This is a genomic window from Weissella paramesenteroides, assembly GCF_036327715.1.
GTDB lineage: Bacteria > Bacillota > Bacilli > Lactobacillales > Lactobacillaceae > Weissella > Weissella paramesenteroides.
In genome coordinates, this window is sequence record NZ_CP130559.1 from 346028 (window position 1) to 461370 (window position 115343).

A 115343-nucleotide genomic window follows, 5' to 3' on the forward strand; every position below is an offset into this window, starting at 1 on the left:
TATTTGCACGAATCCATTCCTTAATATAATTGATTTTTGAACGTTCATCCGGTTGATTTTGTGAGACAAATGCTTTAAATAAATAGATAAGTAGTGTTGATGTTAAATAATCACGCTCATCAATATAGGATAGGCTATTATTGATTGATAGCATCTGATGAACCAAAATTAAGATTTGTTGGTCATTTTCCAGTGTGAATTGGCGTGGTAAGGCAATTTGTTGCTGCTTGGTTGCTGCTGACTGGACTTGTTCAATAAATGCTGCGGGGGTGCTGGTAAAGATTTTCTCTTTAAATTGAGAGAAGAAATGGAACCAGTAAAAATCAACCGGGTCGTTGCTTTCACGAAAACCACCAAACGGCGTAAATGGTGGAATCACGAGGACATCATGTGCATGAAGGGTCACGTATTGTTGATCGATTTCTAAATAAATCGGACCTTTAACACAAATAATAACTTCATAATCACCTTTATGGAACATACGCTTATGTTGCCAGTGTTGATCACTAATGAATTCACCGCCTTTATAAAATAGCATCGTTTTATCTAATGTAAACGTCGAAAAAAGCATAAGTTGCACCTCAATTGAATGGTCGGAAATAAACACCTAATATCGTATTTTCGCCTCATCTAACTTTAACTCATAACACTATGATAATACATTATCATCCTGATGAAACGGTTTTCTAAAGTAGTCGGAAATGATTACCTTATGTGCAAGTATATATCTTTTTTGAATATTTGAAAACGGTTACAATAACTTTGTGAATAGGTAATCAAACGTTGGATTGCCAAAAAAATAGAGGGAGATTATTATCATGAGTTCAAATACGGATAACAACGGTCAAGTGAATCGTCATGTTGATGCTGCACAAAAGTTGTTAGCAGAAGACAAACTACCTTTCCACCGTAAAATTACGTATGGTTTCACAGATATGTCTGGTAACTTGCTTTACTGTATTATCAGTTCATACATGCTATATTTTTTCACGAATGTTTTCGGACTTTCTGTCGGTGTTGCAGGAGTCTTACTATTAATTGGTCGTGTTTTTGATGCAATTGGGGCACCCATTATGGGTATTTTGGTTGATCATACGCACAGTAAGTATGGAAAAAGTCGCCCATGGTTTTTATGGGGCGCATTACCATTTGCAATTTTCGTCTGGTTACTATTTACGACACCTGATATTAGTAATACCGCAAAAATTATTTATGCTGGTGTCATGTATATTTTGGCTGACTTTTCTTATACGGCCATGTCAACGCCGATTACATCTGTATTACCTAATTTAACAACGAATACAGATGATCGGATGCAAGCGAACTCTATTCGTTTGGTGTTAGGAAATGTTGGAAACTTCTTTGCCGTAACCTTCATTATCCCGTTTGCTGATTTGCTAGGTCATGGTAATGATCAACGTGGTTGGTCATTAGCTGTTGGTGTCTATGCAATTGTTGCTTTCATCTTGTTAATTATCGCATTCTTCGATATGCGTGAGAAAAACCTTGCCAAAGAAAAGGTTATTAGTATTAAAGAAAGTTTGAAGGCTACCAAGGGAAATTGGCCATGGATCCTGATTGTTTTGGCTAATTTGGCTTACTGGACTGCTTATACTGTACGAAATGCAGCACTGCCATATTATTTTCAGTACAACCTCGGTGATAAATCATTAATCTCATTCTTTAATGGTTTTTCAATTATTCAAGTTATTGGCATGGCATCCGTACCATTTGTAGTTAAGTTATTACACAAGTGGGGTTCAACCGTATTTTTCCTATCTTTGACAATTATTGGACAAATCTGGATGGGATTTGCGGGTAGTAACACGACTTCAGCATTGATTGGTTGGTGTGTTGCATGTATTGGTGCTGGTTCAGCATGTACGATGTTCTTTGCCATGGTTGGTGATACCGTTGACTTTGGTGAATGGAAAACAGGTATTCGTGCAAATGGTTTCTTAACAGCTATTGGAGCAGCATTCTGTATTCAAATGGGGTCTGGTCTAGGCTCATTTATTGTTTCGATGTTACTAAATAGTGTTGGTTTTGATGCATCACATGCTGTGCAATCAGCAAGTAGTTTAACTGGTATTCATCTATCATTCATTTGGGTACCCATCATTATTTACATCATCAGCTTGATACTAATGGTAACTTACCGTAAGTGGGAGCGTCATGAACCAGTTGTACAAAAAGAATTAGCAGAACGTGAAGTTGAAGCAGAAGAGGCATAACCGAAAGGAATTTTTATAAAAATGAGTCACAATGAAACGATACAATTAAACCAAGTACAGGTAACATCTGAATTTTGGCAACGTTATCGCAATTTAGTTGTAAAGGAAGTACTACCTTATCAATGGAAAGTTATGAATGATCAGGCCAATATCAATATTGCTGATGATCCACAAAACAATGGGCAGGATAAAAATAGTCATGCAATTGCTAATTTAAAGATTGCAGCTGGTCTGGAATCTGGTCACCACTATGGTTTTCCTTTCCAAGATACTGATGTTTATAAATGGTTAGAAGCAGCTGCGTATTCATTTTCATATCATCAAGATGATAATTTGAAAAAAATGACGGATGAATTGATTGATTTAATCGCTGATGCGCAAGACGATGATGGTTATTTATCAACATATTTCCAAATTGATGCACCTGAAAGAAAGTTTAAGCGGCTACAACAGTCGCATGAACTATACACGATGGGTCATTATATAGAAGCTGGTGTTGCCTATTATCAAGCAACTGGTAATCAAAAGGCATTGCAGATTGCCGAACGGATGGCCGATTGTATTGATAAAAACTTTGGCCTAAAAGATGGTCAAATTCATGGTTATGATGGACACCCAGAAATTGAACTAGCTTTGGCAAGATTATTCGAAGCTACGCAAGAGCAACGTTATCTTGATTTAGCACATTATTTCTTAAATCAACGTGGTCAAAATCCAGAATTCTTTGATGAACAAATCAAGGCAGACGGTGTCGACCGTGACTTGATTGCAGGTATGCGTGATTTTCCTCGTCGTTATTATCAAGCAGCTGAACCAATCAAAGATCAGCAAACTGCTGATGGTCATGCAGTTCGTGTTGTCTATCTATGTACAGGAATGGCGATGGTTGCGCGACATACTGGTGATCAAGAATTATTAGCAGCATGCAAGCGATTTTGGAATGACATTGTTAAGCGGCGTATGTATATCACAGGAAACATTGGTTCGACAACCACGGGTGAAGCTTTCACTTATGACTATGATTTACCTAATGATACGATGTACGGTGAAACTTGTGCTTCAGTTGGGATGTCTTTCTTTGCAAAAGAAATGTTAAAGATTGAAGCAAAGGGTGAGTATGGGGACATCTTGGAGAAAGAGTTGTTCAATGGTTCTTTGAGTGGTATGTCATTGGATGGCAAGCATTTCTTCTATGTCAATCCACTAGAAGCTGATCCGACTGCATCAAAGTTAAATCCAGGAAAATCACATATTCTAACGCATCGTGCGGATTGGTTTGGGTGCGCTTGCTGTCCAGCTAACTTGGCTCGTTTAATTACTTCGGTTGATCAATATATTTATACGGTGCATGACAATACAATTTTGAGTCATCAATTTATCGCCAATGAAGCAAGTTTTAGTGATGGCGTGACTATCACTCAGACGAACAATTTCCCATGGCAAGGAGACATTAAGTACCATCTTGAAAATGCCAACCATAAAACATATCAGTTTGGTATTCGTGTACCACAATGGTCACAAGATGAGTTTAGTGTTGCTGTTAATGGTCAGAATGTTGATGCAACAATAGAAGATGGCTTTATTTATCTGGCGATTGATCAAGATAACGTCGATATTGAATTAACATTGAATATGGCAACAAAGTTAATGCGCAGTAATAATCGGGTGAAAGCTAACTTTGGTCAGGTCGCAGTTACTCGTGGTCCATTAGTATATGCAGCTGAAGAGGCTGATAACGAGGCACCTCTTTGGGATTATCATGTTAATACGAAAGATGATGCAACATATGATTATCAGGAAGAGACTCTTGGTGGGGTCGGTGTGATTACGGTGCCAGCAACTCGTGAACAACTTGAATCAACTGATGATGCATTATACAAGTCAATTGATGACGTACCAAATGAAATTGATACGCAATTAACATTAGTACCATATTATAGTTGGGCTAACCGTTTAAACGGCCAAATGCGTGTTTGGTTGTATCGATAAAACATGAAATATTAAATTAGCATAGAAAGAAGTTGGGACAAAAGAATTTGTTCCAACTTCTTTTTGCTAAAAATGTATTAATTATCAGCATGAAAGTTTGATAGCATAAACGCGTTCCAAAAGTCTGAAGCCTCAATGTAACGCAATTTACGTCCTTCCTGTCCTTCGCTTTGCTACGGCCAAAAACGGCGCAAATCACGTTACACACCGGCTTCAAACAACTTTTGTCTCGCTCTCTTTTTTAAATGTCATGCAATTGTAAATAATTAAAGAAAAAAATTACCGTAGGTTTAAGTTTGAAATTTTAAGATTGACCTTATTAACAATAAATCCATTAAAAACTGTTGTTTTAGAAATTTTATTAAAATTAAATGATGAATTTTTCTAAGCAGATGTAAAAGGGAGGCTATCATTTGCAAAGAATGATTACTAAAAGTAGAAAAAAGCGACACATAGAGGGAACCTTACCTTGGTTAATTCCAGTTGCAATTATCATTATTTGGGAAGTCATTGTGGATGCGGGGATGATTGACACAACCTACGTGCCTAGTCCATCGGCAGTCGGTTCACAAGCAATTACTTTATGGCAGGAAGGTACACTACAACAAAATATTGGTATTTCATTATACCGCGCGACGATTGGGTTACTTATTGGTGGAACGATTGGTTTTACGCTAGGTGTGGCCAATGGGTTGTCACGGATTAGCAATTTATTATTTAATTCGACCGTACAAATGGTACGTAATATTCCACACTTGGCTTTAATTCCTTTGATTATTATCTGGTTAGGAATTGGTGAACCAGCCAAAGTCACTCTAGTTGCTATTGGGGTAATGTTTCCTATTTACATCAACACCTTACATGGTATTCAATCGATTGATCCGAAATTAATTGAAATGGGCCGTTCATATCAATTATCAAAGTGGCAAATGTTAACAAAAATTATTTTCCCTGGCGCAATGCCAACTATTTTAATGGGGATTCGATACGCTCTAGGGGTTATGTGGACCACATTAATCGTGTCTGAAACAATTTCATCAAGTTCCGGTATTGGGTATATGGAGACCAATGCGCAACAATTCCTAGATATGCCAACAATTTTCTTGGCAATTATTATTTATGCAATTTTAGGTAAGGTATCTGATTGGATTGCAGCGCTATTGGAATCTATTATGCTGGATTGGCAATAAAGAAGGAGAGAATTGTATGGCAGATAATAGCATTGTACATATAAAAAATGTCACAAAAAAATATGATGATAAACTTGTTTTACATGATATAAATTTTGATATTGCACACGGAGATTTCATTGCCTTTGTTGGTGAATCCGGTGGTGGTAAGTCGACCTTACTACGATTAATTGCGGGATTAGAATTGCCAACCTCGGGGAAAATCGTTGTTAATGGTGAAGTGGTTCAAGGACTAAGTCAAGTGACTCGTGTGATGTTTCAAGATGATCGTCTGCTGCCATGGATGACAGTTTTAGACAATTTATCATTTCAATCACGTGATAAAAAAGACCGTGAACGTGCGCAAGAATTGTTAGACTTAGTACAACTACATGATTTTGCAAATCATTTTCCAAACCAGTTGTCTGGTGGTCAAAAACAGCGAGTTGCTTTGGCACGTGCGTTAATGTCTTCACCACAATTGTTATTACTCGATGAACCATTAGGTGCCCTGGATGCACTGACGCGTATTCGAATGCAAGAGTTAATTGCCTCGATTGTTGATCGGGAACAGTTAACCACGATTTTAATTACGCATGATGTTCGCGAGGCAGCAAAAATGGCAGATTATGTGGTTGCCATCAAACATGGAACGACCGGATTAAAGGTAGCTGGTCAACGTGGTAGTGACGATGAAGTCGCTATGATACAAGTGGCTAATCAAGTACAAGATTTTATTTTGGCAGATTAATAAAGGAGATTATATGACGAAATCTTGGAAAAAAATAATATTAATTGTGCTATTAATCTTGTGGGCCGGCGGTACTTACTATGGTTATCGGCAGGCGACAGGTGCGGGCGATAAACTGGAAAAGGTGACGATTGGCTATCAAAAGGGAGACCCCGTGGATGTTTCTAAATCTCGTGGGGTGTTAGTTAAGAAAATGAAGGCACTAGGTTACCGGGTTGTGTTCAAAGAATTTTCTGACGGATCATCTGAAATGCAAGCCCTTGTCTCAGGCAGTATAAATTATGCTCGTACAGGGGATACACCGCCCATTACGGCTACGAGTAATATTGCCTATCTTGCTGCCGGTGCTAAGAAAGCCAACGGATCAGGAATTTTAGTGAAAGCAAACTCTGATATAACGAAATTATCTGATTTAAAAGGGAAGAGAGTGGCCTATACACAGGGTACGTCTTCACATTATCTATTGTTGCAAGCCCTATCAAAAGCTAAATTGAGTAATTCTGATATTAAATGGGTCAATATGAAGCAGCCTGATGCAGCCATTGCTTTTTCAAAGGGAAAGGTCGATGCGTGGGTTACTTGGGATCCTTATACAGCCCAAGGACAAGTCCAACAAAAAGCAAAGTTACTTGTCGATGGGCAGGGACTTTCGAACAATCGAGACTTTTTGATTTCAACGCAATCTTATGCTAAGAAACATCAAAAAATCAATAAATACCTGGTTAAGTATGTTGGTGAAGACATGAAATGGGCGAATAAACATCCAAATAAACTGGTTACATTGCTATCTAAGAAATTACATATGAAGCAAACAGTGGTACAAAAAATGGTTGATCGTCGTGATTGGACGATGTCTCCTTTGAGTAAATCAGTTATTGCTGATGAACAAAAAATCGCCGATGTTTTCTATGCTAATGACCTCATTAAAAAGCAAATAAAAGTTAGCGATGATGTAATTACAATCAAATAATAAATTAGTAGATTAGAAAGAGAAAATCAATATGACAGTTCTTACTGATGCCTTACAAAGACAGTTAGTAAATCATCAATCAGACACAAAGTTAGTCTCATTAGTTGATGGTCGAGCATACACTGGCCAGCAAATAACAGAAATGGTAAATGAGTTAGCAGAAAAATTTACGCAGCATGGCATTAAACGAGGGGATGTTGTCCTCATTGCCTTAACCAATCACTGGACTTATCCATTGATTGAAATGGCGTTGTGGCAATTAGATGCGATTGCTCACCCGATTGCCCCCTCATCGGGAATGGCGGAGATACTTGATGAATTTGAAGAGTATCACTATGCAGCAGGGATCTTTGATACGGCACATACTGACTCATTAGAGCAGGATGCAAACTTTATTCCTGAACCATTTTTAATTGATGGTGCCGAAATTAATTTTTACCGTTACCCTACCGTGCAAGAAAATAATGCTGGAAATTTTAAACAAACAAATTTGGCGTTAATTTTAAATACCTCGGGATCCACTGGAAAACCCAAGCGTGTGGGCTTAACGCATGAGCAATTGTATCATTCTGCGAAACATATTGCCGCTTCGCAATCATTGACCGACCAAGATGCTGCTTTGGTCGTTATGCCAATGTTTCATGTCAATGCCCAGGTCATTCAATTACTGGGTACGTTGATTTCAGGTGGTAAATTAGTCGTTGCTCAAAAATTTTCGGCCTCAAGATTTTGGTCGGCAATTGCTGTTCATGACGTGACTTGGGTGTCGATTGTGCCAACGATTATACAGATGTTGCAGATGAATGAGAAAGCAAAACAGACTTTTCAGCATTATCAGCACGATATAAAACTAAAATATGTACGGTCGGCGTCATTTTCTCTACTACCAGACCAGTTAACAGCTTTTGAGAAGCAATATCACTTACCAATTATTGAGGGTTATGGCATGACTGAAGCAGCATCATTGATTGCTTTGAATCCTTTTGACGCACCTAAGGCAGGGACTGTTGGGTTACCAATAGCAATAGATGTTGCTTTATTGATTGATGGTAAGATTTCTAAAAAAGCGGGTCAATCAGGTGAAATTTTATTGCGTGGCGATCATGTGATTACGGACTATCTTGATAGCCGGCCTGATTCATTTTACAATGGGTGGTTACGTACAGGTGACCTTGGTCAATTTGATACTGATGGGTATTTAAAAATTGTAGGTCGTATTAAAGAAATTATTAGTCATGGTGGGGAAAAAGTTGCGCCGCTTGCCATTGAGGCCGTTTTACGACAACTTGATTTTATCGATGAGGTAGTTGTGATTGGTGTGCCGAATACATTGTATGGTGAAGAAGTGGTTGCTGCAGTAATTGCTAATAACAGTAATAATGGGTTGACGGAAGCACAAATGCAGGAGAAAATATTGCATTATGCAGCAGATAATCTTTCGTTACCGGCACGACCCACTCGAATTGTTTTTGTGACAGACTATCCACATAATCCAACGGGAAAGGTGATGCGACATAAATTGATAGCGCAATTGAGTCAATGAAAAATATGGCAGAAGGCAAACAAAAAAGAAAATATTTATATGAGGTCGATGTTTTACGACTCATCTTTATTACAGGCGTTTTATTAAATCACACAACGACAATGGTCGGTAATGAGTTAGCAACGGCCTCTTGGGAAAGTGGTTTTTTAAATATGACGCATTTATCATTACACTTCACCCGTATGGGCTTCATGTTTATTACGGGATTGGTATTGTTTTTACAGCATTACCATAAGGAGCTGCATGTTTGGTCATTTTGGAAAAAGCGTTTTTTGGGCGTGGGAATTCCATACGTGAGCTGGTGTTTCCTGTTGCTAATGGGTGAAACTTTACAACAAAATGCATGGTCTGGTGCGGGAAACTTTCTAGCAGATCTTGTTCATTTAATAACCCATGGTGATGACTATTACATGTATTATATTATTGTGACCATGCAACTGTATGTAGTCTTCCCGATATTAGTTTGGCTATTCAAAAAATTTAGCAACAAGCATAATTTAATTTTAGGAATTTCTTTCGTATTTCAGATTGTGTTACTGTTCTTTATTAAATATGGACTACCACACATTGACACAAGCAATTGGCCATATTTAATGAAAAACTACGGCTTTAGCCTACTAGTTTATCAGTTTTACTTTGTACTGGGAGCATTTGCTTCCATCCATTATGAAGCATTTAAGGGATTTATTGAAAGAAAGCATCGTTTGATTGGTTGGGGAACGCTTATCTTAGCGCTTGGAACTCTTGTAGAGTTCTACTATAACCAACATGTTTTGCATCTGTCATTAACAAAAACTTTGGAAATTCATCAACCTTATATTTTCATCTATGATCTATTTATTATTGGATTCGTTATTTGGATTGGTTTGCAATATGCAAAATATAGAGAAAATGGTTTACCACAGTGGCTAGTCAAATTTGTTTCAATTGGTGCAAAAGTTGGCTTTGGGATGTACCTTGGTCAAACCGTTGCGTTAACAATTATGGCAGGTGTTCTAAGTGCCCTTGATATAGCAGATATTGCTAATTTCATGTTAATCCCAGTAATGTTCATCATTATTGTACTAATGGATTATTACATGTCGTATTTCTTTTACAAGATACCACCATTTGGCTTCTTGATTGGACGTCCACAATGGCATGTAACTAATCTTTGGAAAAAAAGGGAAAAATTAACAATTTAAATGAATATGAATTGCCCAAGACTTGTTTCCGATATGTAATTGGAAGCAGGCCTTTTTTATTTGCTCATGAAATATGAGGATTTTTTCATAATATTCAATTTAACCTTAATAGTAAAGCTTTCTTTGGGGTTTGTTTGCTACACTTTTCTCAAAAGTTAGCTTTTAATTGGTTATTTACACCAAATTACGGAGGAAACGATTGAAGATGACAACACTTACAAAACAATTAGCTGAGCAATTACAGATACATAAAGAGGATGACCTGATTAAAGACTTACAACTTGATCAGTGGTTTACTGGTCAACAATTAGCGGATGATGTGGCGACGTTACACGACTTTTTTCAAGAAATTGGCCTTATGAACCAGGATCTAGCGCTGGTCTGTTTGGATAATTCAGCAGTATATCCAGTATTAACCCAAGCGTTTTGGCAACTTGGGGTTGTTGAACATCCAGTCGCAGCAACGACACCAATTGCCCAACTTTTGACAGAATTTAATGAACATACCTATGCTGTGATCGTTGTTAAACAAGAATTAGCAGATCAATTGACTGATCAAGTACCTTTACAAAAACAAATTGTTAAGTTAAATACAAACCAAGAATTAACCATATTCATTAATACTGAATTGTTATCAAAACGTCCAAATGATACAGGAACTTCACCTAACGAGGAAGATCTTGGACTAATTTTAAATACGTCTGGTACGACTGGTAAGCCCAAGCGAGTTGGCTTAACCCATCGTATTTTAAATAATGCAGCGCATCATAATATTGATTCTCATAAAATGACATCAGCCGACACGACTTTGATTACGATGCCAATGTTTCATATTAATGCGCAAGTCATTTCAACATTATCAACACGACTTTCGGGTGGAAAAATTGTGATTGCGAACAAATTTAGTGCCAGTCATTTTTGGCAACAAATTAGTGAAAATCATGTGACCTGGACGTCAGTTGTACCAACGATAATTTCAATTTTGCTAATCAATGATCAAGCAAATCATATTTATTCAGAATTAAAAGCGCACATTCACCTTCGGTTTGTTAGAAGTTCATCATTTGCTTTACCAGAAAGCAAGTTTATTGCTTTTCAAGATCGCTTTCATACAAAGATTTTAGAGGGGTATGGTATGACCGAGACATCAAGTCAAAGTACACTGAATCCAATTAATGCGCAGAAAATTGGCTCAGCAGGTAAACCAGTTGGTACTGATGTTGCTATTTTGATTGATGGTAAATATGAAACAAAAGGAACTGCAATTGGGGAAATTATTGTGCGCGGTGACCATGTTATTTCAGATTATGTGGATCCACAACCAAATGCATTTCATGATGGCTGGTTTTTAACGGGAGACTTAGGATACTTTGATGAAGATGGCTACCTTTTTGTAAAGGGACGTAGTAAAGATATGATTAATCGCGGTGGTGAAAAAGTTGCGCCAGCCGGTGTACAAAGTATTCTTTCACAACTAGATTTTATTGAGGAAATTGTTATTCTAGGAATGCCAGATGACCTGTATGGTGAGGCCGTAACTGCAGTGGTGAAACCCAAAAATTCATTGCTTGATGAAGCAACGATGATAGCGCAATTACAGGATTATGCCAACGAAAATCTCGCAAAATTCGAGCGTCCGACACAGATTTATTTTGTGCAAGATTTTCTACGTAATCCGACAGGTAAAATTTTGCGTCCACAACTGAAAAAACAACTTATCAATAGTTAGAAAAGTTGAAAATGGAGGGACAGAAAAAATTCGATATCCAATGTAAAATATTTAGCTAATGTTGATTTGGACGAAGAAAATATCTTAATTTAACATCATTGAAAGCCAGGTAGTTAAGATGACAAACAGATATGATAGTCAAAAAATGAATGCTCTAGTAAATAAAATTTATCAAGCATACGGATTTTCAAAAGAAAATAGTCAAAAAATAGCAGATGCCTTAATTTACACGGATTTACATGGCATCACTTCACATGGGGTACAACGCCTTGCTTTATATGATCGTTTTATACAAAATGGCAAAATAAGAATCGACAGTCATCCTGAAATTGAAAAAGAAACTGATGTTAGTGCGGTTATAGATGCCAATTTTGGGTCGGGACAATTGAATGGCATGTATAGTATGGCAGTGGCAATAGAAAAGGCCAAAGCACATGGTGTTGGTATTGTGACAACCAAACGTTCCGGTCATTATGGCATTGCAGGTTACTATGCTAATTTGGCTGCTGAACAAGGCTTGATTGGGATGTCATCATGTAATTCAAGACCAGGTATGATACCAACAAATGCTAAAAAAGCTTTTATTGGTACAAATCCAATTGCATTTGCGATGCCGGCAAAGCCACATAATTTTATTTTTGATGCCGCAACTACTGTTGTGCCACAAGGTAAGATTGAAGTTTATCGTAAGCAAGAAAAAGACTTACCTGCCTTATGGGTTGCTAAGGAGGGGGATCAACCTGTCTATGATCATACAGATACAGCAACCCTGGATTCATTACGCGATCCAGAGGCAAACGTTGGCATTGCACCACTTGGCGGCATAACTGAAGAGACTGGTGGTCACAAAGGTTATGGCTTGGGGATTATGGTTGAGGTTTTCACATCTATTTTATCTTTGGGAAACACGTCTGCTGAAATTTCAGCATCGGATGTAGAAACCGGTCCATGTCAAAGTTTTATTGCCATTGATCCGGCTATCTTTGGTGATTCAGAAAAAATCATTGATAAGTTTTCACGGTACCTAGAGGATTTACGGCAATTACCAGCTGTTCCCGGAAAAGAAGTCTATGTACATGGCGATAAAGAGCAATTAGCATATCAAGATCGTAAGAAAAACGGGATTGAGATCGATGATAAAACAATCATGGAAATAAAGGCAATTGCTGATCGCTTGCATGTTGACACACAGCCTTATTTCGTATCATAGGGGGGCAATGATAATGGCAGATAAGGTAATCATTCCTAAAATTTCAGATGAATTAACCGATCACTATCTATCTAAAAAAGGATATGAAGTGATAACTATTGACAACCCTGGACAGAAGGACATTTTAAATCTAGCTCCTGATGCTGCAGCAGTAATGATGGTCAGTAAAAAAATTTCAAATGACATTTATCAGCAAATGCCCAATCTAAAAATTCTTGCACGAAGAGGTGTCGGGTACGATAATATCGATGTTGATTTTGCAGCCAAGCAGGGCGTTTGGGTTACGAACACACCAGGCGCGAATGCACATAGTGTCGCTGAAATGGCACTCATGAATATGTTGCAATTACGCCGAAGATTTCGGTTAGTTGATAAACTGACCCGCGATGATCAATGGGTAGGTGCGTACCAATTACTGGGTCAAGATTTAACAGCGGCGACTATTGGCATTGTGGGTTACGGACATGTTGGACAGGAGTTAGCGCGTTTATTAACTGCATTAGGCGCTAAGGTGATCATTTTTGATCGCAAACAAAAGTCGTCACCATATGGCAAGTTTGTTAGTTGGCAAAAAATGTTTGAAACGGCTGATATTATTAGCTTGCACTTAGCGGCTGTGCCAGAAACGCGACACATTGTTGGTGATAGAGAATTTCAGTGGATGAAACCTGAATCTGCAATAATCAATTTAGCACGTGGACAAATTATTGATGAACAGTCATTAATTTGGGCCTTGCAAAATAAACAAATTGCCGGTGCGGCACTGGATGTTTTTCAACAAGAACCAATTGACAAAAACAACCCACTTTTGAAGATGGATAATGTGATAGTGACACCGCATATTGGTGCGAACACACAACAAGCAAATCAAAAAATGGCAATGATTGCTGCTAAAATGATTGATACAGTATTGCGTGGGGCAGCACCTAAATATGCAGTAAACAACCCAATTATATAAGACTGCGAATTACGCATCGGAAGACTTGTACGCCCTTTGTTGCACGCGCTCTTTATGATAACTGTTATAATGAGAGCATGAAATAATCAGAAGGGGACCAATGTGTATGTACCAAGAACATCCTGTTTTAAATGGGTTACATTGGGTTAGTGTTGTTGATCCAACGCATGAGGATGTGCAAAAACTACGAAACAAGTTTGACCTAACATATAGATTTCAATCATACGTGCAGGATCCTAGAGAAAGATCACGCTTTGATTATAACGAACAGACAGAAGTTGGTATGCTGATTTGGCAGGTTATCATTAGAGATGAATCGGCGCGAACTTATCATGTTGTGCCAGTCAGTTTTATTGTGACGGCGGATACCTTGATTTCGGCTGTTCCGAAGCGTGCCCAACATGTTAACGAGGAACTGCAAGATTTATTCACGAAAAAAAGTAAACAGCAACAAAGTGTCATCACCATTTTGCTACGGTTGTTGTGGCGCTTAAATGACCAATATATGGATCAAGTGGATGATATTAATGCTATGCGCGAAAAGTTGGCAAATTATCGTAAAAATCCAACAAATAAGCAAATTGAAGCGCTAGCGTCGCTTAGCAATCAACTTGTTCACTTAACAACAGCAACAGATAATAATGTGATGGCAATCAAACAAATGAAGTTAAGTGGTGATGCTGATTCAGATGAACTTTCCTTAGCCAAACGTGAACGTGATTTGGTTGCGGATGTTGAAATTGAAACCAATCAAAGTCAACAGATTACACAGGACACAGCAGACTTGGTTGAACGGTTGTCTAATACTTATAATAATATTTTGAATAACTCGTTAAATGATACAATGCGTTTCCTAACCGTTTGGTCACTTATATTGGCTGTGCCGCCAATTATTTCAGGATTTTATGGTATGAATATGCATCTACCACTAGCCGTAGGAACTTGGGCTTGGGTGGGAACTTTGGTGATGACAGCAGTGCTAATTTTTGCGGTAGTATGGTTAGTGTACAAACGAAAATAAAATTTTAATTTTACTGTTGACAATATAAGGCGTTTATCCTATTATTTAGATAAATTAATTAGTTTTTACTGAGAAAAGATGAGTAATTGATTAGCGACTTTTAACAGAGAACCACATGAGCTGAAACGTGGTAAGGAAGCGTCGATGAAGATGGTCTTGGAGTGCAAACAAACAGTGAGTTTATTAAACGTATATTAGCTGTTTGCGGGTCCGCCCGTTATTGCGGGAGGATATAGCTAGTAGCAGTGTATCTGGATGAGGATATTATGTTAATCGCATAATATTGAATATGGGTGGTACCACGTGAACAATTAACATCACGTCCCTAGAAAACAAAGCAATTCTTGTTTTCTAGGGACTTTTTTAATGCATTAACAAATTAATCAAAACTCAGTTTATTTGTATTTAGCAGAAAGAGGGATTTTAATTATGGCTATACTAACAGCAACGAAATTACATTATGATATTGTCGGCAGTTTTTTACGTCCTAACGCAATCAAGCAAGCGCGTGCCGACTTTGCGGCAAAAAAGATTGATCAAGAACAGTTAACAGCAGTTGAAGATGAAGCTATCCGTGACTTAGTTGCCAAGGAAATTGATGCAGGTTTGAAGATTGTGACTGATGGTGAATTTAGACGTAGTTATTGGCATTTAGACACTTTTTGGGGTTTTTCTGGAATTGCTCATACCTATGCTGATCATGGCTACTTATTCCATGATGAAGAAACCAGGAATGATTCTGCTCAGGTTGTTGGCAAAATCGCCTTTGATCCAGAGCACAATGATTTAAAAGCTTTTAAGTTTTTAAATGAGCTAGTTCAAGACCAGCCAGGTATTATTGCTCGTCAGAGTATTCCATCACCAGCGCAATTTTATGCTGAGTTAGTACGTGGCGTTGAGAATGAAGAGGCATTGCATAAGTATTATCCTGACCATGCTGAGTTGGTTCATGATATCGGTCAAGCCTATCATGACTTGATTTTGGCATTGTATGATGCCGGATGTCGTGATGTGAAGCTCGATGATTGTACTTGGGGGATGGTTGTTGATAGTGATTTTTGGCAAGAAATGACTAATGGTGAATTTGATCGTGACGCATTACAGAATATTTACTTAGAGTTGAACAATGCAGCAATTGAAGATTTGCCAGAAGATTTGCGTATTAGCACCCATATTTGTCGTGGTAATTATCATTCAACATGGGCAGCTAAGGGTGGTTATGCACCAGTTGCCAGTCATTTATTTGCGCAAGAAAAAGTTGATGCGTTCTATCTAGAATTTGATGATGAACGTTCAGGTGATTTTGCACCACTAGCAGAAGTACCAGCGGGTACACAGGTAGTCTTGGGACTTGTCACAAGTAAACGACCAGAGCTTGAGCAAAAGGAAACGTTGATTAAGCGAATTAATGAAGCAACGCAGTATGTACCGCTAGAGAATTTGTCATTAAGTACACAGTGTGGCTTTGCTTCAACTGAAGAAGGTAATCAGTTGACAGAACAACAACAATGGGACAAAATCCGTTTGGTTGTTGATACAGCACAAGAAGTCTGGGGTGATTAATTTACGAGCTTATAATTAATACATTTTTAGCACAAAAAAGGCCGAGACATTTTGTCTCGGCTTTCTGCTATTATAGATAGAAATAGATTAGTTAATTAGTGTGTGAAATCAATAACCATACGACCAACAATTTGATTGTTCTTCATTTCATCAATGATGTCATTAATTTCAGATAGCTTACGGGTGTGGACAATTGGCTTCACACGATGTTCAGCACCAAATTGGAATGTTTCTGCTAAATCTTGACGAGTACCAACTAGTGACCCAGCAACTTTAATACCATCTAGCACTGTCTTTGAAATGTTCAATCCCATATCTCCCTTAGGTAAGGCGATAGCGACTAACGTACCATCAGGACGCAATGCATTAACGGCTGTTGTAAATGAATCTGGACTAACCGCTGTGATGATGGCACTGTGAACGCCACCAACTTTATCTTGCAACAGTTGTGAGGCATCTTCGTTACGAGAATTAATCGTTAAATCAGCACCTAATTCCTTAGTAGCGGCTAGTTTTGCATCATCAATATCTACCGCAGCAACATGCGCACCAAAAACATTATGGGCATACTGTACCGCTAAATTACCTAAACCACCGGTACCAACGACTTCAACCCATTGGCCGGGTTTTAGATCACCAGTCTTAAGACCTTTATAGACAGTTACACCAGCACAAGTCAATGAAGTTGCTTCGATTGGATCGAGACCTTCAGGAACCTTAACTGCATAGTCTGCTGGGACGATGCATTCTTCAGCCATGGCACCATCAACATTAAACCCTGAATTTTCTACATTTCGACAAAGGGTTTCACGGCCAGTTGTACAATACTCACAATGACCACATCCTTTGTAGAACCAAGCAATTGATACCCGATCACCAATTTTTAGGCTCGTTACACCGTCAGCAATCTTGGTCACTTTTCCAACACCTTCGTGACCAATAATGCGACCTGGTACTTTACCAAAATCACCAGCAGCGACATGTAAATCTGTGTGACATAAACCACAATATTCCATTTTTACAAGTGCTTCACCATATTTCAAATCCCGTAGTTGGACATCTTTAATATCAACATATCCATCACAATTATCTCTGACAACGGCTGCTTTCATAGTAGTTTCCCCCAAATTATTTATTGATATTTAAACACTTAAAGCATATCAAAAAAGGTAAAAAAGGTAAAGTGAAAATAATCACAAATAAACGCGAAAATACTACTTATTTTATTTAACAATGTGTTAAACAAATTCATCATTTCTGTATAGTGTAATTTTAATTAAATATGTGTATTCTAGGGGTAAGGAGTACGGATTAAGTAGTATTTCTTAGAGATTTTGATTTGAAAAACCATGGTTTATTGCATTGAAGAGGGGGAATAATTTATGAATTACAGTAGTGGTAATTTTGAAGCATTTGCACACCCAAGAAAGCCAGCCGGTGTTGATCAAAAATCGGCTTACATTGTCGGTGGTGGTCTAGCAGGTTTAGCCGCAGCAGTATTCTTGGTTCGTGATGGCCAGATGCCAGGTAAGCAAGTTCATATTTTAGAAGAATTGTCTGTACCTGGTGGTTCGTTAGATGGTACTGAGCGACCAAATATTGGATTGGTCACACGTGGTGGCCGCGAAATGGAAAATCATTTTGAAACGATGTGGGATATGTATCGTTCAATTCCATCGTTAGAGATTCCCGGAGCATCATATTTAGATGAATTTTATTGGTTAGATAAAGATGATCCAAATTCTTCAAACACCCGTTTAATTTATAAACGAGGACAACGTGTGCCAACTGACGGTCAGTATACCTTAGATGAAAAGTCAGTTGAACTCATCAAGTTAATCATGACACCAGAATCAAAACTTGGGCGCACGACAATTGAAGAATTTTTCTCACCTGAATTTTTTGAGAGTAATTTCTGGATGTATTGGGCAACGATGTTCGCTTTCGAAAAATGGCATTCAGCTATTGAAATGCGCCGTTACACGATGCGTTTTATTCATCATATCGATGGGCTACCTGATTTTAAAGCATTGAAATTTAACCGATACAATCAATATGATTCAATGGTTTTACCAATCATTAAGTATCTTGAAGGGTTTGGAGTTGATTTTCAGTATAATACGACAGTCGACAATATTGATGTTGATATTAATGATGATGATCATACGAAAACGGCACGTAAGTTATTCATGCATGTGGATGGTGAACAAAAGGAGCAGCAATTAACACCGAATGATTTAATATTTGTGACAAATGGGTCGATTACTGAGAGTTCCACATATGGTTCTCATTATGAAGCAGCACCAGTTACCAATGAATTAGGTGGCAGTTGGACACTTTGGAATAATCTTGCCGAACAATCAGAAGAATTTGGTCATCCAGCAGTATTTTATGACAATTTACCAGAAAAAAGCTGGCATGTGGCAGCAACACTCACGATTAAGAATAGTGAGCTGGAACCTTACATTGAGCGTTTAACGAATCGTGATTTACATGATCATAAAGTCAATACGGGTGGTATTGTAACGATTACAGACTCTAATTGGCTGATGAGCTTTGCAGTTCATCGACAACCACATTTTAAACAACAGACTGAAAATGAAGTTGTCGTTTGGCTATATGCTTTGTATTCTGACACAAAGGGAAATTTTGTTGATAAGACAGTTGTTGAAAGTACTGGTGAAGAAATTACACAAGAGTGGTTATATCACTTGGGTGTACCAGAAACAAAAATTAAAGCATTGGCAAAGCAGGAGAATATTAATACAGTTCCGGTTTATATGCCGTTTATTACTTCATACTTTATGCCGAGAGTTGCTGGTGATCGACCAGCAGTTGTACCGGATGGATCAGTGAATTTGGCGTTTATTGGTAATTTTGCTGAATCACCAACACGTGATACAGTCTTTACAACGGAGTATTCAATTCGAACAGCGATGGAATCCGTATATACGTTATTAAATGTTGAACGGGCAGTGCCAGAGGTGTTTAATTCAGTTTATGATATTCGAACACTATTGCGTGCGGTTTACTATATGAATGATAAAAAGAAGCTAACTGATATTGATTTGCATATACCAAAGTTGGTTCAAAAAACAGCATTGCATAAAATTGATGATACCTGGGTAGCAGAGTTGTTGAAAGAAGCTGGGTTGCTTTAATCGGATATTGAAAGAACGTTAGAAAATGAAGTTGGGACCAACGAATAGGTTCCAACTTTTTATTTTAAGCTTTGTTTATAGAATAATGTGAAAGCGCTATAATAGGCAACAAGAAGATAAGGAGGAGATTATGAGTCAAAAAAGTCATCAGGGACATGATTTTAAATACTTGTTTAATTTGCTCTTTGCATTGTCACAACTAGTGAATATATTTTTTAGTTTAGCGTTTGCGGAAGGATTTTCAGAAGGACTTGGGATGGTCTCTGAAACGGACTATGGCAATCCAAATGCTGGTCCAGTGGCGATATTTTTCCCCGTCTATTTATTATGGCGCGGCTTTAACTATAAAATTATTCACTGGTTTGGTTATCATGCCAAGGCCGATCTAAATTATCAATATGTGCCACCTACTTTGTTAGGTGGTGGATTAGCGATTGTTCTGCCAGATTTTAGGGAAATGTCACCGAAGTATAAGGCAAGATACCAACAACGCAGTAAATTGTTTCAAACAATTTTTTATTTAGGCTTTGTTACTTGGACATGGGCAGTCTGTTATTACGGTGTGAAAATTTGTTACGCAATTACTGAATTTATTGGGATAACTAGTTCTTCAAGTGCAGCAAGTATGGGTATTACAATTGTGGTAATGATGTTTGCCGAATGGAAATTAACGCAATTATATTATAAAGTCTTTCCGAAAGTTTTTAAGCTCGATGTGATTATGACTGAACATAGTCAGCCAGTCGTAGGGCGCAGAAAAAAAGAATCAGAGTAGTTGTGGGTATTGTTTGAGGAGTGTGTATGGCTAAGAGAAAAAACAAGGGCAAGAGTTGGGGTGTTTTTTTCATTACGATGGGGTTTATTGTGTTTCAGTTATTGAATATTTTCTTTAGTATGGCGTATTCCGAAGCTTTTTATGTTGCTTTTACAGGTAAATCAACCATCAATACGAATGTTAACTTTGAAGGAATGCCTGAACCCGGATCAGTTGCACTATTCTTTCCGCTATATACCTTAATGCGAACGTTTGGGTACAAAGTATGTCACTGGTTAGGGTATCATGCGGATGCAGAACTAGACAGTACCTTAGTGCCACCAACATTATTTGAAGGTGGGATAGCGTTTGTTATACCAGTTTTCGAAAAAATATCGGTACGGTATAAGCAAAAATTTAACCAAAGAAGTCGTTTATTTCAAATTATATTTTACCTAGGATTCGCATTCTATACTTGGGCAATTTGTTATTTTGGCATGCAAATAAGTTACTTTATTTTTAAACAAAAGCCATATATGCCAGGAATAATTCCATTCTTTGTAACGGCGATGGCACTCATGGGCCTAGAGTGGTCGTTAACGCGGTTCTATTACAAAGCTTTTCCAAAATTGTTTAAACTAGACGTCTTGATGATTGAGCATGGACAACCAGTACTAGGACATTTTACTGCTAATCAAAAAGTACAAATGAAAATGAAACATCACTAATAAGAACCATAACTAGGAGATTTTAATATGCAAAATACAGAGATTGAAAATTACTGGCAAGAATTTTGTCAGGTTAGTCATTTGGATCCAGCGACAGCTTATTCGGCTTGGGCATACGGGGATAGCACTGAAATGGCGAATGAATTAGCAACATTAACCGTTCAAGGCGTTAAAACGGCAACAACTTCAGCTGCTGAACTTTATGAATTGGGTGAACCTAAGCCTTATGTTGGCGAATATAATATTATTTTAAATGGTGATGGACAACCTGTTTGTATTACACAAACAACCGTTGTAGAAACGATACCTTATGATTTGGTGTCGGCGGAACACGCCTATCATGAAGGCGAGGGCGATCGCTCGTTAAGTTATTGGCGCGAGGTTCATGAAAAGTTTTTCAAGTCTGAATATGCGCAGATGGGTAAGCAATTCCATGAAAAAATACCTTGCGTTTGTGAAGTATTCAAAGTTGTTTATGATGGTGCTAATTAGCAGAATAGGAATAAAGAAAAAAGACGTTGAACTGGCACATACCAGTCAACGTCTTTTTTATAATAAAAAAATTTAACAGTAATCATAAACCTGTAAGTTTTATAGCATAAACGATCTTTATCTGGTGCTCTCTTCTAACGAATGCTTCGAGATTGAGGCTTCTTGAACGCCGATAAGGTTGAGAATAAAGGCGACAATTGGCACGCCGATAATTAGTCCCCAAGCGCCTAAGAGGTGTTCCATCACGATAATGGTTGCAAAGGTTAGAAAAATTGGTAGTTCAGTACGCGTGGCCATTAATCTTGGATGCAAGAAATATGACTCAAAGAGATGAATAACGGCTACTAAAATCCAAACTTCAATCATACCAGTCCAACCAAGCGCTGCAAACGAAATCACACTTAGCGGAATTAATGATAGTAGCACACCAGCAATTGGAATTAAACCAAGAATAAATATTAGCAAGGCCATGACCAAAATGCTTGGGACCTTTAAGAAACTCAGACCAATAACCATTAGTATTGTATTAATAAAGGCAATAATCATCTGGACCTCAATGACACTTCCTAAGATTAAAACAAAGGTACTAGTTAGATCATAGACATTCGTAAAGAATTTTGGATAATTTGAGTGGATGAACTGTGTACCGAAAATTCGTAATCTTTGCCATGAAATAGCAAAGATGAAGCTAAGAAAAATTGATAATAAAACTTTAGAAAGAACACTACCAATGACGTTGAGTGTATCCCAACCACTTTCAAGGAGGCTTTTCCAGTTTTTTGTGAGTTCATTTAACAAATCAAGGTTTTGATAAGTATCATTTAGATATTTCTTAATATCAGGGAAATTTTTGACGACCTTCATAACTTCGTCAGGGATAACGGCAAATTGTTTAACTAAGGTTGGTACGATAGACGTAAAAGCCATAACAAAAACAATGATACCAACAATAAAGAAGATTAATACTGAAAAACCATAGGGAATTTTCGTCCAACGATTAATTTTACTTGCAATTTTGACAGCTAAATAGCTAAAAATGGTCGTTAATAATACAATGCTGATTAAATCACGAATGATATACAAAACGATCAAAATGAAAATTAGAGCAATTAATTTCTGGACATCACTTCGTTTAAATATTTCTTTAAAATTTGCCACACACACTCCCTCGCTTACTCTTCTTATAAGGATTGCCTTAATTATAAAACTAATTTAATTATAGGCATAGTTATTTTAAAAAGGATAATCGGAATATTAATTGCTTTGTAAAAATATCAGTCACTGAAACAATCGTAATTAAAGATATTATGATTCGTTGATTTGCTTAGTAACATAGTGTTAGGTCATACAATTGCTAATGAACGGCCGTATAAGTTGTGAATTAATTGTAAAAATTGTTCGTTTATAAAGTAAAAATGTCTTATAAACAAAGGGTTTACAGTGTTTGAATATTTAAATAACGAAAAAATCGCTTGAAAAAATGATGGGGTTAACCGTATAATTTGAAGGGTGATAAATTAAAAAATAACAGAATGTTACCTCTAAACGGTTAAGAAAGTGGGCAAAGTATGGTTTCACGTCGATTAAAAATAATAGGTGGTGTCGCAGCAGTCGTTGTTATTGGTGGCGTTGCGTATGGTACATTAAGTTCTTCAAATTCTTCTGCTAAGAAGAATTATACGGTAGCAATGGTAACAGACGTTGGTGGTATCGATGATAAATCATTTAATCAATCAGCATGGGAAGGATTACAGGCATGGGGCAAGGAGCATGATTTAAAAAAGGGTAGTGATGGCTATAATTACTTACAATCTAAATCACAGGCAGATTTCTCGCCTAACTTCCAACAAGCAGTGCAAGGTAAATATGATTTGATTGCTGGTATTGGTTACTCTTTGCATAATGCAACTGTTTCATCAGCTAAAAAGAATCCAAAGACGGACTATGTTTTAGTTGATGACATTGATCAAAAGAAAACTAAGAATGTTGTTTCGGTCATGTTTCGTTCTGAACAGTCTTCATATCTAGCTGGTGTTGCTGCAGCTACTAAAGCAAAAGCCTTGCATCAAAGTACCGTAGGATTTGTTGGTGGTATGCACAGTAATATTATTGATGCGTTTGAGGCTGGGTACACTGCAGGTGTAAAATCCGTCGATAAAAACTTGGCCGTTGATGTGCAGTATGCTAATTCATTTGGTGACGCCGCCAAAGGGCAAACGATTACCGATGCGATGATGGCTAAGGGTGAAAAGGTTATTTTCCAGGCGGCTGGCGCAACTGGTAATGGTGTCTTTACGGCTGCAAAAGATAATAACCAGGACTTGATGTCAAATTCAAAGGATAAGGTATGGGTCATTGGGGTTGACATGGATCAATCTAATATGGGAAATTACCAAACAAAGGATGGTAAAAAAGATAATTTCACTTTGACTTCATCAATCACTGGTGTCGGACGTGGTCTACACCTTATTGCGAATAAAGCAATGAAGAATCAGTTCCCAGGAGGGGAAATTGTTGCTTATGGACTAAAAGAAGGCGGTGTTTCTGTACCGACAAAGAACTTAAATAGTGATGAGAAAAAAGCCGTCTTGCAGGCGAAGAAGGCAATTATTAAAGGTGATATTAAAGTACCAGCCCATCCAGCTAACTCAAAGTTCAAGCAGACGTTCTAAATATTGTTACTTAATTGTAACTTAAAAAAATAACGAATAGTCACAGAAAAATATTATCGAGTAATGGTCTTTAAAACGTTTTATAACAAATGTTTTAAAGACCATTTTATTAATTGTTCGTATTTGAAACAAAAACAGTATTAAAAAGTCAGTAAAACGTTTTACTCAATTTAGCAGTTCTGTTAGTTTGTATATTGCAAATGATGTAGCTAAAGGCTATACTATTCAAGAAAATTAGCGAGCTAAACAATGTTAACCTGATGTTAACTAATCAGTATTTGTCGTTTAGAAGAACGAAAATTAAGGAGAACGGAACATGGTTTCACGTCGTAATTTGGTTATTGGTGGTGTAGCTGTCATCATAGTTGTTGGTGTGGGTGCAACGTTGGCTCAAAATAAGCACACAAGTACCAATAAGAAAGATTTTTCAGTTGCGATGATCACTGATGTTGGTGGTGTCGATGACCGATCATTTAATCAATCTGCCTGGAAAGGTGTGACGGATTGGGGAAAATCACATCACTTACAGAAGGGGAAGAATGGTTACGATTATTTTGCCTCTAAAACTAATGCAGACTTTGCCCCAAACTTTCAACAAGGTGTTTCAGCAAATTATGATTTGTTAATTGGCGTTGGTTATGCAACTAATGATGCTTTAGTCGAGTCAGCCGAAAAAAATAAAAACACAAAATATGTTTTGATTGATGATCAGGCCAAAAAGCCGTTAAAAAACGTCGCATCAATGATGTTTAAACAACATGAAGCTTCTTACTTAGCGGGTGTTGCCGCAGCAACCAAGGCTCAAGAATTGGGTGACAAGAAGGTTGGTTTCATTGGTGGTATGAGTTCAGCAACTATTAAAGCCTTTCAGGCAGGCTATATCGCAGGTGTTAAATCTGTTGATCCCAATATCACAGTTGACTCGCAATTTATCGAGTCATTTACGGATACTGCAAAGTCAAAGACAATTGCAGATGCCATGTATACATCTGGATCACATATTATTTTCCAAGCTGCGGGTCCTGCCGGTAATGCTGTCTTTACGTCTGCTAAGGATATTGATACAAAGTTAACGGATACTGATAAGCAAAAAGCTTGGGTAATTGGTGTTGACATGGATCAAAAATCTCAGGGGGCATACAAAACTAAAGATGATAAAGCATCGAATCTAACGTTGGCTTCAGCAGTCAAAAAGATTCCAAGTTCTGTCGTTAAACTTGCTAACCAAGCGATGAAGGGGCATTTTCCTGGTGGTAAGACTGTGACATTTGGCTTGAACAATGGTGGTGTTGGACTAACGACTGATAATTTAGATAGCAAAGAAAAACAAGCTGTTCAAAAAGCGAAGGCTGCTGTGAAGGCTGGGGATGTCACAGTTCCAAGCAAAATGAAGTAAAAAACAGGTATTAATGTTTGGGGGAAGCGGAACAATTAATGTTCGGCTTTTTCTGTTGCTGTTATTCATTTTAATGTTACTTTATGACAAAATTGTTAAAAGACGAAGTATATTTAGATGAACACTAGAAATGTGTAAAAATAATCTGTAAAATGACTTTTATATGTTGAGTTTTATAGAGAAGCAAGTGAAAGGTTTTTTCAGGGAGAGAGAATATGGCAGATGAGCCAATTGTGTTAGAAATGCACAATATAGTTAAGCAATTTGGCGAGTTTCGTGCAAATGACGAAATTAATCTGCAAGTAAGACGTGGTCAAATTCATGCGTTACTTGGAGAAAATGGTGCAGGAAAGTCAACTTTAATGAATCAATTATCTGGTTTATTACAACCGACATCTGGTGATATTTTAATTAATGGTAAAAAGATTACGGTAGACAGTCCAGCCAAGGCAGCGGAACTAGGAATTGGTATGGTGCATCAGCATTTTATGTTGATGGATGCTTTTACGGTCACTGAAAATATTATCTTAGGTTCTGAACCAGTTAATGGTATGAAATTAAATATTAAAAAGGCTAGCCAAGACATTAAGAAATTATCTGAACAATACAAGCTAGATGTTAATCCGGATGCATTAGCAGGTGATATTTCTGTTGGTATGCAACAACGTGTTGAAATTTTGAAAACATTGTACCGTGGTGCGGATATTTTAATTTTTGATGAGCCAACCGCAGTTCTAACACCGCAAGAAATTGATGAATTAATGGATATTATGCGACACCTTGCTAAAGAGGGTAAGTCAATCATTCTAATTACACACAAATTGGATGAAATTAAGGCAGTAGCTGATCAAGTGACAGTTATTCGCCGTGGAAAATCAATTGACTCTTTCCCAGTGGCAGGTGTGTCATCACAGGAATTAGCAGATATCATGGTTGGACGGTCTGTTTCTTTATATGCAACGGAGAAAACCCCTGCACAACCTAAAGAGACGGTCATTTCATTAGAACATTTAACCGTTAAGGATAGCCGTGGGTTAACTGCGGTAAAGGATTTAAGCCTTGATATTCATGCGGGTGAAGTTGTTGGTATTGCTGGTATTGATGGTAATGGTCAATCCGAATTGATCTCAGCAATTACCGGATTGCTACCTGTTACATCGGGTAAGGTCACATTAAATGGAAAGAATCTAACAAATAAAAAGCCTCGTCAAATTATTGAAGCAGGGGTTTCTCATATTCCAGAGGATCGACAACGCTTCGGATTAGAGTTAGAAATGACGTTGGCGGAGAATATTGCATTACAAACTTACTATAAGCGGCCGCTTTCAAAGTATGGTGTCTTAGATTATGATGCCATTAATAAACATGCACGTGAATTGATTACGAAATTTGATGTGCGTACAGTGAACGAGTTAGTAACAGCGGGTTCATTATCAGGTGGTAATCAACAAAAAGCAATTATTGCACGTGAGTTAGATCGTAATGCTGATTTTATTATTGCTGCTCAACCAACACGTGGTCTAGATGTTGGGGCAATTGAATATATTCATCAGCAGTTAATTTATCAACGTGATGCGAACAAAGCAGTGATGTTAGTTAGCTTTGAATTGGATGAAATTTTGAATGTTGCTGATCGTATTGCAGTTATCTCACATGGTGAAATAACTGGTATTGTGAATGCAAACGAAACAACGAAGAATGAGCTTGGTTTGTTGATGGCCGGAATGTCATTATACGATGCTCGAGCACAATTAGCAGGAGAATGATCTCGTGAATAAAATTAATTCATATAGTACTGGTCTCGTCGCTGGCTTGGCTGTATTCTTTGGTTTGATGGTCGGTGCGATCATCATGCTGATATCAGGATTTAACCCCGTTACGGGCTATATCAGTTTACTTCAGTCAGCACTGGGATCTTCTTTAAACATTGGTGAAGTATTGCGGGCAATGACCCCCTTGATTTTGACAGCTGCTGGATTTTTGGTAGCCCAAGCTGCTGGCTTCTTTAACATTGGGCTTTCAGGACAAGTTTGGGTTGGTTGGATTGCATCGACTTGGTTTGTATTGGCCAATCAAGGGATGAATCCTTGGATTTTAATTCCAGTTGCGGTAATTATTGGTGCTCTTGGTGGTGCCGTTATGGGGTATATTCCCGGATGGTTACGGGCACAGTTTGGAGCTTCTGAAGTTATTACAACAATTATGTTAAACTACATCGCTTTATATGGTGGTAATGCGATTGTCCAAGGATTGCCTAATAAACTGATGGCAACGACAGATATGACCAAGACATTGGGTAATTCGGATTCACTCCGCTGGGATTTCTTATCTAATTTAACTGGTGGCTCACGATTGAACATCGGCTTCATCATTGCAGTCGTTGCACTATTGGCCATCTGGTTTATCATGAAACGCACAACGCTGGGGTTTGAAATTCGGGCTGTCGGACTAAATCCCAATGCTGCTCGCTATGCGGGTATGTCAGCTAAGCGCAATGCGATTACGGCAATGACAATCTCTGGTACGTTAGCCGGTTTAGCTGGTGCAACAGAAGGATTGGGAACCTATCTAAATATCTTCTCACAATCTGCAGCACCACAAGTTGGTTATGATGGAATGGCGGTTGCACTATTAGCATCAGGTTCGTTCCTAGGAATCATCTTCGCTGCCTTCCTGTTCTCAGTTCTATCAGTTGGTGGGTTAGGCATGCCACTAGCGACAGGGGTGCCTACTGAATTGGTTTCAGTTGTGACTGCTTCGATTATCTTCTTCATTGGTGCAAATTATTTGATTCGTTTGATTTTAGTTAAGTTAGATGAAGATGATTCAAAGGATAAAGATAAGAAGAAAAAGAAAGCAATAAAAGCTAATCAAAAGGAGGCAAAGTAATCATGAGTGTGGAAACAATTTTACAATTAGTGATTTCAAGTACACTAGTTTACTCAGCACCTTTGATTTTTACTGCTTTGGGCGGTACTTTTTCAGAACGTGCGGGTGTCGTTAACGTTGGTTTGGAAGGAACCATGATTATGGGAGCTTTTGCAGGTGTTGTCTTTAACTTAACTTTCGCAGATCAATTTGGTAGTGCGACACCTTGGTTAGGTTTAATTGCTGGTGGTGTTATTGGGCTAGTTTTCTCACTGATACACGCAGTGGCAACGGTTACCTTACGTGCAGATCATATTGTTTCAGGTACTGTTATGAATTTGATGGCACCAGCTTTGGGTGTGTATATCATTAAGTTAATGTATGGTAAGGGACAAACTTCAATGATTTCACAAAACTTTGGTTACTGGAATGTACCTGGGTTAAGCAAGATTCCATTTATTGGTCCTGTCTTGTTTACAAAAACATCATCAACTGCTTGGGTAGCTATTTTGATTGCATTTATTGCATCGTGGGTATTATTCAACACTCGTTTTGGGTTGCGTCTGCGTTCTGTCGGTGAAAATCCACAGGCAGCTGATACATTAGGGTTGAAAGTATATACATTACGTTATTCAGGTGTGCTGATTTCAGGTGTGCTTGGTGGTATTGGTGGTGCATTATTTGCACAATCAATTGCTGGAAACTTTTCTGCATCAACCATTGTTGGTCAAGGTTATATGTCGATGGCAGCAATGATTTTTGGTCGTTGGAATCCAATTGGTGCGATGGGAGCAGCGCTATTCTTTGGTTTCTCACAATCGATGGCGATCGTCGGTGCACAATTACCAGTTATTGACCAAATTCCAGCGGTTTACTTACAAATTGCGCCTTATGTGTTAACAATTTTGGTCTTAGTGATCTTCTTTGCTAAGTCAAAGGCGCCCGCAGCAGATGGTGTTAATTACATCAAGTCTGTTTAAAAATTATCAATAATTAAAAGATAAGAAGAGGTTGGGACAAAAGAAAATGTTCCAACTTTTTTGCTAAAAATATCTTAATTAAAAGCATTTCAGTTTGATAGCATCAACGTGTTCCAAAAGTCTGAAACCTTGCTGTAACAACAATTAGGCGATTCTGGCTCTCCACTTTGCTACGAACCAAAACCGCCTAATTATCGTTACAATCGGTTCCAAAACAACTTTTGTCACACTCCCTCTTAAACGCGTTCCAAAAGTCTGAAGCCTCAATGTAACGCAATTTACGCCATTCCTGTCCTTCGCTTTGCTTCGGCCAAAAATGACGCAAATCACGTTACACACCGGCTTCAAAACAACTTTTGTCTCGCTCTCTCTTGTACAAAAAATGTTTTTCCGATTACTGGTATAATAAATGTATCAATATTTAAAAGGATGGCTAATGATGATTACGACAATTGCGCTTGATCTTGATAATACATTATTAAATTCGGCTAAAGAAATTTCAGAAGAAAATGAACGTGTTTTGAAACAACTGCACAAAATGGGTAAGCGCATTGTTTTATGTACAGGGCGTCCAATTCAAGGCATTCAGAAGTTGTTAACACAGTTAGAATTATTTGAGCCAACAGATTATGCCATTACATTTAATGGTGGTTTAATTCAACACAATCAAACACAGCGCATTTTAGCACAAACAACCATCAGTAAACATGAAGTCGCTGCTTTATATCAGGATGCGCAGAATCGACATTATCCTATTGATGTGATTGGGGCAGATCAGGTCTATTCATTGATTACATTAGGAAAATCGGCATATGAATCAACAATGGGGGCGGTTTTACCATTCACGGATGTTTCATTTGATGACCTACCAGCAGATCGAACGTTTGGTAAAGCAGTGTGTGCAGCACCGGCAGAAGTTGTCCAGCGTGTTCGCAAAGAGATGCCGGCTGAGTTGAACGATTTATTGCATATTGTTCCTTCACGCGCTGAATTGTTGGAATTTTTGCCAAATAATGTCAATAAGGCACGCGGATTAACGCAATTGATGGCCCATTTTGGTGAAACGTTGGATAATGTGATGACGTTTGGGGATGAAGAAAATGACTTTGAGATGATTGCGCAAGCTGGGATTGGTGTTGCAATGGGAAATGCCATTCCGCAAATTAAGCAAGTAGCAAAGGCAGAGACATTAACGAATAATGAAGATGGTGTTGCTGCGTACTTAAAGCAATATTTTAATTTGTAATAACAGAAAAATCAGTTAGAAATTTTATACATAATTTCTAACTGATTTTTCTATGGAATAATTATTTTTTTAATTGATTGACAATGTTTTCAAGATGCACACCATGTGAACCTTTCAGCATAATGGTATCATCAGGTGTTAGGTCAGCGAGTAGATCCTTCAATAAGCTTTCTGGATCATCAATCGCATATCGCTTTACCGTACCGGTTGGATAAATGGGTTGTAAGGCTTCTTCAAGTGACTTGATTTCCTCACCAACTAAATAAACATGAGCAATTTTATCTGGGTTCAAGTTTTCCATAAGGCTAGCATGCAATGCTGGTGATGCATCACCTAACTGTAGCATGTCACCTAAGACGGCAATGCGCTTTCCTTGAGTTGGTGTGTCTGCAAAGAAATGGAGCACTTCTTTTGCAGCAGTTGGGTTAGAATTATAAACATCAGAAAGAATTTTACCGCCAAATTGACCATCTAACCACTCAGTACGATTTTCTGTAATAGGTGCCTCGGCTAGGGCCTGGGCAATTTTTTCATCCGAAATGTGTAACAGGTGTCCAACGGTAATCGCAGAAAGGGCATTTGTTACATTGTAGCGACCAGTCATTGGAATAGTGAAGCGTTGTGCGCTTTGATTGGTTTTAAAATTGGCTTGTACGGGGGTCATGTCAATTTCACTGGCAAATAGATCATTTGTACTATTTAATCCAAATGAATCGTGTAGTAAATGAGCATGTTGCCCAACTCGTTCAAGCAATAATGGTTCATCTCCATTAAAGACTAGGTGACCATGCTCCTTCAAACCATTGATAATTTCCATTTTTCCATCAGCAATCCGTTCGCGGGTCTTGAAAAATTCAATATGGGCTTCACCAATCATTGTTAGTAAAGCGATGTCTGGTTTTACTAGCTTTGATAAGAACGTTAAGTCACCTGGATGGTCCATGCCAATCTCAATCACCAAGAGTTCAGTATCAGTAGGCATAGAAAGAATAGTCTGTGGGACACCAATTTCATTATTGAAATTTTCAGGAGTTTTGACGGTTTTGTAGCTTGTTTGTCCGATCGCAGCGATGAAATCTTTGGTCGTGGTTTTACCATTTGAACCAGAGACTGCCACAACTAAAGGATCAACTTGGGATAGGTAGTGGCTAGCCAATTGTTGATAGGCTGCAAGCGTGTCGGGCACAATAATGACTGGCAGATGATTGGGTACATTTTGATGATCAGCTTGCCATAAAGCAACAGTTGCACCATTACTTTCAGCCGCATCAACATAATGATGACCATCATTATCAGCTACCAAAGGTATAAAGAGACCACCAGGTTTTACTTGGCGAGAATCAAATGCGGTGCTCGTGACAGCGACATCTGCTTCATTTTGAATTGGCGCGTTTAAAATCGTCGCCATTTCTCGTAGAGTTAGCTTCATTATCCTAATTTCCTTTGCGAATGTTTTTCTTTTATTTTACCTTGTTCGTTAAGGTCCGGCAAACAAAGATAACGGATACGGATTTTTCAAGATTTTTTCGTGTGTATGGTTTATACTATTAAAGATAGTAATTAGAAATTTGAACGAGCTTGCTCGATAAAAAATAAGAGGTGAATTTCATGGCCAAAGAAATCGGCGTTGATTTAGGAACGGCAAATGTGCTGATTTATGTTGATGGGGAAGGTATTATTTTAAATGAACCATCTGTAGTGGCGATTGATACAAAAACAGAAAAGATTTTAGCCGTTGGAACGGAAGCTTATCAAATGGTTGGGCGTACCCCGGGAAATATTAGGGCTGTTCGTCCATTAAAAGATGGTGTTATTTCTGATTTTGATATGACAGAGGCAATGTTGTCACGATTTATGTCAAAATTAAATGTGAAAGGTGTTATGTCACGACCAAATATTATGGTTTGTGCACCAACAAACATCACAAGTATTGAACGTAAAGCGATTATCGGTGCAGCCGAAAAATCTGGCGGTGGTAAGGTTTATTTAGAATACGAACCAAAAGTAGCTGCGGTTGGTGCTGGATTAGATATTTTTTCACCCATTGCATCAATGGTAATCGACATGGGTGGTGGTACAACTGATATTGCTGTACTTTCATTAGGTGATATCGTGACTTCAGAGTCCATTCGCATTGCTGGTGATAAAATGAATGTGGATATCTCAAACATGGTCAAAAATGATCATGGTCTGATGATTGGTGAACGTACTTCTGAGCAAATAAAGATTCAGATTGGTACAGCAACACCACTTGATGAACCAGAAGAAATGGAAGTTCGCGGTCGTGATAGTTTTACTGGGATGCCACGAACAGTGACGTTAAATGCTAATGAAGTTGAAGAGGCGATGCATGACACATTAACGCAGATTGTAACAGCAGCACATGCGGTATTGGCACGAATCCAACCAGAATTAGCTTCGGATATCATTGATCGAGGGATTGTGCTAACAGGTGGTGGTGCATTATTACGTGGTGTTGATAAGTTGATTGCGCAACACCTGGGTGTACCTGTTATGATTTCAGAAAAACCATTAGATAACGTTGCTAAGGGAGCAGGTATGTTGCTTGCCCACATGCATGCAAATTAAGGAAGGTAAATATGGCACGAAAAAATAAACCAGTTGCTGTTGAAATTAATGAGTTAGATGATAGCATTTCAGAAGTTATGATTAATAAGGTGACATTAGGAACAGTTGACGAGAAAAATTCACCACTTGTTGTGACATTTGCTGATGGACATCAAACAACAGCAGATAATTTTGATGATGCAGTTGCAAGTTTACTTGCAGAATTTAATTTGCATCACTAATCAGTTAAATAAACCAATAAATAAAGGGGGAAACATGCTCAAACGTTTTTTCTCAAAAGATGGTGGTGAAATAGATTGGTCAATCATTTTCGTTGTCATGATGTTAGCGCTGATTGGTTTAGCGTCGTTGTATGTCGCTGGAACCCATGATGCTAGTGTTAATGTGACACGAATGGTATTACTACAATTAGCCTATTATGTCGTTGGTATCATTGGTGTCATGGTTATCATGCAGTTTGATTCCGAACAGTTATGGCGAATCGCACCATATGCTTTTGCGGTTGGTATGGTACTAATGATTGCCGTGCTATTCTTCTATTCGAAATCTTATTATGCTAGTACCGGTGGAAAATGGTTTGCCATTGGTCCAATTACTTTCCAACCAGCTGAGATTATGAAGCCAGCTTTCATTATTATGTTAGCTAGGGTAATTACTGATCACAATATCTCGAACCCTAACCACACCATGAAATCGGATTGGCGATTACTATGGAAGATTGTGTTGTGGACATTACCGGTATTAGTTGTAAATGGTAGTGATTTTGGTACGAATTTAGTCTTTATTGCAGTGGTGTTCGGTATGACTTTGGTCTCAGGACTATCATGGTTATATCTTGCACCTATTATTGCGGTTGTTGGTTCACTAGGTTCTGTTGCTATTTTGTTCGTTACCCAGACTTGGGGACGTCATTTGCTTGAACAGGTAGGTTTTAAAGCCTATCAATTTACACGTATAGACGCCTGGTTGAATCCACAGAATGATACATCAAATGGTGCTTATCAGCTATGGCAGTCAATGAAAGCCATTGGCTCTGGAGGAATTACGGGAACAGGATTTAATGTTTCTCACGTTAATGTTCCTGTTCGTGAGTCCGACATGATTTTTTCAGTAATTGGTGAAAATTTTGGGTTTGTTGGTGGTGTTTTGCTGCTGATTCTATACTTTTTGCTCATTTATCAAATCATTCAGGTGGTCTTTGATTCATCAAATCAATTCTACGCATATATCGCAACAGGTGTTGTTATGATGCTACTGTTCCATATTTTTGAAAATATTGGTATGAATATCGGGTTAGTACCACTAACTGGAATTCCACTACCATTTATTTCTCAAGGTGGTTCAGCCCTAATCGGAAACATGATTGGAGTTGGATTGATCATGTCGATGCGATACCATAATAAATCGTTCTCGCTATCTGAACGTGAAGGATTTTCATAAAATAAAAGAGTTGGACAAATGGTTGTCTATTTTTCACAGTATAGTGAACAAAATTTCGGCCATTTGTCGGACTCTTTTTTATTGCTGCTATGTTATGATAAACATAATTATTGAAAAAAGGGGTGTCACATGCTAACTATCGGATTTATTGGTGCAGGTAATATGGCACAAGCCATGATCAAGGGTTGGTCAGGTAATCAGGAAATTCAACAGGTCGTTTATTCACCACATGCTGGCCATAAGGTTGCAGAGTCACTACATATTGAAGCAAAAGATTCTGCCTTGGAAGTATGGCTAACATCTGATTTGGTCGTATTAGCCACACCACCAGCACAATTAGAAGCGGTTGCGCGCGAATTACAACCTGGTATTTTAATCAAACCAAGTGTCATTGTTGCTTCAGTTTTAGGTGGGATTTCATTGAACCAATTGCATAAGTCATTGGGGAAGACAGTGGTGGTTGCGCGTGCATTACCTAACGTTAATGTTGCGGTTAACTATGGTTATACAGCATTGGCATTTGATGCTGATGTTGATGCGGACATTAAAGGGGCAGTAGCAGCGTTGTTTTTGGAGTTGGGTCGTACTGATGAATTAACTGAAGAACAATTTGGTATTGCTAGTGCTATTGCAGGTTCTGGACCAGCATTTGTGGCTGCATTTACGGAGGCCTTAAAAGAGGTTGGGGTTACCAAAGGATTAACTGATGAGGTGGCGGCTAAACTAGCAGAACAAACAGTTGCTGGAACTGCCCGGCATATGGCTCAGGCAAAGAAAGCACCATTAGATTTGGCTAACGAAGTAATGACTCCTGGTGGATCAACTGCTGCTGGTTTTGATGTACTAACAAAAGGCGGTTTAAACCAATTATTGTTAGATACAATCACAGCGACGATGGTCAAGAATGCTGAATTTGAATAAATTGGAATTTTTATAAAAAAAGCTTGCAAACGTTTGGCGAAGCTGGTATTATTATTTATGTTGTTGAGGCAACAAAGTAATATTGGCTCATTGGTCAAGCGGTTAAGACTCCGGTTTTTCACACCGGCATCCAGGGTTCGACTCCCTGATGAGCTATTGATTAAAAAGACTGACAAATTTCTGTCAGTCTTTTTTTATACGTTAAACTAAAAACATATTAATTATAAACGGGTAAGTTTGATAGTATAAACGCGTTCCAAAATTCTGCTTTTTTGTTATATACACAAACAATCAGCAATCACACTGTTCATAACACTATGATAAAATGAAAACAGATAGAATATTTATCAATCAGTTTGATACTGAGCGATGCATAAAAAGGGGATTATGGATTTATGGTAGAAGGACAGCGTTTAGTCGACATTTTTCGACCAACTCATTATGATATCTTTTTAGATATCAATCGAGAAACAAAAGTTATTGCAGGTAAAACAACAATTAAAGGATCTGCAACACAAACGGCAATTATTTTGAATCAAAAATACTTGTCGATTAATAATGTTACCGTTGATGGTCAAACGGTTATCGCCACAACAAATGATGAGGATGAAACCCTTACATTTACTGCTCCTGAACCAGGCGAATTGACGATTGTAGTTGATTATACAGCCCCACTGACAGATACGATGATGGGCATCTACCCTTCGTACTATCAAATTGATGGTCAAAAAAAGCAACTGATTGGTACGCAATTTGAGACTACCGCAGCACGTCAAGCTTTTCCAAGTATTGATGAGCCAGCCGCTAAGGCAACTTTTTCATTGGCTATTAAATATGATGAACATGAAAATGAAACAATTATTGCTAATATGCCTGAAGAAAAGGTGGACGATGGGGTTCACTATTTTGCACAAACGGTTAAAATGTCAACGTATCTAGTTGCTTTTGCATTTGGTGAGATGCAAAGCAAGTTGACCAAGACAAATAGTGGTGTGCAGATTGGGGTCTTTGCAACAAAAGCTCATCAGCCATCAGAATTAGATTTTGCCTTGGACATTGCAAAACGTTCAATTGAATTTTATGAAGACTATTACCAAACACCATATCCATTACCACATTCATGGCAATTAGCACTGCCTGATTTTTCAGCAGGTGCAATGGAAAATTGGGGATTAGTTACTTACCGTGAAGCTTACTTAGCGATTGATGAGGCAAATGCATCAGTTGAAATGAAGCAACGTGTTGCGACAGTGATAGCACATGAGCTAGCACATCAGTGGTTTGGCGACTTAGTGACGATGCAGTGGTGGGACGATTTATGGTTAAATGAGAGTTTTGCAAATATGATGGAATATGTGGCGATTGATGCGTTACAATCAGACTGGCATATTTGGGAAACTTTCCAAACATCAGAGGCAGCATCTGCCTTGCAACGTGATGCGACTGATGGTGTGCAATCTGTCCATGTACAAGTTGAGAAGCCAGCAGAAATTGATGCTATTTTTGATGGCGCAATCGTTTATGCCAAGGGATCGCGCATGTTAGTGATGGTCCGTTCGTTAATCGGTGACGATGCATTGCGTCGTGGTTTGAAAGATTACTTTGAGGCTCATAAATTTGCAAATGCTAAAGGTTCTGATTTGTGGGCAGCACTTGGTAAAGCGGCAGGAATTGACTTAACTGCAATGATGAGTACTTGGTTAGAACAGCCAGGATATCCGGTTGTGAACGTCAAAGTGGTTAATGATAAACTAACATTATCTCAGGAGCAATTCTTTATTGGTGATGGGGTTGATCAGAAGCGTCAGTGGCAAATTCCGTTGCACAGTAATTACACGGATATACCCGAACTAATGGTTACGCAGCAATTAGTGCTTGGTGACTATGAAGAATTACGTCAAGTTGCGGGGACACCTTTCCGATTAAATGTGGATAATACGGCTCACTTTATTGTCAATTATGAGCCAGCATTATTACAGGATATTTTAAATCATGTTGATAGCTTAAGTGCCATTACCCAATTGCAATTGCTACAAGATTTACGTTTATTAGCTGAAGGACGTCAAATCTCATACGCAGTGGTTGTGCCAATCTTACGCAACTTTGCAACTAGTCAGTCAGGCGTTGTTAACACGGCACTCTATCAAGTAATTGGTAATTTGAAAAAGTTTATGACACCAGATACTTCTGAAGAGAAGGCATTTAAGCAACTAGTAAATGAGCTATCAGCATCACAATTTGCACGCCTAGATTGGCATAAAAAGCCAGCTGAAACGATTGATGATCAAGTCAGTCGGCCAGTTATTGCTGATGCAGCGTTGTTTGGTGAAAATCAAAAAGCTGTTGCATCAGCACATGCACTAGTACAAGAAAATCAACCGAACCTTGTTAAGTTGCCTGCCGACATTCGGGCCATTGTCCTTGCTAATGAAGTAAAGCACTTCGGCAATCAAGAATTGTTTGATCAATTGTTGGCCGACTATCGTACAACTTCAGATGGTGGTTATCAACGTGATATCATGTCAGCACTCACAAAGACGTCAGATAAAGCTTTGTTGACACAAATTGTTAGTCATTTTGAAGACAGTGAGACAATTAAACCACAAGATTTACGTGGTTGGTATCAAGGCGTACTCGCAAATGAAGATGGGCAACAACTTGCTTGGGATTGGATACGAAATGATTGGGATTGGCTTGAAAAGACAGTTGGTGGTGATATGGAGTTTACAACCTACATTACGGTAACAGCCCGGATTTTCAAAACAGCTGACCGTTTATCAGAATTCAAAGCATTCTTTGAGCCAAAGTTGGAGACACCAGGTTTAACTCGTGAAATTACAATGGATGTTAATGTTATTGCAAGTCGTGTGACACTAATTGCAGAAGAGAAGCCAGCTGTTCAACAAGCAATTAACGCATCGCTATAAAATAGTGCAAAAGGAGAACTAGAATGACACGCTTATTTGTGACAGATTTAGACCAAACATTTTTAAATTCAGAACGCCAATTTAACGTGGCACGTTTTACAACTATTTTGGATCAACTTGATGAGAGAGGCGATCAGTTTGCCATAGCCACTGGCCGTGACGAAAACTGGGTTCGCAATAAGTTTGGCAAATTAGTTGATCGGATGCATTTGGTCACTGGGAATGGTGCGACATGGCGGGTTAAAGGATCTGAGCAATTACATGTTCGAAATATTAACGCATCGGCTTTGAAAAAGTTGGAGGATATCTTAACTAGTGATGCCTTTGAGACAATCGGTGTCATTGCTTTTTCAGCTGATAACATGTATAACTTGGCTGGATTGCAAGAGTTACCTGAAAATATGCAAGATTACATGGCGCAAGTTTATCCAAATATGGAGACAGTGGCTCACTTAACTGATATTCCAGAGTTGTTAACTAGTGTGACCGGAATTTTTCCACCAATTCATTCAGAGGAAGCCATTGCGTTGATTGATGATAATCAATTACCACTACATGCGACTACTTCTGGTTATGGGACTGTTGATATTTTAGCTGAGGGTGTTAATAAGGCAACTAGTTTAACTATGTTGATCGACCAAATCGACCTAGCTCCTGAAGACTTAACAGTCTTTGGGGATGGCATGAATGATTTAGAAATGATGCAGCTTGCGGGCAACGTCTATATCATGCCAAATTCTGATGACCGCTTGTTCGGCCGTGGCTATAATGTTGTGACAAATGATAGTGATCACGAGGGGGTACTAGAAACACTTGAAAAAATTATGTAACGGTTTATCTAGGTATTGTGTGACAAAAAGGTTAATCTGTTAGATAAATTTTAATTTCTTAAAATGAAGTTGGGACAAAAGCAGGTGTTCCAACTTTTTTGCTAATGAAGAACTAACATGACTTTCTTGACGTTCGTTTGATAGACAGGTTACACTAAGAACCATAAATCGCAGTGTAAATAAAGGCTGGAGGAGAATCGATGGCATACTTAGAGTTACGAGATATACATAAATCGTATTATCTTGGCAAAGAAGAGTTCCCTGTTTTAAAGGGAATCGATCTAGATTTTGAATTGGGAGAATTTGTTTCAATTCTTGGTGAATCTGGTGGTGGTAAGTCAACCTTGATGAACATTATTGGTGGATTGGATCGTGAATTTGAAGGATCTGTCACTATTGACGGTCAATTATTGGATCACAAGCAAGAGAAGCAACTTGATGAATATCGCCGGGGAACGATTGGATATATTTATCAATCATATAACTTGATCAGCCACTTAACTGTTTTGGAAAATGTCATGGTGTCATTAGAAATGACTTCATTGTCACAAGCTGAAAAAGTTAAGCATGCGACTTCCTTATTGGAACGAGTGGGGTTGGCTGAGCAAATCAAAAAGCACCCTAACCAGCTGTCTGGTGGTCAAAAGCAACGTGTCGCAATTGCTCGTGCTTTAGCATCTGATCCGCAAATTATTATTGCTGACGAACCAACAGGTGCGTTGGATTCAGAAAATACGGCTGATGTATTACGTATTTTGGATGAGATCGCCGCTGAGGGTCGCTTAGTCATTGCTGTTACACATTCACAAGAGGTTGCTGATCATGGTACTCGCATTGTTCATTTGGCTGATGGTCAGATTGATGATGATCGGCACTTGCGTGAGGCTTACAATGTACCTGAACATGATAATCGTATGACTGATCGTCCATTACCAGCCAGTGCATCTTATCGTAACGCCTATAAGCATTTGACCTTTAGTTTTTGGCGTAACTCACTTATTATGTTAGGAACAGCGATTGGGCTATTTGCGGTTATGCTGTTTTCTGGATTGGGAAATGGGGTCAAGGCCTACATTAATGATCAGGTCAATTCATTAGCGAATCCGACAGCAATTGCAGTGATGCGTTATCAAGATGAAGATAGCGGTGGTAATCCAACTGCTGCAGCCGGAGGCACAGGTGCGGATCTTGATAAAACAACAATTTCTAATAAACAATTGCAACAGATTAAGAATGTTAAGGGGGCTAAAAAAGTTGTTCCTGGTTATCAAATTTCAGGTATGAAGGCAAAACTTAATAATGAGGACTACACGTTAACATCAGTGCAAACTTGGTCAGCATTACTCAAGAAAAATGTTGTTAAGGCCGGCCATATTCCTGGTAAAAATGAAATCGTTGTCGATAAGAAGACGGTTGCTAAGAAGTTTAACACCAAAAATTGGCAGTCAGTGGTTGGTAAAACTATGACAGTAACCTGGGTGACGGTCAAAGATGACGGTCAAACACCAGTTACAATTACTAAGAATTTGAAAATTTCTGGTGTGGTAGATGCTGGTCAAGCAGGTGCACAGAATGTTGTTAATTACAAGACTGTTCGTGATGCTTATAAAGCAGCTGGTGCCTCAACAAATGCGGCTTTAGCAACAGTTAGTGTTAAAAATGCTGATGCAGTTAAACCATTCCAAAAGCGTATTGCTAAGCTAAAGGGTGATGATAACAAACGCCTTTATTCTGCCGTTACCGTTGGTTCAATATTGGATACGATTAATACAATCGTGACATTAGCTACTGACGTCTTGGCTGCAATTGCCGCAATCTCATTGATTGTTTCAGCATTGATGATTATTGTTACCATGTTCATGTCAGTTTCAGAACGTACGAAAGAAATTGGTATTTTGCGTGCGTTAGGTGAGAGTAAGAAAGACATTCGTCGTTTATTCACTTCAGAATCATTGCTAATTGGGTTATCAAGTTTCGTTTTGTCGGTTATCTTCGCTTATGGTATCGGTGCAATCTTGAATGCAGCGTTATATAAGATTGCAAAGTTCGATATGATTCAAATTTCATTTGGTAATGTTGTGACAACCTTAGTATTAGCGCTCATTATTTCGTTCTTGGCAGCATTATTGCCAGCACGTCGCGCAGCTAAGCTAAATCCAATTGATGCTTTGGCAGCAGATTAGTAAAAATTAAAACGTATTAATGTGATAAACATAACTTTCTTTTTTAGGCAGAAAGTTATGTTTTTTAATTTTGGGGAGCAGATCTGACTAGAAAAATCGGTCTAGACCGTGTAAACTTGAAGACAATTAGAAGTAAATTTCAGACGGTTGATATCCGCTTGCGTCATTGAAGGAATAAGAGGAATATATCATGAGTAAAGTTTTAACGCATGCAACAATTTATACTGGAGAAGCTGAACGACCAGTGATAAAGGATGCTTACATTCGATTTGACAATCAAATTGAAGCCATGGGACCAATGTCAGAATTAGTGTCAACTTCAGTAGATGAGTTGATTCGTGCTGATCGTCAAGTCATTGTGCCAGGATTCATTGATGTTCATACACATGGTGCCTATGGCTTTGATACAATGGACGGAGAGGCAACGGACATTATTAAAATGGTCCATGGCCAAATTTCTGAAGGAATTACATCTGTATTTCCTACAACCATGACGCAATCAGTTGAAAATATTTCAAAGGCGATGGTAGCTGTTAATGAAGCAGCTGAAAAAGAGCCAGCAATTATGGGTGTTCATCTGGAAGGACCATTCATTAATCCCCATTTCAAAGGTGCGCAACCAGAGCAATACATTATTGCGCCTAGTAAGGAACTCGTCCAGAAGTGGAATGAACTTTCTGGAAATCGTGTGCGCTTGATTACTTATGCACCAGAACAAGCTGAAGATGTTGTGGCATTTGAAAATTATCTGGCTGATAATAATATTATTGGTTCAATCGGGCATTCAAATGCGACACGTGAATTCTTGCAGGATCATTCAAAGGCAAGTCATATTACTCATTTGTATAATGCACAACGCCCAATGGCACATCGTGAGCCTGGTGTAACAGGTCATGCAATGTTGGAAGACCATATTCGTACAGAATTGATTGTCGATGGCTTCCATGTCTATCCAGATATGGTAAATTTGGCATATAAATTAAAGTCAGCCCAGCGCATTGACTTGATTACAGATTCAATGCGTGCCAAAGGTCTTGGTGATGGTGAATCTGAATTAGGTGGCCAAAAAGTTTGGGTGAAGGACAAGCAAGCTCGCTTAGAAGATGGTACTTTAGCAGGATCCGTTTTAGAATTTGATGATGCTTTCCGAAATATAATGGCATTTACAGGCGCTAGCGTTCACGAGGCAATTCAAATGGCTTCGGTCAATCAAGCAATTGAATTTGGCTTAAAAACAAAAGGTACTTTAACTGTTGGAAAAGATGCCGATTTAAATGTATTTAATGCTGATTTAACTGAATTACAAGCAACTTATAGCATGGGCCGTCGTTTTTCAAAGCAAGACGGTGTTGAAACAAAGGAGTAAAAAATATGGGTTCTCCGGTATATATTCAAATTCATGATGAAATTCGTGAAGCAATAGACGCAGGTCGGTGGGTACCTGGAGATAGAATCCCAGCAGAACGTGAATTGGCTGAGCAGTTTGGTGTCTCTCGTATGACATTACGTCAAGCTATTATGTTATTAGTAGATGAAGGCGTTCTAGAACGACGTGTGGGCTCAGGAACATTTGTATCCGAGCAAAAGGTCCAGGAACATTTGAATGGTATTACATCGTTCACGGACTTGATGGCAGATGCAGGGAAAAAAGCCACATCTAAGACAATTAGTTTTCATGCTGGTCGGGCGACTAATTCAGAACAGGAACAATTACAATTAGCACCAGACGCACGTGTGCTTAGAATGGAGCGTGTTCGTTACGGTGATGATGAGCCAATTGCTTTTGAAGTTGCGGCAATTCCTGAGTCACTCATTGAAGGATTATCAAGAAGTGCGTTGACTGATTCATTGTATCGAACACTTGCTGAAGAACGTGGATTGAAAATTGGTCGTGCACAACAGACCGTGACGGCAGCAGCAGTTAAGGAAAGAGTTTCAGAATACCTAGCTATCAAACGCGGTGATCCCGTTTTAGTCTTACGGCAAATTACCTATGATGCAAAAGGGGTGCCCTTTGAATATGTGCAGACCCAATATGTTGGTTCAAGATTTGAATTTTACATGGAAAAATCATGATGCTGGTAGCGCTTGATTAACCGTAATTATTATTTAATGCTTGTTTATTAGCTAATATTTTGATAGAATACTTGGAGTGTTGAAAACTGCAGCGGGTTGTCCGCAAGCTCGTCAACAATTTACCGACCCGTTTCAAATATGGCGGAGAACACACCAGTACCCGCGCTGCAGCGGTGAAAGTTTGGGTGAATTGCACGAATGTGAGGCAACTCTCTAGAATTCAACAAAATAAAAAATTCTGGAGGACATTTAAATATGTCACGTTATACTGGTCCTAAGTACCGTTTGTCACGTCGTCTTGGTGTTTCATTATCAGGTACTGGTAAGGAACTTGCTCGCCGTAATTATGCACCTGGTGATCACGGTGCCGGCCGTCGCTCAAAGCCATCAGATTATGGTATCCAATTAGCTGAAAAGCAAAAGGTACGTTTTACTTATGGTATGACTGAGCGTCAATTCCACAACTTGTTCTTGAAGGCAGGTAAGATTCGTAAGGGTACTCACGGTGACAACTTCATGTCATTGCTAGAGCGTCGTTTGGATAACATTGTTTACCGTCTAGGTTTGGCTTCAACGCGTCAACAAGCACGTCAACTTGTTAACCACGGTCACATCTTAGTTGATGGTAAGCGTGTGGATATTCCTTCATACGAAGTTTCTGTTGGACAAGAAATCTCAGTTCGTGAGAAGTCACAAAAGAATGTTTACATCCAAGCTGCTGTGGAAGCACAAGCTGGAACACTACCATTCGTTGAATTTGATAAAGATACATTAAAGGGAACTTTGGTTCGCGAACCAGAGCGTGCTGAATTGGATCACGAGTACAATGAAGCCCTTATCGTTGAGTACTACAACCGTATTGGATAATTTTTATCATAATATTGGATTGTGGCGACACAATAAAAAAAGCCAAGGCAATTGCCTTGGCTTTTTTGCTACTTTCAGATAACCAACAAACAGACTTATGGTATTTATTTTCATGAAAAAATGAGAGAATAAGTTAAAAAATGTTAAAGAACGCCAAATAAAGTCTAAACAAATGTTAAAAATTAACATGTAATAGAGTTCACGTGGTACGCTAATCTTATTAGAATTCCCGATAGTTAGGAGTATGGTGATTATTGTTCACCAGATAAAAGAGTATGACACAGATTGGACATGTTGTAATTGGCTTGATTATTGTTGTAGCAGCCATTTATTTGATTATCTTTGTCTCTCAACGGTTGACTGCGCGAAAAGTTAATAAATTAATTCAAAAGAAAGCCCAGTTGGCTGAGATTCCAATGCGCGATCGGTTAGTTAAAGGTCGCCAGTTGAGCTTAACGGGACAATCTTTGAAGCAATTTCAATTGTTGGAAGCAAAATACAATCATTTGGAAACAAGTGAATTTAATAATATTGATTTGAAAGCAAATACCGTGTTATTTGATTCTCAAGGGTTAAACTTTCTAAAGACTGCCCAAGGCATGAAAAGTTTACAACAACAAATTCGTGATGCAGAAGCAATTATTGATGTGGTAAACCAAGGGCTAAGCGACTTAGAACAATTAGATGCTGCCCATAAGCAGGCAGTGAAGGATTTGGAAAGCAAATATCAAGAACTAAGAAAAGTGTTGTTGTCACAAAATTTTGCATTTGGGCCAGCAATTGATAAGTTAGAAGAAATACTTGGTTCCCTTGAAGATGATTTTGCAGAATTTGCACGTTTAACTGAGACTGGTGATCACGCAACCGCTGCAGGTATTTACGAAACATTGGGGATGGAAACTAATCAATTAGAACAACGAATTGAACAAATACCCGATATTTTCAACAAATTGCATGATACAATTCCTGGTCAGTTATCAGAATTGCAAGATGCATATGATAAAATGTCTGCTGAAGGATTTAAATTTGAAACGAATGTTGATAAGGAACTTGCCAACATTCGCAAAGAGTTAGAAGAAGCTTTAGAGTTATTGAAGGAATTAACTTTAAAAAAGGTTTCAGAAGAAATTACTCGGATGGAAGGTCAAACGGAAATTTTATATGAAACGTTTGATAAAGAGGCCAAAGCTGCGCAAACTGTCTGGGAAAACAATGAAAATTTGACAGGATTCTTAGCGCATAATAAACGTCAAAATCATGAATTATATGCACGGTTGGACCGTTTGAATCAAGATTTTGTTTTTTCTAAAGATGAGGTTGGCCAGATACGTAGTTGGGAAATTCAATTATCAAATAATACGGTTAACTTTGAAGAATTAAAGCATAAAATTGCGCGTCATGATGCTGTATTTTCTAACTTGATCAGTGAACAGGTTGATATTCGAAAAGATCTGGAGCGTATTGAACGTGAACAAATTGCACGTTGGCAAATGTATCAAGAATTGCCAGGACAATTAGAACAGTCAAAGAAACGTGTGACCTTATTGTCAGATAAATTACGCTTGATACAGCGAGCGTTTGAACGTCAAGGACTACCCGGTTTGCCAGAAACATATTTATCGATCTTTTACTCAGTAAGTGATGAGTTGGAACGTGTTAAGCAGCAAATTGATATGTCACGAGTAAACGTTGATGATGTGTTACGTCAATTGAGTATTGTGACTGCCGATTTGGATACGTTGCAGGAACGAACAGATAGTTTGATTGAGGCAGCAACGGTAACGGAACGCCTCGTTCGTAAAGCTTTGCTGTATCGCGATAATCCGGCCGTAGCTCAGGCAACACAACAGGCACGGTACTATTATGAGACGGGTTATGACTACGAGCAAGCTATGCGGACGCTCGGTGTGATGCTCGATCAGATGGAGCCGGGGTTAACAGAAAGAATTGTTAATCAATATCGCCAAGAGCAAGCGACACTACAAGCAGAATTTGCTGAACAATAGAATCAATCATAAATGCAACGATAAGTTGGGACAGAAGAAAATGTTCCAACTTTTTTTCTGTCATAAACACTTATCTCTCCAATTTTTACAGCACGAAAAGTTACGATTTAGCCTAAAAATTTACAAATAAGCAAAAGTTTGTTAAAATTTAGAGAAGGGATACAAATTTTTTCGCATTGCAAAAGGAGAGTCATATGAAAGAAGAACTAAGAAGAGATCATGCACCAACAACTGTTTCAGTGGGATTAACAGATGCTCAAGTGCAGCAAGCAAGAGATAAGTACGGGAAAAACGAGTTTGATGAAGCGCCAAAGGAATCACTAGGTAAGAAAATTAAACGTAGTTTGAGCGATGTTGCCACAATTATTTTGATTATTGCCGCAATTATTTCGCTGATAACATCAATCATGCAAAATAATGGTCATTATTTTGAGAGTGTCTTAATTATTGCAATTGTGATTATTAATTCAGTGCTATCAATTTATCAAGAAGGTCGTGCAGAAGCAGCGTTAAACTCTTTAAAGGGATTGGAGCATGCAGAAGCAATGGTTAAACGTCACAACCAAGTAACCACAGTGCCTATTACCGATATTGTCGTGGGTGATATCTTGGTGCTTGAGAATGGTAAACAAATTGCTGCTGATGCAAAATTGATTGAAACAAATGAATTAAGGGTCGAAGAGTCAGCATTAACTGGTGAAAGTGATGCCATTGAAAAAGATGAGTCAGAAATTTCATCAGAAGATGACCCGTTAGGAGATCGTTTAGATCGGGTGTATCGTGGTACAGCTGTCGTAAACGGTCGTGGAACAGGAATTGTTACCGCCGTGGGTATGCAGACAGAAATGGGGAAGATTGCAGGCTTATTAGGTAATGAGGAACGTGAACAAACACCACTACAAATTAGATTAGCACAACTGGGTAAGCGGTTGAGCGTCATTGCAATCTTATCAGCCTTAGTCGTTATCGGGCTAGGTATTGCAGCGGGTGAACCATTACTGACGTTGTTTATGACTGCAGTGTCATTGGCTGTTGCAGTTGTACCAGAGACTTTGATGATTATCGTGACGATTACTTTGGCTTTAGGTGTGCAAAAGATGGCCAAAAGACATGCCATTGTACGTCGCTTACCAGCTGTTGAGACGCTAGGATCAGCCACAGTAATCGCCTCTGATAAGACTGGGACATTAACCCAAAATAAGATGACGGTTCGTAAAGTTTGGGATGCACAAAATGATCAGGTATCTAGCGATGATGAATTGAAACATCAGCTACCAGATGTTTTAAAGTTTGGTGCATTATCAACGAATGTCACGCAAAATAACGATGAAGTCACTGGTTTACCAACAGAAGTTGCCATGGTTAATGCTTTAGGTGAGTATTCTGAATATGAAGCATTGCAAAGTAACTTTCCAAAAGTCTTTGAAATCCCTTTTAATTCAACTAGAAAACGAATGACCACAGTTCATCGCATTGATGACGGCTATTTAGCGGTTACAAAAGGTGCTTTTGATGTCTTGTTACCTAAGTTTCCAACAGAGAGTCATGCAAAAGCAGAAAAAATGAATGAACAATTTGGTTCAAATGCCTTACGAGTTATTGCGGTTGGTGTCGTTAAATTGTCTGATATCTCTGCTGAACCAACAGAAGATGAATTAGAAAAGGATATGACATTACTAGGGCTGGTGGGAATTATTGATCCACCAAGACCAGAGTCGGCAGCCGCAGTTGCCGAGGCTCGAGCTGCAGGTATTAAACCGATAATGATTACAGGAGATCATGTGGTAACCGCTAGTGCGATTGCTCGTGAAATCGGTATTTTAGGTGATGGCGATTTAGCACTCTCGGGTGCAGAATTACATAAAATGTCTGATGAAGAACTTGATAAGCATATTACTCAGTATGCTGTTTATGCTCGTGTCACACCAGAAGACAAGATTCGAATCGTCAAGTCATGGCAGAAACGAGGTGATGTTGTTGCCATGACTGGTGATGGTGTGAATGACGCACCAGCCTTACGTCGAGCCGATGTGGGGATAGCGATGGGTGAGACTGGAACTGACGTTGCTCGTGAAGCAGCAGCAATCGTGCTTACTGATGATAACTTCGCGACAATTGTGCATGCGGTTGAAACAGGCCGTGGTATTTACGGTAATGTTCGTAAAACAGTTAACTTTTTGATGAGTGCCAACATGTCGGAAATTGTTATTATTATTGCTGCCATGTTATTTGGATGGGGATCACCGCTGATTGCCACACAATTGTTATTTATTAACTTAGTCGCTGACGGATTGCCTGGCTTTGCCCTTAGTCGTGAACCGGTTCATGATAATGTGATGAATCGTAAACCCATTAGTCCCAAAGAAAGTATTTTTGCGAATGGGCTAGCTGGGAAAATCATCATCAATGTGATGCTGTTCTCAGTCGTGAGCTTGCTGGCTCAAGGATATGGTATACACACTGGCAATCCAGCAGCAGGTAATACGATGGCATTTATTGTTTTGTCATTAACTTCAATTTTGCATGTTTTTAATATTCGTAGTGACCATTCAATGTTTAAAATTAAATTTAGTATGAATCCAATGCTGGTACTAATGGCGATTTTAGCTACTGCATTATCAGTCCTTTTGGTTATTCTGCCAGTTACACAAACGTTATTTAGTTTTGTGCCATTAAATGGTTGGGAATGGCTAATTACCATTGGATTAGCGTTAGTTCCGAATGTTTATTGGGAAATCCATAAAGCAATTAAATCTAATAAATAGATGATTGGGTACAAGACGTTCGTGTCTTGTGCTTTTTTTATTCGGCATAAAGCAAAAAATCGGCTTTTTAATTGTTAGCATCCAGAAATAATCAACTTTAAACGATTAAAAGTCGAACTTTTAGCGAAAGAACGTTGAAACAGATAACGTTTGTTGCTAAAATTAACTAGGTGTTGAAATTGTTTAGATTGTTCGTGTTTAACGAATTTTAAAATAGGAGGCCATTATGGCAGGGATTGTAGTTGTTGGTAGTCAATGGGGAGACGAAGGGAAAGGTAAAATAACAAATTTTATTTCACAAGACTCTGATATGGTCGTGCGTTATCAAGGTGGTAACAATGCTGGTCATACTATTTATGTGGATGGGGAAAAATTTGAGTTATCTTCTGTACCATCTGGTATTTTTAATCCCAATCGGTTAGCAGTGATTGGAAATGGATGCGTTGTTAATCCAAAGGCATTGTTAGCTGAATTACATGAAATCCAAGAAAAAGGGGTAACGACCGAAAATCTTCGTATCTCAGATCGCGCGCATGTTATCTTCCCATATCACATGCTGATTGATCAGTTAGCTGATGCTAAGAAGGGTGATGGTAAGATTGGTACAACTGGTCGTGGCATTGGGCCAACATACATGGACAAAGCAGCGCGTGTGGGTATCCGAGTTGTTGATCTACTAGATGAAGAAATTTTACGTGAACGCTTAGCTAATGTTCTGGCAGAAAAAAATGAAGTGCTTGAAAAAATTTATGATCATGCACCATTTGATTTGGAAGAATTAGTGGCTGAATACGTCGCCTATGGTCAAAAATTAAAGCCATATATTGTTGATACAACAGTATTGATCAATGAGTATTTGGATGAAAACAAGCGCGTATTATTTGAAGGTGCCCAAGGTGCAATGTTGGATATTGATCAAGGAACTTATCCATATGTGACATCTTCATCGCCTGTTGGTGGTGGGGCAACGATTGGTGCCGGTGTTGGGCCAACAAAGATTACACGCGTTGTTGGTGTTGCGAAAGCCTATACTTCTCGAGTAGGGGATGGTCCGTTTCCAACAGAGCTATTTGATGAAGTAGGTGATCGTATTCGTGAGATTGGTCATGAATATGGTGTTGTGACAAAGCGACCACGCCGTATTGGTTGGTTAGATACGGTTGTATTACGTCATTCAGCTCGAATTGGTGGCTTTACGCACCTATCATTAAACAGTTTGGATGTTTTGTCAGGACTAGAGACAGTGAAACTTGCAGTGGCTTATGAGGTAGATGGTCAACGAATTACGCACTATCCAGCTAGCTTAAAAGATGTACAACGGGTTACGCCGGTATATGAGGAATTACCAGGTTGGTCAGAAGACATTACTGGTATTAAGTCACGTGATGAGTTACCAGCTAATGCTGAAAATTATTTGAAGCGTGTTGAAGAATTAATTGGTGTACCGCTATACACATTTGCAGTGGGACCATCAAATGAACAAACCATTATCCTATTTGATATTTGGAATAAGGAGTAAGCATGTCTGAAATGAGATTAGCACGAACCGTTTTATCTGTAGATGAGATCAATCAAATGGTCACACGTGTTGCAGATGAAATCAATGAAGTACTAGTTGATGTTGAACGCCCAGTATTTATAGGTGTGATGAAGGGTGCATATATGTGGATGGCCGATTTAATGCGTGCCATGAATCGAGAAATTGAGCTTGATTACATTGATGTATCTAGTTATGTTGGTGACCAATCAACCGGCCATATTACGATTCAAAGAGATTTGAAAGTCGACCTTTCAGGCCGGACAGTTGTGATTTTAGATGAAGTGGTTGACTCAGGATTAACGTTACGTTATTTAAAGGCCGATTTTGAAGCACGCGGTGCTAAGAAGGTATATGTTGCTGTTGCAACAGATAAACGGCATTCTGCTTCGGCAGGTGGTATTACACCAGATTTTATTGGGGCACATGTACCTGATGAATTCCTTGTCGGATATGGTATGGACTATAATGAATATTATCGTGGCTTACCTTATGTGGCTGTTCTAGAATTATCTGAATAAATAAAAAATCGAAATTGGTTATATTAACCAATTTCGATTTTTTTATAACCTTGTAAATTTAAATATCATTACATGGTTCATCAGGTAAATTACGTTCCAATTGAATCGTTGTATGCTGAATATGCATATCATCTTGTAGCATGTGACCAAGTTGAGAGAGTAGCAACATATCACTAGGGTCTTTTACGACAAGATGAACAGTTAATGCGGTTTCTGTAGTAGAAATTCCCCAGATATGCAAATCATGTAAACTAATAACCTTTGGATTATCAAGAATTGCATTTTTAACGGTTTCTTCATCGATATTTTCTGGTACGCCATTAAAAATTAGTAAAATGGACTGTTTAAAAATATCCCATGATGACACGATAATAACGATACCAATGATAATTGAAACTACGGGATCTAACCAATACCATTTTGTTAGCATCGTTAGTAAACCAGCAATAACCACACCGAATGAAACACCCGCGTCGGCCATTAAATGGACATAAGCTCCTTTAGCGTTGATATCTGACTTATGGTCGCCAGCCATTGCGAAGAATTTTGCTGCTAGAAAGTTAACGGCGATTCCGAAAGCTGATACAATCATAATTAAATTTCCAGCTGGTTCAGCACCACCATTTAGTAATTTAACAATTGCTTCATACCAAATAACAAACACAGCAACTAGTAAGAAGAGGGCATTGATAAAACTAGCCAAAATGGTTGCATTATGCCAGCCATAGGTGTGCGTTGTTGTCGCTCGTAGCCCAAAAACAACGACGGCGGCCCAAGCCAAAATTAATGAGGCAACGTCGCTAACACTGTGCAGGGCATCTGCAAACAATGCTGTTGAATGCGCATAATGTGCAAAAATCATTTCAGCAATGATAAAAGCAGTATTTAGAATAATGCCAGTTAAGTAAGGTAATTGCCTTTTTGGAACGGTTGCATGCTCGTGATGATTATGCATATTATAATTTTTCCTCCAAGTGTGTCGTAGCTAATGCAATAATAGACCGGATATGGTCATCCTTTAGCACATAAAAAACTTGTTTGCCGTGCTTATGGGAGCTAACGATATCGGCTTGTTTTAACATCTTCAATTGTTGAGAAATGTTTGATTGCGAATAGCCCGTAGCTGTGACTAGGTCCGAAACGTTTTGTTCATGATCAGCCAAAATCTTTAAAATTTTTAGTCGTAAAACATTTGAAAATAGCTTAAAAAACTCTGATAATTTTTCATCCATAAATATATTATAAAACGTTAATATGTTTTTTGAAAGAAAAAAGAACGAAATAAGAAATCATTTCGGTTCTTTTAAGGTTAGTGTTGTTGTAAAAAAATAACCATAATTGTCATTGCCTGTAAAACAGTAAAGAATACCATACGGTAACGTTGTTTTAAATTGAAATTAATTAAGACCATCCAAGTAAATATGATGATAATCATCGTTAGAATTGTCCAAAAATTCCATGGCAAAGTTAAGACGTTTAATAACAAAATAACACCAAAAACGAGTGAAGTTAGTCGTTTATTACGTCCCTCAGTTACAAATACACTACTCATAAAGTATAAGTAACTGAAAAATAATGGTAGTAAGCTAATAATAAATGGTTGTGTCAAATACGTGTTCTGTTGGTAAAAAATGACAACGGGCATGACAATAGTTGCAATACCTGAATATAAGATTAGACCAAGTACGTTTTGCAAATTTAGCCATGGGATATTTATTAATAGTAGCGCAATCGGCAGTAGTGCTAATAACATAACCTGTTGACCAGTAAATTGTTTATATAAGAAGTATAAAAACAATAAAGGAAATAAAATAACAACATAATTGATCCAGCGTGAAAAGCCACGGTTAAATGTCAAGAATATCGCAATGGCGATAATAATGCTGTACGAAATTAACAAGGGGTTATGCTGCCATTGACCACCGGCTAGGTTTTTTGAATAAATTAAGGGATATACCCACCAAATAATATTTTGGGCGATGGCACCAATAATTAAAGCAAGCCATTGAATATCTGTCTGTTTTAATTTCTGATTTAATCGTGATTGACGACTAATTGGTTGATCAGTTGTTTGATTTTCTTTATGTCGATTTAAACGAGATACATTATCATGAGTTTCAGGATTCATAATCATGCCTTCCTAAATATTTAAGTTATATTTGTAAGAACTATTTATATAATTGTAGCAAACTAACCCGCTTACGGGTGATTTTGGTATAATGTTTTGAGTGTTATTTTGTAAATTGATTAGAATGGAGTAACGAAATGCGTGCAGTAATTGAGATCGTAAGGAAATATCGAATGCAAATTATGTATTTGATATTTGGTGGACTGACAACTGTGGTTAACATTGTGGTATATACGGGGGCACGTTGGTCTCATTTATCGATAAATATTGCCTATATCCTTGCTTGGATATTGAGTGTTTTGTTTGCTTATCTAACGAACCGTAAATGGGTGTTTGATAGTCAAACGACAGGCCTTGCTAATATTTTACTCGAAATGATTAAATTTTTCTTTGCACGACTGGCAACAGGTGTGGTAGGATACTTAATTCTGTTATTTGGTGTGCATGTCCTACACCAAAATGATATGATTTGGAATATTATCCAAAATATATTTGTGATTGTTTCTAATTATGTATTGAGTAAATTAATGATATTTAGATTGAAGGAGAAAATTGAAAAATGACGATTAAATTAATTGCAACTGATATGGATGGTACATTATTGCGTGACGATCGAACATTCGATTATGCCCGCATGGAAGATTTATTAGATGAACTAGATGCTAAGGGGATTCGTTTTGTCGCTGCAAGTGGCAATCAATATAAAAAATTACGTTCATACTTCAATCCAGTTAATCCGGATCGCGTAACCTATGTTTCAGACAACGGTGCTTTAGTGATGGATCATGATGAGGTAATTGCTGAATCAACGATTACTCGTCAACAAATTGATCGTGTGATTGCTTGGAATAATAGTGTTAATCCAGGTATGGAAAATCTAATTGTTTTGTCAGGTCATAATGGGGCGTATGTTTCTAATCATGCGACACCTGAAATTATTGGTATGGTGAAGCAATTTTATCCGGTGGTTCACCAAGTAGAGAAGTTTAAGGACATTGAAGATAATATTTTCCGTTTTACATTTGTGTGGGAACAAGGAATCGATGTTCATCAACATATCCAACAGCTACGAGCAGAGTTCGGTGAAGAATTACATACAACAGGATCAGGATTTGGAACTGTGGATATTCTAGCACCAGGAGTCAATAAACGAACAGGTCTTGAACAATTAGGTGACATTTGGGGCATTAAGCCAGAAGAAATGGCAGCCTTTGGTGATAACGGAAATGATTTAGAGATGTTACGGTACGTTAAATATCCTTTTGTTATGCCTAATGCAGAAGATTTTATGAAGGTGCGAATTGATAATCTTGCTGTTAATGATAACAATCATAATGGTGTATTAGATACCATTGAGGCTTTGTTAGCCGGTGCATTTGATGACAATGCTAGCAAAATTTTTGATAAATAATGACTAATAATCAAATATCGTGTGTCAAACTGTTATAATATATAAGGTTATGAAGCGTGTCAGTTTTCATAGTGATTATTTGTTAGGATCTCGGAGGGGAAATCGTGTTTTTTAATGACCGACGTGAAGAACGTGCTGATAAACAAGTTGTAGAACTTGATAATCAGCAGATACCACAACATATCGCGATTATCATGGATGGTAATGGACGCTGGGCAAAGGGTCAGAATCTACCACGAGTTGCTGGGCATCAGCGTGGCATGGAAGTCGTTAAAGATATTACTAAGGCCGCCAGTGATTTGGGTGTTAAGGTTTTAACCTTGTATGCTTTTTCAACTGAAAATTGGAAACGCCCAGAAACAGAAGTTGGCTTTTTAATGAAATTGCCGGGTAAGTTTTTTGATACTTTTGTACCTGATTTGATCGCAAATAATATTCGGGTCAATGTCATTGGTTATGTTGATCAGTTACCTGCTTCTACACAAAAAGCTGTTCAAAATGCAATCGCACAAACAGCTAATAATACTGGTATGGTATTAAACTTTGCCCTTAATTATGGTGGACGAGCTGAAATTGTGTCTGGTGTGCAACAAATTGCCCAAGGAGTATTAAGTGGCGAAATTAAACCAGAAGACATTGATGAGAATATGCTAAGCCAATCTATGATGACAGCATCATTAAATGAGTACGCTGATCCGGATTTATTGATTCGTACTAGTGGTGAAGAGCGATTATCAAACTTTTTACTTTGGCAAATTGCGTATTCAGAATTTGTTTTTGTGGACGAACATTGGCCTGAATTTACCGCAAGTGTCTTGAAACGTGCGATTAAAATATATCAGTCACGTCATCGAAGATTTGGTGGCCTATCAGAAAATAAGAGTGATAAAAAATAGGAGATAAAATAATGAAAACACGGGTAATTACGGCAGTGGTAGCATTGGCAATTTTTATACCCATTTTAATTGCAGGTGGTATTTGGATTCAGATCGCTGCTTCAGTACTTGCCGTTGTTGCTGCATCAGAAGTTGTCTTGATGCGTCGAACATTGTTGGTTGATTTTGGTGCCATATTAACAATGTTAGGTGCGCTAATTATGACATTACCAACAGATATTTGGCATAATCTTGACTTGCCAGTAACATTACAGCGTTCTTCTTTGCTATATATATTTGTTATTTTGATGTTGTTACATACAGTGGTCGCACGTAATAAATTTAATTTTGAAGATGCTGGTGTGTTTACACTAACCATGATGTACGTTGGTTTAGGATTCAGCATGATGGTTACAGCACGTACGACAGGACTAGATACCTTAATGTATGCTTTCTTAATTGTTTGGATTACTGATTCAGGTGCTTATCTAGTTGGTCGAAAAATTGGTAAACATAAGCTGACACCTATTTCACCAAATAAAACTTGGGAAGGGTCAATTGGTGGTAGTGCTATTGCGGTTATTGCAGCAGCAGTTTATACCTATTTCTTCCCACAAACATATAGTTGGTGGATTATGCTTGTAATCAGCATTATTCTTTCGGTTGCTGGTCAGTTTGGGGATTTGATAGAATCTGCTTTGAAGCGTTTCTACCATGTTAAAGATTCTGGGTCAGTATTACCGGGTCATGGTGGTATTTTAGATCGTTTTGATTCGATGTTGATCGTCTTACCAATTATGTATCTACTTGGTGTTTTTTAATAAATGAATGATTAAAAAGGGCTGATGGTAAACGTCGCCCTTTTTTGCTAGCTTGCATTTGTTTCAAAGCACTTTTGTTTGTATCGTATTTTATTGTATACTTACCCTACTTAGATTGGGATGGAGATAAGGAATGACAGCAATTATTACGTTTATTATTGTATTTGGGGTCATCGTGATTGTGCACGAATTTGGTCACTTTTACTTTGCCAAAAAATCTGGTGTGCGTGTGCGTGAATTTGCCATTGGCATGGGACCAAAATTATTGCAAACGCAGCGCAATGGTACAACTTACACCTGGCGTATTTTGCCAGTTGGTGGTTATGTGCGGATGGCTGGTCGTGCCGATACTGAAGAAGAACCTGTTCAACCCGGGATGCCAATTACAGTAGTTATAACTGATGGTGTCGTGACACGAATTAATTTATCAGAACAAGAAGAACTTGTTGGTGGCCGGACAATTACGGTTAATCAAATTGATTTAGTTGATGATATGTTTATTGAAGGGTACTGGCCAGATGAAGAAGGAGTGGTTCGTTTACCTGTTGACCACGATGCTGAAATAATTGAGGCAGATGGTACGATGGTATTAGTGGCACCAAGGGATACCCATATAGAATCAGCAAAATTGTGGCAACGAGCATTAATTAATTTTGCGGGGCCAATGAATAATTTTTTGCTGACGCTTATCTTATTTATTGGTTTGGCGTTTACCTTACCTGGCGTGTCCACGACAACGGTGGATCAGGTTGCTAAAGATTCACCAGCTGCTATGGTCGGTTTGAAGCATAATGATACGATTACTGAAATAAATGGTAAAAAAGTTAGTTCATGGCAAAGCATGCAGAATACCATTCAAACATTGCCAAATAAAAAGGTTGCATTAACTTTTGAACGTCATGGTCAAACAAAACACACAACATTGACACCTAAGGGGATTAAGAATGGTGGTATGATGATTGGTCAAATTGGTGTCACTTCTAAGCAAACGACTGCATTAGGTGCACGTTTGCGGTATGGGTTCCAGGCAACTGCCCAATCGATGACCCAGATTTTCCGAGCGATTAAAAATCTCGTGCAAGGATTTTCACTTAATAAACTAGGTGGTCCAGTGGCTATTTATAAAAATACGTCAGAAGTAAGTAGCATGGGTATCCTAGCAATCGTGTCATTTATGGCTTGGCTGTCAGTAAACCTGGGAATGATGAATTTAATCCCGATACCAGGTTTAGATGGTGGTAAATTGTTATTAAATGCTGTGGAAGCTGTTATTCGACGGCCAGTGCCTGAAAAAGCAGAGTTAGCCGTAACAATGGTCGGCGTTGTGCTCCTCATTATTTTAATGGTTGCGGTGACTGGTAACGATATTTTACGTTATTTCGTGAAATAGGATCCTTGGAAGGATCATTTAAAATGTCTGTGTTGTCAGTTTCAAGTAACCAAATGTGGTAAGATAGAAAAAGAATTTTAATGCACGAGTTGGTGCAAAGATTAGGAATGGGTATAAGTCATGAAACAATCAAAGGTTTTTATTCCAACGTTGCGTGAAACACCAGCTGATGCGGAAGTAATTTCCCATCAAATGATGTTACGTGCAGGATATGTTCGTCAAGTAACTGCGGGTGTCTATGCATATTTGCCATTAGCGCAACGTGTATTAAATAAGATAAATGCGATTATTCGCGAGGAAATGGAAAAAATTGATGCTATTGAAATGACAGCACCAGTTCTTTTACCAGCAGAATTGTGGGAAGAATCAGGACGTTATGAAACTTATGGTCCAAATTTGTTTAAATTGAAGAACCGTCATGGGCGTGACATGATTCTTGGTCCAACACATGAAGAAACGATGATAACGTTGATTCGTGATGATATTAAATCATATAAGCGTTTGCCACTGACTCTTTATCAAATTCAAACAAAGTTACGTGATGAAGATCGTCCTCGTTTTGGTGTTCTTCGTGGACGTGAGTTTATTATGAAGGATGCTTATTCATTTTCAATTGACGAAGCTGGCTTGGATGATGTCTACAAGAAAATGGAGACAGCCTACGTTAATATTTTCGATCGCATTGGGCTAGACTATCGCGTTATCGTAGGTGATGCAGGTGCAATGGGTGGCTCAGATTCTAAGGAATTCTCTGCACCAGCTGCAGCCGGCGAAGATACGATTGCTTATTCAGATGAGTCTGAGTATGCGGCAAATCTTGAAATGGCTAAAGATCTTTACACACCCAATAAGTCACATGCACCATTAGCTGATTTACAAAAAATTGCGACTCCTGAAGTTGCCACAATTGCTGAATTGGCAGATTATCTGCAAACTTCAGCGGATCAATTAGTTAAGACGTTATTCATGATGGCTGATGGTGAACCGGTTATGATTTTGGTACGCGGTGATTATGAAGTTAATGAAGTCAAAGTACAAAATTATTTGCACGCTGATGAATTGCGCCTAGCAACTGAAGCGGAAGCACAACAATATTTAGGCGCACCATTTGGTTCATTGGGTCCGGTTGGTGTTGGTGAAGAAGTAAAAATTATCGCTGATGAGTGGGTAACAGATATGGCAAATATCGTCGTTGGCGGTAATGAAGCAGGCTTCCATTACTTAAATGCTAATGTTGATCGTGATTTCCATATTGATGAAGTTACTGACGTCCGTATTGCACGTGAAGGTGATCCTGCTATTGATAATAAGGGTCATTTACAATTTACAAAGGGTATTGAAGTCGGTCATATCTTTAAGCTAGGAACACGTTATTCTAAATCAATGGGTGCACAAGTCCTAGATGCGAATGGACGTCAAGCAGACGTTATCATGGGATCTTACGGAATTGGTGTTTCACGCCTTTTGGCCGCCATTGCTGAGCAAAATGCCGATGAACATGGACTATCATGGCCAGCAGCCGTTGCACCATGGGATGTTCATTTGGTTCCGATCAAGTACAAAGATGAGACTCAAGCTAAATTAACGGATGATTTAAATGAAAGCTTAGTAGCAGCCGGCTACGAAGTTCTAGTAGATGATCGTAATGAGCGTCCGGGTGTTAAATTTGCTGATTCAGATTTAATTGGGTTGCCAGTCCGTGTAACCGTTGGTAAAAAAGCTAGTGATGGTATTGTTGAAGTTAAGTTACGTCAAGCTGATGAAGCAATTGACGTTCGAGCAGATGAGCTTGTTTCAACACTCCAAGTTTTCTTGGATGGTAATAAAAATTAAATATTATTTGGCTGTTTATTCTTGTTTTAAGATTTTAGCTTTATAGTATAACTATCGATGAGGGATACAGAGATATCCTGTCGATGCCCATAATGATTACTCATAACCTAGCAGGAATGCCCGTTCCTGCAACTACTCCTTAAATTGGTATATGTGAGTATACCGTTAATAATAGATAGGGAAGCCCATCCATATCTATTATCAATGATGACATAACACTTTGAGTTATTCATCATTACTGAGAGGAAGCAATTGCCCATTGCTTCCTTTTTTTGTGTTTAAAAATTAATTAATCGATTTGATATTCTCATGACTCACGGACAATGTATAATAGCAATAGATTGTAAAACAAATGAAAGGGGCTATAAGTGATGGCGTTGAACCCACAAGAACAATTTCAAATATTGTTACAACAGTTGCAATACGAGGAGGTGCCCGACATCTTCCAAGAAGCAACATTGACTAAGTTGACAATTCACAAGCAGTCTCGTGTTTGGCAATTCCATTTAGCACTACCTGAGTTACCTGATGTGACAACTTTGGCGACATTAATTAGTAAGCTCCAGATGACATTTGCTAATATTGCGGCTGTTAACTATGAAATTAATTTAACTTCACAGCCAAATTTGATACAAGCAGTTGATTATTGGCGGTGGGTTTTACAGCAACATCAAAACGAACCAGGTGCCTTTCAACAGGCATTTAGCCAAGTGATGCCCGTGATTCAGGATAATCAACTATTTCTAAGCTTTGATTCACAAGCATGGGCAAATTATGCAAAGCAGACCGGAATTAGTTTAATTCAACAGACATACCAACAAATTGGTTTTGATGAAAATTTGCCATTTGTCATTGATGTTGATGATGAACTAGTTGCGCAATCACAGGCTGAGGCAATGGCACAGCGGGCTTCACAAGATGAGCAGTTAGCACAGATGGCACAAGTTCAAATAGAACAGGCTTCTAAACAGCGCCATACTGCTAATCATAGTGGTAGCAATGGTGGTAATAGTCTGGGACGTAAGATTGCCAATGATGCTGAGATTACTGATATGATCAATATTATTGACGAGGAACGATCAGTTATTGTTGAAGGGTATGTATTTGATGCGGAAGTCAAAGTTCTGAAATCAGAACGTCAGCTATTGACCATGAAAGTGACTGATTATACCAGTTCCTTTATCCTTAAGAAATTCTCACGTGATGAGAATGACGAAGAATTCTTTGCAAATATAAAAGCGGGCATGTGGATTCGTGCTCGTGGCCCAGTACAACAGGATGATTTTTTGCATGATTTAACGATGATGGCATATGATATGCAGATAGTTAGTCACGAGCCACGTGTTGACAAATATGAAGGTGAACAGAAGCGTGTTGAATTACATGCGCATTCTTTGATGTCGACCATGGATGCAACTAATGGTATTAAGGACTATGTGAAACAAGCAAGTGATTGGGGAATGGACGCCATTGCGATTACTGATACTGCTGGTGCGCAAGGGTTCCCTGAAGCCGCTTCATCAGCCGCAGCCAATGATGTCAAAATGATTTACGGTGTTGAAGTTAATCTTGTCGAAGATGGTGAACCGATTATCTTTAACCCGGCACATGTTGAACTAGCTGATGCTGAGTATGTCGTGTTTGACGTGGAAACAACAGGACTGTCTGCTGCATATGACAAGGTGATTGAATTATCGGCAGTAAAAATGGTTAAGGGTAATGTGATAGCGGAGTTTTCTGAATTCATTGATCCGGGATTTTCATTAAGTCAGACAACAGTTGATTTGACCTCAATTACGGATGATATGGTTCGAGGTTCAAAATCAGAAAAAGAAGTATTTACGGCCTTTCGTGAGTTCTATGGTGATGCCATCTTGGTTGGTCATAATGTGACGTTCGATATGGGCTTTATGAATGAAGGATACGAACGACATGGCATGGGGTCAATTACTAATCCAGTGATTGATACATTGACATTAGCTCGTTTCTTGTACCCGAATATGCGTTCATACCGTTTGAACACTTTGGCAAAGCATTTTGGCGTTCTTCTTGAACAACATCACCGTGCAATCTTTGATTCGGAGACGACTGGACATTTAAATCGCATCTTCTTGGAAGAAGCACGTGAATCTTATGGCATTACACATGCTGACCAATTGAACGATCACATGACAGATAATGATGCTTGGCGTCATGGTAGACCAAATCATGCGGTTGTTCTCGTTCAAAATCAGACGGGGGTCAAAAATCTTTATAAGTTGATTTCAGAATCCAATATTCATTATCTTTATCGCACACCACGAGTACCACGTTCAGTGTTAAATAAGTATCGTGATGGTTTATTATTAGGTACCGGAGATAGTTCAGGTGAATTCTGGGAAGCATTGATGCAAAAGGGCTATGCGGCTGCTAAAACTAAGGCGAAATACTATGATTACATTGAAATCCAACCATCAGCAAATTATTTACCCCAAATAGAGGGTGAATTAATTAAAGATGAGGCCCGGTTACGTGAATTAATGATGCAGGCCGTTAAAATTGGGGATGAGTTGAACAAGCCAGTTGTTGTGACAGGGGATGTTCACTACCTAAATCCAGAAGATGGTATCTACCGCAAGATTTTAATTAGTTCACAGGGTGGGGCAAATCCGCTAAATCGGCATAGCTTGCCGGATCTACATTTTAGAACAACGCAAGAAGTACTGGATGACTTTAGCTGGATGAAACCAGAATTGGCAAAGAAATTGGTGATTGATAATACACATGTCGTTGCTGATATGATTGATGATGTTGAAGCGATTAAATCAGGTAACTATCCACCAAATATGCCAACCGCAAATGATGAAATCCGACAAAAATCATACGAAACAGCTTATCGTATGTATGGTAATCCTTTACCAGAAATTGTCGAGGCGCGTATTGAACAGGAGCTTAATTCAATTATTAAGAACGGTTTCGCGGTTATCTATTTAGTTGCCCAGCGTCTCGTAGCAAAATCAAATAAAGATGGTTATTTAGTTGGTTCACGTGGATCCGTTGGGTCTTCTTTAATCGCCTTGTTAATTGGAATTACTGAAGTGAATGCCTTACCACCACACTATCGTAGCGTGGCGGGGGATTATGTTGAGTTTGTTAATCCACGTGATTATGAATCGGGTTATGATTTACCAGAACGTTATAGTCCAATTGATGGTTCAAAACTGATTGGTGATGGACATAATATTCCTTTCGAAACTTTTTTGGGTTTCAAGGGTAATAAGGTGCCGGATATCGATTTGAACTTTTCAGGCGACTACCAACCATTTGCGCATAACTATATGAAGTCCTTGTTCGGGGAGAATAATGTTTTCCGTGCTGGAACGATTGCGACAGTGGCCGACAAAACAGCGTTTGGCTATGTGAAAGCATATGAACGTGATCATGATCAACAATTTAGAGGTGCAGAGGTCGAGAGACTGGCGATGGGTGCAACGGGTGTGAAGCGCACGACTGGCCAACATCCGGCTGGAATCCTAATTGTGCCTGATGACATGGAAATTTATGATTTTACGCCCATTCAATATCCAGCCGATGATTTATCAGCTACTTGGCGAACGACCCATTTTGATTTCCACTCGATTCACGATAATATTTTAAAGATGGATATTCTTGGTCATGATGATCCGACGATGATTCGTGCGTTACAGGATATGTCTGGTATTGACCCAACGACAATCCCAATGAACGATCCTGGTGTCATGAGTCTGTTCTCATCACCTGAAGCGCTTGGTGTTACTGAGGATCAAATCTTTTCAAAGACTGGTACCTTGGGTGTACCAGAGTTTGGAACAGCCTTTGTTCGAGGCATGCTAGAAGAAACCCACCCGAAAAATTATTCTGAATTACTGCAAATTTCCGGATTATCTCACGGAACAGATGTTTGGCGTGGAAACGCTGACGAATTGATTGAACGTGGTGTAGCGACAATTGGTACGGTTATTGGAACCCGTGACAAAATCATGACCGACTTGATCAACTATGGTGTTAATCCAGAATCATCATTTCAAATTATGGAAAAGGTGCGTAAGGGTAAAGGAATTGTTGATGAATATCAAGCCGAAATGCGCGCAGCCGGGGTACCAGAATGGTATATTGAATCTGGTTTGAAGATTAAATATATGTTCCCGCGTGCTCATGCGGCCGCTTACGTGCTTATGGCGTTACGAATTGCATATTTCAAGGTTTATTTTCCAACGCTGTATTATGCAGCCTATTTCTCAGTTCGTGCAAGCAATTTTGATATTGTTTCAATGTCGCGTGGACTAAATAGTACAAAAGCTAAAATAATGGAAATCAAACATCAGGGTAATGATGCTTCTGCTAAAGATAAGGATTTATTGACTGTTCTTGAAATTGCAAACGAGGCCTTAGAGCGTGGAATTACCTTTAGTATGGTTGATCTATACAAATCAGATTCAGATGAATGGCTAATTGATGGCGATACATTGATTGCACCATTCAATTCTGTACCAGGTTTAGGTGACAACGTAGCAAAGCGTATTGTAGCTGCAAGAGCTGAGGGAGAATTCTTATCTAAAGAAGATCTGGCACAACGTGGTGGCATTTCAAAGACCTTATTACAATTTATGGATGATAATGGTGTTCTTAATGGTATGCCAGATGAAAATCAATTGGCACTCTTTTAGTCAGAGCGAGACAAAAGTCGTTTTGAAGCCGGTATGTAATGCGTTTATGCTATCAAACTAACATGCTTATAATTAATAACTTTTAGCACAAAAATTAGAGGCTGAGACAACACCTGTCCCAGCTTCTTTTTTAGTTACTAATTAAATGACTTATATTCAGTTTATTTATGGAGAAAAGGGTGCCCTTTAGATAAGGGTGACGTAATATTAAAAATAGAAAAACAAATTTATACTTAAAATATAAAAGACTATTGACTTTCGTTTTATAAATGTGTAGTATATATCAAGTTGGCAACGACATTGCATGAAATCAATTTGATAAAAACATCTTTTAAAAAGTTGTTGACAAATTAAACTGGTTTCTGTAATATAGATTAAGTTGTCAGCGAGACAACAACTGTTGATCATTGAAAACTGAATATCGTTTCGATGAAACAAATGTGTAGGGTCATCAAGTAATTTACTTGATACAAAAACATTTGCGAAGTCAATTCGCTAATAAATTCGTTTAACTTCTGTTAAACAAATAACAAAATTGAGTTATACTCAAACTTTTAAAATGAGAGTTTGATCCTGGCTCAGGATGAACGCTGGCGGCGTGCCTAATACATGCAAGTCGAACGCTTTGTCTTTAATTGATCTGACGAGCTTGCTCTGATGTGATTTTATCTGACAAAGAGTGGCGAACGGGTGAGTAACACGTGGGTAACCTACCTCTTAGCAGGGGATAACATTTGGAAACAAGTGCTAATACCGTATAATACCAACAACCGCATGGTTGTTGGTTGAAAGATGGTTCTGCTATCACTAAGAGATGGACCCGCGGTGCATTAGCTAGTTGGTAAGGTAATGGCTTACCAAGGCAATGATGCATAGCCGAGTTGAGAGACTGATCGGCCACAATGGGACTGAGACACGGCCCATACTCCTACGGGAGGCAGCAGTAGGGAATCTTCCACAATGGGCGCAAGCCTGATGGAGCAACGCCGCGTGTGTGATGAAGGGTTTCGGCTCGTAAAACACTGTTATAAGAGAAGAACGGCACTGAGAGTAACTGTTCAGTGTGTGACGGTATCTTACCAGAAAGGAACGGCTAAATACGTGCCAGCAGCCGCGGTAATACGTATGTTCCAAGCGTTATCCGGATTTATTGGGCGTAAAGCGAGCGCAGACGGTTATTTAAGTCTGAAGTGAAAGCCCTCAGCTCAACTGAGGAATGGCTTTGGAAACTGGATGACTTGAGTGCAGTAGAGGAAAGTGGAACTCCATGTGTAGCGGTGAAATGCGTAGATATATGGAAGAACACCAGTGGCGAAGGCGGCTTTCTGGACTGTAACTGACGTTGAGGCTCGAAAGTGTGGGTAGCAAACAGGATTAGATACCCTGGTAGTCCACACCGTAAACAATGAGTGCTAGATGTTCGAGGGTTTCCGCCCTTGAGTGTCGCAGCTAACGCATTAAGCACTCCGCCTGGGGAGTACGACCGCAAGGTTGAAACTCAAAGGAATTGACGGGGACCCGCACAAGCGGTGGAGCATGTGGTTTAATTCGAAGCAACGCGAAGAACCTTACCAGGTCTTGACATCCCTTGCTAATCCTAGAAATAGGACGTTCCCTTCGGGGACAAGGTGACAGGTGGTGCATGGTTGTCGTCAGCTCGTGTCGTGAGATGTTGGGTTAAGTCCCGCAACGAGCGCAACCCTTATTATTAGTTGCCAGCATTCAGTTGGGCACTCTAGTGAGACTGCCGGTGACAAACCGGAGGAAGGTGGGGATGACGTCAAATCATCATGCCCCTTATGACCTGGGCTACACACGTGCTACAATGGCATATACAACGAGTCGCCAACCCGCGAGGGTGCGCTAATCTCTTAAAGTATGTCTCAGTTCGGATTGTAGGCTGCAACTCGCCTACATGAAGTCGGAATCGCTAGTAATCGCGGATCAGCACGCCGCGGTGAATACGTTCCCGGGTCTTGTACACACCGCCCGTCACACCATGAGAGTTTGTAACACCCAAAGCCGGTGGGGTAACCTTTTAGGAGCCAGCCGTCTAAGGTGGGACAGATGATTAGGGTGAAGTCGTAACAAGGTAGCCGTAGGAGAACCTGCGGCTGGATCACCTCCTTTCTAAGGAAAATCGGAAACCTACACATTCAACGAAACGATATTTAGTTTTGAGTGGTTAACACTCAACATTAGTTCTTTGAAAACTGAATCATAATTGTAAATTTTTAAATTCATTATAATTGATCATATCAATTAAATTGAGCCGAAAAAATACACCGCGTAATTTTTTGAGTTTTTTAAATAAGTTTAAAATCGCTTGTGACCATTGAGTCACAATACTCAAACGAAATCATCAACGAGAGTTGATCGGTTAAGTTATTAAGGGCGCATGGTGAATGCCTTGGCACTAGGAGCCGATGAAGGACGGGACTAACACCGATATGCCTCGGGGAGCTGTAAGTAAGCTGTGATCCGGGGATTTCCGAATGGGGGAACCCAACTTGTGATGCAAGTTATCGTTTAATGAATACATAGTTAAACGAAGGTAGACGTTGTGAACTGAAACATCTCATTAGCAACAGGAGAAGAAAGAAAAATCGATTCCGTCAGTAGCGGCGAGCGAACGCGGAGGAGCCCAAACCAGAGTGCTTGCACTCTGGGGTTGTAGGACTACCGTTGTGGAGTTACAAATTTGTTTATTAGCAGAATCAGCTGGGAAGCTGAGCGAAACAGGGTGATAGCCCCGTATGCGAAAGTAAGCAAACTCCCGTGTAGGATCCTGAGTACGGCCGGACACGTGAAATCCGGTCGGAAACTGCGAGGACCATCTCGTAAGGCTAAATACTCCCTAGTGACCGATAGTGAACCAGTACCGTGAGGGAAAGGTGAAAAGCACCCCGGAAGGGGAGTGAAAAAGTTCCTGAAACCATGTGCCTACAACAAGTTAGAGCCCGTTAATGGGTGATAGCGTGCCTTTTGTAGAATGAACCGGCGAGTTACGATACCATGCAAGGTTAAGGTGGAAAGACCGGAGCCGTAGCGAAAGCGAGTCTGAAATGGGCGTTTTAGTATGTTGTTGTAGACCCGAAACCAGGTGACCTACCCATGTCCAGGGTGAAGGTGCGGTAAAACGCACTGGAGGCCCGAACCCGTACATGTTGAAAAATGTTGGGATGAGGTGTGGGTAGCGGTGAAATTCCAATCGAACTTGGAGATAGCTGGTTCTCTCCGAAATAGCTTTAGGGCTAGCCTCGGAAGATAGCGTGTTGGAGGTAGAGCACTGTTTTGGTGCGGGGCCCATCTCGGGTTACTAAATTAAGATAAACTCCGAATGCCAATCACGTATGTCCGGGAGTCAGACAGTGAGTGATAAGATCCATTGTCGAAAGGGGAACAGCCCAGATCGTCAGTTAAGGTCCCTAAGTGTGTGTTAAGTGGAAAAGGATGTGAAGTTGCATAGACAACTAGGATGTTGGCTCAGAAGCAGCCACCATTTAAAGAGTGCGTAATAGCTCACTAGTCGAGTGATTCTGCGCCGAAAATGTACCGGGGCTAAACACACCACCGAAACTACGGGTGCCACATCAGTGGCGCGATAGGAGAGCGTTCTAAGGGCAATGAAGTCAGACCGTGAGGACTGGTGGAGCGCTTAGAAGTGAGAATGCCGGTATGAGTAGCGAAAGACAGGTGAGAATCCTGTCCACCGTATGACTAAGGTTTCCTGGGGAAGGCTCGTCCTCCCAGGGTTAGTCGGGACCTAAGGCGAGGCCGAAAGGCGTAGTCGATGGCTAACAGGTTGAGATTCCTGTACCAGGTGAACATGTTTGAACGATGGAGGGACGCAGAAGGCTAACAGAACCCAGCGGCTGGAAATGCTGGGCCAAGCAACAAGTCTTAGTGTGAGTCAAATGCTTGCACTTATACGGACAAGTTGTGATGGGGACCGAAATAAAGTAGGGAAGTCTGTGATGTCACGCTGCCGAGAAAAGCTTCTAGTTAGTGTTTACCTGCCCGTACCGCAAACCGACACAGGTAGTCGAGGAGAGCATCCTAAGGTGAGCGAGTGAACTCTCGTTAAGGAACTCGGCAAAATGACCCCGTAACTTCGGGAGAAGGGGTGCTCAGCGCAAGCTGAGCCGCAGTGAATAGGCCCAGGCGACTGTTTATCAAAAACACAGGTTTCTGCAAAATCGTAAGATGACGTATAGGGGCTGACGCCTGCCCGGTGCTGGAAGGTTAAAAGGAGTGCTTAGCTTCGGCGAAGGTACGAATTGAAGCCCCAGTAAACGGCGGCCGTAACTATAACGGTCCTAAGGTAGCGAAATTCCTTGTCGGGTAAGTTCCGACCCGCACGAAAGGCGTAACGATCTGGGCGCTGTCTCAACGAGAGACTCGGTGAAATTTAAAGACCCGTGAAGATGCGGGTTACCCGCGACAGGACGGAAAGACCCCATGGAGCTTTACTGTAGCTTGATATTGAGTGTTTGTGCAGCTTGTACAGCATAGGTAGGAGCCGTAGAAATCGGGACGCTAGTTTCGATGGAGGCAAACGTGGGATACTACCCTCGTTGTATGAACACTCTAACTCACACCACTCAGCGTGGTGGAAGACAGTGTCTGGCAGGCAGTTTGACTGGGGCGGTCGCCTCCTAAAAGGTAACGGAGGCGCCCAAAGGTTCCCTCAGAATGGTTGGAAATCATTCGCAGAGTGTAAAGGCACAAGGGAGCTTGACTGTGAGACTTACCAGTCGAGCAGGTACGAAAGTAGGGCTTAGTGATCCGGTGGTTCCGCATGGAAGGGCCATCGCTCAACGGACAAAAGCTACCCTGGGGATAACAGGCTTATCTCCCCCAAGAGTCCACATCGACGGGGAGGTTTGGCACCTCGATGTCGGCTCATCGCATCCTGGGGCTGTAGTCGGTCCCAAGGGTTGGGCTGTTCGCCCATTAAAGCGGTACGCGAGCTGGGTTCAGAACGTCGTGAGACAGTTCGGTCCCTATCCGTCGCGGGCGTAGGAAATTTGAGAGGAGCTGCCCTTAGTACGAGAGGACCGGGGTGGACGTACCACTGGTGTATCAGTTGTTCCGCCAGGAGCATCGCTGAGTAGCTATGTACGGATGAGATAAACGCTGAAAGCATCTAAGTGTGAAACTCGCCTCGAGATGAGATTTCCCATTCAGCAATGAAGTAAGACCCCTCAGAGATGATGAGGTAGATAGGCTAGAAGTGGACGTGCGGTGACGCATGGAGCGGACTAGTACTAATGGTTCGAGGACTTAACCAAGTAGCAAGTGGTGTAAGGCAAAAAATCGCAATTATGATTCAGTTTTGAGGGAACTAAGTTCACTCAATAAAAAAACGTGTCGTGATGATGGCACTGAGGTCACACCTGTTCCCATACCGAACACAGTAGTTAAGCTCAGTAGCGCCAAAAGTAGTTGGAGGATCGCCTCCTGCGAGGATAGGACATCGCGATGCAAATGAAAGCAGCTCACAGTAAAATGTGAGCTGCTTTTTTGTACAAAAAATAATTTTCACCGTCTTTAATACTAGTTAGGAGAAAATTATGGCAAATAATACTGATGAATCTTTATTATATGGTCGATTGGTTGTATATCATTCAGTAGACTGTAGCAGATTAACTGAAAAAGCTGATATTGAACCAGCAATTAATAATGGACACTGTGGTCGTTGTCAAAATAAAATTTCTCCCAAATGGCGATTACAAATGGGAGGACAATATTGCTGGCATTGTGCAAACATGGGCAGACTGACTACAAATGATTTTCTGGCAACGATTAAAGAACCCAATGATTTTATAACGAATGATAATCCATGTACTTGGAACGGAAAATTAACACCATTACAGCAAATGGTGTCTGATGATCAGATCAAGGCACTGCGGGATGGGAAGTCTCATTTGACTTATGCTGTTACGGGTGCAGGTAAAACAGAAATGCTTTTTCCAATGCTGACTTTGGCAATCAAACAAGGAAAGCGCATTGCAATTGTTGCACCACGAGTTGATGTCATCATTGAATTAAAAATAAGAATTGAAGCAGCATTCAATGTCCCTTTTGTTGTGTTGTATGGTGGTACAGAGGACGAGTATAAATATACGCAATTAATACTAGCGACGACCCATCAATTGATGAAGTTTAAACAGGCATTTGATGTCATTGTGCTAGATGAAGCAGATGCCTTTCCTTATTCAGAAAATCAAATGCTTATTAAATCGGTTAATCCGTCACTAAAAGAAACAGGAATCATATTTTATTTGACAGCAACACTAAATGCCTCTTTGAAAAAAATGATTAAGCGAAAACAGCTATTGTTATCAATGTTACCGCTTCGTTTTCATGGTCAGCCATTGCCTAATTTTAGTGTGAAACGAATTGCAAAATGGCGTGAAAAGCTACCTAAGCGGGTGATTAACCAAATGATAAATTTAAGGGATAAAAAAATAAAGTTTCTTGTTTTTGTACCTGAAGTTAAAGATGTAGCGATTGTCATGGATCAAATGAAAAGTATTACAACTAAACTAAAAATTTGGGGGACATATGCAGCAGATGAAACTAGATTAGAAAAAGTGCAAGCAATGCGTGAGAATAGTATTGATGGTCTTATAACGACGACAATTCTAGAGCGGGGAGTTACTTTTCTAGGTATTGATGTACTAATATTAGGAGGTGATGAACCAGTTTTCTCTACAACCACATTGATTCAAATAGCTGGTAGATGTGGACGTGGTATCGATCGACCTACCGGATTAGTAAGAATTTATGTTCAAGAAAAAACGAAACAATTGGTTGATGCGATATCAGAAATCCATTATTTAAATAGTTTAGGGAAAACATTATGAAATGTGAATTATGTCAGCTAAATATTAATCATCAATGGCAATTACGAGATTTTTACGATTTTTCAGTATACAAACAACCCTTTATTTGTGAAATGTGTTATGATAATTTTCAACAAATTGATCCCCAAATGGCTTGTTTAGAATGTCAGGGTGTGACGGTAGAAAAATATTGCATTGATTGTCAACAATGGTTTAAGCAGGGCTTTCCGAAAATACACAATCAATCATTATTTAAATATGACTCACAAATGAAAAGATATTTTAAGGCATATAAATTTGAAGGCGGTTACCATCTTCGTGATGTCTTTAAGCAAGCTATCCAGCAAAGGTTAATTAAAGCAAATGTGGATATGATAGTGCCAATTCCCATAACAATTGATACATTCTTAGAACGCCAATTCAATCAAGTCACAGGTTGGCTGGAAGGAATACCATTTGATGAGATATTGATTTGTCGAGAGGTCAGAAAGGATAAACAGTCACGAAAAACACGACGTGAGCGGTTACTTATGAAACAGCCATTCACATTGTGCCAATCAGATAAAAAATTGGCAAATCAGAAAATTTGTTTAGTGGATGATGTCTATACAACAGGACGTACTTTAAGGCATGCAGCACAGTGTTTAATAGTCGCAGGTGCTTTAGAAGTGACATCATTAACCCTTGCTAGATAGTGATGCTCCATGAATGTTAACGCTTTCTTTTTTTGTTATCAATATGTTACAATATACTTACCGATAGGATACAGAAATGAATCTATAAAGGTATATAAGATAAAAATTTTGGGGGATATTATCTTATAAATTTAGTCAGACAGGAGACAGGATTATGCTAGAATTTAAGGTACGTGGTGAAAACATTGAAATCACTGATGCGATGTCAGAATACATTGAAAAGCGTATTTCTCGACTTGAGCGTTATTTAAATACTGAAGCTAGTTATATCGCTCGCGTTAATGTACGATCATATAAGGAAGGTACGTTTAAGACAGAGGTAACTATTCAATTACCATACTTGTTGCTTCGTGCGGAAGATACGCAAACGGATATGTACCAGACAGTTGATTTTGTTTCTGATAAACTAGAACGACAAATCCGAAAGTATAAGACTAAGGTTAACCGTAAGTCACGTGAAAAGGGCTATAAGGGGTTAGAAAACACTGATTTTATGGCAGTGGATCCAGCAGCAGCTATTGAAGAGCCTGAACCAGAAGATGATGGTTTGGAAATTGTGCGAACAAAGCATGTTGATCTAAAGCCAATGGATGTAGAGGAAGCAGTTCTGCAAATGGAACTTTTAGGACATGAGTTCTTTATTTTCCAAGATGCCGAAACTGATTTACCAGCGGTTGTTTATAAGCGCCGTGATGGTAAGTATGCATTACTTGATACAGTAAATTAATGCCAATATTTAGGTAGGTAAGATTTGGGGGAATATTACTTACTTAGTTAAACTAATTTAAAATTTTAAAGACTGGGAATTTTTCCTAGTCTTTTTATCTTTAAAGCATTAAAAATGATTTATAATGATATGAATGTCAATGGAACATACAAAGGAGAACGTAATGCCTAAGAAAAAATATATGTCAACGCAGCAATATGGTGTGTTATTAAGTGAATTAATTGAAACTATCCAAGAAGCTGGTGATCGTGTAGCACCTTTTTTTGAAAAACTAGATAAGGCATTGAAAGAAAATGAGTTAGCTAGTTTATCAACAGATGAATTTGTTGAAATTGCAACTGAGTTTGAGAATGTTGTTGAGATTTATCAAGATGTTTCTAAGCAATTGAATAGTATGACAGCTCCTGTTCGGCTTATCGGTGCACATCAAATAGTTAAACAAATTTTTGCGGACTATACGACAGCCACGAAAGTTATGGCTGATTCTTTGAATGTAAATACGCAACAAGTGGATTTGGCTGATTTTAGAAAATCGGAAGCTGATCAAGATGTCTTTATGGATAAATTCTTGGCACAAATTCGTCGTGTCTTTTCAACGGTCACAGCCTAATGACAAAGGTAGCAGAGATGAATGCAACTTTAGAAATAGATATTGCACAAAGTGTTGGTGAAAAGTTAGATCTGCCAACCCATAAAGTAAAAGCTGTCACGAATTTACTAGATGAAGGGAATACAGTACCATTTATTGCGCGATATCGTAAAGAAGCGACAGGCAATCTTGATGAAGTCCAAATACGTGATATTCAATCTATTTCTAAACAATTAGCTGAATTACAAGCACGAAAACAAACAGTTTATAAGGCAATTGCTGAGCAAAATATGATGTCATCTAGCATACAGCAGGCAATGGTTGCAGCTGATACGCTTCAAAAGGTAGAAGATATTTATTTGCCTTTTAAGAAGAAGCGTCAGACAAAAGCGACCCTTGCTAAGGAAGCTGGTTTGATGCCGTTTGCAAGACTAATTCAAACATTTCCATCTGTAAATCTGCAGGTTGAAGCGACAAAGTATATTAATCCAGAAAAAGACATCAAAGATATTGCTGATGTTTTTTCAGGCGTGCATGAAATTTTTGCCGAAGTAATTGGTGAAAATGCAGGATTACGGGATTGGGTCAGACAGTTTACGTTAAATAATGGTCATTTTGTTGCTAAATTAAAACGTGGTGCCAATAAAAAAGACGAACAAGGTGTATTTGAGCTGTACTATGATTTTGATAGTTTAGTGAAAAAAATACAAAATCATCAGATACTAGCAATTAATCGTGGTGAAAAAGAGGGGATATTATCCGGAAATATCATTGCTGATGAAGATGCCATCAATCGTTATTTGAAGTTTCGTTTAGTAGGAAGTAAATCAGGATCAGCAGTAGATATTTTAGTGCAAGCGGCACAAGATGCATATAAAAGATTTATTGGTCCGGCAATTGCGCGTGAAATCAGGAAAAAATTATTTAATCAAGCAAGTGAGGATGCGATTAAAGTGTTTGGGACAAATCTGTATCATCTATTGATGGCAGCACCCTTACATGGTCAAATCGTCTTAGGTTTTGATCCAGGCATTCGAACTGGTTCAAAGTTAGCAGTCGTGGATCAAGCAGGAAAATTTTTAGACAAAGCGGTGATTTATCCGCATAAGGCACATAAATATGATCCAAAAGGTGCGAGAGAAGTAATTATTAGCTTGGTTAAAAAGTATCACGTGTCGATAGTTGCTATTGGTAATGGAACAGCTTCTCGTGAATCACAGCAATTTATTGCCAAGATTATCAAAGATGACTTACCAGATTTAAGATACGTTGTTGTAAATGAAGCAGGTGCCTCCGTGTATTCAGCAAGTGATGTTGCCCGAGAGGAATTCCCGGATTTACCGGTTGAACAGAGGTCGGCTATCTCAATCGCACGAAGGTTACAAGATCCAATGGCAGAGCTAATAAAAATTGATCCACAAGCAGTAGGAGTTGGTCAATATCAACATGATTTGCCGGAAAAAGAGCTTTCTTTAGAACTTGATAATGTATTAGAAACATCAGTTAATCAAGTCGGTGTGAATCTAAATACGGCATCACCTCAGTTACTAACCCATATTGCTGGACTAACTGCAACAATTGCGCAAAATATTGTTGCATATCGAAACGAAAATGGACAGTTTCAAGCACGTTCGGAGCTTAAAAAAGTATCTAAATTAGGGCCAAAAGCATTTGAACAAGCTGCAGGATTTTTACGCATACCTAAAGGGAAAAATCCACTAGATAACACGGACATTCATCCAGAGTCCTATCAAGTAGCTGAAAAGGTATTACGCAGCGCAGCTGTTGAAAAATTAGGTGCTGATGCACGTCATGCGCTGCACGAGTTTGACACACCTGCATTTGCACAACAGTTGGGAATCGGTTATCCAACGTTACACGATATTATTTCTTCACTGATTGAGCCTGGTCGTGATTTGCGAGATGATGCACCAATGGCAACATTAAGGTCTGATGTGTTGACTTTAGATGATTTAAAAGTGGGGATGCAATTACAAGGAACTGTGCGTAATGTTGTTGATTTTGGTGCCTTTGTTGATATTGGTGTCCATGAAGACGGACTCGTTCATATTTCTAAATTATCGAAACAACATGTAAAAAATCCACATGCTATTGTTGCTGTTGGCGATATTGTGACGGTTTGGGTAACTGAAATTGACAAGAAACGTCAACGAATTGGGCTATCAATGATTGCGCCAAATTAAAATGATAATTATCAAGCTAGCATGCATGGTCTTAGTGGTATACAGTCATGAGAAATCTTGCATATAATAAGTATATTTGATAATATTAACTGTGTTGATGTTTTCAACATGGTATGCGATCGTGGCGGAATTGGCAGACGCGCAGGACTAAGGATCCTGTGGTAGAAATACCGTGAGGGTTCGACCCCCTCCGTTCGCAAAAAAGAAAGAAGTTGGGACAAAAGAATTTGTTCCAACTTCTTTTTGCTAAAAATGTATTAATTATCAGCATGAAAGTTTGATGATATAAACGCTTTTTTGAATATTTTACATATGAATAGCATTGTATATAAGTATGATTCCACCAATACCAAAAAAGATAATTCCCCAGATAATTTGTGAAATGACACTTTTATCACCAAAGTATAAGCGTATGAGGGGGGCTGTATGACCAAGAATCGTGATTAGTAATCCTAATATCACCAATGCCAATCCAATTAAACTAAGCATATTTTCCTCCAGGATGAACAACAAACAATTTGTGGCAAGTAAAATTATGATGATACATTCACTTTTTGTCTGTTAACTAATGTGGTATTATAGTACCCGAATTGAGATATGCTGTAAATGGGTATATAGGACTCTTTTTTTATTAACTAAGAAAATAAAATATGACTGGTTTATTTATAAATAACATGCGATATGAAAATTCTTGACAATTGCTTCGTGGAGAGGTATGATATCTCTTGTGGTTGTATTGCTACAAACATTCATGGAGATATACCCAAGTCTGGCTGAAGGGAACGGTCTTGAAAACCGTCAGGTCGGGAAACCGGCGCGAGGGTTCGAATCCCCCTATCTCCTTGACATCAATTTAGATGTTCTATTTCATATTATCGCGGGTTGGAGCAGTCTGGTAGCTCGTCGGGCCCATAACCCGAAGGTCGTAGGTTCAAATCCTACACCCGCAATTCATGGAGATGTACCCAAGTCTGGCTGAAGGGAACGGTCTTGAAAACCGTCAGGTCGGGAAACCGGCGCGAGGGTTCGAATCCCTCCATCTCCTTTTTATAAATAACCGTGTCCCGTGGACACGGTTATTTTTGTATCAATATCATTCTGAATATATGAGGGGTTTAAGATATGCCGATACGTCAAATTCGCTATTATCAATACGCAATAGTCATGATTGTACTTGCAGTGCTATCTGCAGTGTTTTTACCAACGTTAGTGGGATCATCTGCATTAATGTCGACACACATAAAAAATATGACAATGACTATTTTTGGAGTAGCAGCTGTTATGGTGGTCTATATGGATGATCGCATGATTAAGCAGGCTTTATATCAACAAAAACAGTTACTAGTTGTGACGCTTTGGCTACCAATTTTAGGTCAAACTATATGGTATTTCGTTGTCCTTTGGATTTATCTAACAAATGCGACAGGACATACCGTGACAACGATGACCTTGCCGATTCTATTTATCGGTATGGCATTATTGCTCGTTTCAATGGGCTTATTACAAAAAGAAACCTTGTCGATTATACTGAATGCACCCATGAAAAGAACTGCACATCGTTTAAATGTTGCTACGATGTTTTTATCGCTCTATGCGTTATTGTTCTTTGGATTAACGACAAATTGGATTTATGGTTTAACAACTATGGTTTCGGTTTTGATCATAACAGATGCAAATTGGCCAGCTTTGTGGTCCGGCTGGCATAGAGAGCAAAGTTTAGAAAAGTTAGCAACTAATGGTGTGAACTTTAAAAATGCGCGTGTTATAGAAAGATTACCTCAAGTGACGACAATCGTTACGGAAAAAAGTGGTATTTTAACTGATAATCACATTACAGTACATTCTATATTGTCGTTAGATAAAAGATATAGTGATTTTGATGTTTTAGGAATTGCAACTGGGTTGTTGTCAATGGATGAAGCTTCTGCCTTATCAAAGTCGATTTTACAGTATGCCGAGAGTCATGGTGTGTTTCCATCAACGGCCTCTGAACCTGAAATTATAGAAGGTGCGGGAGTAAAAGGCGTTATTTTAAACGAACGTTTTGCCGTTTTGTCAGCAGCAGAAGTTTTAGCTGAAGGGTACAATGTCGATTTAAATGCTTTGGAAACGTACAAGATGTTGGGTAATTCAGTAAGTTATGTTGTTGACAGTTTACAAGTTATTGGTGTCATTACTTTTGGTGATACTTTGAATAAGTCACTACTTTCTCTAGATCGTTTCTTCACACAACGCCATTTGGATGTAAAAATTGCCTCAGGTGATACAATTGGCGCAACCATGCAATTAACCAATATTATGACTTCGTTAGATGAAGTACAATCAGATTTGACGCCAATGGCGAAAAAAACACAGCAAGAACAGTGGACATCAAAAGATAATACGATGTTCGTGACTAACCAAGACAACTTACCAGTTGAAGTGGACACCATTACTGTGGCAGTCAATCGTCCCGATATCAATGCTGATATTCACGTCGCAAATGTGTCTGACTTAGAAAAATTGTGGGCAACTGCAGATCGTCTTATTCAGATTGATAAGAGAATGCTATCATTGGCAAGTCTGCCGGTTATTATTTTTCTACTATTAGCAGCAGGACTAGGTATCTTTATTTCGCCATGGTTGTATGTCGCACCGATTTTTGCGGTCATTATTCGTTGCATCATGAGTTATATTTTACGTTTGCGAGTTAAACATTAATTAAGTTATATAAAAAATGAAATTCCGCCATATTAACATCGTTCTAGTTTCTGATAAACCGAAACAGAATGAAATGTTGATATGACGGTTTTTTGTTACGTACATCAAATGTTAGATTGATTGACTTATTATATAGAAAAGCCTAAAATTAAATATGTGTTATTAAGCGCAAAAAAACACTATTGATTTGACATAAACGTCAACTCTCTAGACAGGAGAAACAAGATGAACATAGTATTGATCATCCTGTTGTTGCTTGTCGCAATCGTAATTAGTATTGGAATCGGTTATACGGTGGCTAAAACAAAAATTAACCATACGCTAACCATTTCACATCAAACTGCTACAGACATAACGAATCAAGCTGCTACTGATGCAGAGCAATTAAAGAAAAATGCTCTTGTTGAAGCGCGAGATGAAAGCCAACGTTACCAACAACGTATTGAAAGTGAATTACAAGAACGCCGTTCTGAAGTAAAAGCACAAGAAGATCGTTTGGTAAGTCGTGAATCTGTATTAGATCGAAAAGATGCTTCTTTACAAAAACGTGAAGAAGTTATTTCGAATAAGGAAACAAAGTTAGATCATCAACGGCAAAGCGTCAATGATAAACAAAAGCGCGCCGAAGAACTGGTTGCTGAACGTGAAGATAAGTTGATAGAAGTAGCCAACTTATCACGTGAAGACGCTCGTAATCGGATCTTGTCAGAAACTAAAGAATCATTAGTCGCTGAACGTGCTGTGATGATCAAAGATAGTGAGGAACGTGCTACTGCAGAAGCAGATAAACGTGCAAAGAACCTAGTTGTTAGCGCTATTCAACGCTCTGCAGCTGACATGGTTGCTGAGACAACTGTCTCTGTTGTGACACTTCCTAACGATGATATGAAGGGTCGTATTATTGGTCGAGAAGGCCGTAATATACGTGCACTTGAGACAGTAACTGGTATTGATTTAATTATTGATGATACACCGGAAGCCGTTGTTCTAAGTGGTTTTGATCCAGTTCGTCGTGAAATCGCTAAAAACACATTGGAAAAGCTAATTGCTGATGGTCGTATTCACCCAGCACGTATCGAAGAAATGGTTGAAAAATCTCGTAAAGAGATGGATGAACATATTCGAGAAGTAGGTGAACAGACTATTTTCGATTTAGGTATTCATAACATGCATCCAGACCTAGTTAAAACTGTTGGTCGGATGAATTACCGAACAAGTTATGGACAAAATGTCCTTGTTCATTCAATAGAAGTCGCAAAACTAACTGGCTTGTTGGCAGCTGAGTTAGGGGAGGACGTTACGCTTGCCAAGCGCGCAGGATTATTACACGATATTGGTAAGGCTATTGATCATGAAGTAGACGGTTCTCATGTAGAATTAGGTGTCGAATTGACAACGAAATACAAGGAACGTCCAGTTGTGATTAATTCAATTGCTTCGCATCATGGGGATGTTGAACCGGATTCTGTAATTGCCGTTCTAGTTGCTGCTGCTGATTCAATTTCAGCAGCACGACCAGGTGCAAGATCAGAATCATTAGAGAATTATGTTCAACGTTTGCAACAACTTGAAGCTATTGCAAATGAGTTTAACGGTGTTGAAAAGTCATATGCTATTCAAGCCGGCCGAGAAGTTCGTGTTATTGTAGAACCAGCAGCTGTTTCAGATATTGAAGCAACTGTCTTAGCTCGTGATATTAGAAATCAGATTGAAACTGATTTAGATTATCCAGGGCATATTAAAGTAACTGTTATTCGAGAATCGCGTGCGATTGAGTATGCAAAGTAAGAGATAACATTAATAGAAATAAATTAGGGCTAGGAATAAATATTCTAGCTCTTTTTCTTTGTATAAAGAGTTATTTGATAAAGTCGATTTATAAATACACTTAATTCATGACAAACATACAAATAAAATAAAATTAATTTCACCGAAAGGGTTTACAAATTCTTTGGAAACGCTTACAATAATAAATGTGTTAAGGATACGGGGGAACGTATACGAAACTACTGATTAAAATTGTGAAACACTAGCTGGTTGGGGACTACTAGGATGTTATTGTCGCATTTCACTCTTACTGTTCGAATAATCGTTTAATCTCAAGAACTTGCTGAAAACTCTTCTCCTTCAGAAAAAATGAGAACGATAACTTATTTAATAGTTCGAGCAGTAAGAGGGTGATGAGACGACTCTTTATCAACATCAACGCTTTCACAATCAAAAAATATTTTGTGGGTCGTCATCCACACCATGTCGCCTTGCGGATACGCAGAGCGATTTTTTTGTGCAATTGTTAGAAAATAATTATAAACAAATTATTCGCTTATTTTACGACATCTCGATATACTATAGATATTCCCCGTGGTAGTTAAACTAATGACTATCTAGTGCATTATTGATGTACGGAGCGTCGTAGATATACGACGCTTTTTTATGTGTATAATTAAAAAATGTTGACAAAAATGAAAAATATATTAGAATTAAATTTATCAATTAAGTAAGGGAGCAAAAATGATGGTACATAAGAAGATGTTAACAGCTGAAACAGTGTATTACTTTTGGTTTTTTAGGTGACTATCCGAAATGACCAAAAGCATTTTTGCTAGGTTTCGGATAGAAAAAATATCCGGAACCAAAACAATACGACTTAATTGCAGTTATTGAGTAGTATTAGGAACTGGGTATTTTTATAAAAAATACCCAGTTTTTTTATTGGGTAAAGCACAAATTGTATATGAAATTAGTGAATGATGAGATAAAAAGGGGAAGTCATATGACAGTTCAGAAATTAAACAAAAAAGAATTTGGCTTAGCAATTTTAAATGGCAATGCGAGTGGAATAATTGTGGCATTGATTCCATCAGCGATCATTAGTCAGTTGCTTGCAATCCTGCCACAAACAGATATCGTAAAGACTCTAACGATGATGGTGACTTTAGCACAAAGTACTTTACCAATAATTGCCGCCTTTGCGGTGGGCGCATTACTTAAGTTTGGGACAATTGAAAGTGCTTCAATGGCATTAGCAACATTTATTGCTTCAGGTGTGGTAACAAGTCATGGCGGGCAGTACGTTATTAGTGGATCTGGCGTGATTTTGAATATTATGTTAACAACATTTATGGCTAGTTTAGTTACTATCGCCTTTCACAAATTACTTGGCCAATTACGAGCAGTATTTGAGCCATTAGCTGTTTTGCTAGTTGGTGGTGGTCTTGGTTTATTGACGTTACCTGTGATGATTGCTATTCAAGATGTGATTGGATCTGTTGTTGCCGCTGCAACCCAAACAGCACCATTAGTGATGGGCATCTTGTTAGGGATTATCTTCGCTGTATTGATTGTTTCACCATTATCTTCCGTTGGTATTGCAACAGCTATTGGGTTGACTGGAATCGGAGCTGGAGCTGCTAATACAGGAATTGTAACTGCTTCGTTGGTTTTGGCAATTATGAGTTTGAAAGAAAATTCATGGGGCTTATTCATTGCCCACTTTATGGGTTCACCGAAAATTCAAATGGCTAACATGTTATCTAAACCAAAACTATTTATTCCAGTTATCATTGCATCAGCCATTGCAGGGGGAATTTCAAGCTTACTGAGTATGTCAGGAACGCCATTTTCAGCAGGTTTCGGCTTATCAGGATTTATTGGACCAGTCACAGCACTTAATGAATCTACGGGAAATGGGATTGGTTTACGAGTCGTGATAGCGTTCTTTATTGTTCCAATTGCCATGGCACTGATCATGAAATACATTTTTATTGATAAATTACAATTAATTGATGCAAAAGACTTAAAATTACCAGAAGTTTAATTTGTTGTTATAAAATTGACTTGCTTATAATTATTTAACCATAGAGTGGAAAAGAAATTGGGACAAAAGAAAATGTTCCAATTTTTTTTTGCTAAAAACGTCTTAATTATAAACCTGTAATTTTTATGGCGTAAATTACGTGACACACCGGCTTTGAAACAACTTTTGTCGCGCGCTATTTTTTAAAAATCAAAAAAATAATTTGACAATGCAATATTAGATTGTGTATAGTATTGTCTGTAACATAAATGAAATAAAAACTAGGAGAAAAAATCATGACTGAACCAGTTCTAATTGCCAATCAGTTAAATAAAACATATTTGAGTACAGCAGGTGTACAACAAGAGGTTTTGAAAAATCTATCATTGTCTGTGGATGAGGGCGAATTTGTCGCTATTATGGGTCCATCGGGATCTGGAAAATCAACATTATTGAATATCTTATCAACACTGATGCAACCTTCATCAGGCTCAGTGATGATTAACAACAAGAATATTTTGCAGATGAATGATGATGCGATTGCAAAATTCCGTGGTCAAGATATGGGATTTATTTTTCAAAATTATAATTTAATTGAAAGTTTAACAGTGCAGGAAAATATCAGTTTACCACTGACGCTGCAAAAGGTAAGTCCAAAGAAAGTTAAAGACGCCGTGCAAAAAGTCGCACAACTACTGCATATTGAGTCTTATCTCAATAAATATCCAACAGAATTATCAGGTGGTCAACAACAGCGAGTGGGCGCTGCACGAGCTTTGGTACACAATCCAACACTTATTTTTGGTGATGAACCAACCGGAGCACTAGATTCAGAAAACGCTCGCGAAATGATGAATTATTTAACTCAGATCAATGATAACGAAGGAATTTCTATTGTCATGGTGACTCATGATGCTTTCTCAGCATCATTTGCATCTCGAATCTTATTCTTAACGGATGGACGGATTACAAAAACAATTACTCGTGACAATCAATCGCGAGAAGTGTTCTATCAGCAAGTATTGTCTGAGCTAGGAAATTTCAATTAGGAGGATCATATGTTTGGAATTGCTTTAAAATCATTGCGTTCTAAATGGCGTGATTATATTGTTCTGTTTGTTGGTTTGATTATTTCAGCAGCAATTTTTTATATGTTTAGTGCAATGGCCACTAATAAGGCATTTTTAGAAGCGAATGCGGTTGTGTCACAAATTACAGTAATATTTGTCATCGGTGAAGTACTGCTAGGCATCATTACATTTGTCTATTTAAATTTTGCAAATGGTTTTTTGCTAAGAATTCGTCAATCTGAATATGGTTTGATGTCCATGCTTGGGGCAACTAAAAAGCAAATTGGTTCCTTGTTGCTAAGGGAAACGTTAAGTATTGGTGTTATAGCAACAATCATTGGCATTCTTATTGGATTTGGTTTAACGGCACTAAGTAGTCACTACTTAATGAATCTCTTAGGTGTCCAGCTACACCATTGGCAATCTTTTTCAATAAAATCTATCGTTACGACATTAGTATTTTTTATTGTTTTATTTACACTAAATGGTTTGTATAATCGTCGTCGTTTGCGTAAGCAAGATACATTAACACTATTATTAGCTAATAAACAGGTCAATCAACCTAAAGAACGTAAGATACTTGATCCTTTATTTGGTTTAATCGGTCTATTGTTACTAATTGCGAGCTTTGTCTTGATGCCTAAGATTGCCAAAATTGGTTTATCTGGGTTTATTGTCATTTTGATTTTAAATGTTTGGGGAACGTATTGGTTTGTTAGCCGAACATTAAAAATGGTAACAAGCTGGGTGCGTGGTTCAAAATATAGTTTACGTGGATTGCGTGCATTTATAAACGGACAGCTTTCATTTCGATTACCGGACTATCAACGGATACTATCATCTATTGCTGTTATGTTCGCTTTGGCTTTAGGAGCTATGTCAGTTGGTCAAGGATATTATTTGATGTTACCTAGCCAAGCTGAAAAGGGCGATCCATTGACTGCGGCTTATGTGACAAACAAGATCAGCACGGATAATCTGAAGGGAATTGCGTGGAATCAATCCTACCATTACGTTGTTAAAGGACAAACGATTTATTTCAATGCCGAGGAGTTCAATGAACAAAAATTGCCAGCGAAGGTTTGGTCAAAAGATGGCTCAAGCTGGCGAACAAAATGGTTAACAGGGAATCAATTACGTGATGAACCAGAATCGGATCTAACGTTGACTTCGGTTGCTAATCAAATCTTGAATATACGTTTTGGGGCAAAAGTAGTTGTTACAGAAAATGCATCAGATATGCAGGCGCATGGTACGACAACACATACTGTTCGTATGGTTAAAGTGACAGATATGATGGCCAATGAGCAGGCATTAGCGCATAATATGAAATTGCAGGAAAAAATTACAGGCATCAAGCCGGAATTTGCAACTGGATCATATGCAGAATACAAACAATTAAAGGGAATTTTCGGTGGTATCGAGTTCATGGGAAATTTCTTAGGTATTGGCTTTTTGGCAATGTTAGCAGCCACATTAATGTTTAAGACATTATCGGGTGTTGCAGATGATAAGAAACGATATCGTGTATTGGCAATGATTGGAACAAGTGAAAAAAAGATTCCCAAAATAATTGCCACTGATTTAGGGATTCTATTTGTTATACCGATGGTAATCGGAATCTTAGACGTCGTATTTGGGTTACAAATGTTTGCGCCATTAATGGCTGGGACAAGCAATGCATACCTCGGTTTTGGGCCTTCCTTAATTGGTATTGGCGGTCTATATATTGTTTACTATGGGTTAACGGTTTGGATGTATCGACGATTAATTAAAAAGTAATTCGCCATTTTTTCAAAGAATACGTTATAATAGGAGCATATTCAAAATGTTGTGGAGTTAATAACGAAAGTTAAAGACATCGATGCCACACAGAAAACGTCTACCTAAACGCGCAAGGTAGGCGTTTTTATTTTGATGAAAGGATTAAAAGCGTAAACGTTTGTGATGCTTTTGTATCAATATTTGTAAACGTTTGCAATTATAGAAATAATCGATTAGAATACCAGTATACTATGAAATTTAGGGGGAATTGCCAAATGGCATTACTTGGTGCAATTGAAGCAGGTGGAACAAAGTTTGTGGTGGCTGTCGCGCCAGTCGAAAATCCGGAAGCTGTGGTGGCTCGTGAAAGTTTTCCAACAGAAGATGGTGCGTCGACTATCAAAAAGGTACAAGAATTTTTTGATCAATATGAAGATATTGCTGCAATTGGCATTGCTTCATTTGGACCAATTGATGTCAGACCCGATAGCCAAACCTATGGCTATGTATTAGATACACCTAAACGAGGATGGTCAGGTTATAATTTCCTCGGTGCCATGAAAACTTGGCGTGATATACCTTATTATTGGACAACGGATGTTAACGCTGCTGGTTGGGCGGAATATGTATCAGGATCAGCTGCTGATGTGGACAATGTCGTGTATCTAACGGTGGGAACTGGTATTGGGGCAGGTATTATTGCCAACGGAGAATTTGTTGGTGGCTACTCACATCCAGAAGCTGGGCACATTATGATGGCTAAACATCCCCAAGATAACTATGAAGGGCATTGTCCTTTCCATGGTGATCGTTGCTTGGAAGGATTGGCAGCTGGACCGGCTATGGAAGAACGCTGGGGTGTTTCGGCGAAAGAATTACCAGATGATCATTTAGCATGGCAAATAGAAGCTTTTTATTTGGCACAGGCGGCGGTCACTTATACTGCTACATTGCGACCAGAACGTATCGTCTTTGGTGGCGGGGTACCACACCGTGATATTTTGTTACCCATGGTACGACAGTCATTTGCCGAACAATTACATGATTATTTAGCCGTACCAAAATTAGAAGATTATATTGTGTCTGTTGGTAATGGTGATAATGCGGGAATTTATGGATGCTTCTATCTTGCAAAAGAGCTATTGATAGATTAAACACTACCACAATTATGGTACGAATAACGTCAATTTTTGGAAATCAACGTGAGATGCGTTATAATAGTTGGGTTACACAATATCATAGCCAATAAAAAGTGAGAAGTAATATGTTAACCGTTATTAAGCAGTATGAGGATAGAGATGTAATTATTTACGATTATTACATTGAAAATCGACAAAATGTTTATGCTGATATGGGTCATATTACAGTGAAATCCATGGGCGGTTTTGCAACATGGCGAGCCGTTAATGATAAGAATGAGAAATATTTGAAACAAGCACTGACAGCCCTTGTGATGAAAAGAAATCAGAACGGTGGTGTTTATCCAGATATGATCAAAGTGTTGCTTGGAGGCAAAAGAGAACCGACAAAGTAGGATGAACCATCCTACCTAGTTGTAGGAAGAAGTTGGAACAAAAGAAAATGTTCCAACTTTTTTATGTTAAAAATGTTTGAATTATAGGCCTATAAATTCGGAACGTGCACTCTTTTTTAACCGTCATCCATAGCCATTTTTCCTTGACACTATTATATGGTGTATGGCATTCTTAAATTTGGTTACTAAAATCTAAGCATATAGAGGTTAAAAAATGTTTGATATTATTAAAGCAATTATTCTGGGAATAGTTGAAGGAATTACAGAATTTCTACCGATCAGCTCTACTGGTCATTTAATTTTAGCAAATGAATTTATCCAGATGAAGCAGTCAACACAGTTTACGGATATGTTCAATGTTGTGATTCAATTAGGTGCGATTTTTGCAGTTGTGGTAATTTACTTCCATAAGTTGAATCCATTTTCTCCTAAAAAGAATTCATTGGAAAAACATGATACTTGGATCCTATGGTTAAAGGTGTTAGTTGCTATTGTGCCATCAGTTGTTCTAGGATTATTATTCAATGACTGGATGGATGCACATCTGATGAATTGGCAAGTAGTGGCTGCTATGTTGCTAATCTATGGAATTCTATTCATTGTTATTGAAAATCGTAATGATCGTCTCACACCACGTTTTACGAATTTAAGTAATTTGCCATACCAAACAGCATTTATTATTGGAATGTTCCAGCTCTTATCATTAGTTCCTGGAACATCAAGATCTGGGGCAACCATTTTGGGAGCAATTCTAATTGGTACGTCTCGTTTTGTTGCAACAGAATTTTCATTTTTCCTTGCAATTCCAACGATGTTTGGTGCATCATTACTAAAAATCGTCAAATATTTTAGTCATGGTGGTGTGTTTACTGGTACACAAACCATGGTGCTGTTGACTGGAACAGTTGTATCGTTCGTTGTTGCTTATCTATCGATTAGATTCTTGCTTAATTATATTAAGAATAATGACTTTAAAGCATTTGGTTGGTATCGAATTATCTTGAGTGTTTTGGTAATCGCATATTTTGGCTTTTTTGCAAAATAAAATTAAATATTGATTAGAAAAATGATTGAGTTTATCATTTAATGTGCTATACTTATGGTAAGTCATCAACCTTATTCATATTTTCTACTCTTAAATAGATGATGGATAGTGATTTTGGGTTACCTTGTTGGTACCAAAATCACTTTTTTTATTGGTTTTTCAAATTAAAGGTTTCTTTTAGGCTGATTTATATTTTATTTAAGTCGCTGGCCTTATCATAAATACTGTTGATAAGGAAAGCCCATTCCTATCAACAGCCCACACTCATAGAAATTTACCTAACCGTTTAAAGTGATGATACTTTAGACAACCTACTCCTTAATAAAGATCGTTGGTTATGTTTAACAGCCAACTTGATCCAAAAACGTCTATCTTGCCCGGATAGGCGTTTTTGTATTCATAAAAAAATACTAATATTCTGGCCGATATATTGATTTCACGTCAATGGTCCGCTATTTTAGACGTTAAATAGATATTTATAGTCAAAAAGGGGTTAGGTATGGGTGATTATTTAAAAGGAAAAAAGTGGGGGCATTGGATTGGGGTTGTTGTACTTGTCATCGTTGTTTGTGCAGGTGGCTTTTACGGTCACAAGGTATATCGTGAAAGTCATCCAAAATTATTAACAGAGACACAAATCAAAAATAACTTAGGCATTCATTTGAGTAGACAATTAATTTCGAGTCAAAAAAATCTAGAAAAGAAATATACACATGCGGAGGAAGATTCGGATTATACAATTGAGCATATGTTTGTAAAGACAAATCCATATCAAACCTCGCCACTAACTGCTCTCGCTATTTTTCATACAGATCAGGCAGCGAGAGTAAGTTATACGGTTGTTGGTAAAACAAACGGGACATCCATCAGTAATGGTACACCTAAAAATAGTAAAACTCACCGCATTAATGTGGTAGGGTTGTACGCTAATACGGCAAATCGAGTAGAATTTACGATAACTTATGCTGATGGACATGTTCAGAAGAAAACCATAATGGTACAAACACAAGCATTACCCAAAAGTTTAACTAATATTAATATTCAAGTGAAAATGGCTAATAAGGAGCAAATGGCGATTGGGAAGAACGGTTTAACCGTGTTTACCCGTACAACAAAAGAGCCATTTGCTATTGATGCCGATGGGCAGATACGGTGGTATTCAACTGAATATAATCAGCATATTTTTAAAACTTTAAAGAATGGTCATTTGTTGATTTTGAGAAAACAGAATAATAGTCAACTTGTTTATAACGATCTTGTTGAGACAAACTATTTAGGAAAGATTTATCGCAATTATCAATTTAGTAATAAAACATCATCAACTGAAAATTTGAAAGCCAAGCATAAGTCAGACGTAGAAACAACTGCTATTCACCATGATGTTATTGAATTACCAAACGGGAATTTATTAGCTACCGTTTCTGATGGATCAAAGTTCATTGAGGATACGATGGTTGAAATCAATCGTCAAACAGGTAAAGTGGTACGGGTTATTGATTTGAAACGTATTTTCCCAATGGACATATATGCACAATATGATGCAACGAAACGTTCTGATGGGAAAGTTGATTGGTTACATCAAAACGCAATCAATTATGATAAAAAAGATAACAGTATTATTATTTCTGCACGTCATCAGGATTTAGTAATGAAATTAAATTATGAAACGATGCGTCCGGTCTGGATTTTATCTGGAAAACCGAAAGCAGATTGGCCAAAAAAGTGGCAAAAGCATGTGTTGCGTTATACTAATGGAACAACTATCAATGGTGGACAGCATGATGCACGTGTCATTCCTGGTACACAAAAAGACGGCCAAGAAACTATTTCTATCTATGATAATAATTACGCTGTGTCATATGGTGATAAAAAGACGACCAAGAAATATTCAGCAGGCCGTGAATTAAGAATCAATTTGAAAACAATGACTGCGAAAGAAGTTTGGTCTTATGGACAGGCATTGGGGACGGCTAATTTCACAGATCGCATTGGTTCAAATCGATTGTTGGCTAATGGTAATTTCTTAATTGATTTTGGTTACTTAAACGCAAAAAATGGGGATGCTTCTAATATTGTGGAAGTAACTCGTGAAGGGTATCAGGTGTTTAATGTTGAACTCTCTAATTTGCAGTCTAAGGGTTATGTTTATCGTGCTTACCGTATTCATATCTCGTAGCCTATGGGTGTCATATTGCATATTAGGATTGAAAGGGATAAACTTAAGTAATTATGAGAAAAAGGTGGTTAAAAAATGAGTGAAATTACCCAAGAGCAATTAACAGCATTTAAAGAAGCTGTGAATGAAAGCCCCAAGGCCGCAGTTTTACGTGGTGCAGTGACAACGAATGGTATTTTGAAGTCAGCACGTGATAACCAACGTGCCGGTGAATTGACACCAACATTTAGTGTTGATTTGGAGAGCTCACCAGTTGCTAATCAATTGCAATCGGGACGTTGCTGGATGTTCGCAGCGTTGAATACAATGCGCCATGATATGAAGTCAGTCCATGGTTTACCTGGTGATTTTGAATTATCACAAAGTTACACATTCTTTTGGGATAAGTTGGAGAAGGCTAATTACTTCTACAACAATATTGTGGCAACAGCAGACAAGCCAACTACTGATCGTGAAGTTAGCTTCTTGCTAGCTACGCCACAACAAGATGGTGGGCAGTGGGATATGATTGTTGCAATCATAGAGAAGTATGGTGTTGTGCCACAATCAGCTTTCCCAGAGTCACAAGCATCATCTCATTCTGCTGAATTCAACCGTTTGTTCAATGGTAAGTTGCGTAAAGATGCAATTGCGCTACGTCAATTGGTTGCACAAAATGCATCAGATGAACAAATTTCAGATAAGCTTGCAGCATTCAACAAAGAAAACTATCATATGTTATCACTAACATTTGGAGAGCCACCTCTAACTTTTGACTTTGCATTCCGTGATAAGGATAATGAATTCCACCGTGAACAAGCAATAACGCCACAGGATTTCTTTAAGAAATATGTTGGTTGGGATTTAAGCAACTACATTTCAATTATTAATGCACCAACGGATGATAAGCCATACAATCAAACTTATGGTGTTAAAATGTTAGGTTCAGTCGTAGGTGGTCGTGATGTTAAGCATTTGAATCTTGACTTAGCAACGTTCAAAGAATTAGCAATTAAGCAACTATCTGCTGGAGAGAACGTTTGGTTTGGTGTTGATATGGGACCAAAGTTAGATCGTGTCGCTGGCTTGATGGATACAGAATTATATGATGAAGATAGCCTATTCGATATCGATTTCAGCATGACCAAGGCAGAGCGCTTGGATTATGGTGATTCATTGATGACGCACGCCATGGTTTTGACTGGTGTTGACCTTGTCGATGGTAAGCCAACAAAGTGGAAGGTTGAGAACTCATGGGGTGATAAGAATGGCCACAAGGGTTACTTTACAATGTCTGACGAGTGGTTTGACCAATTTACTTATCAAGTTGTTATTAAGAAGGAATTCCTTCCTGATGAATTGCGTGATGCTTATGAAAATGGCACACCAAAAGAATTAGCACCATGGGATCCAATGGGTGCATTAGCATAAAAACTATTAAATGACCGAAGTTGTCCAATCAATAATTGGTAATGACTTCGGCTTTTTTGTGGCAGATGATTTATGGTATAGTGGTTATCAAAAATAGACAGTGATGGAAAAATTATGTTAAAAGATGATCTAAAGCAAAAGATTATGGCAATTAATGCAACATTGGATATCAAACAATTAAATCCAATTTTGGAACCTATTTTAATGGCGGGGATGCGTCGGGGATATGAAGCAGCATATTTATTGATTATTGGATTAAGTGAAGGTGTTCAGCCAGATGATCAACCAGCGACTTGGATTGATCAAGTAGAACATACTGCTGATAAGGAATTTGCAAAACTTATTACCAATGTTCATGAAAATGATTCGCAACAAAATGAAGTAGCGACACAAATTAATAGTATGCTGGCAGAAGAATATCATGCAATCACTTCACACCATGATAATCAATTAGTGATAGAAAGTGTCATTATGCCTTATTTTAATGGCTGGTTTTTAGGTTATTACCATGCCTTGTTAACGTTGGTTGTTGAAACGCAGGCAGCAAAAGATACACAAAGCGAAGGTTTAAAGAAGCAAATTTCTAATCAAGCCATGCAAGCTGTCGAAAATGAGCGAACAAAGTTTCAACATCAGATATTTTATCAAAATGGTGTTTTAAAGGATATTTTGTCTATTTTAGAACCAAGATAGTACGACAAAAGACTCCTTGAATCCGACTGTGCCATAAAAAGTTGACAAGAAAAATTTTCTGGTGTAAATTAGCATCAATAATTAAATTCAAATTAAAAAGTAATGAAGAGAAGCTCATTATTTGTTAGCAATAAGAGAACTGTTGGTTGGTGCGAAACAGGTTGCGATAATTAATGACGATCATCTCTGAGCTATGTCATTGAAATTTTATTAGATGACTTTGGGTGCACCCATTATAGTGTCAGCGTATTACAAATATTGTACGTGAGAGATAATGCTAGTGATAGCATTATAAATTAAGGTGGTACCACGCATACAGCGTCCTTTTAACTATTTAACCAGGTAGTTAAAAGGACGCTTTTTAATTTGAATGGCATTAATTGTATTTTAGGGGGTGAGGACAGATGGAATCGGTGATTCAAAGCGCAAAAGAGAGTCCTAGTCAGATTAGTCTTTTGTCGCATTTAACACACAGTATGAACGATTTTCGAGTCATGAACTATTATTTATTTGTCCTCAAGGTACAGACATAAGTGGGAACAAATAAATCAGATTTAATGGAGGATACACTTATGAATCAGACAATGTCAGAAACATTCACTAAAGAAAATGAATTAGCAACAGCTGAAAATGAGTTAGCAGAGAACTTGTTTAACGCATATCAAACACACGAACCCTTGCAGCAATCTGCCTATGAGGGTGGCGTTACGGATGAAGAGAATGCCTATCGGGTACAACATCAGCTAACTGAATTAAAAAATGAGGCCGTTGGTGGCTACAAGGTATCACTTACTAGTCAAGAAACCCAGGATATGTTTGACTCAGATTCACCACTTTATGGTGCCCAGGTTAAAAGTCACTTTGTTTCATCGCCCACAACATTATATCGAAGTGACTTAATGGAGCCATTAGCAGAGGTTGAGATGTTATTTACAGCTAAAGAAGACCTTAGTAGTACAGATTCCTTAGTAGATTTACTTCACAAGACAAAAGTTGCACCGGCTGTTGAAGTACCTGATTCGCGTTTTAGTGATTGGTTCCCAAGTCTGTCAAAATATATGGTAATGTCAGATGCGGCTGTTGGTGGTTATGTTGTTTATGGTAACGAGGTGGATACGGATAAACTGTTCGCCGGTGTTGATGAGTTGGCCAATGTCACATGTGAGTTATGCCATGATGGTAAAAAACTAAAGGATGGTAGTTCGTCTGAAGTTTTAGGAAATCCACTGCGTTCACTCCATTGGTTAGTCGAAAAACTTGAACAACAGGGAACCCCATTAAAAGCTGGACAACGTGTTTCAAGTGGTACATTTTTATTACCGGAATCATTAGGAAATGGCAGTTGGAAGGCAACTTTCGACAAAGGTCTAGGCTCGGTGTTCTTTGATGTTGTTGATTAAACTGGCATTGGTAGGTAACAAATATTTAAATTTGGCGATAATTCTTTCGTAAGTTTTAAGCTGATTGAGTCGGGATATATTTATATCCTGGCTTTTTTGATGGAATTATTGGTTGCTTTATAAAATGTTTGGCGGTACTATACGGGGGTATTAATTAGAATTTCAAAAATTTTTAATCCAACTTGGAGGCAAATTAGTAATGCTCAAGCAATTTGAACGTGTTTCATTTGCAGGAATGCTAGTTACGTTAGGAATTGTATACGGTGATATTGGAACGTCACCGCTATATGTCATGAACGCCATAGTTGGTGATGCTGGTAAAATGGGCCATACATCACCGGATTATATTATCGGTGCCATTTCGTTGATTTTTTGGACGCTTATGATTATTACGACGTTAAAATATGTGGTTATTGCCATGCAAGCCGATAATAATCATGAAGGAGGTATCTTTTCACTTTATGCATTGGTAAGAGCAAAAGCAAAATGGCTCATTTTTCCAGCGTTAATTGGTGGTGCCGCTATTTTAGCCGATGGTACATTAACACCAGCAGTAACCGTTACTTCAGCCATTGAAGGGTTACGTGGACAGCATCTGGGGTCAATATCATTTGGGAATGCGCAAAGTGATGTCTTGTTAATTACAACGGTGGTGTTATTGTTGCTATTTGTTATTCAGCGTTTTGGTACAAGTACGATTGGAAAAGCCTTTGGACCAGTAATGATATTATGGTTTGGCTTTTTAGCAGTTTTTGGTATTGTCAACATATTAGGATACCCAGTAATCTTAAAAGCTTTGTCACCATACTACGCCATTACGTTGTTATTTAGTCCGGTTAATAAAGTTGGTATTTTCATTCTGGGAAGTGTTTTTCTGGCAACAACAGGTGCTGAAGCTTTATATTCTGATATGGGGCACGTTGGTAAGAAAAATATTTATGCAACATGGCCATTGGTCTATGGCGCATTGATTTTAAATTACTTAGGTCAAGGTGCTTGGATTATTAATCACGCACATGATCAGGCATATGCTAATCTGTCAAATCTTAATCCGTTTTATGAAATGCTGCCTGGTAATTGGCGAATTTTAGGTATAGTACTTGCCACTTTGGCTGCTGTTATCGCTTCGCAGGCGTTAATTACAGGTTCCTTTACATTAGTTTCTGAAGCAATGGGATTAAAATTATTACCACGTTTATTGGTTAAACATCCTAGTGATGTTAAAAATCAAATCTATATTGCAAATGTGAATTGGATTTTATGTATTATGACGTTGGGCATTGTTTGGTACTTTGGTAATTCACAAAAGATGGAGGCCGCATATGGTCTAGCAATTACTGTTACCATGTTAATGACAACAGTGCTGCTCTTTGAATTTTTGAAGGATCGTCTTAACCGGGTTAGTGCATTGGGGATTGCGTTATTTTTTGGGACGATTGAGACTTTATTCTTGATAGCTAGTCTGGTTAAATTTATTCATGGTGGCTATATTACAGTATTATTGATGTTGCTTATTTTGTATGTGATGTGGGTTTGGTACTTTGGTAATAAGAAAAGAGAGCATTATGAAGTAGCAAGTGAATATGTGTCTTTACTTGATTACCGTGATCAACTGTCAAAGTTAAGTGATGATGAGACAGAACCATTTTTTACTACAAATTTGGTTTACATGACTAAAATTAAAGATGATTATCGAATTAAACGTAGTGCAATGTACTCTATTTTAGATCGGCAACCAAAACGAGCTAAAGTATATTGGTTTGTCACAGTAAATGAAACAGATGAACCATATGAAAGTAGCTACACGGTGGATATGTTGGATACGGACAATATTGTCAATGTGCAATTATATCTTGGCTTTAAACGATCTCAAGTGGTAAGTGTTTATCTGCATCAAATTGTTGCCAAGTTAGTTGAACAAGGCGTTTTAAAATCACAAGTGCCAAAGTACTCAACTCAGATGGAGCGCAAAGTTGGCTCATTTAAATTTGTCATTATTAAGGAACAACCTGCGGATTTGGTTATTAATGATAAACTGAGTGGGCTAGACAGACGTTTGATTGCAGGTAGAATTTATCTACAAAAGATTACCGCTTCACCAACCACATGGTATGGCTTGGAATTCAGTAATGTGATTGAGGAGAGTGCACCATTGTTTATTAATTACACAAGTAACCAATATGTTATGCAAAGAAAGATATATCATCGGCAAATAAAAAAGTAGTTATTAATTTGTCAGATGATGCTGTTCTCGTTTTTTTTATATGTGGGCGGGGAAACTTTATAAAGTGCCAGCCGACATCATAAAATATAGACATAAAAAAACTGCAAGGTGCACAAGACCTTACAGGCGATTGAGTTTTAGAGTGTATTTTTGGGCAGCGCTGATAAATCTTTATGACTTATCAGCGCTTTTCTATGGCATTTTCCATTGAAAGCAAGTCTTGCAAGCCAGTTTTATTTGTCTCTGATAATGACTGTATGCTTATTTGAGAGAGAGGGGTTACACCTGTTTGAGATAGGCGCTTTTCATTTGTCTTAGATAAACCTTTCCAATACATGAGATTGTCCTTTCTAAATTAGCGAGTCTGATAATGTACCCAGTAATAGTGTTGATAACGGGTGGGAACTGTTCATATACAATATCTTTATACAACATGATAACATGCAAAATGCCGTTTGCTGTGATGAAGTAAATAATCAGGTTGTTATTTAAAATCAATAAAATGAATAAGTGTAAGCAGTTATAAATAAATGCAAGCGTCATATGGCCATTGCGCGTACGAGGACTTAGTCTTTACAAAGTGGGAACGCACACCGTATAATTAAGTCATACAAAAAAGCCTGCACGGTCTCGACCACCTTACAGGCGACAAGTGTCCAGAGTTTAGAGTGTTAAGTGTCAGCGTTTAGAACGTTGGCACTTTTCTTTTGGGCGTTGCGTTGTCTTGTAAGTAAAATAATACTTGATAAAAGACCTCACAACACTAGCAAGGTAAACAATTAGAACAACTGTTATTACTTGCCAGCCCTCAACATTAGCCACAATATTTACATTGGGCAATATCTCTTAACCCTTTCATGGACGAACCAAAGGTAAAACATAGCATAACCTCCCGTGTCCTAAGTAGTTCGAAAGAAGTTAGGGGCTATTTTAAACATTGGAACTTGCCATAGTTTCATTGAGTAGCTAACTCAAATTCACTACTTAATTATCATAATGGAAACGGATGAAGTTGTATATAAGTTAATTAATCGTAAGCACTGACAATTATTTGTTAGTGCTTTTTTATATTATCCAAACTAATCATTTACGAGTGATTAAGTGTTTACCTGAAAAGCTACGAATGTTTCTATATTATCGGTATTTTCCGAGACAAAATAAAACGCCATTCAATCAAATGAATAGCGACATATTACATGGTAGGTAGTCCCATATTATTTAATTTTTCAAGTACACCAGTTGTGTGTACTTAGATGTGTACCTGAATGCCTGATATAAAGGCAAAACGTTGATAAAAAGGCATTTGTAAACCCTACTATGGAGCCGAGGAGCATTTTAGGGTTATTTGTAAATGTTGATAACATGCTACAAATGCCTTTATATCAACGTTTGATAATAATTTGAAAATATATAGTTTCCTGTATTTTCCTGCATTTTCCTATTGTTTTCTGAAAAATTCGGCACTAAATTCGGCACTAAATTTATAGTTGCGATAGCAATCTGACAGACTTTTGTGCCTCGTTTGTTCTTGTTGTTTGTAGCAGATGAGTATATATATCTAGCGTCATGGTTATTGACGAATGACCTAGTCTTTCAGAAACGTATTTTACATCAACACCGCTTGACAATAACCAACTAGCATGAGTATGTCGAAGACCATGAAAAGTTATCCTTTTAGGAGATTTTATTTTTATTAGTGCCTTCTGTAATTTTTTATTAGCCGCATTACTTGTTTGAGGTAAGCCAGTTTCATCATTACAAAATATGAAGTCATTATTATCATGAATAGGAGACCATGCTTTTAAATCAACGATTAAGTTGTTGGGTACACTTATTACACGATTAGATGACTTATTTTTGGTTTCTTTAACCTTACGTGATACTTGATCCCATGCTTTGTTGATTGAAATAGAATTATTAGTTATATCACCCCAAGTTAAGGCGGCGACCTCTTCATACCTTGCACCAGTATTTAGCGCCATTATAATCATCATGTCACTAACACTACGTTCAAATACTGGAATAGTGGTTAAATATTCTATCAAGGCTTTCATCTGTGGTTCTTCTAAGAACTTTAATTCTCTATTTTTACCATCTTTTCCAGTATAGGTTAGACCAATTGTTGGGTCAGTTGATATTAAATTATCATAAAGTGCGCCTTTGATAGATTGCACCAGATATGTTTTAAGCTTTTTTACGGTACTGAAAGCATAGTCCTTAGCTAAATCATTAAGAAAATGTTGTAATATTGGGCGGGTTAGCTTGGCTAACGTAACGTTGCTTAATCGTTCTGAATAAATATGATGGGCAAATTTATACCAACGTTGTTGAGCATCACTGGCGTCTGTTTTATACAGCTCATACCATGATTTAAAATAATCAGGAAATAACTGTTTACTATCAACGGTAAAACTACCATTAGTCTTGTTGGCTTCTTGTTGTTTTATCCACGATTTAGCAGCACTCAAAGTTGTAAAACCGCTTTTACTTTTTTTCTTATATTTGCCGTTTTCTTTGTAGGTAACACGGGCTAAGTATTTCGAGCCACGCTTTTGTATATCAGCCATATTAGTTTAAACCTAACCTTTCATGTAAAAAATATAGATAGTTTACCGACATATCCAGGTCTGATATACTTGAATATGTAAATAGGCGCATAAAACGCTTGTTAATATGGGAATGCACGTACACTACTGTTTGGCGATGGGAGTGTACGTGTTTTTTTAGTTTAGAAAATAGTATGAACGTTTTTCTTTTTGCATAATAGTTTTACCAGTATATAGATTTTCTCCTAAACCGTTACTTGCATTTGTATCATATTTATAAACATTTGTATATCCGTCATCTGAATCAACACGGACTAACATATCGCCATTAAAATTGAAAGTATACATCATTCCGTTATCTATACGAAGCGACTTATAAGTTGATGACATTTTCTGCAGAGTTTCAACATCTTTTTGTCCAAAATATTGCGCTTGTGACTTCAGATTAGCTTCCTGATTTTTCTTTTTTTCTTTAGCTTTTTGTTCTGCTTTGTATTTAGCATCTATCTTGTCTTGAATTGATTGCACACTAGAACCAATAAGCTTATTTTCATTAAAATCTAAATCTTCTTTACCATAATAGAGTGTATATTCATCTCTGTCGGTCGGCTGCTTACCAATGGCACTAATCACTTGATCCATAGACATACTGGGTTCTACATCATCAAAATTATAGTTAATTACTGTTGTTTTACTAGTAGAAGTCGCAGTCACACTAGAAGTACTTGATGGTTTTGTGATTTTATCGCTACTCGTAGATTTTGAAACGCTAGATTTATGATGGTTCTTTTCTGAACTCGTTTTACTATCTTTTTTAGCATGTTTCTCAGATTTGCTTATGGATGTTTTTTTAGTAACATAATCAGAAGACTGTTTCACATCAGTATTTGTTGTGACTTTAGATGATTTTATGGGATCTACCATTGTTCCGAATACAATAAATAATAATCCTACCGTAATTGGAATGTATTGCTTTTTGTATATTTGACCATTTTTCTTTGCTTTGAATCGTTTAACTGCCCAATAAATAATAGATAGAATACCTATCCAACCAAGTATCAATGATAATGTTTCCATAACTACTCCTTATAAATTGCCCACTATAACTTTCATACTTCTTTAAGTATATCTTTAACAATAGGTTCAAACCAAGAAGGTAAGTGAAATTCATTCATAAAATCACTGTAATTACGGTATTCTAAAGGTGTATCACCATATATAAATTTTGCTAATATATAAATCATGCCCTTGTTTGCTATTATTTCAGACTGGTTTTTAAAGCCCATCGAAAAATGATAAAGCATAGGTTCGCCATTACCATATACGACGTGTGAAAACTCATGCGTTTTTCTAGCAGGCATAGGGTAAGGTGTGACAAATTCTGTATTGATTATAATTACTGGGGGTTTATCCACTCTGATAATAACCACATCTGGATCATCAGGATTAAACTTGGCATATTTAAGAATAATATGTGATGCATAGATGAGATTATCAATCTGTTCCTCTAATTCGAGCATAGGCTACTCCTCGTCACCATCAATTAAATTTAAAATTTCAAGAATTCCACGTTTTGCTTTATCAGATAGCTCCTTTCCTTGAAATTCCATAATAACTCCCTTATCAGACAAAGCTTCATCAAGATTGATGACATTATCTGATTTTTTATTTGCGTGCATATCATCTGTGTTACCTAATAGGTAGTCTACTGATACGCCTAGGACGTCAGCAACTTTTGAAAGGTTTTCAGCTGATGGCGTTTTATTTTTCCAAGAGTAAATAATATTATTCTTTAATTTTGCTGTATCATTCAATTGATTAAGAGTTAAGCCGCGTTCTTTTGCGGTTTGTTTAATTCGTTCAAATGTTGTCATTGTAAATTCTCCAAATTAAACGAAATAAATTTAAACTTTTGTTATAAAAACGCTTGACGTAATTAAACTTTAGTTATAAACTTAAGTCATTCAAGTAATAAGCAACAAAAAAACAAGCAATTATCAAATGTACTTTTGGCGAGGTAGACATGATAAATGTAGTTATTTATTGCGGTTTTTAACTATGATTAAAGTTTAAACTTTAGTTATAAAAAAGTCAATGAATTTTACTTGAAAATTAAATAGGAGGTTAAATCTATGAGCATTAAGGAAGCAAACAAGACTTTGTTTGATGCACGAAAAGCTTTTAAAGACTACATCGAGTACAAACAAATTAGTGTTGATGAGCTTGCCAATTATATTGGCAAAACACCATCTTACGTTTATCAATTGTTAGGTGGTCAGGCAAATAATCGACAAGCCTATGTATACGTAAACAAGTTGTTCGCTTATACAAATTATGATGGCGAAAACTGGTTAGAACTATAAGGAGGCTTAAACATGGCAAATGAAGTACAGGTATTTAACTTTGAACAAATGAATGTTCGAACAGTAGAAATTAATGGAACACCATATTTTGTTGCAAAGGACATTGCTTATCTATTAGATGTCAAAAATTCACGAGATGTGATTTCAAATTTAGATGAAGATGAAAAGGGTGTCGGTTCAATCGACACCCCTGGTGGAAAACAAAAAATGAATGTAATCACTGAATCGGGTGTTTATGAATTCATTGGAGCAAGTAGAAAACCCGCTGCCGAAAATGCAAAGCGCTGGTTGCGTAAAGAAGTCTTGCCAAGCATTCGCAAGCATGGTGCATATCTAACCAACGAAAAGATTGAAGAAATTCTATTAAGTCCTGACACACTAATCAAGGTGGCAACTGAATTGAAGAATGAGCGAGAGAAGAACGTACTGCTCACACAACAGGTTTCAGAGTCACGTCCTAAGGCTGATTACTATGACAAAATCATGCAATCAAAGTCACTGGTAACCATCACACAAATTGCAAAGGACTATGGTTGGTCAGCAAAGCAAATGAATGACAAGCTACATAGCTTGGGCGTGCAATACAAAATTGGCGGTCAATGGGTGCTTTATTCAAAGTATCAAGACAAAGGATATACGTTTAGCACAACGGTTGACATCACTAAGAGAGATGGTAGCAGCGATGTAAAAATGAATACCAAATGGACGCAAAAAGGACGTGTATTCATTTACAACTTGCTAAAAGTAGATGGCATTTTACCAACAATTGAACAGGAGATTTAACCATGACTGAATACAAAACACACCCAGCACTACAAACAGACAACTATGTGCGAGCAACAACACTTGTTCCTGATAAATACGGCATTATTCAATTATCAAACGACTTACTAGTTGCTATGCATGAAGCAGATATGAGCAGTTTAAAAGATGACACGACGGAAGATGTAAGTCAAAACGTAAGTGTCTTAGATAATTTCACACAACTAACTGACGCAATGGAAGATTTAGCTAAAGATATGGGTAAAAAAGTAGAGGCACCAAAAATTAATTCGGTTAACGATCCATACGGACTGTTTGACCAGCTACTTGAAGCATTGGAAGAAACCGATAAGGAAGTCAAGCATGAAAAGGCAAAAGAATTCATGAATAGTTTTTTGGATTATATGAGCGATACAGGAGATTAACTTATGTCGAGACCAAAGCCAGAGATTCCAATTGAGCAACGTATTTGGTTAGATGCGCCAACAGCTGCCGCTTTGCTTGGGTACGGTGAAGATAAATTCGGAGAGATAAGAGAAGATCCATCATTCGTAATGGCTGGCGTTGAACAAAGAGATGGTAGGTTTTCACAGGATTTGTTAAGAAAATGGGGCAATGGAGAGATAGGGAGGAAGTAGGACATGTTAGCAGAAATGGCAATGTTTATTCAGTTATTAGGCATGGCAACGTTAGCAGCTATTTTGCCAACGATTGGCGTGATGTGTGTGATCTATTTAGCTTACACATACAAGCTTCAAATTTGGTGGTTTATCAAAGGCATCATGCGAGCAACCAGTTGGTTGTTAATTCGTATCACTGACGGCAAGGCAACAGCAGATAAACCGCTGCACTAAATAAATAAACGGTTGACCGTCAACACAGGTTGAGATGTGAAATAAAGATTTTACACGGGTCCATATGCGCATTTTAACCGGTGTGGGCGGTCAACAGAAAGGAAATAACATGGCAGATTATGACATCGGATCAACAGGTGTAGGTAACTTACATCATGGTTTTTCAAAATCAAAAGACTTTGTGAGGTTACCAGTCAATAATGAATCACAACTTAAAAATGGATACGTCACATTAAGCTGTAAAAAAGAAAACTCAATAGCAAAATCACGTAAGCACGACAAAAAAATACATCAAAAGTGGGAAGCTAATTACAAAATTTTTAAGTCATATCGTGATAAGCAACCTGATGCACGAGGTAACGAACTCAAAGAATTGTATAAAAAAGTATCTGAACAAACTGGCATTTCACCGTATACGCTCAAGGGGTTGATGTATGAATACAAGTGGAGAGCAGAAAAAGGAGTGTGAGAAATGAGATTAAAAGAATTGCGCAAAGCTAAGGGAATGCAACAACAAGAAGCAGCCAAAGAACTAAATATACCAGGTTCTACATACTCTCATTATGAACTAAATGAACGTGAGCCACGTATAGATGTACTAATTAAATTAGCTGATTACTTTGATGTATCAGTTGATTACTTAATCGGACACGAAAAAACACCTAATCATGTGGAGTGACTAGGCGTTCGGGTAACTAGGTTAGGAGACATAATTACCCTCTAAGAATAGCACAAGGAGGTACAACATGCCAGAAGATTGGATAGACCCACCAGAAGATGAAATCTGGGGTTACGACTACCAAGATGACGAAATTATCGTGGGTGATGAAATCGTAAAGATTGATGGTGAATATGTGCCACTAGAAAAAGCAGTCGACTACTTAGTCGAGTATGGCGAAAAAGTTGACACGGAGGAAAAATTTAATGATTACACGGAATGAGTTGAACCCAACACCAGAGCTAAACGCAGATTTAGCAAAAATGCAAATGAACATGGTCCAACCGACTAAGACAAAAAACGGACATTTCGGAAAATATGCAGATTTATCTGATATTGATAATGCGGTGAGGTTAGCTATCAAAACTTCAAATGTACCGATTACTTATACTCAATCAATTATTGAGGGCCTTAATGCGAATGGTAAACGTGAAATGCAAGTTGTAACTAATATTATTCATTCATCTGGTGAGTTCATGCAGGTTGAGGGGCTACCAGTTGAAACCGGTTCTACACCGCAACAGACGTTGGCTAACACCACGTATGCACGACGCGGTAGTTTGGCGTCAGCGTTTGGCATTGTCGCAGATGATGACGACGATGGGCAGTCTATTACAGCCTTGAAGCAAGAGCAAATCAGACAAGACCAAATGCGTAAAGCAATCATAGCTAAGCTCAAAGAAGTATTGAAAAATGCTCCCAAAGAAAAAGTACCGCAAATATTTGCCACGGCGGGTATGACTGAAAAAAATAATAACACTAGTGATCTAGATAAATTATCAGCTGATAAGGCATCTGTATTGGCTGGAGCAACGATATTCGCAATTAATGACGCAGGTATTCAGTAATGGAACTTTGGGGACGAATTACAGCGATTAAAGGTAATCAAATAGCGGTCACGCTTGAAAGCCGTGAAGAGCTGGCAAGCTTGTCCCTGTTTACTACCGAAGACCAACCACAGGTTGTGGTTAATGTACAAGATGAACGACATTTGAGCAATGTTCAACGCAAAAAGGCTTATGCGATTATTGGTGAAATTGCTAGGTGGTCAGGCTATGTGCCAGAGGAATGTAAGGAATGGTTGAAATACTACTTCACTGCTGAAACTGGGACACCATATTTCAGTTTTGCTAATGCTGATATGACAACTGCAAGAGAATTTATCACATTCTTACTTGATTATGCAATTAGAAACCACATACCAATGCAACATAGCGGGCTAACTTATCAGGATGATTTGGATATGTATATGTACCAATCATTGAAATATCGGTCATGTGTGATTTGTGGCAAGCACGCTGATGTTCATCACGTAGATGGTGTGGGAATGGGCAATGACCGTAATTTAGTCGATCATCGGCAAAAGCATCTCATTGCTTTATGTCGTGAACATCATCAAGAGGCACACAAACTAGGTTGGCTAACATTCAAAGAAAAATACCACATTAAGGGAATTTTGTTAGATCCACAAACATTAAATCAGCTAGGCATCATGACCTACAAACGAATGGAGGAAATAGATGATAAACAACGTCACACTAACTGGCAGACTAACTAAAGATATGGAGTTGAAATATACCACGTCAGGTACAGCCGTAGCCAGTGCAACAGTAGCAGTTGAACGTTCATTTACTGACGGTAATGGTGAACGAGGTAGTGACTTTATTAACTTTGTTATTTGGCGTAAGGCGGCTGAAAATATGGCAAAAATGACCGCTAAAGGTTCATTGATTGGACTGGAAGGACGTTTGCAAACACGTAGCTATGATAACCAGCAAGGGCAAAAAGTATTCGTTACCGAAGTAGTTGTTAATAATTTCTCGTTATTAGAAAGCAAGGAAGTGACTGACCAACGTAAGCAAGGTGGGGTTAGTCAACCACAGCAAAATAACTTTAATCAACAGCCACAGCGACAAAACAATTTCAACCAACAGCAAGCACCACAAGGAAACTTCAATCAACAACGCCAACAACCACAACAAAATAATTTTGGTGGATCACAGGGATATGGCAACGGCAATAACTTTGAAGACCAATTGCCGTTCTAGGAGGTTGAAAATGAGTGATAAACGATATTTTTGGTTAAAGCTTCCAGAAAATTTTTTTAGCAGAAAAGAAATAAAAGCCTTGCGCAGAATTGCAGGAGGCGACACTTACACAGTGATTTATTTAAAGATGTTGCTCAAAAGTTTACAAACTGATGGCAAATTATACTTTGAAGGTGTTTCAAGTAATTTCATTGAAGAAATTGCATTAGATATTGACGAAGAATATGAAAATGTTCAAGTGACTGTAAATTATCTGCATAACAAAGGTCTTCTTGTTGATAGTGGTACAGATGAAGTTGAATTAGTATCTATGAAAAACATGGTTGGTTCTGAAAGCTCATCTACTGAACGCAAGCGCCGACAACGTGAAAGAGAACGTCAATTAGTTAGTTCAAAAACTAACAACCGTGACAATGTCACACCTAAGTCACGGTTGGGTCACGTAGAGAAAGAGATAGAGATAGATAAAGAGTTAGATATAGAGACAGAGAGAGAACAAGAGACAGAAAACAATCAGTCGTCTGTCGTCACTCCTGCCAAAACGCAACTTTTAAATTCATTACAGGATAATGGCATTTTTATCAGCCCTAATTCAGTCGCATTTGATAATTTGATAGCATTTCATGAACAAGATGGCATGGAAATAGGAGTTTTACTAAAAGCTATTGGAGTAGCAAGTGCAGCAGGTAAAAACAGCGTTAGTTATATCAACGGTATTTTAAATAATAAATTGTCTAAAAACATTCTGACGTTGGAACAATATGAGAAAGACGAAAAAAATTGGCAGGACAACCAGTCTAATCGACAAGCAGAAAGCGATTTAACCCCTGAGCAAGCTAAATGGTTAGCTGACCGCCAAAGAAAGCGTGAGCAACATGCCACTAGCTGAAAATTGGGTGCGCCAATTAAAAAAACGTGGTCTTGAACCTATTCATTTAACGCCTGAACAACGAGTAGAAAAAGAAAAACAGGAAGCTGCTATGTTTACGCAACAATGGCAGAAACAAGACCGTACGAAATATATTAAAGCAAGTCTATGGGGTGAGGAAAAGGCACGGTCATTTAAATTTAGTGACTGGTTGCCTGAAAAACAAGCTAACGAACAACGAGCAAAAGAAGTTGGCAATCAAGCCTATCGCATTATGCGTCAACTGGCAGTAGAACCATTTAATGTCTTTTTGAATGGTGAAGCAGGCACAGGTAAAACTTCATTAGCTTTGGCGATTATGGACGGATTAAGTGATAAGTGTACGAATATGTTTGTGTCTGTGATTGAATGGCGGGACATGACGTATCAATCATTTCATGATGAAAAATTGCAACAACAGCTAGCAGTTGTTGAGAAATATATGCGAGAAGTTGATGTGCTGATCCTTGATGATTTTGGTAAAGATACGCAAAGGGAAGCCAAAGAAAAAATGGCTGGCATGTTATTTAGACTAGCAGATGCTAGAAAAGGTAAAACAACGATTATCACATCTAATGATAATGAGTTAGCTTTAACAAAAAAATACGATATGGCAACGTTGTCTAGGCTAATTCCTAGCAACCCAAACCATGTCATTGATATGACCGACATGGCAGATGTTAGGGAGGTGTAATGGTGGACGAAGAACCAAAATATGAACTACACGCCCATGTTCTGAATGAAGATAGATATTGGGGTGCATTTCCGTTGAAACAGGTTGCATACCAACAAGAATATTTAGCAAGTGTTTATGGCATGAAGCTCAGTGATTTTAAGATTGTGCGGGTAGCTTAATGGCAAAGTTAATCATTCCACTAACTGCATTTATTTTGCCAATGAAAAAGCAAGGCAAGATGCGGTTAGTCAAAATGACCTTAAACAATTGGATTATGATCCATGGTATGCGTGCTGGGCGAATGATTGCCAACAAACGCAAGCATCAAATTCAAGCGAAAATCATGCCACTAGTTGACCAAGCAATGGTCGATGGACTAGCTCCGATTGGAGCAAAGACTAAATTTAAGTTTGACTGGTACTTGCCAGACAGACGCACGGACTTAGACAACTGGACGTTTACGCATAAGTTTATTTTTGACGCCTTTCAGGCAAGTTCAGTCCGTGGACAGGTATTTATGCCAAACGACAATTTAAACTTCGTGGTGGCGACGTATGACGATTTTAGAGGCATTGATAAAGATAACCCCCGAGTCGAAATAAATTGGGAGAACTAACAACAAACAGCCGAGGGTGGAAAGACTGCGAGCCCGTATGAAGATGAAAAATATTGTGAAAATAAGTTTAATAAGCATTTTAGCAATCGCTCTCATGACAGGCGGAACATTGTTAATTAAATCGGTAGTGGATGCCTATAAGCAACCGCACGTCAGGTCAGGCGAGATAACTAATCTGTATGTTAAAAACAAAAGCGATGATAGCGATTTCTTTATTGTGTTAAACAATGACGAAGTCATCAAAAATGATGATAGCTTTCTATTTGGTAAGTTCAATAGTGCTGATATTCAAGCCAAATTATCTGTAGGCGACAAGGTAAAAATAAAAACAGCTGGCTTTAGAAATAACCTATTTAGTCAGTATGAAAATTTAGTGTCTGTTAAGAAAGTAGGCAATAAATGATGACGAAGATGAAACAGCTGAATGAATTCGCTCAAAGCCGTGGCTATCGTGACTGGATCGAATTTAAAGCGTATGAGGAACCTGAAACAGTGCGAGAGGCACGAAAGATGATTGAGAGGGGCTACTAATGACAGCTAAAGCATATATCGTGGCTAACGAGCAACAAGAGCGTGAAGTATTGGAAAAATTTGAGAATAAAGGTTTGTTATGGCGGGGTAGACGTGAAAAGCCAACATATTATACACCAAGAAAAGAAATTAGTGGATTTGAATTTCCGTATGCCTTAATCAATAGAGAAGAACTTATTACGTACTCTCATCTACTCCTTTTAGATGATGAGATTGAAATTGCATTTGACGGACGAAAGGAAGAGCAGATGAGTGATAAATATGTGGTGTCACAGGAATTTATGAATGAGTTGGAAGAATGGCGAAAAAACAATAATTTAATCAATAACTTTGTTGGCTATGTAGACCTTGGAAATGTTCCAGCAGTAGTTGCAGAGTGGTGGAAAGCAGATATGGTTAATACGCTCCAAACAAACAACCGCCTAATCGCAATCATTCGTTGGGTAAACGGCGAAGATGTATTCGAAGTAGAGAAGCCTAAGAAGTGGGTCGTGCGGAGTAAAGAGTTAAATGTGAATGGCGACCGTCACTATGGAGTTGTAGCTCATTTTGGTAATTTAGCCGAGATAAATTACTTTGCCTACGATATTGAAAATGCCACTAAATTCAAAACCAAAGAAGAAGCCGAGAGTTGGGCTAATTCTCATCAGGAAGTGATTGAGGTGGAAGAGTAATGATATATGACGCTGTAAAGCACCCTAAGCACTATTTGTTGAGTGACGGTACAGAAGTTAAAGATCACATCAACAGCATCGTAGGGGACATGCTAGGACGGTCAGCGTGGAAAGCAGCTAACGTAATCAAGTATGTGGCACGAGCGGATAAGAAGAATGGCTTAGAAGATTTAAAGAAATGTCGGGAATACGTGGATATGTTAATTGCGGATAAGGAGACAGCGAATGATACCAAAGTACATCGTGTTTAATACGAACAAAAAACCAGCCGAAGTGGTCGCAACTGGAAACGATTTATACGAGTTGTTAAGTGCTTATCACGGTAAGGCGTATCAGATTATGAAAGTTAAATCATTGAGTGATCGGGAGGAATGGTAATGCAATATGAAAATGTAGGACTAGATGAAAAAGGTGTTATTGAATCAACCTTAGGTCTTGAACAAAATGATGACGGTACTTTCACTGTTCAGGCTAAACAATTTTTTTCACGTAAGAACGATAAAGTTGTTGAAATGAGATTTACCAAGAACGGTATGAACGCACTCATAGGAACATGGCGAGCTGCAGTTGAACTTTCGAAGGATGATTAATGATTTTAGATGAGCAAAAAGTTGTTGATGATTTAAAGCAGCAAACAAATGAAGCGTTAGATAAGTTGATGGAGGGAATGGTAAATGGCAACAACATTTAAGGATGCACAAAATTTATTATTGGAACAAGATTTAGATGATGAATTAGCACCATTAGTTATCTATGAGATGAGTGTTTTAAAGGATACTTATGCACCAACTATTGAGATGACTGAAATGCAAATGAAACAGATGATGTCATTTAAAGAGGTTAATGCAGGATTTAGCACGTTCATGTACAAGCAAGGATTAGGTCATGTACCAGCTTTCAGCGAGTTCATTACAACAAAACGTGAAGATGAATTAATGACGGCATGGTTGCACCCAGAAACGATTGAGATGGTGGAGTAAATGGCACGTAAGTAACTAGCTGGATATTATTATTGGGTAGAAATAAGAGACCAATATTTAAATGTAATATGAATTCGATAAAAATTCACAAAAAAGACACAAAAAAATCATGTACAAGATTTATTGAAAGATGTAAACTTATGAAGTTTTGTGTGAAAAATTTGAAAATATATAGAATTTAGGAGATATATAATTGTTATGTTTGTAGAAAAGAGTATTTGGTCACGAGGACGTAAAATTGCACTAGCTATTGTTATTGCATTAACAGTAGGGGCTTTTGGTATTAAAGCTGGAGCTGATAATAACTGGCTAGGGTCAGCGTCTCTAGCACAAGTTCGTGCAACTATTGACCAATTGACAAACAAAAATACACAACTATTTGATAAATATCAACAAGCTAGTCAAGATTTGCAGAACAATCAATCAACTGTTAATGATTTGAATAACCAAGTTAGCAGCTTGAAGCAACAATTAGATGCTAAACAAACAGAATTAAATAATACTGTTGCTACAATGAGCGCAGATAAGCAACAAGCGCTTGCTGACAAGCAAAAAGAAATTGATGCAAAGATTCAAGAAATTAATCAAAAGATTGCAGAAGGTGACCAAAAGGTTGCTGAAAAGCAAAAGGAAGTTGATGCATTGAATGCTAAATTACAAGATGCGGCTGCAAATGATGAACAATTGCAAAAGGCATTAGCTGATGCTAACGCAACAAAAGATTATGCACAAAAAGCATTAGACAGTTCAAAGTAAACATTAAAGTTGTTAGTCGTCACATTATATATGTGGCGACTTTTTTTGTGTATAAAACGCTGTTACATGCTGATGTATAGCGGTTTTTTAATATAATTGTAGTTATTTCTATTATTATAAATGGTATAATATAAATAACAATATATCATTGGGAGGACAGAAACTTGGTGCTATTAGATACGGATAAGCGAGAATTAAATAAACGTGCAACGATTGCTAATGTGCGTGAGTTCTTTGAAAAAGAATGGCCAACTATTCGTGCTCAAGCTCGTGTTAGTTGGGCTGGCACTAAGTCTCCTGTCATTAGTGGTATGCCAAGAGCTAGTATGGTGGATAATGCTAATGATGATAAGTTTTCAGCGCATGCACAAGCAACTAAATGGGTTGATGGTGTGATCCAAGCGTGCCAAGGCATGACCCAACCGCATAGACATTTCTTAGAGTTGCGTTATTTTAAAGATATGGAATGGTTGGATATTGAAGCATTGACTGACTATTCTACGAGACGTGGCGAGCAAATCATCAATGAAGCATTTGTGATGTTTGCATATGGGTTTATTGATATATATGATTTTCGAGTATGGCACTGATTTAGTTCAGCGCTTTTCTTTTCATGCTAAAATAATATTAAGTAAAATAATGGGGGATTAAATAATGACGGCAAAGGTAGTATCTTTTATTAATATGAAGGGTGGTGTTGGTAAAACAACATTGCTATTTGAAATGGCTCATCTGATAGCAAAAAAATTTAGGCATAAAGATGGTAGTAAATTTAAAATTCTTTTAATTGATACGGATCCACAGGCTAATTTAACGCAGAATGAACAAGATAGATATATTAAAATAAATAAAATTGAAGATAACGTAAATGAAACTGATCATAAAGAAACAGGTATATTCGGAACTAAGTCAATTCAAAGATTATTTGATTCAGATATGGCTAGTGTGGAACAGACAGAAAAGGATGAAGTAATATTTAAAATAGATGAGTGCATTGATCTTATTCCGGGAGAATTAGAAACAATATTTCTTGAAAGAAGTCAATCTGGAAAGGGGGCACTTTTAAGAAATTTTATCTTGGATAATGATTTAAAATCACAATATGATTTAATTCTCATTGATTGTCCACCTACGTACTCTTTATATACTGAGCTTTCTATGCTTATTTCTGATTATTATTTAATTCCTACAATTCCAGATGCATATTCAATTTTAGGTATAGATTTACTAAATGAAGTTGTTGAAGATTTAAAAAGAGTTCATAGACATTCAATTTTTGAAGAAACTTCCCCACAATTACTTGGTATTATAATCAATAAGGTAAAAGAAGGAGATAAAAAGTCGTCAGCTTGGGTGGAAACAGTGCGGCAATCATACGGTGTAGGTGAGGTTTTTTCTACTCAGGTACCGATAAGATCTAAACTTTCTAAAGCAACTCTAGATGTTGCACTAGTAGATACACATGCACAAGCTGTTATTAGTATTTTGTTATGTGTTTGTCAAGAATTTCTTGAAAGGTTATCTATTTTTTATGAGGAAAAAATAAATGAATAATAAATTGTTTTATAAAAATTTTTTTAATAATAGTATAAACAAAAAAGAAGATGTGTTAAGACGTGAATCTTACAGTTTTTTAGTTTGTGTCATTTTAGATAAAGAAATATTCAAAAAAAATAAAGACTTACATATAGTTCTTGATAAACTAAACTTAAGAACGCCATTAAAAAGTTATTTATTTGCTAGTAGAACTCAATTAATTGCCAGGCTAGTTCGTGAATTTTCAACAATGGATGATATCCATATTCGTAAAAATATACAGTATTTTGCAGAATACCTTGATTTAAATGAAATTAACAAACCTCAAAAAGATGAAATTAATCAAAAAAATATTGAAAAAAATTTAGAAATAATAAATAGATATAGAAGAAATAGACATGACAAGTAAAACAGATTACGACACATTTGTGAAACAATTAACAACGAAGTTTAATTTTTTAAAAAGTAGTAATTTTGAAGAAAAAAATAGATTCCTATTCGAAAAGCAGAATGATTTATTTGTACTATCGCAAATCTTGTATCGTTTAGATTCAGAAATAACTCCGCTATCAGTCTTGGAACAAGAACTTTCGCAATTTGTATCGAGACATGCAATTTTTTGTTATTTAGGTGACGAATATTTAAATCAAACTTTGAGTAGAGCGATAATAGAATCTATATATAGAATTATTATTTCAAAATATTATCCATTAAGACAAGAAAGAAGGATTAGAAGTGATAACAGAAGTCAAATGTCTCGAGATATAAATGAAAAAATAGCAGAAGATTCTTGTAAAGAGTGGTTGCCTATACTTAATAATCTATATGGTAAATATTCAACTGGGTTACATAATGCAATTTTAACTGAGAAAGAAATTTGGCAAAAATTGAATTCATTTGGTAATTTGCCAAAAAGCATAGATAATGAAATTGAAGATTTCAAAAAAATTTTTATGTGCTTATTAAAATTATATTTTTCTAAAGAAATTAGTGGTGATAGAAAACTTGTCGACTCTTCAGTTTTGATATATGCCAATAATCATTTATCTTTAAATGCTTACAATAATTTTTTGGAAGAGTGTAGTTAATAACGTTTCCAGAACTATTTCGGATAAGATGCAGATAAGTTTCTAATATCATGCGAGCAACTTTCGGGTAAACGGTCGTAATATAGTAGTATCGAATAATTAATAAATAACAGCAAGCGTGGCGGAATGGGTAGACGCAGTAAATACCAGTGTTGAATAAGCACAGACCAGTATCTATTAAGTGTTAGGTGCAAATCCTAACCGCTTGCATAATTCATATAAAATACTAATTTTATAATGCTGATTAATGTTTTAGAAGCATTTGCTACTTGGACATTGTAATTATTTTCTTTGATAATATAATTATGATACTAGGGGGTTTTGTATGAGAGAATTTACAAAAGAAGATAAGGCTTTTTTATGCCGTTTAATAGATGCTTATAACGATGAACAAATAAAAACAGTGCTAGTAATGGGGTTTGACGATGATGATAAGTTCATGATTTCATTAATTTCGGCACTAAAAGCAAAGAAAAATGCTAAGGTTCAACTTAGAGTTAACCTTTTAGATCATACAAAAGAGTTAGTTCAAAGAGCGTTTGATCAGTACTCAAGAAATACAAAGGTTGTTTTTAACACCAAAAAGCCGTTCAATATTTTTGGTCACAAAATCCTAGTCGATCAGTGGCGGCGTAATAGTAGTTTTCCAATTTATAATGATATTTCAATTTATTATCCAGTTCAATCGGTTATAGATGATGGTAGTTCAAATGATTTTAAAAAATTTTTTGAAGCCTTGTCTAATGATCATTCTAAACTTAGAATATTAGTTACTACGAACGATGTAACAAAAGGTTACTTAAAACTTGATTTGTTAAGCGGAGTAGTTGATAAAATTATGGTGTTAGATTCATCAAAAAAATTTCCGGAACAATATAGTATAATTTTGAACAATTTAAATGAAGATAGGATTTACTACGAGAATTTTGAATCAGATAATTAATTTAAAACATACGATTATATACACGTAATCCGTATAGGTTATTCCAAATAAGGGGTAACCTTTTTATTTTGCACTGAAAAGGAGGTAAACATGAACCTATATAAGATTAGCCAAAGCAGAAACAATAACTGGGACACATATGATAGTGCAGTTGTTGTAGCAGAAACAGCAGAAGAAGCACGTAAGATCGTGCCTGATTTCGAAAACGATGGTCATGGTGAGTATGACAATTTAAGAGATTGGGTAGAGCCTAAGTACGTCAAAATTGAACTAATTGGAACGGCTAGTGATGAATATGTAGAAAAGTTACAAGGCAGATTGATTGTTGTGTCTAGTTACAATGCGGGGTAATGATATGAAGATTGGATTCTTAAATTTATTAACGATTATATTTGTTGGTTGCAAATTATTTAGCGTGATTGATTGGAGTTGGTGGTTGGTATTTTCACCAACAATATTAAACGTGCTGTTGTTTCCTTTGTGGATATTTATTGCGGCGTTTGGAGCTTATTTGAAAGATGAGTAGCCAATGGTATCGCCGATTAGAAGATCAGATTATCGGCACGATTGATAATAAGAAAAAGAAAGCTGATGAAGCGCAAAAGAAAAAGCGAGGTGGGTGATATGTGATGAAATTGACGGAGAAACAGAAGCGCTTTGCGGATGAATATATCAAGTCAGGTAATGCTAAAGAAGCAGCGATTAAAGCTGGATATAGTAAGAAGACAGCGAAAGTTGCAGGATATGAGAACCTTACTAAACCTTACCTGAAAAATTACATAGATGAGCGCATGCGGACCATTGAAAATAACCGTATTATGAGCGCCAAAGAAGCCGTTGAGTTCCTAACTAGCGTAGTTAGAGGTGATGTCAAAGAAACGGTCGTTATAGGCACGCCAATGGGCGCTGAAGAGGTTGAGAAAGAGCCTGATGTCAAAACACGGATAAGTGCAGTTAAAGAGCTATTGAAACGCTATCCAGACAATGACAAGGTCATGGAACAACAATTGCGGAAGCTAACCGCTGAAGCTGATATTGCGGAAAAGAAAGTTGAATTACTTAATGGTGGTAATGGTGACATCACAATCAATATTGAGCCATTTGAGGAGGACATCTAATGACAATAGTTGATTGGAAACTTCCTGAAATGGTAAGTAATGCATATGCCCCATTGTTCAACAGTAAGATGCGTTATATAGCTTATAAGGGTAGCCGTGGTAGCGGTAAAAGTGAGGCAACAGCAACTAAAGTTATTTATGATATTGTTACGCAACGCTATGTTAATTGGTTGGTGCTAAGACGATATGCAAATACTAATCGGCAAAGCACATTTACTTTGTTGCAAAAAGTTGCTAATCGTATGGGTGTTGGTAATCTATTTCAATTTAATGGATCGTTGCCTGAAATAACTTATAAGCCGACAGGGCAAAAGATATTGTTTCGTGGTGCTGATAAACCACTATCAATCACATCAATTTCCGTTGAAACAGGTAATTTATGCAGGTTGTGGGTTGAAGAAAGCTATCAACTAGAATTAGAAGAAACGTTTGATACTGTTGATGAGTCAATGCGTGGGGTTATTAATGACCCTAATGGCTATTATCAAACCGTATTAACTTTTAACCCATGGAATGAACATCACTGGCTTAAGAAGCGTTTCTTTGATGAAAAGACTAGAGTGGCTAATTCATTATCACTTACAACGACGTACAAAGATAACCCATTCTTAGACCAAGATTACGTCAATCGTTTATTAGAAATGACGAAGCGCAACCCAAGGCGTGCTAGAGTAGCTGTTTATGGTGACTGGGGGATTGCTGAAGGGCTTATTTATGAAAATACGGTTGTTGAGCAATTTGATATTAAAGAAGTAATTAAGGGCGCTCATGTGGTGCGTGGCATGGACTGGGGATTTGGTCCTGACCCAACGGCATTTATTGAAATGGCAGTGAATACTAAGACTAAAGATGTTTACATATTCAATGAGATGTACAAGCAACACATGCTAACCAATGACGTTTTAAAGTGGCTGCTAAACAATGGT

At 38.0% G+C, this 115343-nt stretch carries 103 protein-coding genes, 5 tRNA genes, 3 rRNA genes, 1 pseudogene and 1 other annotated feature (2 of these 113 running past the window's edge); of the genes and pseudogenes, 100 read left to right on the plus strand and 12 right to left on the minus strand.

Annotation, left to right across the window (positions count from 1 at the left end; translation table 11 throughout):
* Positions 1-538 carry the 5' portion of an AraC family transcriptional regulator gene (locus QRX23_RS01600; RefSeq protein ID WP_330155704.1) on the minus strand. Its footprint begins 392 nt before the window's first position, so 538 of the gene's 930 nt are visible here — the first part of the coding sequence; the start codon lies at positions 536-538; its stop codon lies beyond the left edge, outside the window.
* 280 nt (positions 539-818) lie between these two features.
* Between QRX23_RS01600 and QRX23_RS01605 the strand changes: the two genes are divergently transcribed.
* The 12 genes and pseudogenes from QRX23_RS01605 (at position 819) to QRX23_RS01660 (ending at position 16321) form a co-directional block, all read left to right on the plus strand.
* Positions 819-2234, plus strand: a complete 1416-nt coding sequence (locus QRX23_RS01605; RefSeq protein ID WP_330155705.1) for an MFS transporter — start codon at positions 819-821, stop codon at positions 2232-2234.
* 21 nt (positions 2235-2255) lie between these two features.
* Positions 2256-4223 carry a glycoside hydrolase family 127 protein gene (locus QRX23_RS01610; RefSeq protein ID WP_330155706.1) on the plus strand — a complete coding sequence of 656 codons (1968 nt, stop codon included), beginning with the start codon at positions 2256-2258 and terminating at the stop codon, positions 4221-4223.
* A 422-nt stretch (positions 4224-4645) separates the two neighbouring features.
* Positions 4646-5413, plus strand: a complete 768-nt coding sequence (locus QRX23_RS01615; RefSeq protein ID WP_330156115.1) for an ABC transporter permease subunit — start codon at positions 4646-4648, stop codon at positions 5411-5413.
* Positions 5414-5522: 109 nt separating this feature from the next.
* Positions 5523-6143: pseudogene (locus QRX23_RS01620) on the plus strand (ABC transporter ATP-binding protein); the annotation flags it as partial.
* A gap of 13 nt (positions 6144-6156) precedes the next feature.
* Positions 6157-7113, plus strand: a complete 957-nt coding sequence (locus tag QRX23_RS01625) for an aliphatic sulfonate ABC transporter substrate-binding protein (RefSeq protein WP_330155708.1) — start codon at positions 6157-6159, stop codon at positions 7111-7113.
* Positions 7114-7144: 31 nt separating this feature from the next.
* Positions 7145-8656, plus strand: coding sequence for an AMP-binding protein (locus QRX23_RS01630; protein ID WP_330155709.1), 1512 nt, complete (start codon positions 7145-7147; stop codon positions 8654-8656).
* 5 nt (positions 8657-8661) lie between these two features.
* Entirely contained in the window at positions 8662-9840 is a 1179-nt protein-coding gene (locus tag QRX23_RS01635) for an acyltransferase (protein ID WP_330155710.1), read from the plus strand.
* Between the two features lie 205 nt (positions 9841-10045).
* Positions 10046-11569, plus strand: coding sequence for an AMP-binding protein (locus tag QRX23_RS01640; protein ID WP_330155711.1), 1524 nt, complete (start codon positions 10046-10048; stop codon positions 11567-11569).
* Positions 11570-11687: 118 nt separating this feature from the next.
* Entirely contained in the window at positions 11688-12779 is a 1092-nt protein-coding gene (locus QRX23_RS01645; RefSeq protein ID WP_330155712.1) for an Ldh family oxidoreductase, read from the plus strand.
* Between the two features lie 13 nt (positions 12780-12792).
* Positions 12793-13737 carry a phosphoglycerate dehydrogenase gene (locus QRX23_RS01650; RefSeq protein ID WP_330155713.1) on the plus strand — a complete coding sequence of 315 codons (945 nt, stop codon included), beginning with the start codon at positions 12793-12795 and terminating at the stop codon, positions 13735-13737.
* A gap of 106 nt (positions 13738-13843) precedes the next feature.
* Entirely contained in the window at positions 13844-14758 is a 915-nt protein-coding gene (locus QRX23_RS01655; protein WP_330155714.1) for a magnesium transporter CorA family protein, read from the plus strand.
* A 429-nt stretch (positions 14759-15187) separates the two neighbouring features.
* Positions 15188-16321 carry a 5-methyltetrahydropteroyltriglutamate--homocysteine S-methyltransferase gene (locus QRX23_RS01660; protein WP_330155715.1) on the plus strand — a complete coding sequence of 378 codons (1134 nt, stop codon included), beginning with the start codon at positions 15188-15190 and terminating at the stop codon, positions 16319-16321.
* Between the two features lie 95 nt (positions 16322-16416).
* On the opposite strand, the gene adhP is transcribed toward QRX23_RS01660, so the two are convergent.
* Positions 16417-17433, minus strand: a complete 1017-nt coding sequence (gene adhP, locus QRX23_RS01665; RefSeq protein ID WP_002828647.1) for an alcohol dehydrogenase AdhP — start codon at positions 17431-17433, stop codon at positions 16417-16419.
* A 270-nt stretch (positions 17434-17703) separates the two neighbouring features.
* On the opposite strand from adhP, the gene QRX23_RS01670 reads away from it, so the two are divergent.
* The 4 genes from QRX23_RS01670 to QRX23_RS01685 all read left to right on the plus strand — a co-directional run bounded on the left by QRX23_RS01670 (position 17704) and on the right by QRX23_RS01685 (position 21456).
* Entirely contained in the window at positions 17704-19482 is a 1779-nt protein-coding gene (locus QRX23_RS01670; protein WP_330155716.1) for an oleate hydratase, read from the plus strand.
* A gap of 130 nt (positions 19483-19612) precedes the next feature.
* Positions 19613-20257: a hypothetical protein gene (locus QRX23_RS01675; protein WP_330155717.1), complete on the plus strand. Its 645-nt coding sequence runs from the start codon at positions 19613-19615 to the stop codon at positions 20255-20257.
* 26 nt (positions 20258-20283) lie between these two features.
* Positions 20284-20964, plus strand: a complete 681-nt coding sequence (locus tag QRX23_RS01680; protein WP_330155718.1) for a hypothetical protein — start codon at positions 20284-20286, stop codon at positions 20962-20964.
* Positions 20965-20991: 27 nt separating this feature from the next.
* Positions 20992-21456, plus strand: a complete 465-nt coding sequence (locus QRX23_RS01685) for an ASCH domain-containing protein (RefSeq protein ID WP_330155719.1) — start codon at positions 20992-20994, stop codon at positions 21454-21456.
* A 117-nt stretch (positions 21457-21573) separates the two neighbouring features.
* On the opposite strand, the gene QRX23_RS01690 is transcribed toward QRX23_RS01685, so the two are convergent.
* Positions 21574-22614 carry an AI-2E family transporter gene (locus tag QRX23_RS01690; protein ID WP_330155720.1) on the minus strand — a complete coding sequence of 347 codons (1041 nt, stop codon included), beginning with the start codon at positions 22612-22614 and terminating at the stop codon, positions 21574-21576.
* A 410-nt stretch (positions 22615-23024) separates the two neighbouring features.
* On the opposite strand from QRX23_RS01690, the gene QRX23_RS01695 reads away from it, so the two are divergent.
* From QRX23_RS01695 to QRX23_RS01720, 6 genes are all read left to right on the plus strand, one after another.
* On the plus strand, positions 23025-24128 hold the full coding sequence (locus QRX23_RS01695) for a BMP family lipoprotein (RefSeq protein ID WP_330155721.1): 1104 nt from the start codon (positions 23025-23027) through the stop codon (positions 24126-24128).
* Positions 24129-24444: 316 nt separating this feature from the next.
* The gene (locus tag QRX23_RS01700; protein ID WP_330155722.1) at positions 24445-25524 is read left to right on the plus strand and encodes a BMP family lipoprotein; all 1080 of its coding nucleotides are present in this window, start codon (positions 24445-24447) and stop codon (positions 25522-25524) included.
* A 215-nt stretch (positions 25525-25739) separates the two neighbouring features.
* Positions 25740-27290, plus strand: a complete 1551-nt coding sequence (locus tag QRX23_RS01705) for an ABC transporter ATP-binding protein (protein ID WP_330155723.1) — start codon at positions 25740-25742, stop codon at positions 27288-27290.
* A 4-nt stretch (positions 27291-27294) separates the two neighbouring features.
* On the plus strand, positions 27295-28413 hold the full coding sequence (locus QRX23_RS01710) for an ABC transporter permease (RefSeq protein ID WP_002828633.1): 1119 nt from the start codon (positions 27295-27297) through the stop codon (positions 28411-28413).
* 2 nt (positions 28414-28415) lie between these two features.
* A complete protein-coding gene (locus QRX23_RS01715; protein ID WP_002828632.1) occupies positions 28416-29372 on the plus strand; it encodes an ABC transporter permease in 957 nt (318 codons plus the stop codon).
* Positions 29373-29808: 436 nt separating this feature from the next.
* Positions 29809-30618: a Cof-type HAD-IIB family hydrolase gene (locus QRX23_RS01720; RefSeq protein WP_408068654.1), complete on the plus strand. Its 810-nt coding sequence runs from the start codon at positions 29809-29811 to the stop codon at positions 30616-30618.
* Between the two features lie 61 nt (positions 30619-30679).
* On the opposite strand, the gene QRX23_RS01725 is transcribed toward QRX23_RS01720, so the two are convergent.
* Entirely contained in the window at positions 30680-32047 is a 1368-nt protein-coding gene (locus QRX23_RS01725) for a UDP-N-acetylmuramoyl-tripeptide--D-alanyl-D-alanine ligase (protein WP_330155724.1), read from the minus strand.
* A gap of 179 nt (positions 32048-32226) precedes the next feature.
* Here QRX23_RS01725 and mreB point away from each other — a divergent pair, with 179 nt between their 5' ends.
* The 15 genes from mreB (at position 32227) to QRX23_RS01800 (ending at position 51280) form a co-directional block, all read left to right on the plus strand.
* On the plus strand, positions 32227-33207 hold the full coding sequence (gene mreB, locus QRX23_RS01730) for a rod shape-determining protein (protein ID WP_002828629.1): 981 nt from the start codon (positions 32227-32229) through the stop codon (positions 33205-33207).
* 11 nt (positions 33208-33218) lie between these two features.
* A complete protein-coding gene (locus tag QRX23_RS01735; protein WP_002828628.1) occupies positions 33219-33428 on the plus strand; it encodes a DUF2969 family protein in 210 nt (69 codons plus the stop codon).
* Positions 33429-33462: 34 nt separating this feature from the next.
* Complete coding sequence (locus QRX23_RS01740; RefSeq protein ID WP_330155725.1) at positions 33463-34647, plus strand: FtsW/RodA/SpoVE family cell cycle protein; 1185 nt, start codon at positions 33463-33465, stop codon at positions 34645-34647.
* A gap of 129 nt (positions 34648-34776) precedes the next feature.
* Positions 34777-35568: a pyrroline-5-carboxylate reductase family protein gene (locus tag QRX23_RS01745; RefSeq protein WP_330155726.1), complete on the plus strand. Its 792-nt coding sequence runs from the start codon at positions 34777-34779 to the stop codon at positions 35566-35568.
* Between the two features lie 84 nt (positions 35569-35652).
* A tRNA-Glu gene (locus tag QRX23_RS01750) sits at positions 35653-35724 on the plus strand.
* Positions 35725-35963: 239 nt separating this feature from the next.
* A complete protein-coding gene (locus QRX23_RS01755; RefSeq protein WP_330155727.1) occupies positions 35964-38495 on the plus strand; it encodes a M1 family metallopeptidase in 2532 nt (843 codons plus the stop codon).
* A 23-nt stretch (positions 38496-38518) separates the two neighbouring features.
* The gene (locus tag QRX23_RS01760; RefSeq protein WP_330155728.1) at positions 38519-39325 is read left to right on the plus strand and encodes an HAD family hydrolase; all 807 of its coding nucleotides are present in this window, start codon (positions 38519-38521) and stop codon (positions 39323-39325) included.
* Between the two features lie 200 nt (positions 39326-39525).
* The gene (locus QRX23_RS01765) at positions 39526-41508 is read left to right on the plus strand and encodes an ABC transporter ATP-binding protein/permease (protein WP_330155729.1); all 1983 of its coding nucleotides are present in this window, start codon (positions 39526-39528) and stop codon (positions 41506-41508) included.
* Positions 41509-41698: 190 nt separating this feature from the next.
* Positions 41699-42874, plus strand: coding sequence for an N-acetylglucosamine-6-phosphate deacetylase (gene nagA, locus QRX23_RS01770; protein ID WP_330155730.1), 1176 nt, complete (start codon positions 41699-41701; stop codon positions 42872-42874).
* Positions 42875-42879: 5 nt separating this feature from the next.
* Positions 42880-43584: a GntR family transcriptional regulator gene (locus QRX23_RS01775; protein WP_140837133.1), complete on the plus strand. Its 705-nt coding sequence runs from the start codon at positions 42880-42882 to the stop codon at positions 43582-43584.
* A 255-nt stretch (positions 43585-43839) separates the two neighbouring features.
* Positions 43840-44451 carry a 30S ribosomal protein S4 gene (gene rpsD, locus QRX23_RS01780; RefSeq protein WP_002828620.1) on the plus strand — a complete coding sequence of 204 codons (612 nt, stop codon included), beginning with the start codon at positions 43840-43842 and terminating at the stop codon, positions 44449-44451.
* Positions 44452-44726: 275 nt separating this feature from the next.
* Positions 44727-46457: a septation ring formation regulator EzrA gene (locus tag QRX23_RS01785; protein ID WP_330155731.1), complete on the plus strand. Its 1731-nt coding sequence runs from the start codon at positions 44727-44729 to the stop codon at positions 46455-46457.
* Between the two features lie 194 nt (positions 46458-46651).
* Positions 46652-49222, plus strand: coding sequence for a cation-translocating P-type ATPase (locus QRX23_RS01790; RefSeq protein WP_330155732.1), 2571 nt, complete (start codon positions 46652-46654; stop codon positions 49220-49222).
* Positions 49223-49448: 226 nt separating this feature from the next.
* Positions 49449-50741 (plus strand): adenylosuccinate synthase, encoded by a 1293-nt coding sequence (locus QRX23_RS01795; protein WP_330155733.1) that lies wholly within the window; start codon positions 49449-49451, stop codon positions 50739-50741.
* 2 nt (positions 50742-50743) lie between these two features.
* Positions 50744-51280 carry a phosphoribosyltransferase gene (locus tag QRX23_RS01800; protein ID WP_002828615.1) on the plus strand — a complete coding sequence of 179 codons (537 nt, stop codon included), beginning with the start codon at positions 50744-50746 and terminating at the stop codon, positions 51278-51280.
* Positions 51281-51338: 58 nt separating this feature from the next.
* Here the strand turns inward: QRX23_RS01800 and QRX23_RS01805 are convergent, their stop codons facing one another.
* The 3 genes from QRX23_RS01805 to QRX23_RS01815 all read right to left on the minus strand — a co-directional run bounded on the left by QRX23_RS01805 (position 51339) and on the right by QRX23_RS01815 (position 53408).
* Positions 51339-52235: a cation diffusion facilitator family transporter gene (locus QRX23_RS01805; protein ID WP_330155734.1), complete on the minus strand. Its 897-nt coding sequence runs from the start codon at positions 52233-52235 to the stop codon at positions 51339-51341.
* Between the two features lies 1 nt (position 52236).
* A complete protein-coding gene (locus tag QRX23_RS01810) occupies positions 52237-52512 on the minus strand; it encodes an ArsR/SmtB family transcription factor (RefSeq protein ID WP_002828613.1) in 276 nt (91 codons plus the stop codon).
* Positions 52513-52589: 77 nt separating this feature from the next.
* A complete protein-coding gene (locus tag QRX23_RS01815; protein ID WP_040760955.1) occupies positions 52590-53408 on the minus strand; it encodes a membrane protein in 819 nt (272 codons plus the stop codon).
* Between the two features lie 137 nt (positions 53409-53545).
* On the opposite strand from QRX23_RS01815, the gene QRX23_RS01820 reads away from it, so the two are divergent.
* The 16 genes from QRX23_RS01820 to QRX23_RS01895 all read left to right on the plus strand — a co-directional run bounded on the left by QRX23_RS01820 (position 53546) and on the right by QRX23_RS01895 (position 75688).
* On the plus strand, positions 53546-53971 hold the full coding sequence (locus QRX23_RS01820) for a GtrA family protein (protein ID WP_330155735.1): 426 nt from the start codon (positions 53546-53548) through the stop codon (positions 53969-53971).
* Positions 53968-54819, plus strand: coding sequence for a Cof-type HAD-IIB family hydrolase (locus QRX23_RS01825; RefSeq protein WP_330155736.1), 852 nt, complete (start codon positions 53968-53970; stop codon positions 54817-54819). The genes QRX23_RS01820 and QRX23_RS01825 overlap by 4 nt, the downstream gene beginning before the upstream one ends.
* 104 nt (positions 54820-54923) lie before the next feature.
* Positions 54924-55715, plus strand: coding sequence for an isoprenyl transferase (locus tag QRX23_RS01830; RefSeq protein WP_330155737.1), 792 nt, complete (start codon positions 54924-54926; stop codon positions 55713-55715).
* Positions 55716-55726: 11 nt separating this feature from the next.
* The gene (locus tag QRX23_RS01835) at positions 55727-56515 is read left to right on the plus strand and encodes a phosphatidate cytidylyltransferase (protein WP_330155738.1); all 789 of its coding nucleotides are present in this window, start codon (positions 55727-55729) and stop codon (positions 56513-56515) included.
* A gap of 133 nt (positions 56516-56648) precedes the next feature.
* Positions 56649-57905, plus strand: coding sequence for an RIP metalloprotease RseP (rseP, locus tag QRX23_RS01840; protein ID WP_330155739.1), 1257 nt, complete (start codon positions 56649-56651; stop codon positions 57903-57905).
* Positions 57906-58025: 120 nt separating this feature from the next.
* Entirely contained in the window at positions 58026-59738 is a 1713-nt protein-coding gene (locus QRX23_RS01845; RefSeq protein ID WP_330155740.1) for a proline--tRNA ligase, read from the plus strand.
* Positions 59739-60109: 371 nt separating this feature from the next.
* Entirely contained in the window at positions 60110-64423 is a 4314-nt protein-coding gene (locus tag QRX23_RS01850) for a PolC-type DNA polymerase III (RefSeq protein ID WP_330155741.1), read from the plus strand.
* A gap of 555 nt (positions 64424-64978) precedes the next feature.
* Positions 64979-66553 (plus strand): 16S ribosomal RNA (locus QRX23_RS01855).
* A 248-nt stretch (positions 66554-66801) separates the two neighbouring features.
* Positions 66802-69717: ribosomal RNA gene (locus tag QRX23_RS01860) — 23S ribosomal RNA — on the plus strand.
* Between the two features lie 77 nt (positions 69718-69794).
* Positions 69795-69911 (plus strand): 5S ribosomal RNA (gene rrf, locus QRX23_RS01865).
* The 16S, 23S and 5S rRNA genes sit together here, the layout of an rRNA operon.
* Before the next feature lie 88 nt (positions 69912-69999).
* Complete coding sequence (locus QRX23_RS01870) at positions 70000-71295, plus strand: DEAD/DEAH box helicase (RefSeq protein WP_330155742.1); 1296 nt, start codon at positions 70000-70002, stop codon at positions 71293-71295.
* Positions 71292-71969 (plus strand): ComF family protein, encoded by a 678-nt coding sequence (locus tag QRX23_RS01875; RefSeq protein ID WP_330155743.1) that lies wholly within the window; start codon positions 71292-71294, stop codon positions 71967-71969. Before QRX23_RS01870 ends, QRX23_RS01875 begins: the two co-directional genes overlap by 4 nt.
* Before the next feature lie 154 nt (positions 71970-72123).
* Positions 72124-72696, plus strand: coding sequence for a ribosome hibernation-promoting factor, HPF/YfiA family (hpf, locus tag QRX23_RS01880; protein ID WP_330155744.1), 573 nt, complete (start codon positions 72124-72126; stop codon positions 72694-72696).
* Positions 72697-72859: 163 nt separating this feature from the next.
* On the plus strand, positions 72860-73306 hold the full coding sequence (locus QRX23_RS01885) for a hypothetical protein (RefSeq protein WP_330155745.1): 447 nt from the start codon (positions 72860-72862) through the stop codon (positions 73304-73306).
* Complete coding sequence (locus QRX23_RS01890) at positions 73306-75489, plus strand: Tex family protein (protein WP_330155746.1); 2184 nt, start codon at positions 73306-73308, stop codon at positions 75487-75489. The genes QRX23_RS01885 and QRX23_RS01890 overlap by 1 nt, the downstream gene beginning before the upstream one ends.
* Before the next feature lie 115 nt (positions 75490-75604).
* Positions 75605-75688, plus strand: a tRNA-Leu gene (locus QRX23_RS01895).
* A 107-nt stretch (positions 75689-75795) separates the two neighbouring features.
* Here QRX23_RS01895 and QRX23_RS01900 read toward each other — a convergent pair.
* Positions 75796-75978 (minus strand): hypothetical protein, encoded by a 183-nt coding sequence (locus tag QRX23_RS01900; protein ID WP_002828965.1) that lies wholly within the window; start codon positions 75976-75978, stop codon positions 75796-75798.
* Positions 75979-76242: 264 nt separating this feature from the next.
* Between QRX23_RS01900 and QRX23_RS01905 the strand changes: the two genes are divergently transcribed.
* From QRX23_RS01905 to QRX23_RS01980, 16 genes are all read left to right on the plus strand, one after another.
* Positions 76243-76332: transfer RNA gene (locus QRX23_RS01905), tRNA-Ser, on the plus strand.
* A gap of 33 nt (positions 76333-76365) precedes the next feature.
* Positions 76366-76439 (plus strand) — tRNA-Met (locus tag QRX23_RS01910).
* Between the two features lie 5 nt (positions 76440-76444).
* A tRNA-Ser gene (locus QRX23_RS01915) sits at positions 76445-76534 on the plus strand.
* A gap of 77 nt (positions 76535-76611) precedes the next feature.
* Positions 76612-78189 carry an ATPase P gene (locus tag QRX23_RS01920; protein ID WP_330155747.1) on the plus strand — a complete coding sequence of 526 codons (1578 nt, stop codon included), beginning with the start codon at positions 76612-76614 and terminating at the stop codon, positions 78187-78189.
* Between the two features lie 225 nt (positions 78190-78414).
* Entirely contained in the window at positions 78415-79977 is a 1563-nt protein-coding gene (gene rny, locus QRX23_RS01925; protein WP_002828961.1) for a ribonuclease Y, read from the plus strand.
* Positions 79978-80962: 985 nt separating this feature from the next.
* Positions 80963-82006 carry a PTS sugar transporter subunit IIC gene (locus tag QRX23_RS01930; RefSeq protein WP_330155748.1) on the plus strand — a complete coding sequence of 348 codons (1044 nt, stop codon included), beginning with the start codon at positions 80963-80965 and terminating at the stop codon, positions 82004-82006.
* 275 nt (positions 82007-82281) lie between these two features.
* Entirely contained in the window at positions 82282-83034 is a 753-nt protein-coding gene (locus QRX23_RS01935) for an ABC transporter ATP-binding protein (RefSeq protein ID WP_330155749.1), read from the plus strand.
* A gap of 9 nt (positions 83035-83043) precedes the next feature.
* Positions 83044-84837 carry an ABC transporter permease gene (locus QRX23_RS01940; RefSeq protein ID WP_330155750.1) on the plus strand — a complete coding sequence of 598 codons (1794 nt, stop codon included), beginning with the start codon at positions 83044-83046 and terminating at the stop codon, positions 84835-84837.
* 257 nt (positions 84838-85094) lie between these two features.
* On the plus strand, positions 85095-85973 hold the full coding sequence (locus tag QRX23_RS01945; protein WP_330155751.1) for an ROK family protein: 879 nt from the start codon (positions 85095-85097) through the stop codon (positions 85971-85973).
* A 110-nt stretch (positions 85974-86083) separates the two neighbouring features.
* Positions 86084-86353 (plus strand): hypothetical protein, encoded by a 270-nt coding sequence (locus QRX23_RS01950; RefSeq protein WP_330155752.1) that lies wholly within the window; start codon positions 86084-86086, stop codon positions 86351-86353.
* Positions 86354-86567: 214 nt separating this feature from the next.
* A complete protein-coding gene (locus QRX23_RS01955) occupies positions 86568-87398 on the plus strand; it encodes an undecaprenyl-diphosphate phosphatase (RefSeq protein WP_330155753.1) in 831 nt (276 codons plus the stop codon).
* Positions 87399-87897: 499 nt separating this feature from the next.
* Positions 87898-89574 carry an aryl-sulfate sulfotransferase gene (locus QRX23_RS01960; RefSeq protein WP_330155754.1) on the plus strand — a complete coding sequence of 559 codons (1677 nt, stop codon included), beginning with the start codon at positions 87898-87900 and terminating at the stop codon, positions 89572-89574.
* Positions 89575-89649: 75 nt separating this feature from the next.
* Positions 89650-90984, plus strand: coding sequence for a C1 family peptidase (locus QRX23_RS01965; protein ID WP_330155755.1), 1335 nt, complete (start codon positions 89650-89652; stop codon positions 90982-90984).
* Between the two features lie 114 nt (positions 90985-91098).
* Positions 91099-91677: a hypothetical protein gene (locus QRX23_RS01970; RefSeq protein WP_330155756.1), complete on the plus strand. Its 579-nt coding sequence runs from the start codon at positions 91099-91101 to the stop codon at positions 91675-91677.
* Between the two features lie 93 nt (positions 91678-91770).
* Positions 91771-92006 (plus strand) — a binding site (T-box leader).
* A gap of 228 nt (positions 92007-92234) precedes the next feature.
* Complete coding sequence (locus tag QRX23_RS01975; RefSeq protein ID WP_408068655.1) at positions 92235-93077, plus strand: 2-keto-4-pentenoate hydratase; 843 nt, start codon at positions 92235-92237, stop codon at positions 93075-93077.
* Between the two features lie 199 nt (positions 93078-93276).
* Positions 93277-95301, plus strand: a complete 2025-nt coding sequence (locus QRX23_RS01980; protein ID WP_330155758.1) for a KUP/HAK/KT family potassium transporter — start codon at positions 93277-93279, stop codon at positions 95299-95301.
* A 1481-nt stretch (positions 95302-96782) separates the two neighbouring features.
* Here QRX23_RS01980 and QRX23_RS01985 read toward each other — a convergent pair.
* The 4 genes from QRX23_RS01985 to QRX23_RS02000 all read right to left on the minus strand — a co-directional run bounded on the left by QRX23_RS01985 (position 96783) and on the right by QRX23_RS02000 (position 99721).
* Positions 96783-97868: a tyrosine-type recombinase/integrase gene (locus QRX23_RS01985; RefSeq protein WP_330155759.1), complete on the minus strand. Its 1086-nt coding sequence runs from the start codon at positions 97866-97868 to the stop codon at positions 96783-96785.
* Positions 97869-98024: 156 nt separating this feature from the next.
* Complete coding sequence (locus tag QRX23_RS01990) at positions 98025-98924, minus strand: hypothetical protein (RefSeq protein ID WP_330155760.1); 900 nt, start codon at positions 98922-98924, stop codon at positions 98025-98027.
* Between the two features lie 32 nt (positions 98925-98956).
* Positions 98957-99367, minus strand: a complete 411-nt coding sequence (locus QRX23_RS01995; protein ID WP_330155761.1) for a hypothetical protein — start codon at positions 99365-99367, stop codon at positions 98957-98959.
* 3 nt (positions 99368-99370) lie between these two features.
* A complete protein-coding gene (locus QRX23_RS02000; protein ID WP_330155762.1) occupies positions 99371-99721 on the minus strand; it encodes a helix-turn-helix domain-containing protein in 351 nt (116 codons plus the stop codon).
* Positions 99722-99979: 258 nt separating this feature from the next.
* On the opposite strand from QRX23_RS02000, the gene QRX23_RS02005 reads away from it, so the two are divergent.
* The 31 genes from QRX23_RS02005 to QRX23_RS02155 all read left to right on the plus strand — a co-directional run.
* Positions 99980-100210: an XRE family transcriptional regulator gene (locus tag QRX23_RS02005; RefSeq protein ID WP_330155763.1), complete on the plus strand. Its 231-nt coding sequence runs from the start codon at positions 99980-99982 to the stop codon at positions 100208-100210.
* 12 nt (positions 100211-100222) lie between these two features.
* On the plus strand, positions 100223-100993 hold the full coding sequence (locus QRX23_RS02010) for a phage antirepressor (RefSeq protein WP_330155764.1): 771 nt from the start codon (positions 100223-100225) through the stop codon (positions 100991-100993).
* Between the two features lie 2 nt (positions 100994-100995).
* Positions 100996-101397: a hypothetical protein gene (locus QRX23_RS02015; RefSeq protein WP_330155765.1), complete on the plus strand. Its 402-nt coding sequence runs from the start codon at positions 100996-100998 to the stop codon at positions 101395-101397.
* A gap of 3 nt (positions 101398-101400) precedes the next feature.
* The gene (locus QRX23_RS02020; protein WP_330155766.1) at positions 101401-101610 is read left to right on the plus strand and encodes a hypothetical protein; all 210 of its coding nucleotides are present in this window, start codon (positions 101401-101403) and stop codon (positions 101608-101610) included.
* Between the two features lie 3 nt (positions 101611-101613).
* A complete protein-coding gene (locus QRX23_RS02025) occupies positions 101614-101826 on the plus strand; it encodes a hypothetical protein (protein ID WP_330155767.1) in 213 nt (70 codons plus the stop codon).
* Positions 101827-101890: 64 nt separating this feature from the next.
* On the plus strand, positions 101891-102295 hold the full coding sequence (locus QRX23_RS02030) for a hypothetical protein (RefSeq protein ID WP_330155768.1): 405 nt from the start codon (positions 101891-101893) through the stop codon (positions 102293-102295).
* Between the two features lie 3 nt (positions 102296-102298).
* A complete protein-coding gene (locus QRX23_RS02035; protein ID WP_330155769.1) occupies positions 102299-102505 on the plus strand; it encodes a helix-turn-helix domain-containing protein in 207 nt (68 codons plus the stop codon).
* A gap of 67 nt (positions 102506-102572) precedes the next feature.
* A complete protein-coding gene (locus tag QRX23_RS02040) occupies positions 102573-102767 on the plus strand; it encodes a hypothetical protein (protein ID WP_277375515.1) in 195 nt (64 codons plus the stop codon).
* Positions 102751-103392: an ERF family protein gene (locus QRX23_RS02045; protein WP_150191260.1), complete on the plus strand. Its 642-nt coding sequence runs from the start codon at positions 102751-102753 to the stop codon at positions 103390-103392. Before QRX23_RS02040 ends, QRX23_RS02045 begins: the two co-directional genes overlap by 17 nt.
* On the plus strand, positions 103392-104102 hold the full coding sequence (locus QRX23_RS02050) for a putative HNHc nuclease (RefSeq protein WP_330155770.1): 711 nt from the start codon (positions 103392-103394) through the stop codon (positions 104100-104102). Before QRX23_RS02045 ends, QRX23_RS02050 begins: the two co-directional genes overlap by 1 nt.
* The gene (gene ssb / locus QRX23_RS02055; protein ID WP_131473413.1) at positions 104065-104592 is read left to right on the plus strand and encodes a single-stranded DNA-binding protein; all 528 of its coding nucleotides are present in this window, start codon (positions 104065-104067) and stop codon (positions 104590-104592) included. Before QRX23_RS02050 ends, ssb begins: the two co-directional genes overlap by 38 nt.
* 10 nt (positions 104593-104602) lie before the next feature.
* Positions 104603-105481: a phage replisome organizer N-terminal domain-containing protein gene (locus tag QRX23_RS02060; protein ID WP_330155771.1), complete on the plus strand. Its 879-nt coding sequence runs from the start codon at positions 104603-104605 to the stop codon at positions 105479-105481.
* Positions 105468-106193: an ATP-binding protein gene (locus QRX23_RS02065; protein ID WP_164223985.1), complete on the plus strand. Its 726-nt coding sequence runs from the start codon at positions 105468-105470 to the stop codon at positions 106191-106193. The genes QRX23_RS02060 and QRX23_RS02065 overlap by 14 nt, the downstream gene beginning before the upstream one ends.
* On the plus strand, positions 106193-106354 hold the full coding sequence (locus QRX23_RS02070) for a hypothetical protein (RefSeq protein WP_330155772.1): 162 nt from the start codon (positions 106193-106195) through the stop codon (positions 106352-106354). The genes QRX23_RS02065 and QRX23_RS02070 overlap by 1 nt, the downstream gene beginning before the upstream one ends.
* Complete coding sequence (locus QRX23_RS02075; protein ID WP_277380235.1) at positions 106354-106791, plus strand: dTDP-glucose pyrophosphorylase; 438 nt, start codon at positions 106354-106356, stop codon at positions 106789-106791. Before QRX23_RS02070 ends, QRX23_RS02075 begins: the two co-directional genes overlap by 1 nt.
* A 37-nt stretch (positions 106792-106828) precedes the next feature.
* Positions 106829-107194 (plus strand): DUF1523 family protein, encoded by a 366-nt coding sequence (locus QRX23_RS02080; RefSeq protein ID WP_330155773.1) that lies wholly within the window; start codon positions 106829-106831, stop codon positions 107192-107194.
* Between the two features lie 127 nt (positions 107195-107321).
* Positions 107322-107996 carry a hypothetical protein gene (locus QRX23_RS02085; RefSeq protein WP_330155774.1) on the plus strand — a complete coding sequence of 225 codons (675 nt, stop codon included), beginning with the start codon at positions 107322-107324 and terminating at the stop codon, positions 107994-107996.
* Positions 107996-108247, plus strand: coding sequence for a DUF3310 domain-containing protein (locus tag QRX23_RS02090; protein WP_330155775.1), 252 nt, complete (start codon positions 107996-107998; stop codon positions 108245-108247). Before QRX23_RS02085 ends, QRX23_RS02090 begins: the two co-directional genes overlap by 1 nt.
* Positions 108222-108374, plus strand: coding sequence for a hypothetical protein (locus QRX23_RS02095; protein ID WP_330155776.1), 153 nt, complete (start codon positions 108222-108224; stop codon positions 108372-108374). The genes QRX23_RS02090 and QRX23_RS02095 overlap by 26 nt, the downstream gene beginning before the upstream one ends.
* The gene (locus tag QRX23_RS02100) at positions 108374-108586 is read left to right on the plus strand and encodes a hypothetical protein (RefSeq protein ID WP_330155777.1); all 213 of its coding nucleotides are present in this window, start codon (positions 108374-108376) and stop codon (positions 108584-108586) included. Before QRX23_RS02095 ends, QRX23_RS02100 begins: the two co-directional genes overlap by 1 nt.
* Positions 108587-108670: 84 nt before the next feature.
* Positions 108671-108976, plus strand: a complete 306-nt coding sequence (locus QRX23_RS02105) for a hypothetical protein (RefSeq protein ID WP_330155778.1) — start codon at positions 108671-108673, stop codon at positions 108974-108976.
* Between the two features lie 198 nt (positions 108977-109174).
* The gene (locus QRX23_RS02110; RefSeq protein ID WP_330155779.1) at positions 109175-109732 is read left to right on the plus strand and encodes a hypothetical protein; all 558 of its coding nucleotides are present in this window, start codon (positions 109175-109177) and stop codon (positions 109730-109732) included.
* Positions 109733-109899: 167 nt separating this feature from the next.
* On the plus strand, positions 109900-110322 hold the full coding sequence (locus QRX23_RS02115) for an ArpU family transcriptional regulator (RefSeq protein ID WP_330156117.1): 423 nt from the start codon (positions 109900-109902) through the stop codon (positions 110320-110322).
* Between the two features lie 64 nt (positions 110323-110386).
* The gene (locus tag QRX23_RS02120) at positions 110387-111286 is read left to right on the plus strand and encodes a ParA family protein (RefSeq protein ID WP_330155780.1); all 900 of its coding nucleotides are present in this window, start codon (positions 110387-110389) and stop codon (positions 111284-111286) included.
* Complete coding sequence (locus QRX23_RS02125; protein ID WP_330155781.1) at positions 111279-111677, plus strand: hypothetical protein; 399 nt, start codon at positions 111279-111281, stop codon at positions 111675-111677. The genes QRX23_RS02120 and QRX23_RS02125 overlap by 8 nt, the downstream gene beginning before the upstream one ends.
* A complete protein-coding gene (locus QRX23_RS02130; RefSeq protein WP_330155782.1) occupies positions 111667-112356 on the plus strand; it encodes a hypothetical protein in 690 nt (229 codons plus the stop codon). Before QRX23_RS02125 ends, QRX23_RS02130 begins: the two co-directional genes overlap by 11 nt.
* 325 nt (positions 112357-112681) lie before the next feature.
* Positions 112682-113299 (plus strand): hypothetical protein, encoded by a 618-nt coding sequence (locus QRX23_RS02135; RefSeq protein WP_330155783.1) that lies wholly within the window; start codon positions 112682-112684, stop codon positions 113297-113299.
* Positions 113300-113389: 90 nt separating this feature from the next.
* Entirely contained in the window at positions 113390-113650 is a 261-nt protein-coding gene (locus QRX23_RS02140; protein WP_330155784.1) for a hypothetical protein, read from the plus strand.
* Between the two features lie 4 nt (positions 113651-113654).
* On the plus strand, positions 113655-113825 hold the full coding sequence (locus tag QRX23_RS02145) for a hypothetical protein (RefSeq protein ID WP_330155785.1): 171 nt from the start codon (positions 113655-113657) through the stop codon (positions 113823-113825).
* 103 nt (positions 113826-113928) lie between these two features.
* A complete protein-coding gene (locus QRX23_RS02150) occupies positions 113929-114417 on the plus strand; it encodes a terminase small subunit (RefSeq protein WP_330155786.1) in 489 nt (162 codons plus the stop codon).
* Positions 114417-115343, plus strand: partial view of a PBSX family phage terminase large subunit gene (locus QRX23_RS02155; RefSeq protein ID WP_330155787.1) — the 5' portion only. 357 nt of this gene lie beyond the right edge of the window; only the first 927 of its 1284 coding nucleotides appear in the window; it begins with the start codon at positions 114417-114419; its stop codon lies off the right edge, out of view. The genes QRX23_RS02150 and QRX23_RS02155 overlap by 1 nt, the downstream gene beginning before the upstream one ends.

Excerpts from the sequence above, each read along its gene's own strand:
- QRX23_RS01605 (WP_330155705.1), top strand. The coding sequence starts at position 819 with ATGAGTTCAAATACGGATAACAACGGTCAAGTGAATCGTCATGTTGAT.
- QRX23_RS01610 (WP_330155706.1), top strand. The coding sequence starts at position 2,256 with ATGAGTCACAATGAAACGATACAATTAAACCAAGTACAGGTAACATCT.
- QRX23_RS01615 (WP_330156115.1), top strand. The coding sequence starts at position 4,646 with ATGATTACTAAAAGTAGAAAAAAGCGACACATAGAGGGAACCTTACCT.
- QRX23_RS01625 (WP_330155708.1), top strand. The coding sequence starts at position 6,157 with ATGACGAAATCTTGGAAAAAAATAATATTAATTGTGCTATTAATCTTG.
- QRX23_RS01630 (WP_330155709.1), top strand. The coding sequence starts at position 7,145 with ATGACAGTTCTTACTGATGCCTTACAAAGACAGTTAGTAAATCATCAA.
- QRX23_RS01635 (WP_330155710.1), top strand. The coding sequence starts at position 8,662 with ATGGCAGAAGGCAAACAAAAAAGAAAATATTTATATGAGGTCGATGTT.
- QRX23_RS01640 (WP_330155711.1), top strand. The coding sequence starts at position 10,046 with ATGACAACACTTACAAAACAATTAGCTGAGCAATTACAGATACATAAA.
- QRX23_RS01645 (WP_330155712.1), top strand. The coding sequence starts at position 11,688 with ATGACAAACAGATATGATAGTCAAAAAATGAATGCTCTAGTAAATAAA.
- QRX23_RS01650 (WP_330155713.1), top strand. The coding sequence starts at position 12,793 with ATGGCAGATAAGGTAATCATTCCTAAAATTTCAGATGAATTAACCGAT.
- QRX23_RS01655 (WP_330155714.1), top strand. The coding sequence starts at position 13,844 with ATGTACCAAGAACATCCTGTTTTAAATGGGTTACATTGGGTTAGTGTT.
- QRX23_RS01660 (WP_330155715.1), top strand. The coding sequence starts at position 15,188 with ATGGCTATACTAACAGCAACGAAATTACATTATGATATTGTCGGCAGT.
- adhP (WP_002828647.1), bottom strand. The coding sequence starts at position 17,433 with ATGAAAGCAGCCGTTGTCAGAGATAATTGTGATGGATATGTTGATATT.
- QRX23_RS01670 (WP_330155716.1), top strand. The coding sequence starts at position 17,704 with ATGAATTACAGTAGTGGTAATTTTGAAGCATTTGCACACCCAAGAAAG.
- QRX23_RS01675 (WP_330155717.1), top strand. The coding sequence starts at position 19,613 with ATGAGTCAAAAAAGTCATCAGGGACATGATTTTAAATACTTGTTTAAT.
- QRX23_RS01680 (WP_330155718.1), top strand. The coding sequence starts at position 20,284 with ATGGCTAAGAGAAAAAACAAGGGCAAGAGTTGGGGTGTTTTTTTCATT.
- QRX23_RS01685 (WP_330155719.1), top strand. The coding sequence starts at position 20,992 with ATGCAAAATACAGAGATTGAAAATTACTGGCAAGAATTTTGTCAGGTT.
- QRX23_RS01695 (WP_330155721.1), top strand. The coding sequence starts at position 23,025 with ATGGTTTCACGTCGATTAAAAATAATAGGTGGTGTCGCAGCAGTCGTT.
- QRX23_RS01700 (WP_330155722.1), top strand. The coding sequence starts at position 24,445 with ATGGTTTCACGTCGTAATTTGGTTATTGGTGGTGTAGCTGTCATCATA.
- QRX23_RS01705 (WP_330155723.1), top strand. The coding sequence starts at position 25,740 with ATGGCAGATGAGCCAATTGTGTTAGAAATGCACAATATAGTTAAGCAA.
- QRX23_RS01715 (WP_002828632.1), top strand. The coding sequence starts at position 28,416 with ATGAGTGTGGAAACAATTTTACAATTAGTGATTTCAAGTACACTAGTT.
- QRX23_RS01720 (WP_408068654.1), top strand. The coding sequence starts at position 29,809 with ATGATGATTACGACAATTGCGCTTGATCTTGATAATACATTATTAAAT.
- QRX23_RS01725 (WP_330155724.1), bottom strand. The coding sequence starts at position 32,047 with ATGAAGCTAACTCTACGAGAAATGGCGACGATTTTAAACGCGCCAATT.
- mreB (WP_002828629.1), top strand. The coding sequence starts at position 32,227 with ATGGCCAAAGAAATCGGCGTTGATTTAGGAACGGCAAATGTGCTGATT.
- QRX23_RS01735 (WP_002828628.1), top strand. The coding sequence starts at position 33,219 with ATGGCACGAAAAAATAAACCAGTTGCTGTTGAAATTAATGAGTTAGAT.
- QRX23_RS01740 (WP_330155725.1), top strand. The coding sequence starts at position 33,463 with ATGCTCAAACGTTTTTTCTCAAAAGATGGTGGTGAAATAGATTGGTCA.
- QRX23_RS01745 (WP_330155726.1), top strand. The coding sequence starts at position 34,777 with ATGCTAACTATCGGATTTATTGGTGCAGGTAATATGGCACAAGCCATG.
- QRX23_RS01755 (WP_330155727.1), top strand. The coding sequence starts at position 35,964 with ATGGTAGAAGGACAGCGTTTAGTCGACATTTTTCGACCAACTCATTAT.
- QRX23_RS01760 (WP_330155728.1), top strand. The coding sequence starts at position 38,519 with ATGACACGCTTATTTGTGACAGATTTAGACCAAACATTTTTAAATTCA.
- QRX23_RS01765 (WP_330155729.1), top strand. The coding sequence starts at position 39,526 with ATGGCATACTTAGAGTTACGAGATATACATAAATCGTATTATCTTGGC.
- nagA (WP_330155730.1), top strand. The coding sequence starts at position 41,699 with ATGAGTAAAGTTTTAACGCATGCAACAATTTATACTGGAGAAGCTGAA.
- QRX23_RS01775 (WP_140837133.1), top strand. The coding sequence starts at position 42,880 with ATGGGTTCTCCGGTATATATTCAAATTCATGATGAAATTCGTGAAGCA.
- rpsD (WP_002828620.1), top strand. The coding sequence starts at position 43,840 with ATGTCACGTTATACTGGTCCTAAGTACCGTTTGTCACGTCGTCTTGGT.
- QRX23_RS01785 (WP_330155731.1), top strand. The coding sequence starts at position 44,727 with ATGACACAGATTGGACATGTTGTAATTGGCTTGATTATTGTTGTAGCA.
- QRX23_RS01790 (WP_330155732.1), top strand. The coding sequence starts at position 46,652 with ATGAAAGAAGAACTAAGAAGAGATCATGCACCAACAACTGTTTCAGTG.
- QRX23_RS01795 (WP_330155733.1), top strand. The coding sequence starts at position 49,449 with ATGGCAGGGATTGTAGTTGTTGGTAGTCAATGGGGAGACGAAGGGAAA.
- QRX23_RS01800 (WP_002828615.1), top strand. The coding sequence starts at position 50,744 with ATGTCTGAAATGAGATTAGCACGAACCGTTTTATCTGTAGATGAGATC.
- QRX23_RS01805 (WP_330155734.1), bottom strand. The coding sequence starts at position 52,235 with ATGCATAATCATCACGAGCATGCAACCGTTCCAAAAAGGCAATTACCT.
- QRX23_RS01810 (WP_002828613.1), bottom strand. The coding sequence starts at position 52,512 with ATGGATGAAAAATTATCAGAGTTTTTTAAGCTATTTTCAAATGTTTTA.
- QRX23_RS01815 (WP_040760955.1), bottom strand. The coding sequence starts at position 53,408 with ATGAATCCTGAAACTCATGATAATGTATCTCGTTTAAATCGACATAAA.
- QRX23_RS01820 (WP_330155735.1), top strand. The coding sequence starts at position 53,546 with ATGCGTGCAGTAATTGAGATCGTAAGGAAATATCGAATGCAAATTATG.
- QRX23_RS01825 (WP_330155736.1), top strand. The coding sequence starts at position 53,968 with ATGACGATTAAATTAATTGCAACTGATATGGATGGTACATTATTGCGT.
- QRX23_RS01835 (WP_330155738.1), top strand. The coding sequence starts at position 55,727 with ATGAAAACACGGGTAATTACGGCAGTGGTAGCATTGGCAATTTTTATA.
- rseP (WP_330155739.1), top strand. The coding sequence starts at position 56,649 with ATGACAGCAATTATTACGTTTATTATTGTATTTGGGGTCATCGTGATT.
- QRX23_RS01845 (WP_330155740.1), top strand. The coding sequence starts at position 58,026 with ATGAAACAATCAAAGGTTTTTATTCCAACGTTGCGTGAAACACCAGCT.
- QRX23_RS01850 (WP_330155741.1), top strand. The coding sequence starts at position 60,110 with ATGGCGTTGAACCCACAAGAACAATTTCAAATATTGTTACAACAGTTG.
- QRX23_RS01870 (WP_330155742.1), top strand. The coding sequence starts at position 70,000 with ATGGCAAATAATACTGATGAATCTTTATTATATGGTCGATTGGTTGTA.
- QRX23_RS01875 (WP_330155743.1), top strand. The coding sequence starts at position 71,292 with ATGAAATGTGAATTATGTCAGCTAAATATTAATCATCAATGGCAATTA.
- hpf (WP_330155744.1), top strand. The coding sequence starts at position 72,124 with ATGCTAGAATTTAAGGTACGTGGTGAAAACATTGAAATCACTGATGCG.
- QRX23_RS01885 (WP_330155745.1), top strand. The coding sequence starts at position 72,860 with ATGCCTAAGAAAAAATATATGTCAACGCAGCAATATGGTGTGTTATTA.
- QRX23_RS01890 (WP_330155746.1), top strand. The coding sequence starts at position 73,306 with ATGACAAAGGTAGCAGAGATGAATGCAACTTTAGAAATAGATATTGCA.
- QRX23_RS01900 (WP_002828965.1), bottom strand. The coding sequence starts at position 75,978 with ATGCTTAGTTTAATTGGATTGGCATTGGTGATATTAGGATTACTAATC.
- QRX23_RS01920 (WP_330155747.1), top strand. The coding sequence starts at position 76,612 with ATGCCGATACGTCAAATTCGCTATTATCAATACGCAATAGTCATGATT.
- rny (WP_002828961.1), top strand. The coding sequence starts at position 78,415 with ATGAACATAGTATTGATCATCCTGTTGTTGCTTGTCGCAATCGTAATT.
- QRX23_RS01930 (WP_330155748.1), top strand. The coding sequence starts at position 80,963 with ATGACAGTTCAGAAATTAAACAAAAAAGAATTTGGCTTAGCAATTTTA.
- QRX23_RS01935 (WP_330155749.1), top strand. The coding sequence starts at position 82,282 with ATGACTGAACCAGTTCTAATTGCCAATCAGTTAAATAAAACATATTTG.
- QRX23_RS01940 (WP_330155750.1), top strand. The coding sequence starts at position 83,044 with ATGTTTGGAATTGCTTTAAAATCATTGCGTTCTAAATGGCGTGATTAT.
- QRX23_RS01945 (WP_330155751.1), top strand. The coding sequence starts at position 85,095 with ATGGCATTACTTGGTGCAATTGAAGCAGGTGGAACAAAGTTTGTGGTG.
- QRX23_RS01950 (WP_330155752.1), top strand. The coding sequence starts at position 86,084 with ATGTTAACCGTTATTAAGCAGTATGAGGATAGAGATGTAATTATTTAC.
- QRX23_RS01955 (WP_330155753.1), top strand. The coding sequence starts at position 86,568 with ATGTTTGATATTATTAAAGCAATTATTCTGGGAATAGTTGAAGGAATT.
- QRX23_RS01960 (WP_330155754.1), top strand. The coding sequence starts at position 87,898 with ATGGGTGATTATTTAAAAGGAAAAAAGTGGGGGCATTGGATTGGGGTT.
- QRX23_RS01965 (WP_330155755.1), top strand. The coding sequence starts at position 89,650 with ATGAGTGAAATTACCCAAGAGCAATTAACAGCATTTAAAGAAGCTGTG.
- QRX23_RS01970 (WP_330155756.1), top strand. The coding sequence starts at position 91,099 with ATGTTAAAAGATGATCTAAAGCAAAAGATTATGGCAATTAATGCAACA.
- QRX23_RS01975 (WP_408068655.1), top strand. The coding sequence starts at position 92,235 with ATGGAGGATACACTTATGAATCAGACAATGTCAGAAACATTCACTAAA.
- QRX23_RS01980 (WP_330155758.1), top strand. The coding sequence starts at position 93,277 with ATGCTCAAGCAATTTGAACGTGTTTCATTTGCAGGAATGCTAGTTACG.
- QRX23_RS01985 (WP_330155759.1), bottom strand. The coding sequence starts at position 97,868 with ATGGCTGATATACAAAAGCGTGGCTCGAAATACTTAGCCCGTGTTACC.
- QRX23_RS01990 (WP_330155760.1), bottom strand. The coding sequence starts at position 98,924 with ATGGAAACATTATCATTGATACTTGGTTGGATAGGTATTCTATCTATT.
- QRX23_RS01995 (WP_330155761.1), bottom strand. The coding sequence starts at position 99,367 with ATGCTCGAATTAGAGGAACAGATTGATAATCTCATCTATGCATCACAT.
- QRX23_RS02000 (WP_330155762.1), bottom strand. The coding sequence starts at position 99,721 with ATGACAACATTTGAACGAATTAAACAAACCGCAAAAGAACGCGGCTTA.
- QRX23_RS02005 (WP_330155763.1), top strand. The coding sequence starts at position 99,980 with ATGAGCATTAAGGAAGCAAACAAGACTTTGTTTGATGCACGAAAAGCT.
- QRX23_RS02010 (WP_330155764.1), top strand. The coding sequence starts at position 100,223 with ATGGCAAATGAAGTACAGGTATTTAACTTTGAACAAATGAATGTTCGA.
- QRX23_RS02015 (WP_330155765.1), top strand. The coding sequence starts at position 100,996 with ATGACTGAATACAAAACACACCCAGCACTACAAACAGACAACTATGTG.
- QRX23_RS02020 (WP_330155766.1), top strand. The coding sequence starts at position 101,401 with ATGTCGAGACCAAAGCCAGAGATTCCAATTGAGCAACGTATTTGGTTA.
- QRX23_RS02025 (WP_330155767.1), top strand. The coding sequence starts at position 101,614 with ATGTTAGCAGAAATGGCAATGTTTATTCAGTTATTAGGCATGGCAACG.
- QRX23_RS02030 (WP_330155768.1), top strand. The coding sequence starts at position 101,891 with ATGCGCATTTTAACCGGTGTGGGCGGTCAACAGAAAGGAAATAACATG.
- QRX23_RS02035 (WP_330155769.1), top strand. The coding sequence starts at position 102,299 with ATGAGATTAAAAGAATTGCGCAAAGCTAAGGGAATGCAACAACAAGAA.
- QRX23_RS02040 (WP_277375515.1), top strand. The coding sequence starts at position 102,573 with ATGCCAGAAGATTGGATAGACCCACCAGAAGATGAAATCTGGGGTTAC.
- QRX23_RS02045 (WP_150191260.1), top strand. The coding sequence starts at position 102,751 with ATGATTACACGGAATGAGTTGAACCCAACACCAGAGCTAAACGCAGAT.
- QRX23_RS02050 (WP_330155770.1), top strand. The coding sequence starts at position 103,392 with ATGGAACTTTGGGGACGAATTACAGCGATTAAAGGTAATCAAATAGCG.
- ssb (WP_131473413.1), top strand. The coding sequence starts at position 104,065 with ATGATAAACAACGTCACACTAACTGGCAGACTAACTAAAGATATGGAG.
- QRX23_RS02060 (WP_330155771.1), top strand. The coding sequence starts at position 104,603 with ATGAGTGATAAACGATATTTTTGGTTAAAGCTTCCAGAAAATTTTTTT.
- QRX23_RS02065 (WP_164223985.1), top strand. The coding sequence starts at position 105,468 with ATGCCACTAGCTGAAAATTGGGTGCGCCAATTAAAAAAACGTGGTCTT.
- QRX23_RS02070 (WP_330155772.1), top strand. The coding sequence starts at position 106,193 with ATGGTGGACGAAGAACCAAAATATGAACTACACGCCCATGTTCTGAAT.
- QRX23_RS02075 (WP_277380235.1), top strand. The coding sequence starts at position 106,354 with ATGGCAAAGTTAATCATTCCACTAACTGCATTTATTTTGCCAATGAAA.
- QRX23_RS02080 (WP_330155773.1), top strand. The coding sequence starts at position 106,829 with ATGAAGATGAAAAATATTGTGAAAATAAGTTTAATAAGCATTTTAGCA.
- QRX23_RS02085 (WP_330155774.1), top strand. The coding sequence starts at position 107,322 with ATGACAGCTAAAGCATATATCGTGGCTAACGAGCAACAAGAGCGTGAA.
- QRX23_RS02090 (WP_330155775.1), top strand. The coding sequence starts at position 107,996 with ATGATATATGACGCTGTAAAGCACCCTAAGCACTATTTGTTGAGTGAC.
- QRX23_RS02095 (WP_330155776.1), top strand. The coding sequence starts at position 108,222 with ATGATACCAAAGTACATCGTGTTTAATACGAACAAAAAACCAGCCGAA.
- QRX23_RS02100 (WP_330155777.1), top strand. The coding sequence starts at position 108,374 with ATGCAATATGAAAATGTAGGACTAGATGAAAAAGGTGTTATTGAATCA.
- QRX23_RS02105 (WP_330155778.1), top strand. The coding sequence starts at position 108,671 with ATGGCAACAACATTTAAGGATGCACAAAATTTATTATTGGAACAAGAT.
- QRX23_RS02110 (WP_330155779.1), top strand. The coding sequence starts at position 109,175 with ATGTTTGTAGAAAAGAGTATTTGGTCACGAGGACGTAAAATTGCACTA.
- QRX23_RS02120 (WP_330155780.1), top strand. The coding sequence starts at position 110,387 with ATGACGGCAAAGGTAGTATCTTTTATTAATATGAAGGGTGGTGTTGGT.
- QRX23_RS02125 (WP_330155781.1), top strand. The coding sequence starts at position 111,279 with ATGAATAATAAATTGTTTTATAAAAATTTTTTTAATAATAGTATAAAC.
- QRX23_RS02130 (WP_330155782.1), top strand. The coding sequence starts at position 111,667 with ATGACAAGTAAAACAGATTACGACACATTTGTGAAACAATTAACAACG.
- QRX23_RS02135 (WP_330155783.1), top strand. The coding sequence starts at position 112,682 with ATGAGAGAATTTACAAAAGAAGATAAGGCTTTTTTATGCCGTTTAATA.
- QRX23_RS02140 (WP_330155784.1), top strand. The coding sequence starts at position 113,390 with ATGAACCTATATAAGATTAGCCAAAGCAGAAACAATAACTGGGACACA.
- QRX23_RS02145 (WP_330155785.1), top strand. The coding sequence starts at position 113,655 with ATGAAGATTGGATTCTTAAATTTATTAACGATTATATTTGTTGGTTGC.
- QRX23_RS02150 (WP_330155786.1), top strand. The coding sequence starts at position 113,929 with ATGAAATTGACGGAGAAACAGAAGCGCTTTGCGGATGAATATATCAAG.